Annotated in this window: 69 protein-coding genes and 1 pseudogene (1 of these 70 only partly in view); 32 read left to right on the plus strand and 38 right to left on the minus strand. The window is 72.3% G+C overall.

Annotated features, from left to right (window positions below):
• Positions 1–48, minus strand: partial view of a peptide-N4-asparagine amidase gene (locus ACFC09_RS13725; RefSeq protein ID WP_376527016.1) — the beginning only. The gene continues 1,647 nt to the left of window position 1, outside the view; 48 of the gene's 1,695 nt are visible here — the first part of the coding sequence; it begins with the start codon at positions 46–48; the stop codon falls past the left edge of the window.
• A 222-nt stretch (positions 49–270) separates the two neighbouring features.
• Between ACFC09_RS13725 and ACFC09_RS13730 the strand changes: the two genes are divergently transcribed.
• The 4 genes from ACFC09_RS13730 (at position 271) to ACFC09_RS13745 (ending at position 5,093) form a co-directional block, all read left to right on the plus strand.
• Positions 271–2,109 (plus strand): ABC transporter transmembrane domain-containing protein, encoded by a 1,839-nt coding sequence (locus ACFC09_RS13730; protein WP_376527018.1) that lies wholly within the window; start codon positions 271–273, stop codon positions 2,107–2,109.
• Positions 2,106–3,887 carry an ABC transporter ATP-binding protein gene (locus tag ACFC09_RS13735; protein WP_376527020.1) on the plus strand — a complete coding sequence of 594 codons (1,782 nt, stop codon included), beginning with the start codon at positions 2,106–2,108 and terminating at the stop codon, positions 3,885–3,887. The genes ACFC09_RS13730 and ACFC09_RS13735 overlap by 4 nt, the downstream gene beginning before the upstream one ends.
• Before the next feature lie 411 nt (positions 3,888–4,298).
• Positions 4,299–4,769: a DUF5709 domain-containing protein gene (locus ACFC09_RS13740; RefSeq protein ID WP_376527022.1), complete on the plus strand. Its 471-nt coding sequence runs from the start codon at positions 4,299–4,301 to the stop codon at positions 4,767–4,769.
• 45 nt (positions 4,770–4,814) lie between these two features.
• Complete coding sequence (locus ACFC09_RS13745; RefSeq protein ID WP_376527024.1) at positions 4,815–5,093, plus strand: type B 50S ribosomal protein L31; 279 nt, start codon at positions 4,815–4,817, stop codon at positions 5,091–5,093.
• Between the two features lie 224 nt (positions 5,094–5,317).
• Here ACFC09_RS13745 and ACFC09_RS13750 read toward each other — a convergent pair whose 3' ends face one another.
• Positions 5,318–6,112, minus strand: coding sequence for a metal-dependent hydrolase (locus ACFC09_RS13750; protein WP_376527026.1), 795 nt, complete (start codon positions 6,110–6,112; stop codon positions 5,318–5,320).
• A 145-nt stretch (positions 6,113–6,257) separates the two neighbouring features.
• Between ACFC09_RS13750 and ACFC09_RS13755 the strand changes: the two genes are divergently transcribed.
• On the plus strand, positions 6,258–8,771 hold the full coding sequence (locus tag ACFC09_RS13755; protein ID WP_376527028.1) for a DEAD/DEAH box helicase: 2,514 nt from the start codon (positions 6,258–6,260) through the stop codon (positions 8,769–8,771).
• Between the two features lie 19 nt (positions 8,772–8,790).
• Positions 8,791–9,657 carry an acyl-CoA thioesterase gene (locus tag ACFC09_RS13760; protein WP_376527030.1) on the plus strand — a complete coding sequence of 289 codons (867 nt, stop codon included), beginning with the start codon at positions 8,791–8,793 and terminating at the stop codon, positions 9,655–9,657.
• Here ACFC09_RS13760 and ACFC09_RS13765 read toward each other — a convergent pair.
• Positions 9,550–10,608 (minus strand): DUF6397 family protein, encoded by a 1,059-nt coding sequence (locus tag ACFC09_RS13765; protein ID WP_376527032.1) that lies wholly within the window; start codon positions 10,606–10,608, stop codon positions 9,550–9,552. The genes ACFC09_RS13760 and ACFC09_RS13765 overlap by 108 nt on opposite strands.
• A gap of 203 nt (positions 10,609–10,811) precedes the next feature.
• Positions 10,812–11,225 carry a roadblock/LC7 domain-containing protein gene (locus ACFC09_RS13770; protein ID WP_376527034.1) on the minus strand — a complete coding sequence of 138 codons (414 nt, stop codon included), beginning with the start codon at positions 11,223–11,225 and terminating at the stop codon, positions 10,812–10,814.
• A gap of 93 nt (positions 11,226–11,318) precedes the next feature.
• Here ACFC09_RS13770 and ACFC09_RS13775 point away from each other — a divergent pair, with 93 nt between their 5' ends.
• The 4 genes from ACFC09_RS13775 to ACFC09_RS13790 all read left to right on the plus strand — a co-directional run bounded on the left by ACFC09_RS13775 (position 11,319) and on the right by ACFC09_RS13790 (position 14,309).
• Entirely contained in the window at positions 11,319–11,747 is a 429-nt protein-coding gene (locus ACFC09_RS13775; RefSeq protein ID WP_376527036.1) for a PPOX class F420-dependent oxidoreductase, read from the plus strand.
• A 412-nt stretch (positions 11,748–12,159) separates the two neighbouring features.
• Entirely contained in the window at positions 12,160–12,759 is a 600-nt protein-coding gene (locus ACFC09_RS13780) for a class I SAM-dependent methyltransferase (protein WP_376527038.1), read from the plus strand.
• Between the two features lie 196 nt (positions 12,760–12,955).
• Complete coding sequence (locus ACFC09_RS13785) at positions 12,956–13,252, plus strand: hypothetical protein (protein WP_376527040.1); 297 nt, start codon at positions 12,956–12,958, stop codon at positions 13,250–13,252.
• Positions 13,253–13,394: 142 nt separating this feature from the next.
• On the plus strand, positions 13,395–14,309 hold the full coding sequence (locus ACFC09_RS13790; RefSeq protein ID WP_376527042.1) for a hypothetical protein: 915 nt from the start codon (positions 13,395–13,397) through the stop codon (positions 14,307–14,309).
• A 474-nt stretch (positions 14,310–14,783) separates the two neighbouring features.
• Here the strand turns inward: ACFC09_RS13790 and ACFC09_RS13795 are convergent, their stop codons facing one another.
• A complete protein-coding gene (locus ACFC09_RS13795; protein ID WP_061917615.1) occupies positions 14,784–14,966 on the minus strand; it encodes a hypothetical protein in 183 nt (60 codons plus the stop codon).
• Positions 14,967–15,226: 260 nt separating this feature from the next.
• Between ACFC09_RS13795 and ACFC09_RS13800 the strand changes: the two genes are divergently transcribed.
• The 3 genes and pseudogenes from ACFC09_RS13800 to ACFC09_RS13810 form a co-directional block, all read left to right on the plus strand.
• Positions 15,227–18,088, plus strand: coding sequence for a DEAD/DEAH box helicase (locus ACFC09_RS13800; RefSeq protein WP_376527044.1), 2,862 nt, complete (start codon positions 15,227–15,229; stop codon positions 18,086–18,088).
• The gene (locus ACFC09_RS13805; RefSeq protein ID WP_376527046.1) at positions 18,085–19,389 is read left to right on the plus strand and encodes an SWF or SNF family helicase; all 1,305 of its coding nucleotides are present in this window, start codon (positions 18,085–18,087) and stop codon (positions 19,387–19,389) included. The genes ACFC09_RS13800 and ACFC09_RS13805 overlap by 4 nt, the downstream gene beginning before the upstream one ends.
• Positions 19,390–19,683: 294 nt before the next feature.
• Positions 19,684–19,963: pseudogene (locus ACFC09_RS13810) on the plus strand (esterase-like activity of phytase family protein); the annotation flags it as partial.
• A 182-nt stretch (positions 19,964–20,145) separates the two neighbouring features.
• Here ACFC09_RS13810 and xylA read toward each other — a convergent pair.
• Complete coding sequence (xylA, locus tag ACFC09_RS13815) at positions 20,146–21,312, minus strand: xylose isomerase (RefSeq protein WP_376527048.1); 1,167 nt, start codon at positions 21,310–21,312, stop codon at positions 20,146–20,148.
• A gap of 178 nt (positions 21,313–21,490) precedes the next feature.
• Between xylA and xylB the strand changes: the two genes are divergently transcribed.
• Together xylB and ACFC09_RS13825 are read left to right on the plus strand one after the other, a co-directional pair.
• The gene (xylB, locus tag ACFC09_RS13820) at positions 21,491–22,936 is read left to right on the plus strand and encodes a xylulokinase (protein WP_376527050.1); all 1,446 of its coding nucleotides are present in this window, start codon (positions 21,491–21,493) and stop codon (positions 22,934–22,936) included.
• Between the two features lie 54 nt (positions 22,937–22,990).
• Complete coding sequence (locus ACFC09_RS13825; RefSeq protein WP_376527052.1) at positions 22,991–24,199, plus strand: ROK family protein; 1,209 nt, start codon at positions 22,991–22,993, stop codon at positions 24,197–24,199.
• 7 nt (positions 24,200–24,206) lie between these two features.
• On the opposite strand, the gene ACFC09_RS13830 is transcribed toward ACFC09_RS13825, so the two are convergent.
• Positions 24,207–25,046 carry an alpha/beta fold hydrolase gene (locus tag ACFC09_RS13830; protein ID WP_376527054.1) on the minus strand — a complete coding sequence of 280 codons (840 nt, stop codon included), beginning with the start codon at positions 25,044–25,046 and terminating at the stop codon, positions 24,207–24,209.
• A 118-nt stretch (positions 25,047–25,164) separates the two neighbouring features.
• Between ACFC09_RS13830 and ACFC09_RS13835 the strand changes: the two genes are divergently transcribed.
• The gene (locus ACFC09_RS13835; protein WP_376527056.1) at positions 25,165–25,656 is read left to right on the plus strand and encodes an NUDIX hydrolase; all 492 of its coding nucleotides are present in this window, start codon (positions 25,165–25,167) and stop codon (positions 25,654–25,656) included.
• Positions 25,657–25,688: 32 nt separating this feature from the next.
• Here the strand turns inward: ACFC09_RS13835 and ACFC09_RS13840 are convergent, their stop codons facing one another.
• On the minus strand, positions 25,689–26,582 hold the full coding sequence (locus ACFC09_RS13840; protein WP_376527058.1) for a DUF4232 domain-containing protein: 894 nt from the start codon (positions 26,580–26,582) through the stop codon (positions 25,689–25,691).
• Between the two features lie 291 nt (positions 26,583–26,873).
• Here ACFC09_RS13840 and ACFC09_RS13845 point away from each other — a divergent pair, with 291 nt between their 5' ends.
• The 5 genes from ACFC09_RS13845 to ACFC09_RS13865 all read left to right on the plus strand — a co-directional run bounded on the left by ACFC09_RS13845 (position 26,874) and on the right by ACFC09_RS13865 (position 33,096).
• Positions 26,874–28,358 carry an APC family permease gene (locus ACFC09_RS13845; RefSeq protein ID WP_376527060.1) on the plus strand — a complete coding sequence of 495 codons (1,485 nt, stop codon included), beginning with the start codon at positions 26,874–26,876 and terminating at the stop codon, positions 28,356–28,358.
• Complete coding sequence (locus ACFC09_RS13850; protein ID WP_376527062.1) at positions 28,355–29,368, plus strand: acetamidase/formamidase family protein; 1,014 nt, start codon at positions 28,355–28,357, stop codon at positions 29,366–29,368. Before ACFC09_RS13845 ends, ACFC09_RS13850 begins: the two co-directional genes overlap by 4 nt.
• 50 nt (positions 29,369–29,418) lie before the next feature.
• Positions 29,419–30,018: an N-acetylmuramoyl-L-alanine amidase gene (locus ACFC09_RS13855; RefSeq protein ID WP_376527064.1), complete on the plus strand. Its 600-nt coding sequence runs from the start codon at positions 29,419–29,421 to the stop codon at positions 30,016–30,018.
• Positions 30,019–30,197: 179 nt separating this feature from the next.
• Complete coding sequence (locus ACFC09_RS13860; protein ID WP_376527066.1) at positions 30,198–31,517, plus strand: GAF domain-containing protein; 1,320 nt, start codon at positions 30,198–30,200, stop codon at positions 31,515–31,517.
• Positions 31,518–31,572: 55 nt separating this feature from the next.
• A complete protein-coding gene (locus tag ACFC09_RS13865; RefSeq protein ID WP_376527068.1) occupies positions 31,573–33,096 on the plus strand; it encodes an aldehyde dehydrogenase family protein in 1,524 nt (507 codons plus the stop codon).
• Between the two features lie 463 nt (positions 33,097–33,559).
• On the opposite strand, the gene ACFC09_RS13870 is transcribed toward ACFC09_RS13865, so the two are convergent.
• The 8 genes from ACFC09_RS13870 to ACFC09_RS13905 form a co-directional block, all read right to left on the minus strand.
• Positions 33,560–33,727: a hypothetical protein gene (locus ACFC09_RS13870; RefSeq protein WP_376527070.1), complete on the minus strand. Its 168-nt coding sequence runs from the start codon at positions 33,725–33,727 to the stop codon at positions 33,560–33,562.
• Between the two features lie 149 nt (positions 33,728–33,876).
• Positions 33,877–35,148 (minus strand): MFS transporter, encoded by a 1,272-nt coding sequence (locus ACFC09_RS13875; protein ID WP_376527071.1) that lies wholly within the window; start codon positions 35,146–35,148, stop codon positions 33,877–33,879.
• A gap of 270 nt (positions 35,149–35,418) precedes the next feature.
• On the minus strand, positions 35,419–37,020 hold the full coding sequence (locus tag ACFC09_RS13880; protein WP_376527072.1) for a hypothetical protein: 1,602 nt from the start codon (positions 37,018–37,020) through the stop codon (positions 35,419–35,421).
• A 239-nt stretch (positions 37,021–37,259) separates the two neighbouring features.
• A complete protein-coding gene (locus ACFC09_RS13885; protein WP_376527073.1) occupies positions 37,260–38,375 on the minus strand; it encodes a serine hydrolase domain-containing protein in 1,116 nt (371 codons plus the stop codon).
• A complete protein-coding gene (locus tag ACFC09_RS13890) occupies positions 38,372–38,950 on the minus strand; it encodes a DUF6895 family protein (protein WP_376527074.1) in 579 nt (192 codons plus the stop codon). Before ACFC09_RS13890 ends, ACFC09_RS13885 begins: the two co-directional genes overlap by 4 nt.
• Positions 38,951–39,070: 120 nt before the next feature.
• A complete protein-coding gene (locus ACFC09_RS13895) occupies positions 39,071–39,490 on the minus strand; it encodes a hypothetical protein (protein WP_376527075.1) in 420 nt (139 codons plus the stop codon).
• Positions 39,491–39,636: 146 nt separating this feature from the next.
• Positions 39,637–40,974 (minus strand): chloride channel protein, encoded by a 1,338-nt coding sequence (locus ACFC09_RS13900; RefSeq protein ID WP_376527076.1) that lies wholly within the window; start codon positions 40,972–40,974, stop codon positions 39,637–39,639.
• Between the two features lie 438 nt (positions 40,975–41,412).
• Entirely contained in the window at positions 41,413–41,802 is a 390-nt protein-coding gene (locus ACFC09_RS13905) for a VOC family protein (RefSeq protein WP_376527077.1), read from the minus strand.
• A 179-nt stretch (positions 41,803–41,981) separates the two neighbouring features.
• Between ACFC09_RS13905 and ACFC09_RS13910 the strand changes: the two genes are divergently transcribed.
• Positions 41,982–42,869 carry a LysR family transcriptional regulator gene (locus ACFC09_RS13910; protein ID WP_376527078.1) on the plus strand — a complete coding sequence of 296 codons (888 nt, stop codon included), beginning with the start codon at positions 41,982–41,984 and terminating at the stop codon, positions 42,867–42,869.
• A gap of 1,049 nt (positions 42,870–43,918) precedes the next feature.
• Positions 43,919–47,920, plus strand: coding sequence for a discoidin domain-containing protein (locus tag ACFC09_RS13915; protein WP_376527080.1), 4,002 nt, complete (start codon positions 43,919–43,921; stop codon positions 47,918–47,920).
• A gap of 105 nt (positions 47,921–48,025) precedes the next feature.
• Here the strand turns inward: ACFC09_RS13915 and ACFC09_RS13920 are convergent, their stop codons facing one another.
• The 5 genes from ACFC09_RS13920 to ACFC09_RS13940 are packed head-to-tail and all read right to left on the minus strand — an operon-like array spanning position 48,026 to position 53,132.
• Complete coding sequence (locus ACFC09_RS13920) at positions 48,026–49,438, minus strand: NAD(P)/FAD-dependent oxidoreductase (protein WP_376527082.1); 1,413 nt, start codon at positions 49,436–49,438, stop codon at positions 48,026–48,028.
• Positions 49,439–49,467: 29 nt separating this feature from the next.
• Positions 49,468–50,613: an MAB_1171c family putative transporter gene (locus tag ACFC09_RS13925; protein ID WP_376527085.1), complete on the minus strand. Its 1,146-nt coding sequence runs from the start codon at positions 50,611–50,613 to the stop codon at positions 49,468–49,470.
• Positions 50,610–51,845, minus strand: a complete 1,236-nt coding sequence (locus tag ACFC09_RS13930; protein ID WP_376527087.1) for an MAB_1171c family putative transporter — start codon at positions 51,843–51,845, stop codon at positions 50,610–50,612. Before ACFC09_RS13930 ends, ACFC09_RS13925 begins: the two co-directional genes overlap by 4 nt.
• Entirely contained in the window at positions 51,842–52,453 is a 612-nt protein-coding gene (locus tag ACFC09_RS13935; RefSeq protein WP_376527089.1) for a toxin, read from the minus strand. The genes ACFC09_RS13930 and ACFC09_RS13935 overlap by 4 nt, the downstream gene beginning before the upstream one ends.
• 46 nt (positions 52,454–52,499) lie before the next feature.
• Complete coding sequence (locus tag ACFC09_RS13940; RefSeq protein ID WP_376527091.1) at positions 52,500–53,132, minus strand: XRE family transcriptional regulator; 633 nt, start codon at positions 53,130–53,132, stop codon at positions 52,500–52,502.
• Positions 53,133–53,450: 318 nt separating this feature from the next.
• Between ACFC09_RS13940 and ACFC09_RS13945 the strand changes: the two genes are divergently transcribed.
• The gene (locus tag ACFC09_RS13945) at positions 53,451–54,206 is read left to right on the plus strand and encodes an alpha/beta hydrolase (protein ID WP_376527093.1); all 756 of its coding nucleotides are present in this window, start codon (positions 53,451–53,453) and stop codon (positions 54,204–54,206) included.
• A gap of 36 nt (positions 54,207–54,242) precedes the next feature.
• Here the strand turns inward: ACFC09_RS13945 and ACFC09_RS13950 are convergent, their stop codons facing one another.
• Positions 54,243–54,791 carry an acyl-CoA dehydrogenase family protein gene (locus tag ACFC09_RS13950; protein ID WP_376527095.1) on the minus strand — a complete coding sequence of 183 codons (549 nt, stop codon included), beginning with the start codon at positions 54,789–54,791 and terminating at the stop codon, positions 54,243–54,245.
• A gap of 62 nt (positions 54,792–54,853) precedes the next feature.
• A complete protein-coding gene (locus ACFC09_RS13955; RefSeq protein ID WP_376527097.1) occupies positions 54,854–56,053 on the minus strand; it encodes a CaiB/BaiF CoA transferase family protein in 1,200 nt (399 codons plus the stop codon).
• Positions 56,054–56,268: 215 nt separating this feature from the next.
• Between ACFC09_RS13955 and ACFC09_RS13960 the strand changes: the two genes are divergently transcribed.
• The 3 genes from ACFC09_RS13960 (at position 56,269) to ACFC09_RS13970 (ending at position 58,513) form a co-directional block, all read left to right on the plus strand.
• Positions 56,269–56,472: a hypothetical protein gene (locus ACFC09_RS13960; protein ID WP_376527099.1), complete on the plus strand. Its 204-nt coding sequence runs from the start codon at positions 56,269–56,271 to the stop codon at positions 56,470–56,472.
• 64 nt (positions 56,473–56,536) lie between these two features.
• Positions 56,537–57,139 (plus strand): hypothetical protein, encoded by a 603-nt coding sequence (locus ACFC09_RS13965; RefSeq protein ID WP_376527101.1) that lies wholly within the window; start codon positions 56,537–56,539, stop codon positions 57,137–57,139.
• Positions 57,140–57,286: 147 nt separating this feature from the next.
• Entirely contained in the window at positions 57,287–58,513 is a 1,227-nt protein-coding gene (locus ACFC09_RS13970; RefSeq protein ID WP_376527103.1) for a cytochrome P450, read from the plus strand.
• A gap of 72 nt (positions 58,514–58,585) precedes the next feature.
• Here the strand turns inward: ACFC09_RS13970 and ACFC09_RS13975 are convergent, their stop codons facing one another.
• The 9 genes from ACFC09_RS13975 to ACFC09_RS14015 all read right to left on the minus strand — a co-directional run bounded on the left by ACFC09_RS13975 (position 58,586) and on the right by ACFC09_RS14015 (position 70,773).
• The gene (locus ACFC09_RS13975) at positions 58,586–59,845 is read right to left on the minus strand and encodes a cytochrome P450 (RefSeq protein WP_376527105.1); all 1,260 of its coding nucleotides are present in this window, start codon (positions 59,843–59,845) and stop codon (positions 58,586–58,588) included.
• A complete protein-coding gene (locus ACFC09_RS13980) occupies positions 59,842–60,459 on the minus strand; it encodes an ATP/GTP-binding protein (protein WP_376527148.1) in 618 nt (205 codons plus the stop codon). The genes ACFC09_RS13975 and ACFC09_RS13980 overlap by 4 nt, the downstream gene beginning before the upstream one ends.
• Positions 60,460–60,463: 4 nt before the next feature.
• Positions 60,464–60,820 carry a DUF742 domain-containing protein gene (locus tag ACFC09_RS13985; protein ID WP_376527107.1) on the minus strand — a complete coding sequence of 119 codons (357 nt, stop codon included), beginning with the start codon at positions 60,818–60,820 and terminating at the stop codon, positions 60,464–60,466.
• Complete coding sequence (locus ACFC09_RS13990) at positions 60,817–61,236, minus strand: roadblock/LC7 domain-containing protein (RefSeq protein ID WP_376527109.1); 420 nt, start codon at positions 61,234–61,236, stop codon at positions 60,817–60,819. Before ACFC09_RS13990 ends, ACFC09_RS13985 begins: the two co-directional genes overlap by 4 nt.
• A gap of 117 nt (positions 61,237–61,353) precedes the next feature.
• Positions 61,354–63,111: an ATP-binding protein gene (locus ACFC09_RS13995; RefSeq protein WP_376527111.1), complete on the minus strand. Its 1,758-nt coding sequence runs from the start codon at positions 63,109–63,111 to the stop codon at positions 61,354–61,356.
• Positions 63,112–63,585: 474 nt separating this feature from the next.
• Positions 63,586–64,383 carry an SAM-dependent methyltransferase gene (locus ACFC09_RS14000; protein WP_376527113.1) on the minus strand — a complete coding sequence of 266 codons (798 nt, stop codon included), beginning with the start codon at positions 64,381–64,383 and terminating at the stop codon, positions 63,586–63,588.
• 387 nt (positions 64,384–64,770) lie between these two features.
• Entirely contained in the window at positions 64,771–65,694 is a 924-nt protein-coding gene (locus ACFC09_RS14005) for a hypothetical protein (RefSeq protein WP_376527115.1), read from the minus strand.
• Positions 65,695–66,138: 444 nt separating this feature from the next.
• On the minus strand, positions 66,139–68,610 hold the full coding sequence (locus tag ACFC09_RS14010; RefSeq protein ID WP_376527117.1) for a SpoIIE family protein phosphatase: 2,472 nt from the start codon (positions 68,608–68,610) through the stop codon (positions 66,139–66,141).
• A 78-nt stretch (positions 68,611–68,688) separates the two neighbouring features.
• On the minus strand, positions 68,689–70,773 hold the full coding sequence (locus tag ACFC09_RS14015) for a SpoIIE family protein phosphatase (protein WP_376527119.1): 2,085 nt from the start codon (positions 70,771–70,773) through the stop codon (positions 68,689–68,691).
• A gap of 816 nt (positions 70,774–71,589) precedes the next feature.
• On the opposite strand from ACFC09_RS14015, the gene ACFC09_RS14020 reads away from it, so the two are divergent.
• Both ACFC09_RS14020 and ACFC09_RS14025 read left to right on the plus strand, forming a co-directional pair.
• The gene (locus ACFC09_RS14020; RefSeq protein ID WP_376527121.1) at positions 71,590–71,949 is read left to right on the plus strand and encodes a DUF779 domain-containing protein; all 360 of its coding nucleotides are present in this window, start codon (positions 71,590–71,592) and stop codon (positions 71,947–71,949) included.
• Positions 71,950–72,039: 90 nt separating this feature from the next.
• On the plus strand, positions 72,040–73,278 hold the full coding sequence (locus ACFC09_RS14025) for a phosphodiester glycosidase family protein (RefSeq protein WP_376527123.1): 1,239 nt from the start codon (positions 72,040–72,042) through the stop codon (positions 73,276–73,278).
• 27 nt (positions 73,279–73,305) lie between these two features.
• Here the strand turns inward: ACFC09_RS14025 and ACFC09_RS14030 are convergent, their stop codons facing one another.
• The 6 genes from ACFC09_RS14030 to ACFC09_RS14055 form a co-directional block, all read right to left on the minus strand.
• Positions 73,306–73,500: a hypothetical protein gene (locus ACFC09_RS14030; RefSeq protein ID WP_376527125.1), complete on the minus strand. Its 195-nt coding sequence runs from the start codon at positions 73,498–73,500 to the stop codon at positions 73,306–73,308.
• 113 nt (positions 73,501–73,613) lie between these two features.
• Positions 73,614–74,477, minus strand: coding sequence for a phosphatidylinositol-specific phospholipase C/glycerophosphodiester phosphodiesterase family protein (locus ACFC09_RS14035; protein WP_376527127.1), 864 nt, complete (start codon positions 74,475–74,477; stop codon positions 73,614–73,616).
• A 184-nt stretch (positions 74,478–74,661) separates the two neighbouring features.
• On the minus strand, positions 74,662–75,747 hold the full coding sequence (locus ACFC09_RS14040) for an acyl-CoA dehydrogenase family protein (protein ID WP_376527129.1): 1,086 nt from the start codon (positions 75,745–75,747) through the stop codon (positions 74,662–74,664).
• Entirely contained in the window at positions 75,744–76,925 is a 1,182-nt protein-coding gene (locus tag ACFC09_RS14045; protein WP_376527131.1) for an acyl-CoA dehydrogenase family protein, read from the minus strand. Before ACFC09_RS14045 ends, ACFC09_RS14040 begins: the two co-directional genes overlap by 4 nt.
• Entirely contained in the window at positions 76,922–77,899 is a 978-nt protein-coding gene (locus tag ACFC09_RS14050) for an NADPH:quinone oxidoreductase family protein (RefSeq protein WP_376527133.1), read from the minus strand. The genes ACFC09_RS14045 and ACFC09_RS14050 overlap by 4 nt, the downstream gene beginning before the upstream one ends.
• 353 nt (positions 77,900–78,252) lie before the next feature.
• A complete protein-coding gene (locus ACFC09_RS14055) occupies positions 78,253–78,870 on the minus strand; it encodes a helix-turn-helix domain-containing protein (RefSeq protein WP_376527150.1) in 618 nt (205 codons plus the stop codon).
• A 129-nt stretch (positions 78,871–78,999) separates the two neighbouring features.
• Here ACFC09_RS14055 and ACFC09_RS14060 point away from each other — a divergent pair, with 129 nt between their 5' ends.
• From ACFC09_RS14060 to ACFC09_RS14070, 3 genes are read left to right on the plus strand one after another with little or no spacing between them, the layout of a single operon-like run.
• Positions 79,000–79,956, plus strand: a complete 957-nt coding sequence (locus ACFC09_RS14060; RefSeq protein WP_376527136.1) for an NAD(P)/FAD-dependent oxidoreductase — start codon at positions 79,000–79,002, stop codon at positions 79,954–79,956.
• Positions 79,957–79,986: 30 nt separating this feature from the next.
• On the plus strand, positions 79,987–81,525 hold the full coding sequence (locus ACFC09_RS14065; RefSeq protein ID WP_376527138.1) for an ATP-dependent DNA ligase: 1,539 nt from the start codon (positions 79,987–79,989) through the stop codon (positions 81,523–81,525).
• The gene (locus tag ACFC09_RS14070) at positions 81,522–81,992 is read left to right on the plus strand and encodes an NUDIX domain-containing protein (RefSeq protein ID WP_376527140.1); all 471 of its coding nucleotides are present in this window, start codon (positions 81,522–81,524) and stop codon (positions 81,990–81,992) included. The genes ACFC09_RS14065 and ACFC09_RS14070 overlap by 4 nt, the downstream gene beginning before the upstream one ends.
• Positions 81,993–82,514 lie beyond the last annotated feature (522 nt).

Consider the following 82,514-nt stretch of genomic DNA (forward strand, 5'->3'; position numbering starts at 1 on the left):
CAAGAGGGCCACTCCTGCGAGCATGCACATGACTATCCGTCTTCTCATGGCCGGTGTTCTACGGGGCGGTCGGCCGTCTCGGCAATGCCGCGTCCAGCCGGACGAGGCCGCGCGGTCCCCTCCACCGGCAGGCTTGTCCGTTTCCGGCGCCACCGTGGAAAAACCCCTTGATTTTCGCCGTGCACCGACGCGAGCCTTGCACGGTTTGCTGCCGCCGCTCCTGTCCTCACCCCCGACCGATTCCGCCCTGACACGAACCACTGGGACCTCATGCAGATCCAAGACCTTCCGTATCCCGACCCGGGTGTGCCGGACGCACGCTCGGGCCCCCGATTCCTGTGGTGGCTCGGGCGCAATCAACTGGGTGGCCAGCTGAAGGCGCTGGCCTGGGGCCTGCTTCATTTCACCTCCGTCTCGTCGCTGCCGTTCTGCGTGGGCCTCGCCGTCCAGGCCGTCGTCGACCGCTCGGGCACCCGGCTCGCCCTGGCCGGCCTGCTGATGGCGGTCTGCGGGATCGGCGTCGCGGTGGGCGACACCTTCCTGCACCGGGCCGCCGTCACCAACTGGATCACCGCCGCCGCCCGCGTCCAGCAACTGCTCGCCCGCAAGGCCGCCCTGCTGGGTTCGGGGCTGACCCGACGGGTCGCGGCCGGTGAGGTGGTGGCCGTCTCGACCGGCGACGTCGAGAAGATCGGCTGGTTCGTCGAAGCCGTCTCCCGCTTCACCGCCGCCGCCCTGACGGTCGTCCTGGTCTGCGTCGGCCTGCTCGTCTATCAGCCCGCTCTCGGCGTCCTCGTGGCGGTCGGCCTGCCCTTGCTGGCCCTCGCGGTCCTGCCGCTGCTGCCCCGGGCCACCCGGCGCGCCGATCTCCAACGCGAGAAGGCGGGTCGGGCGACGGAACTGGCCTCGGACACCGTCGCAGGACTGCGGGTGCTGCGCGGCATCGGCGGCGAGGAACTGTTCCTCGACCGCTACCGGCGGGCCTCGCAGGACGTACGGCACGCCGCCGTACGCAGCGCCCGGATGTGGTCCCTGATCGCGGCACTCCAGGTGCTGCTGCCGGGCCTGCTGCTGGTCGCGGTCGTCTGGCACGGCATCGGCCTCGCCCGCCAGGGCCGTATCGAGGTCGGCGAACTGGTCACCGTCTACAGCGCGGTGATGATCCTCGCCTATCCGCTGCAGCACTTCCAGGAGATCGCCATGGCATACTCCTTCTCCCGCCCGTCGGCCGAGCGAGCCTCCCGCGTGCTGTCCCTGGAGCGGCATACGGACGCCGGCGGATCACGCGCGGCCGAGGTGCCCAGCGGTGATCTGTACGACCCGGCCACCGGCCTGCTCGCACCGGCCGGCCTGCTCACCGCCGTGGTGTGCGGGGACCCGGACGCGGCGGGACGTCTCGCCGATCGGCTGGGCGGCCATCCGGCCGAACCTGGGCCGTCGGTACTGCTCGGCGGCGTACCACTCGACGAACTCCCCCTCGACAGCGCCCGCACCGCCGTCCTGGTCCAGGACAAGGATCCGGTCCTGCTGTCCGGCACGCTCCGCGACCTCCTCGACGTACCCGTGTCCGCCGGCGTCCGCGCCGAGGACGCGCTGGCGGCCGCGCAGTGCGGCGACGTACTGGAAACACTCGTCGAGGGGTCCGCGGACACGCGGGATCCCATGGACGCCCGGATCACGGAACGGGGACGGTCCCTGTCCGGCGGCCAGCGCCAGCGGCTCGCGCTGGCCCGGTCGCTGGTCACCGATCCCGAGGTGCTCGTCCTGGACGAGCCGACCTCGGCCGTCGACTCGCACACCGAGGCGCGGATCGCGGAGGGCGTGCGGAAGCTGCGGACGGGACGTACGACGGTGGTGTTCACCTCGTCGCCGCTCGTCCTGGACCGCGCGGACCGGGTCGTGCTGGTGCACGGCGGCGAACTGACGGCCGTCGGCGTGCACCGCGATCTGCTGCGCACGGAACCTCGGTACCGGGCCGTCGTGACCCGCGAGACGGAGGACGAGTCGGTGGCGCTCGGAGCCCGGGACGACCGGGACGACCCGCGGGATCCGCTGGACGACCAAGCCGCCCTGCCGGGCGTCCTTGAAGAGATCGAGGAGAGCGCATGATCGGCGTTGCGCCACCGGCGTACGACCCGGCGGCCCCGACGACCGCCACCACCCTGCCCGTCGGCACCGCGAGGACCGTACGCGCCTACGTGGCCGAACTGTTCCGGCGGCACCGTCGCGCCTTCCTGCTCCTCATGGCCGTCAACACGATGGCCGTGGTCTCCTCCATGGCGGGCCCCTACCTCCTCGGCGGACTCGTGGAGCGGGTGTCCGACGAGGCGCGGGAACTGCACCTGGGCCTGACCGCCGGGCTGTTCGTGCTCGCGCTCGCCATACAGGCCGTGTTCGTGCGCGAGGTGCGGCTGCGCGGCGCGGTGCTCGGTGAGCGGATGCTGGCCGACCTGCGCGAGGACTTCCTCGTTCGTTCGGTCGGGCTGCCGCCCGGCGTCCTGGAACGCGCAGGCACCGGCGACCTGCTCTCCCGCATCACCACGGACATCGACCGGCTGGCCAACGCCATGCGCGAGGCCGTGCCGCAGCTGTCGATCGGCGTCGTCTGGGTGGCGCTGCTGCTCGCCGGACTCGTCGTCACGGCGCCGCCGCTCGCGGCGGCCGTCCTGCTCGCCGTGCCGCTGCTGGTGATCGGCTGCCGCTGGTACTTCAAACGGGCCCCGTCCGGCTACCGCTCGGAGGCCGCCGGATACGCCGCCGTGGCCGCCGCGCTCGCCGAGACCGTCGACGCCGGCCGCACCGTCGAGGCCCACCGTCTGGGCGCCCGGCGCATCGCCCTGTCGGAACGCCGGATCAAGGAATGGACCGCGTGGGAGCGGTACACCCTCTGGCTGCGGTCCGTGCTCTTTCCGGTCATCAGCCTCACCCACGTAGTGGTGCTCGGCTCGGTCCTGATGGCCGGCGGGGTCTTCGTCCTGCGGGGCTGGATCGGAGTGGGCCAGCTGACCACGGGTGCACTCATCGCGCAGATGCTCGTCGATCCGATCAACCTGATCCTGCGCTGGTACGACGAGGTGCAGGTGGCCCAGGTGTCGCTGGCGCGCCTGGTCGGGGTGCGGGAGATCGAGCCGGACGCCGGGGACGCAGAGCTGGCCCCCGAAGGCCGGGACGTACACGCGGACCGGGTGCACTTCGGCTACCGCGAGGGGGTCGACGTCCTGCGCGAGGTGTCGCTCTCGGTCGCGCCGGGCACCCGGCTCGCCCTGGTCGGTCCCTCGGGTGCGGGCAAGTCCACCCTGGGCAGACTGCTCGCGGGCATCTACGGGCCCCGCAACGGCCGGATCACCCTGGGCGGCGCCGAGCTGTCCCGGATGACCGCCGAACGTGTCCGCTCCCACGTCGCCCTCGTCAATCAGGAGCACCACGTGTTCGTGGGCACCCTGCGCGACAACCTGCTGCTCGCCCGCACCGACGCCGCGGACGCGGAGCTGTGGGCGGCACTGGGCGCGGTCGACGCGGACGGCTGGGCGCGGGACCTGGAGGACGGGCTGGACGCCAAGGTCGGCTCGGGCGGTCTGGCGCTCACCCCGGCACAGGCCCAGCAGATCGCCCTGGCCCGACTGGTGCTGGCCGACCCGCACACTCTGGTCCTGGACGAGGCGACCTCGCTCCTCGACCCCCGTGCGGCCCGTCACCTCGAACGCTCCCTGGCCCGTGTCCTGGACGGCCGCACCGTGGTCGCCATCGCCCACCGGCTGCACACCGCGCACGACGCCGACGTCATCGCCGTCGTCGAGAACGGCCGCATCAGCGAGCTGGGCAGCCACGGCGAGCTGGTCGCGGCCGACGGGGCGTACGCGGCGCTGTGGCGGTCCTGGCACGGGTGAGTGGAACACCGCGAACGCCACGAGTGGAGGCGGCGCCACGGACCGCGGTGTGTAGGAGCAGGCCAGCGCCTCGGATCGTCCAGGTGATCGGCGCACCGCCGGGTGCCCTGGCACCCATGGCATCGAGGGGTGGCGAGCGGGGCAGGCGGTAGGGCGAGACGCCCCGACGCCGGCGGTCACGCTGCTCGGGGGAGCGGGCCGCGGCGCAGGTGGAGCGGCGGACACGGGCGCGGGACGGGGGCCGTGGCGTTGCGCGGTCCCGAAGCGGAGTGAAAGGCTGGAGAACGGCACCGGTTCGGGGGATGCCCGGGAACCGTCGGGTTCGAGCCGGGTGAGACCTGTGCCCCGCGTGCCGGTGGTCCACCACCGACCATGGCGGGAACGGGCCGTCCCCACCACCTGGAGGTACCCGTGAACAGCTCCGACGGATGGGGGGACGACGTCTACCAGCCGGATGGATCCGAGATCCAGGAGGACTCGGGGCTGCTCGACGCCGAGGACACACTGGTCGACGACGGTGTCGAAGATCCACTCGACCGAGGCTGGTCTCCCCCCGAGAGGCCGTGGGCGGTGGAACACTCCGGTGTGACGGCGGCCGAGGGCCACGAGGGCGAGACGCTGGACCAGCGTCTGGCCGAGGAGCAGCCCGATCTCGCCGTACCCGACGGTGACGGCATCGGCGACTGCCAGGGCACCGACGGCGAACTGCTCGACAACGAGGTCGGCGACCTCCGCTCCGGCCGCCTCGTCGCACCCGACGAGGGTGCCCACGAGGACGATGAAAGCGCACTCGTCGCCACCGACGTGGGCATCGACGGCGCGGGTGCCTCCGCCGAAGAGGCCGCGATGCACGTCGTGGACGAGGACTCCTTCTCCACCTGAGCCCGGCCGCGCCCACCCGCCGGCCGTCCCGCGCGAGGAGCCGCCATGCACCAGGACAAGCACCCCGACTACCACCCCGTGGTCTTCCGCGACCGCTCCGCCGGCTACGCCTTCCTCACCCGGTCCACCGCCACCAGCGACCAGACCATCGACTGGGACGACGGCGAGACGTACCCGGTGGTGGACGTCGAGATCTCCTCGGAGAGCCACCCCTTCTACACGGGCAAGGCCCGCACGGTCGACTCGGAGGGCCGTGTCGCTCGCTTCGAGCGCCGGTACGGCGGGGCGGGGCGGGACTCCGCCGGGAGCGGCGGGGCCGCCTGACCCCGGAGCACCCGCCTCCGGACCGCCCGGCCGAACGGGCCACAGCCACCACCGACGCGCCCGCCCCCGTGCCGGAGCGCCCGCTCCGGCGCTGCGACCACGGCTCGAAACCCCTCCCGGACCACTGCCCGGACACCGCCCCGGTCCCGGTCCTCGGCCCCGGTCTCCACCCCGGCCTCGGCCCGGATCGGCGCCTGGGCCCCGGCACCGATCGCGGACCCCGCTCAGATCACGTTGAGCGCCGCCGCGCAGCCCACTCCGCCGAGCAGCATGAACACCGGCATCAGCACCTTCAGCTCGACCCAGCTGCCCGCCCGGAACCGCATGGCCTTGGGCGGACCCAGGGGGTACCAGCGCCTGCGGCCGACCGGGATCGGCCACAGGATCGGGCAACCGGAGACCGTCAGCGCGTCCCCGATGTCGTGCACCAGCGCCCCCAGCACGATGGGCAGCCCCAGCCACAGGTACTCCTGGCCGGGATCGGTGAACAGCCAGTCGGAACCATTGCCCGGTTTGTCCAGAACGCCGGCAAGGATCCACGCGCTGGTCGCGGCCAGCAACCACACCAGGATGTCGCTGCTGGACCCGCGGGCCGCCCGCCACAGCAGTCCCTCGATCGCCAGCACCATGTGGACGAAGAGGATCGCCAGCACCGCCCACCGGCCGCCGGTGAACGCCAGGGCCGAGGCACCCGCGCCGATCAGTACCGCCCACAGCCAGGTGTGCGTCAGCGTCCGGTGCCCACCGGAGCGACGTGTGTCGCCCCTCATCCGGGTGCCCTTGTAGACGGCGTAGGAGAGCTTGTCCACGATCTCGCACAGCCCTCGCGACAACGGCCCGAAGGCGCGCGAGATAGTGGCCGCCTTGTGATCGAGGTCCGGAGCGAGCGCCGCACCGGCGCTGATCAGGGCGCCCACCAGGAGGACCGGCCAGGGCATCGGATGCCCGGCCGCGGCGGCGGCCGCCCCGACGCCGAGCCAGGCCGCGGCCCCCGACAGTGAGTGTGCTGGTCCCATCATCGCCGTTGCCCGCCCCATTCCTCTTGTACCGCTGTCCAGTTGACCGGGTGCATTGACGCTCCGTCGGCGACACAGCGTAGCGGTAGCGATCTTCGTACTCGCAGCCGATTCCCGTATCCGCCGGGTCGCCAGGCAAGATGGGTGCGTGACCCTCATCGATCAGCTGCCACCGACCGCCGACCCCGACGCCCTCTACGAAGCCTTCGAGTCGTGGACGCGGGATCGCGGTCTCACGCTCTACCCCCATCAGGAGGAGGCGCTGATCGAGGTGGTCTCCGGCGCGAACGTGATCGTGTCGACGCCCACCGGGTCCGGCAAGAGCATGATCGCCGCGGGCGCCCACTTCGCCGCGCTGGCCCGGGACGAGGTCACCTTCTACACCGCTCCGATCAAGGCGCTCGTCTCGGAAAAGTTCTTCGAGCTGTGCAAAATGTTCGGCACCGAGAACGTCGGCATGCTGACCGGTGACGCCTCCGTCAACGCCGACGCCCCCGTGATCTGCTGCACGGCCGAGGTGCTGGCCTCCATCGCCCTGCGTGACGGCAAGGACGCGGACGTCGGCCAGGTCGTCATGGACGAGTTCCACTTCTACGCGGAGGGCGACCGCGGCTGGGCCTGGCAGATCCCGCTGCTGGAACTGCCACAGGCCCAGTTCGTCCTCATGTCGGCCACGCTCGGCGACGTGTCCTTCTTCGAGCAGGACCTCACCCGGCGCACCGGCCGGCCCACCTCCGTCGTCCGCTCGGCGACCCGTCCGGTGCCCCTCTCCTACGAGTACCGGTTCACCCCGCTCACGGAGACCCTCACCGACCTCCTCGAAACCAGGCAGGCCCCCGTCTACATCGTCCACTTCACGCAGGCGCAGGCCGTGGAGCGGGCACAGGCGCTGATGAGCATCAACATGTGCTCGCGCGAGGAGAAGGAGCAGATCGCCGAGTTGATCGGCAGTTTCCGCTTCACCACCAAATTCGGCCACAACCTCTCCCGTTACGTCCGTCATGGCATCGGTGTGCACCACGCCGGCATGCTGCCCAAGTACCGGCGGCTGGTGGAGAAGCTCGCCCAGGCCGGCTTGCTGAAGGTCATCTGCGGCACGGACACACTCGGTGTGGGCGTCAACGTGCCCATCCGGACCGTGTTGTTCACAGCGCTGACCAAGTACGACGGCAGCCGTGTCCGCACCCTGCGCGCCCGTGAGTTCCACCAGATCGCGGGCCGGGCCGGCCGGGCCGGATTCGACACCGCCGGTCTGGTCGTGGCGCAGGCTCCGGAGCACGTCATCGAGAACGAGAAGGCCCTCGCCAAGGCGGGCGACGACCCGAAGAAGCGCCGCAAGGTGGTCCGCAAAAAGGCGCCGGAGGGTTTCGTCGGCTGGACCGAGAACACCTTCGACAAGCTCATCGCCTCCGAGCCGGAGCCGTTGACCTCCCGTTTCCGGGTGACGCACACCATGTTGCTGTCGGTGATCGCACGTCCCGGCAATGCGTTCGAGGCGATGCGCCGGCTGCTGGAGGACAACCACGAGCCGCGCAGGCAGCAGCTGCGGCACATCCGCCGGGCGATCGCCATCTACCGCTCGCTGCTGGACGGCGGCATCGTCGAGAAGCTCGACAAACCGGACACCGAGGGCCGTATCGTCCGGCTCACGGTCGACCTTCAGCAGGACTTCGCCCTCAACCAGCCGCTGTCCACGTTCGCGCTAGCCGCGTTCGAACTGCTGGACCCGGAGTCGCCGTCGTACGCGCTGGACATGGTCTCCGTCGTGGAGTCCACCCTGGACGACCCGCGGCAGATCCTGGTCGCGCAGCAGAACAAGGCGCGTGGCGAGGCGGTCGCCGCGATGAAGGCGGACGGCGTCGAGTACGAGGAGCGCATGGAGCGCCTCCAGGACGTCACGTACCCGAAGCCCCTGGAGGAACTCCTCTTCCACGCGTACAACACCTACCGCAAGAGCCACCCCTGGGTCGGCGACCATCCTCTGTCGCCGAAGTCCGTCGTCCGCGACATGTACGAACGGGCCTTGTCCTTCACCGAGTTGGTGTCGTTCTATGAACTCGCACGCACCGAGGGCATCGTGCTGCGCTACCTGGCCGGCGCCTACAAGGCCCTGGAGCACACCGTCCCCGACGACCTGAAGTCCGAGGACCTCCAGGATCTGATCGCCTGGCTCGGCGAGATGGTGCGCCAGGTCGACTCCAGTCTGCTGGACGAATGGGAGCAGTTGGCCAATCCGGAGGAGATGACAGCCGAGGAGGCCCAGGAGCGGGCCGACGAGGTGAAACCCGTCACCGCCAACGCACGCGCCTTCCGGGTTCTGGTCCGCAACGCGATGTTCCGCCGGGTCGAACTCGCCGCCCTCGACCAGGTCGACGAACTCGGCGAGATGGACGCCGAGGCCGGCTGGGACGCGGATGCCTGGGGCGAGGCCATGGACAAGTACTGGGACGAGTACGAGGACCTGGGTACGGGCCCCGACGCACGCGGGCCCAAGCTGCTCGTGATCCAGGAGGAGCCGCGCAACGGTCTGTGGCGTGTCCGTCAGATCTTCGACGATCCGAACGACGATCACGACTGGGGCATCAGCGCGGAGGTCGACCTCACCGCGTCCGACGCCGAAGGCCGTGCGGTCGTCCGCGTCACCTCCGTCGGCCAGCTGTGAACACTGGAGAATCACGCCCATGACGAACCCCGCCGAAAGGCTTGTCGACCTGCTCGACCTGGAGCAGATCGAGGTCAACATCTTCCGTGGCCGCAGCCCGCAGGAATCCCTGCAACGGGTCTTCGGCGGCCAGGTCGCGGGCCAGGCGCTGGTCGCCGCGGGGCGCACCACGGACAACGAGCGCCCGGTGCACTCGCTGCACGCGTACTTCCTCCGCCCGGGCAGGCCGGGCGTGCCGATCGTGTACCAGGTGGAGCGCATCCGCGACGGGCGCTCGTTCACCACCCGGCGGGTCACGGCTGTGCAGCAGGGCCGCACGATCTTCAATCTGACCGCCTCCTTTCACAAACCCGAGGAAGGACCGTTCGAGCACCAGCTGCCGCCGGCCCGGGAGGTACCGGATCCGGAAACCCTGCCGACGATCGCCGACGAGATCCGTGAGCACCTCGGGGTCCTGCCGGATCAGCTGGAGCGGATGGCGCGCCGTCAGCCCTTCGACATCCGTTACGTCGACCGGCTGCGGTGGAACGCCGAGGACGTCAAGGACGCGGAGCCGCGCAGCGCGGTGTGGATGCGGGCGGTCGGCCCACTGGGCGACGATCCGCTGGTGCACACCTGCGCGCTCACCTACGCGAGCGACATGACCCTTCTCGACGCGGTGCGCATCCCCGTGGAACCGCTGTGGGGACGGCGGATCTTCGACCTGGCGTCCCTCGACCACGCCATGTGGTTCCACCGCCCGTTCCGCGCGGACGAGTGGTTGCTGTACGACCAGGAGTCACCGGTCGCGACCGGTGGCCGTGGGCTGGCCCGTGGTCGTATCTATGACAGGGCGGGGCGCCTGCTCGTGTCGGTCGTCCAGGAGGGCCTGTTCAGGGCCCTGTAGCCGAAGGGCTCGCGCTCTCGTGTGCCGGGTGCTTCCGCCGCGCAGCCGGCCGAGCAGTCCGCGGGGCCGCTCGGGTGTCCTGGCCGTGGGCGGGCCACAGCGAGGGGTGGCTGCCTTACTGCGAGCGGCCATCGGGGCCGGTCGCGGCGGGGGCTGGACGACGGGCGCGACAGAACGCGGTGCGGACCGCTGCGCACGCGCTTCGTCCACCACACGTGCCAGCTCGCTCCTCAGCCAGCCGATCTCGTCCTGCTGGTCCGCTGTCATGATCTTCTCCGCGAGGTGTGCGGAGGGCGATCCCGGCCGGCCGTGGACGGGCGGCCCTGGCCGGAAACGGTTGAGATGGGCACGGTCGTGGGCGTCCGGGACGACGTCCGCGACGTGGGCGGGGTCGCGGAAGGCGGCCACGGCCCCGGCGCGTTCCCATGGGTCGTCGGTCTGCCGCAGCAGGAATCCCAGGTGACGTCCGCGCCAGTTGCGGGGGCGGAGGTCGAGGCCGGCCCCGAGCCGGCCGCGCAGTTCCTCGGGCATACGGCCCGTCAGCAGGTCGGCGCGCTTGCCGTCGGCCCCGAACTGTCGTAGTTCGTCGGCCAGATAGAGCCAGACCACCGCACGATAACGATTGACGTAGAGCTTGACGGGCGCCACCAGGCCGAGGCGCGCGAGTCGGGTGAACCTGCCGGTCGGCACGTGCAGGAGAGCCGCGCCCGTCGCGGTGCCCACGGTCGCGACGTCCTCCCGGAGTGTTTCGGGGAAATTCTCCGCCGAGCACAGCCGATCGATCTCCGCCCGTGCGACCCGGCGTCCTCCGCCGCCCTCGTCCGGTACGGTCCGGATCCGCCCCAGATGCACGGCGAGATCGAACTCACCGCGCCTGAGTCCGAGTTCGCGTGCCGCGCGGCTCGGGGTGCAGGTGAGATGGCGAGGTGGTGTGACAGTGCTGCCCGGCATGGTGCTACTCCCCCGTGGAGTCGGTGCTCACGCTGTGTGCGTTCGCTGTGACATATGACGTTAGCCGCTCGCACGGATGTCGTGGCGAGCCTGTGGACAACTCCATCGGGCAGGAGAAATGCGCAGGTCAGAGAGGTGCGATCAGAGATCTTTTCGTCAGAGATCCGCCTGGGATACGGCAGAGATCTGCCAGGTGTCTGCCGTCACTGATCCGAGGCAGGTCCGCGCTCGGGTTGCCGGGCGTCCACGCCGAGGTGCTCACCGACCCGGTTGACGAGCAGTGTCATCTCGTAGGCGATCTGCCCGATGTCCACTTCGGCGCCGCTGAGCACGCACAGGCAGCTGCCGGATCCCGCGGCGCTCACGAACAGCACGGCGTCGTCGTATTCGATCATGGTCTGGCGTACTCTGCCCGCGCCGAAGTGGCGTCCCGAGCCCTTGGCGAGGCTGTGCAGCCCGGAGGCTATCGCGGCGAGGTGCTCGGCGTCCTCGCGGCGCAGGCCGGTACTCGCCCCCGTCACCAGCCCGTCGTTCGACAGCACCAGTGCGTGCCGTACGTGTTCCACGCGTTCGGTCAGGTCGTCGAGCAACCAACCGAGCCGCTGGTTCTGCGCCATGTTCCGTCTCCCCGTGTGATGTCGCCCTCTGGCCGGAGGATCCCCCAGCCAGCCTTACCCACGACCGTCGTCCCGGCAAGGAGGATGGGAGGCATGGCACAGAAGATGACCGATGAGGAATGGCGGGCGTTCGTCTCTGACGGCACCCGCACCGGAAAGCTGTCCACCGTACGGGCCGACGGGAGCCCGCACGTCGCCCCGATCTGGTTCCTGCTGGACGGGGACGACGTGGTCTTCAACACGGGAAAGGAGACGGTGAAAGGGCGCAATCTGGCCCGTGACGGGCGGGTCGCGCTGTGTGTGGACGACGACCGGCCGCCGTTCCACTTCGTCGTGCTGAACGGGCAGGCCCGGCTGTCGGAGGATCTCGACGAGATCCGGCACTGGGCGACCAGGATCGGGGCCAGGTACATGGGCGAGGAGCGCGCGGAGGAGTTCGGCGCGCGCAACGGGGTACCGGGTGAACTGTTGGTCCGTGTCGCCGTGGACAAGGTGGTGGCAGTTCGGGATCTGGCGGACTGACGGCGTTTCAGTGCAGCGCCGCCGGGTCGGGGTAGGGCGTACTCGCGACGCCCGGCCCGGCGGTGTGCCCGCCGGAGGCGGGGACCCTGGGACCGGTGAAAGCTGTGGTGGCGAACCAGTCGTGGCGCGAGCGGCGGGTGGCTCCGCGCGCGGATGGGGCGGCGCCGCACCGGCCCCGGCCCCGGCCCCGAGCCGACACGTGCCACCGCCCATGGCAGCCCACGGACGGCCGGCCGAATGCGATGTGATCCAGATGTTCCAGGACCCGGACACCAGCCGGAAGCGGACGGGCGAAGGGGATCTTTGTCGAGAGGCGTCGGTATCCGACACGGAAAATGTCCCGACCCGATCGCTTCACGCTCGGACACGGGCGCGGAGGCGCCTTTCGTGCCGGTGCGGGATCATGCGGAACATGAGCGACGACCACACACATGTGCAGGAGTTCTTCACCGCCCGCGCGGCCGATTGGGACCGGCGGTTCCCGGACGACGGCCCGGCCTACGCCGCCGCCGTCACCGCTCTTGGACTGCGCCCCGGGGACCGCGTGCTCGACGCGGGGTGCGGTACTGGCCGAGCCCTGCCGCCGCTGCGCGCGGCCGTGGGCACCTCGGGAGTGGTCGTGGGCGTCGACCTGACTCCGGCGATGCTCCATGAGGTGGTCCGTGCCGGTCGGGAGCGGGACGGCCGGCTGCTGCTCGCCGACGTGGTCGCGCTACCGCTGCGTACGGCGGCGTTCGACGCCGTGTTCGCCGCCGGGCTGATCGCGCATCTCCCTCATCCCGGCGCGGATCTAAGGGAGTTGGCTCGTGTGGTGCGGCCGGGCGGCACGCTGGCCCTGTTCCATCCGATCGGCCGCGCGGCGCTCGCGGCCCGCCAGGGGCGGCGGATCACGCCGGACGACCTGCGCGCCGAAGCCAACCTGCGGCCGTTGCTGACGGGTTCGGGGTGGCGTATGACCTCGTACGTCGATGAGGACGCCCGGTTTCTCGCCCTGGCGGTCCGGGAGGGCTGAGCACGGCCGGGGCGCCCCACCAGGCGGGAGCCTGCCCCTTCTCGGCGCCCCGTCCGCCTCAGCCGAACCCCCGTCCTCCCGGTCTGCTCCCCTCCGCCACCGATCTGCCCTCTTCTGTCACCGCGGCCGTGACCTTACGTTGAGAAGAGCAGGCGAAGGACGGAAGACGGCTCGGCACTGGAGGAAGGTGGTCCGCATGTTCGACAGGATCCGCGCGTACATCGCCGGATTCGGCGGTTCCGCACCCGCGGAGAACGCCGGACTTCGTGAACGACGTGCCCACAACTTGTTCGAAGCTGCTGCCGCCCATGTGGCGGCCCGTGCGGAGGACGACCAGGACCAGATCGACGAGACGGCGGCCTGGGTGTCGCCGGAGGCGTTGTCGTTCGGCGTGAGCGAACTTGCCTGTCGGGCCGTCATCGCACTGGCCCGGGAGCGTGACGAGTCGCCGCGCGCGGTGGCCCGTGACCTCCTGGGTCTGCCGGCGGCCTGATGGCGTATCCGCCGCTACTCCGCGGTCGTTTCGCCCGCTCCAGGCGGAGAACCGCAGCTCCTGGTGTGAAAGAGAGTCGTGACAACTGGCTTCCGGTCACACTATGGTGCGCGCCGTTGGACGAACCACTGGGGAGGCTGGGATGGCCGGGACGGACGAGGAGGTCGTCGCCGCCGCGGACGATGCGTTGTACGTGCTCACGGCAGTACTGCTGACGCCCGCGCAATTTCCGAGCGTGCTGGGCGACGACTATCCGGCGGCGTGCGCGGCGCTCGGCCTTGCGCCGCTGGCCGACGGGTACGGTCTGGTGCTCGGCCAGGACGGTGCGGGTGCCCGCTGGACGGTCGTCATCGACGACGTCTCGCTGGTAGCCGTGGCGATCGCGTCCTGGGACTGCGGCATGGAGCACGACCTGTCGCCGGACGAGCGCACGGTCGTCGCGGCTCTACCGGGCTGGCCGCTCTCGGTCGCGGTAGCCGCGCCGGGGGTGCCGGCGCCGCACGACCCGGGTCCTGATGTGGTGGACGGCCCGCGGTTGACTCCGCCGGACACCAGTACCTGGGGCCCGGCCCAGCGGCGGCTGGGCGCCGACGAGATCGCGTTGCAGTGGGCGGTCTGGCGCGAGCAGATCGACGAGGCCGACCTCCCCGCGCCCGCATCGGCTCCACGGCGCGTCCCCGCAGCGGTCTCGGAACCGGCCGCGGAAGCAGCCTCGGACGAGGCGCCGGAAGCCGCTTCGGAGGGGGCGTCGGAAGCCGCTTCGGAGGGGGCGTCGGAACCGGCTGCGGGCCACCGTGGCATCCGGCGCGTATTGGCCGAGGCCAGGGCCTACGTGGATGCGCCACCGCCCCTCGGCCGGATCCGCTCGGCCTTCGCACCGGGCAACGCCCGGACGCTCCGCGCCGACGGCCCTGGCTGGTCGCTGGTGGCCCGCACCGACGACATCGCCTTCGTCCTGCTGGACGACGAGCCCGGTGAGGTACTGCCGGTGGGCCGCGGCCCGGAGTTGCCCGGCCTTCTGGAAGCCCTCGACAAGTTGGCCGTACGCCCCAGTTGACCGCCCCCGGGCCCGCGTCCCTGGCATGGTGCGGGCCCTGCCGCCTGTAACCGCCCGGTCCGCCTCCAGGTCCCTCGGGCGGCGTCCGGGACGGTGCACAGGCACGGAACCGGTGTCCGGGCGGTGCATACGCACGAAGCCACGTTCTTGTGGCCGGAGCGACCGTTCAGCCCTGCCATGGCACCCGGCCCGGAAGGCCGCCGACACGAGCGGTCCGACGGGATCAGCCCGACGCAGCAGCTGTCACAGGCGCCGAGAGCCCCGTGCGGGCACGATGAGCGCGGCGGTCGCCCCCTCGTTCCGGCGAGGCCAGACCGTGCCAGAGCGATCGGAAACGCCGGGATCACGGCGACGACGCCGTCGCGTCACCGCCCCCGACCATGCCGGCAGATCCAGGGGCGGCGATGGGATCGGCTGCCGCGCGCCGAAGGGGCCACAAGGTGCCGAAGGGCGGCACGCCGCAGCACCGGTCTCTCAGCGCCCGATTTCCTTTCGGGCCACTCGGCGCAGCCTGCGCCGCTGTGAAGGGTCCAGCGTCAGATACGCGGCGGCCGGAACCCCCACCACGATCAGGAACGCCACCCACCAAGGCAGCCATATCAGCAGGATGAGCCCGACCGCCACACCCCCTGCGGCGATCTTCGCGTTCTTCGACATGTGCGTCGCCTCCTTCGCGGCCACTGCCGCTCTCTGTTGTGAAAACGGGCCCGTGCTTCCCACGGTTCCGGACCGCGACCCTGAGACGTCCCTGATACGCGTCCCTTACGCATCCCTGAGGCCGGACTTCTCTGCCGCCTGTCGAACACCAAGTGAAGTGACTCAGGTCACAGCGTAGCCGTTCGGGGTCGGCCGCGGCCGTGAGGTACCTTCGGCAGCCTCTCCCCCCAGTAGTCAAATTTGAGGAGACGGGTCGAGCCGTGCAGAGCATCACCGCGGTGCCATCCTCCGAGTCGACCGAACTGAGCCACTGCTGTGCCGTGTTCCTGCCGGCCGATCCCGCACGAGCCGGCCACGTCGCCTTCTGGCGGCCGGACGGTCCCCCGCCCGCCACCGCCGGCTCGGGTGCCGTCACGGACCTGGGCGTGGCAGTACCCGGCGAGCACGGGATCGAGCGGGTACGCCTACCGGCGGTGCTACTACCGGTACGCGCCGCCCTGCCGGTGCTCACACGCGCGCGTACCGACACGCGTGCGGACCGGGCCACCGCGTTCTGGGGTTCGGCAGCAGTGCTGGCCCTGCACTTCCTGGCCCGCGGCCTTTTGCTGCCCGGGCTCTCCCCCGCCGATCACGACGCCTGGCGGATCGGTCCCCTGTCCGCAGGTGACGCGGAACTGGTCCGCGAGCTGGCGGCCTCGATGCCGCCCGAGGCACACGCCGTCCCGGTGAGCGACGCGGGGCCGCCCAGGCTGCCCGATCCGGAACTGCTGCTGCGCTCCTTCCTGGACGCCATCGCCGACACGCTCCCCCGCTCCCCCGCCGCGCCGCTGGTCACCGGCGGCCCGGCGTACGCGGCGGCACAGCCGCAGCACCTGCCCCGGCAGCGGGCGTGGGCGGACGACGTGGCCGCGGGCCACGACGCCGGCGTACGGCTCTCGCTACGGATCGAGGTGCAGGGCCTCGACGACGCGCTCCACGACGCCGCCGCGCCACGGTTCCGCGCTGTGCTCCAGGTGCACACCGTCGGCGGACCGGCGTCGGTCGCGGACGCCGCCGAGGTGTGGTCCGGCGGCCCGGCGGTCACGTCCTTCGGCCCCCGCGCGCGGCTGGACGCACTGCTGGCCCTGCGCCGCGCCGCCCGCGCCTGGCCGCCGCTCACGGCCCTGCTCTCGGCGACCGTACCGGACCGCGTCGAACTCGCTGACGACGAGGTAGCCGAACTCCTCGGAGCGGGCACCCGGGCGCTGTCCGCGGCGGGCGTCGAAGTGCACTGGCCCAAGGAACTGTCACGGGACCTGTCCGCCGGAGTGGACATCGGCCCGCCGGGCGACGGGGACACACGGGCCGCGGAACGCACGCGGATGCCCTCGTTCCTCTCCGCCGACGCACGGCTCGCGTTCACCTGGCGGTTCACGCTGGACGGCCGGGAACTCTCCCGTGCGGAGCTGGACCGGATGGCGGACGCCGGACGCCCCCTCGTGCGGCTGCACGACCAGTGGGTGCTGATCGACCCTCAGGAGGCGCGTCACGCCCGCGCGCGGCAGGACCGCGCCGTCACGCCCGTCGAGGCGCTCGGCGCCGCACTGACCGGCTCCACGGAGGTCGACGGCCGCAGGGTCGACGTACGTCCCACCGGGTGGCTGGCGGAGCTGCGGAAGCGGCTCATGGCGCCCGAGGGGCAGCAGCCGGTCGGCCCGCCCGCGGCGCTCGCCGCCACCCTGCGCGACTACCAGGTGCGTGGTTTCAGCTGGCTGGCCCGGATGACGTCCCTGGGGCTCGGCTGCTGCCTGGCGGACGACATGGGGCTCGGCAAGACGGTCACGCTGATCGCCCTGCATCTGCGCCGCCAGGCGAACGCCGCCGCGGCAGGTCCCACGCTCGTGGTCTGTCCGACGTCCCTGCTGGGCAACTGGCAGCGCGAGATCGAGAGGTTCGCGCCCGGCACACCGGTGCGTCGCTTCCACGGCCCGGGGCGCAGTCTGGACTCCCCGGCAGACGGGGAGTTCGTCCTCACGACCTACGGCACGCTCCGCCTGCACGCGGGGCGGCTCGCCGGGGTTCCCTGGGGGATGGTCGTCGCCGACGAGGCCCAGCACGTGAAGAATCCGTACTCGGCGACCGCGCGGGCCCTGCGCTCCGTCGAGGCACGCGCGCGCGTGGCGCTCACCGGCACCCCCGTGGAGAACAACCTCTCGGAACTGTGGGCGATCCTCGACTGGACGACCCCGGGGCTGCTCGGGCCCCACGGCGCGTTCCGCGCCCGGTTCGCCCAGGCGGTCGAGGGCGCCCGTGACCCCGCCGCCGCGCAGCGGCTCGCCCGGCTGGTGGGGCCGTTCCTGCTGCGCCGCCGCAAGTCGGATCCGGGGATCGCGCCCGAGCTGCCGCCGAAGACCGAGACCGATCATGCCGTGCCGCTGACCGGGGAACAGGCGGGCCTGTACGAGGCCCTGGTCCGGGAGACGCTGGAGGCGATCTCGAAGGCCGACGGTATGGCACGCCGGGGACTGGTCGTGAAGCTGTTGACCGGACTGAAGCAGATCTGCAATCACCCGGCGCAGTTCCTCAAGGAGGACGATCCGCGGATCGCGGGACGGTCGGGCAAGCTGGACTCGCTCGACGAGCTCCTCGACACGATCCTCTCCGAGGGGGCGGGCGTTCTCGTCTTCACGCAGTACGTGCGGATGGCACGCCTCCTGGAACGGCATCTCGCGGCCCGTGGGGTGCCCACGCAACTGCTGCACGGCGGCACGCCCGTGGCCGAGCGCGAAACGCTGGTGCGGCGCTTCCAGGCGGGCGAGGTGCCCGTCTTCCTGCTCTCCTTGAGGGCTGCCGGGACGGGGCTGAACCTGACCCGGGCCGAACGCGTCGTGCACTACGACCGCTGGTGGAACCCCGCGGTGGAGGCGCAGGCCACCGACCGGGCGTACCGCATCGGGCAGACCCGGCCCGTACAGGTGCACCGGCTGATCGCCGAGGGAACCGTCGAGGACCGCATCGCGGAGTTGCTCGGCCGCAAACGGGAACTGGCCGACGCCGTCCTCGGTTCCGCCGAGGCGGCCTTCACGGAACTGACCGACCGGGAGCTGGCCGACCTGGTGGAACTGCGCGGGGAGGCGCGATGACCCGGTACGAGGAGGAGGCCGAGCGGACGTTCCCCGCTCGGCCGCCCGCGCGCGGACGGGGCTTCGCGCAGACGTGGTGGGGCCGGGCATGGCTGCGTGCCCTGGAGGACACGGCCCTGGACGGGGCGCAGGTGAAGGCGGGACGCCGGCTCGCGCGCTCGGGAGCGGTGGGCGCGGTGTCGGTGCGGCCCGGCCGGGTCACGGCCGTCGTCCGCGACCCCGGCCGGGCGGCGCACCGTGCGGACGTCCTGCTGCCGGAGCTGTCGGACGAACAGTGGGTCCGGTTCCTCGACCTGGCCGTCGAGCGCGCCGGGCACCTGGCGGCGCTGCTCGACCGCGAGATGCCACCGCACCTGGTCGAGGACTCGGCGGCCGCGGGCATCGAACTGCTCCCCGGGCTGGGTGACCTGGAGCCGGAGTGCGACTGCGGAGCCTGGGACCACTGCGGGCACACCGCGGCGCTGTGCCACCAGGTGGCGCGACTGCTGGACGAGGATCCCTTCGTGCTGCTGCTGTTGCGGGGGCGGGACAGGCAGGTCCTTGTGGACGCCCTGCACCTGCGTACCGCGGTGCCCGAGGCGACGGAAGAGGCGCCGGAAGGGGTGGACGCCGCGGAAGCCTGGGCGGCCGGTGACATCCTGCCTCCCCTGCCGGCTCCGCCCGTCCTTCCGGACGCGCCTGGCCGGCCGCCGTCCTTCGACGCCGAGGCTACGCCCGCGCCCGGCATCGACCCGGTTCCCCTCGGCCACCTCGCCGCGCGGACCTCCGTGGAGGCGTACCGCCTGCTCGCCGTGGCACTCCACGGACCGGAAGGGGCGCGGGACGAACCGGAGCCGACGCTCGGGCAGGACGTCGTGCGGCTCGCCACCGGGGCTCCTGCGGGGCCCGTGGCCCACCGGCTGGCGGACGGGTCGGGGCGCGGTCGGGAAGGGCTGGCGACGGCCGTGCGCGCCTGGCGTCTCGGGGGCGTGGAGGCGCTGTCCGTGCTCGACGAGGAGTGGCCGGTGGAGGGAGCCGCCCTGGCACGCGCGTGTGCCGTTCTGGATGCCGCCTGGGACGAGGACGACCGGCCGGTGTTCGATCGGACGGGCAACCGGTGGACGGTGCGAGGTGAGGGCGTCCAACTGCGGTGGGGACGGGACGGCCGCTGGTGGCCCTTCCGCGCGGACGGTCACTGGATCCCGGCGGGGGACGCGGCGCGGGATCCCGCCACGGCACTCGCGGCGGCACGGTTCTCCGTCGCCGCGGAGCACGAGGGGCCGCCGACGGGCCCCGACGGCTCGACGACCGCGCGGGGGTGACGGACTAACGGCTGCCGGGCCAACACGGCGCGACGACTGGACGAGTGGGCGACACACGTGTTCATCCGGCAGTCGCACCGGATTCCGCCCGGGGATCAAATGTGGCCGCCGTCATGGAGCTTGACCCGAACTTGCCCCTGGGAGAGCCGGTGTCCTCATACGCCACCGGCCGAAGTCCGGCTGACCGGGAACGCCATCGAGGTGATCGACGCGATCCCGCTCACCACGCCCTCCGGGAAAGGCCGTCACCGGACTGTCCAACCAGAAAGGACGCGACCAGGCTCCCACGGTCACGACGCCACGACGTCGCCCTCACTGAAGCAGTCGGACGATCCGGTTGCCGCCGGGGTCCCCGTGCTCGGCAAGCTGCTCGCGGTGGACCTCGGCACGGTGGCCGGTGTGCGCGGGAAGATCGAGGGAATCGCGCGCGTGGACCGCGACACGCTCGCCCTCATCGACGACAACGACTTCGGGATGACCGGCGGCTCGGGCGCCTTCGACCCTGGGCAGTCGGCTCGTGGACAGCGGCATCGAGACCACCGTGGTCTACGTCCGGCTGACCAAGGGCGCCTGAAGGGCTCCGAGCCGGAGCACAGCCGCGCCGGACGATCGTCCGCACGCGCGCGTGGGGCGGCAGGAAATCCGCCGCCCCACGCGCGCGCGATCGTTCCCCCACACGCGTGCGCAACCGTTCCCACCCACGCGTGCACAGGCATTCCCACACGCGCGTGCGGTGAGCCCCACACGCGCGTGCGTTCAGCCCCTGGCGCCGAGAAGGTGGTCCATGGCGAGCTGGTCGAGGTGTTCGAAGGCCATGCCGCGGGCGGCGGCGGCCGCCACGTCGAAGTCCTCGTAGGCGCCGCGGTCGGCCAGGAGTTCCCGCAGGCCGTCGGCGGCGGTGGGCTGCGCGAGCTGGTCGAGGCGGGCGGCCCGGAGGGCTTCCTGGACCTCGGGGTCGGCCCGGAAGGCGGCGGCGCGGTCCTTCAGGATGAGGTAGTTGCGCATGCAGCCGGCCGCGGAGGCCCATACGCCGTCGAGGTCCTCGGTCCGCGGGGGCTTGAAGTCGAAGTGGCGCGGGCCGTCGTAGCCCGCGTTCTCCAGGAGGTCGACCAGCCAGAACGCGGCGCGCAGGTCGCCGGCGCCGAATCGCAGGTCCTGGTCGTACTTGATGCCGTTCTGGCCGTTGAGGTCGAGGTGGAAGAGCTTGCCCGCCCACAGGGCCTGGGCGATGCCGTGGGGGTAGTTGAGACCGGCCATCTGCTCATGGCCGACTTCGGGGTTGACGCCGTACAGCTCGGGGCGCTCCAGGCGCTCGATGAAGGCGAGCGCATGGCCGACGGTGGGCAGCAGGATGTCGCCGCGGGGCTCGTTCGGCTTGGGCTCGATGGCGAAGCGCAGGTCGTAGCCCTGGGCGGTGACGTACTCGCCGAGCAGGTCGAATGCCTCCTTCATGCGGTCGAGGGCGGCACGGATGTCCTTGGCGCCGCCGGATTCGGCGCCTTCCCGGCCGCCCCAGGCGACATAGGTCGTCGCGCCCAGTTCGGCGGCCAGGTCGATGTTGCGGATGGTCTTGCGCAGGGCGTAGCGGCGCACGTCGCGGTCGTTGGCGGTGAACGCGCCGTCCTTGAAGACGGGGTGGGTGAAGAGGTTGGTGGTGGCCATGGGCACTTTCATGCCGGTGGCGTCAAGGGCCTGGCGGAACCGCTTGATGTGCGACTCACGCTCGGTGTCGGAGGAACCGAAGGGGATCAGGTCGTCGTCGTGGAAGGTCACTCCGTAGGCGCCGAGCTCCGCCAGGCGCTGCACCGATTCGACGGGGTCGAGGGCCCGGCGGGTGGCGTCCCCGAACGGGTCCCTGCCCTGCCAGCCGACGGTCCACAGACCGAAGGTGAACCTGTCCTCAGGGGTGGGCCGGTAGTTCATGCCGCGGCTCCTTGCTCGCTTGCGACTATTTCGTCATGGCGGTTTACAAATTAGTATGCGGTCGCATCCCTGGGAAGGGAGAAGATGTCCCCGAAGGGGTGACGCCCGGTCGTCGCCCATCCGGACAGGCCGAAAACTCAAGGCCGGATCCCGCGAGCCACGGAAAAGGGAGAGCCCGATGTCAGCAGCCGATGGTCCGCTCGTCGTCGGCGTGGACACGTCCACCCAGTCCACCAAGGCGCTGGTCGTCGACACGGCCACGGGCCGGGTCGTGGCGAGCGGCCAGGCGCCGCACACCGTCACCACCGGCGCGGGCCGGGAGAGCGACCCGCGCCAGTGGTGGGACGCACTGTGCGAGGCACTGCGCCAGTGCGGCGACGCGGCACGCGAGGCCGCCGCAGTGTCGATCGGCGGCCAGCAGCACGGCCTGGTCACCCTGGACGGCGCGGGCGAACCCGTCCGGCCGGCCCTGCTGTGGAACGATGTCCGCTCGGCGCCGCAGGCCCACCGCCTCGTGGAGGAGCTGGGCGGTCCCAAGGCGTGGGCGGAACGCACCGGCAGCGTGCCCGGCGCGTCCTTCACGGTCACCAAGTGGGCCTGGCTCGCCGAGCACGAGCCGGACGCGGTCCGCGCCACCAGGGCGGTGCGCCTGCCGCACGACTATCTCACCGAGCGCCTCACCGGGCAGGGCACGACGGACCGCGGCGACGCCTCCGGCACCGGCTGGTGGGCGTCCGGGACCGAGGCGTACGACGAGGAGACCCTCGCCCATGTGGGACTCGACCCGGCGCTGCTGCCCCGCGTGGTCCGGCCGGGCGAGGTGGCGGGGACCGTTCGCCACAGCCACGATCTGCCGTTCTCCAAGGGCACCCTGGTGGCACCCGGCACCGGTGACAACGCCGCGGCCGCGCTCGGTCTCGGCATCCGTCCCGGCACGCCGGTGCTGAGCCTCGGCACGTCCGGCACCGTGTACGCGGTGTCCACGCACCGTCCCGCCGACCCGACCGGCACGGTCGCGGGCTTCGCCGACGCGCGCGGCGACTGGCTGCCGCTGGCCTGCACCCTGAACTGCACCCTCGCCGTCGACCGCGTCGCCACCCTGCTGGGCCTGGACCGCGAAGCGGTCGAACCCGGTGGTGCCGTCACCCTGCTGCCGTACCTGGACGGCGAACGCACCCCGAACCTGCCGAACGCCTCGGGGCTGCTGCACGGGCTGCGCCACGACACGACGGCGGGGCAGTTCCTGCAGGCGGCGTACGACGGCGCCGTCCATGCGCTGCTCGGCGCCCTCGACCTGGTGCTGGACGAGGACGCCGACCGCAGCACGCCCCTGCTGCTGATCGGCGGCGGCGCCCGTGGCACGGCCTGGCAGCAGACGGTACGACGCCTTTCGGGACGGCCCGTGCAGGTCCCCGAGGCCGGGGAACTGGTCGCGCTCGGCGCGGCGGCACAGGCCGCCGGGCTGCTGACCGGCGAGGACCCGGCCGCGGTCGCCCGCCGCTGGAACACGGCCGCGGGTCCGGTGCTGGACGCGGTGGACCGGGACGAGACGACGCTGGCCCGGATCTCCGCGGTACTCTCCGACGCGGCCCCGCTGCTGGCCCGCGGGACGGACTCGCCGTGACCGGTACCGCACGGGAACGCCGTTGAGGGACACGGAGCGAGGATCGACGCAGGCATGACCGCACCGCCGCACGAGGGCCCGGCCGCACCGGGCCGCGCCCTGCCCGACACCCAGCAGGGCATGCGTCGCCGCAACCTGGCACGGGTGATGCACGCCGTCAGTGCCGAGGGGCCGCTGTCCCGGGCCGCGGTCGCCTCGCGCATCGGGCTGACCCGGGCCGCGGTGTCGACCCTGGTGGAGGAGCTGACCCGGTGGGGCCTCCTGGAGGAACTCGGTCCCGAGCGGCCCGGCCGGGTCGGCCGCCCGGGATCGGCGCTCGCCGTCAGCGGCCGCGGGCCGGCCGGGATCGGCGCGGACGTGGGCGTCGACCACCTCGCGGTGTGCGCGGTCGACCTGCGCGGCGAGGTACGCGCGCGTGCCGTGCGGCACGGTCCCAACCGGGGCCGCGCCGCCGGACCGGTGGTCGACGACCTCGCCGCGCTCGTCCGCGGTGTCGTCGCCGAGGCGGAACGGGCGGGCCTGTGGGCGGCGGGGCTCGCCGTGGCGGTCCCCGGCCTGGTGGCCCGTGACGCCCGCACGGTCGTACGCGCCCCGAACCTCGACTGGCGGGAGACGGACCTCGGCGCCCTGCTGCCCGTCGGCCTACCCCTGACCGTCGACAACGAGGCCAACTTCGGTGCGCTCGCGGAGCTCTGGCTCGGCGAGGGAACCCCGCGCGACTTCCTGCACGTGTCGGCCGAGATCGGCATCGGCGCCGCGGTCGTCGTGGACGGGCAGTTGCTCCGCGGGACCCGGGGCTTCGCGGGGGAGCTGGGCCATGTCCCGGTCCGGCCGGACGGACCACGCTGCCCGTGCGGCGGGCGGGGCTGCCTCGAACAGTACGCCGGTGAGGAGGCGGTCGTGCGTGCCGCCGGCCTCCCGTCCGGTGAGGACCTGGTCGGGCGGCTCGCCCGGAGCGCCGACGGCGGACACGAGGGCGCGCGCCGGGCCCTGCACGACGCCGGCACGGCACTCGGCATCGCCCTGACCGGCGCGGTGAACCTGCTCGACCCCGAGTCGGTCGTACTGGGCGGCGCCCTGGCGGGCCTCTCGCCCTGGCTGCTGCCGTCGCTCACGGCCGAGCTGGCGGACCGCACGGCACGACCGCCGTGTCCGGTGTCGGTGTCACGCTTCGGTCCCGAGGGACCTTTGCTCGGCGCGGCGCACTCCGTGGTGCGCGGTGTCCTCGACGATCCGGCGTCGGTGGCCGAACACGCCACCTGAGGGGGTCTCAGCCGAGGAACTCCTCCACCGCCCCGACGAACTGCCCGGCGTCGTCGAGCCAGGGATAGTGACCGGCGCGCGACTGGACCGTGAACCGCGCGTCGGGGAACAACGCGGCGTACTCGGCCACCGCGCGCGGCGGGGAGTTCAGATCGAACTCCCCGGCCGGCAGCAGCACCGGGCGTGCGAAGGCCGCGATCGCCGCGCGGGTGGCATCCGGGTCGAAGGCTCCCGCGGCGGCGAAGACGGCGGCGGCCGCGTCGTTGCGCTGCTCGTCCTCGGCTGCCCGGTGGCGCCGCGCGGTCTCGTCCCAACGGCCGTACGCGAAGGGCGCGAGGGACCGCCAGGCGTCGGCGGTCGCACGGCCGGCGACGATCTCCTCAAGGGCCGCACGGGCGGCCGGGTACCAGGGTTCGCCGCCGCGCAACGACGCCGTCCCGCGGCGCAGGTCCGCGTCGATCTGGATGCCGACGGCCAGCACGCTGGGGGTGATCAGCGCAAGCCTGCGGACGTGTTCCGGGTGGCGTTCCACGTAGCGCACGGCGAGGTTCGCCCCGGCCGAATGCCCCAGCAGATCCATCCGGTCGAGCCCGAGGTGCTCGCGCAGGGCGTCCACGTCCGCGACGAGACGGTCGCAGCGGTACGAGTCCTGGTCATCCGGCATCCCGGAGGCACCGGTGCCACGGAGATCCGGCACGATCAGCCGGTGGTGCGCCGACAGGCCGCCCAACTCGCCCAGGTAGGTGGAGGCTTGCATCGGGCCGCCCGGCAGGCAGACCACGGAAGGGCCGTCCCCGAAGACGTGGTAGGCCAGTATGGTGCCGTCGGGCGCGGGGAAGGCAGGCATGATCCCGACCCTCGCAGAGACGTTCGGCACGGGCAATCGGATTGTCCGGCGACCGCGAGTGGAAGGTGTCCGACGACCGCATGCGGACGGCGTGCGAGTTCGACACCGGGAGGCGCGCATGGCGGACTGGGTGCCCCGCGAGGAGTGGGTCAAGTCCCAGCCCATGGCTCTGCTGGCCTCGTGTGTGGTGATGCTGGACGATCGGGGCCGGGTCCTGATGCTCCGCTACGGACCCGGGCAGCCGGCCGCCGGGACCTGGTGGTTGCCCGGCGGGATGCTGGACCACGGCGAGGATCCGTGGACGGCGGCGCGCCGCGAGATGCGGGAGGAGACGGGCCTCGAACTCGCGCCGGCGCCCAGGTTGATCGGCATCGACCACCGGGCGGACGTGCTCGGCACGGGTCCGGTCCTCGACTGCTTCTTCGACGGGGGAAACGTCGCCGGGGACACGGGGATCCGGCTCAGCTCCGAACACGACCGGCACGGACTGTTCAGCCTCGACGAATTGGCCCGCATGCCGCTCGCCGCGCGGCTCCCGACGCTCGTCTCCCTGCACGCGGCGGCAATGGAGGGAACGGTCACGTACCTACGTGAGGGCGATCCCGTCTGACCGCCGCCACACGGCCCGGGGAGCCGGGCCTGTCATCGTGGTTCGGCCCTCTTCCACGGACCGACGGCGAGTTTTCCGGTCGTGCCGAGGTCCAGTTCCGGAGTCACCATCACCGGCGCGGCACCCGGCTTCGCCCACACCCTCACGTAGGGGGCGTTCACCGGGGTGCCGGACAGCACGGTATTGCGCCACACCAGGCCGGCGTACGCCTCCTCGCCCGGCTTCAGGGCCAGCGGCTGGGGCGGACCGTCGGCTCCGGTGCTCGCGGCGACGGAGGATCCGTCGTGCAGGATCTGCACCTCTTGGACGTTCTGGTGGGACTCGTCGAGCACGCTCAGCCGGGGGTATCCCTCGATGTGGTACGTGTCCGGGCCGCAGTTCACCAGATGGAGGTTGACCACGCGCAGACCCATGGCGGCGTCGCCCCCGTCCGCATACACGCGCACCCCCGACGGCGGGCAGGAGCCGTCCGGGGCCGGCGCCTCGGCGGTGGGAACGCCGCGAACGGTGACCACCTCCACCTGAGTCCAACCGGCGGCGTCCGACGGACCCGCGAGCATGTCCACGGTGCCCGCCACCGTGGCGTGCGGCTCGACGGACGACAGGACACGTGTCGTGTTCACCGGCGCGGCACCGCTCGCGGGCCGGAACCGGAAGGTGATGGTGTAACGGAAGGGCGTGTCGTGGTGGTTGGTGACCTGGAAGACCGCGCAGCCACCGGCCCTGCCACCGGCGTCGGTGATCGTGACCTGGTCCGTCTCCGGTTCGGAACTGCCGCCCGTCGTCGCCGAAATCGTGGCCGTCGCCGTCGGCGTGGCATCGCACGCGGGGGGGGTGGCCTCGCCGGAGGACCGACCGGGCACCTGGCTGCCGCACGCGGTCAGGAGCAACGCGGCGGTGGCGACCGCGAACGGCGGGAGTGACATGACACGCATCCGCAGAGTCGACCAGGATTCGAACACGATGTGCTGTGATCAGGACCACTCTTCCGGTCACAGCACTGTCACAGGCAGGGCCCGATGAGCCGATTCCAGCGCCGAATTCCCCCGAACAGGTGACCGAGTTGTCCACAGGTTCGCCTTCGTCCACCGAAACACACGGCGCCCTTCTGCCCAACCCACAAGCGCCGTACCGTGATTCACGCAGGGCGCGGCCCGGCCACCGGCTTGGTCCCGGCGGGCGCGTCGCGGGGGACGACGGACCGAGGGGGTTCGCGGATGTCGGGGGAGACCGCGTCTGGGCTGCGCCGGGACGCCATCGGGCTGCGCGAGGTCCTGTTCCAGAGCATCACGGCCATGGCACCCGCCGCCGCGGTCGCCGCATCCGTTCCGTCGGGTGCTGCCTTCGCGGGCGGCAGCCTCCCCCTGTCCGTACTGATTGCGCTGGTGGCCTGTCTGTTCACCGCCTCCTGCGTGGCCGACCTGGCTCGGGAGCTGCCCGCGGCAGGCTCGGTCGCCACCTACGCGGCGCGGGGTCTGCATCCCGCCGTGGGATTCCTCGTCGGCTGGGGTTATGTGTTCGTGGAAGCACTGGTCCCGCCGCTGCTGCTCCTGCAACTGGGCTTCACCACGGCCGGCACACTGCACGAGGAGTGGTCGTCGTATCCCGCGGAACTGTGGTGGCCCTGGTCGCTCGCGGGCGCCGTCGTCATAGCGGTCGCCGGGTATCTGGGCGTGCGCGCCTCGGCCCGCTTCGGCCTGGTCCTCGGGGTGTTCGAGGTTCTGGTCCTCCTGGTGTTCGCCGGCTGGCTCATCGGCAGGGCGGGTGCGGACAACACCCTGTCGGTCTTCGGTACCTCGCACACCGCCGACGGCCACGGAGGCATGAGCGGCGTCTTCGCGGGCTCCGTCTACACGGTGCTGGCGTTCGCCGGCTTCGAGGCCGCGGCCCCGCTCGCCGAGGAGACGCGCGACCCCCGGCGCACCATGCACCGCGCGGTGCTCGGCGCGGCCCTGGGCATCGGCCTGTTCTACGTGGTGACGACCTACGCCATGACCGTCTACTTCGGTCCTGACCGCTTCGGGACGTTCGGCGCGTCGGGCGCGGCGTCCTGGGAGGGAGTCGCGCGGGCATCGTTCGGACTCTTCTGGGTGCTGATGTTCCTCGCGGTGGTGAATTCGACGATCGCCAACGCCAACGCGTGCGCGAACGTCTCCACACGCACGGCCTACGCGCTGGCCCGTATCCGTGTCCTGCCCGGCTTCCTCGCGCGGCTCCATCCCACGTACCGCTCCCCCGTCGCGGGCATCGCGGTGCAGAGCGCCGTCGCCGTGGGCGCGATGCTCGGTCTCGGTTTCGGCTACGACCCGGTGACCGCGTTCCTGCTGCTGGCCACGGTGATCGTCACCGTCGTCATCGGTGTCTACATCGTCGTCAACCTTGCCTGCGCGGGGTACTTCCTGCGCCAGGGGCGCGCGGCCCTCGAACCGGTACGGCACCTGCTGTTCCCGTTGCTGGGCATCGTGGCGTTCGTCCCCGCCCTGCTGACCGCTGCCGGAATACCGGCGTTCGACTTCGTGACCCGGCTGACGGCGCCGGTTTCGTACGCCGGCCCGGTGGTCGGCGTGTGGATGGCGGCCGGAGTCGTCGTCCTGGTGATCCTGATACGGCGTCACCCCGAGCGGATAGCCGACACCGCCCGTGTCCACCTGGACGAACCCGTGTCCGCCGGCCCCCGGCAGAATGGAGCTGAACAGCGATGACCGACCCGCGAGTGCTGACCGTACGACCCGAACCGGGTGAGTACGCCTGGACGTTCGGCGGTGCCCCGCCCGTGGCGCGGATCACGCCCGGAACGGTGCTCGACCTGTACACGGAGGACTGCTTCGGCGGGCGGGTGCGGTCCGAGAAGGACCTGGTGTCCGAGGTGTGCGAGTTCCCGTTCCTGAACCCGCAGACCGGGCCGTTCCACATCGAGGGCGCCGAGCCGGGCGACACGGTGGCCGTGCACTTCGTGTCGATCGAGCCGGCCCGTGACTGGGCGGCGTCGACCACGGTGCCCCTGTTCGGCGCGCTCACCTCGACGCACACCACGGCCACGTTGCAGTCTGCGCTGCCCGAGACCGTGTGGATCTGGCAGCTGGACCGGACGCGCCGCACCGCTCTGTTCCGCGCGCATGACAGCGACATCGAGGCCGAGTTGCCCCTCGATCCGATGCACGGCACCGTGGGCGTGGCCCCGGCCAATCTGGAGGTGCGCTCGGCGCTGGTTCCCGACGCGCACGGCGGGAACATGGACACACCCGAGATGCGGGCGGGTGTCACCTGCTATCTCGGGGTGAACGTCGAAGGTGCGCTGCTCAGCCTGGGTGACGGGCATGCGCGGCAGGGCGAGGGCGAGACCTGCGGGGTGGCGGTCGAGTGTGCGATGAACACCGTCGTGATCGTCGAACTCCTCAAGGGCGTCTCCACCCCGTGGCCCCGCCTGGAATCCGACACCCACATCGTCTCCACCGGTTCGGCGCGCCCGTTGGAGGACGCCTTCCGGATCTCCCAGCTCGACCTCGTGCAGTGGCTGGTGCGTGACTACGGATTCGCCGAGCTGGACGCCTACCAGTTCGCGACTCAGGCGGTCGAATCGCCGCTGGCCAACGTGTGCGACACCAATTACACGTGCGTGGCGAAGATCCGCAAGGAGTGGCTGCCGGACCGCGAGACCCATCGCGGACTGCACGCACGGCTGCGCGAGACCGCGGCGGGGCTGCGCGTCTGACCCCGCCACCGCACTTCCCCGAGTCCCTCATTCCCGAAAGGCGATCGCCCATGGACCGGTCCCGACCGCTGCCCAGCAGACGACGCATCCTGAAGGGTGCGGCCCTCGCCGCGGTGCCCTACGCACTGCTGCCCGGCACACGCGCCGCCGCGCAGACGCAGGCCGTCGACTATCCGTCCGCCGAGTGGCAGCCCGCCAGCACCGCCAACTTCACGGCGTCCACCCGCCCCAGCGCCTACTCCGTCGACCGCGTGATCGTCCACGTCACCCAGGAGACATATGCCACCACCCTGTCCATCTTCCAGAACCCGCAGAAGCAGGTGTCGGCGCACTATGTGGTGCGGTCCGCCGACGGGCACGTCGCCCAGTGCGTGCGCGAGGCCGACATCGCCTGGCACGCGGGGAACTGGAGCTACAACACCCGCAGCATCGGCATCGAACACGAGGGGTGGGTGGACCAGCCCGCCTATTTCACCGACGCCCTGTACGAGCAGTCGGCGAAGCTGACGGCGGCGATCTGCGACAAGTACGGCATCCCCAAGGACCGGACGCACATCCTCGGGCACGCGCAGGTGCCCGGTACCGATCACACCGACCCCGGGCCGAACTGGGACTGGGTCCGCTACCTCAGACTCGTCAACCTCGCCTGACCCCACCCGCCGCCCGCGCAGGGGCTCAGCCCTGCGGTCCGTAGGGCGCACGCCGGGCGTGGTGCGCCGGCGCGCGCCCGTCGCCCATCGTTCGGGTGAGCCCGGTCGAAACGGTTGTCCGCACCGACCCCCCGAGTGACGATGTCCCCAGCCGCATCGCCGTCCGGGGGGAGGCCGAGTTGACCGATCCATGGGTGGCCCTGGAGCCGGGGGTCGACCCGACCGAGCGCGTTCGTGTGCTGCGCCGGGCGCATGAGACGTTCACCACGGCCGGCACCGTGTCGCGTCCGGTGCGGTCGGTGGTGGCGGACTCTTGGCGGCGCTCCGCACGGGCGGGCGTGGGGCCGGACGGCGGCGCGCACGTGGAACTGACGGACGGCGACCTCGGCGCCTACCGCGCCGAGCACCCGCTGGCCCAGGTCATGCCGCTGTTCCGCGAGCTGATGGGCACGTTCGCGGCGGACGGCGAGCATCTGCTCGCCGTGTGCGACACGCACGGCAGGCTGCTGTGGGTGGAGGGCCATCCCGTCACCCGGCGCAGGGCGGACCGGATGAACTTCGTGCCGGGCGCGCGCTGGGCGGAGAGCGCGGTCGGGACCAACGCACCGGGCACGGCGGTCACCGTCGACCGGCCCGTGCAGGTCTTCGCGGCCGAGCACTTCATCCGGCAGGTACAGCCGTGGACGTGTGCCGCGGCGCCGGTGCACGATCCGCGCACCGGCCGGGTGCTCGGTGCCGTGGACATCACCGGCGGGGACGGGCTGGCACACCCGCACAGCCTGGGGTTCGTGCAGGCGGTGGCGCGCGCCGCCGAATCCCAGCTGGCGCTGCTCGCCCCGCCGCGGTCCGTGGGCGAGGCGGGCGCTCTGACCGCGCTGGGCCGCGACGAGGCGCGGCTCCTGCTGGCCGGGCGCACGCTCGTCCTCAGCCGTCGGCACAGTGAGCTGCTGGTGCTGCTGGCCCGTCACCCGGAGGGCCTGACCGGAGACGAGCTGCTGTGCTCGCTGTACGAGGACGAGTCGGTGACGCCGGTGACCATTCGCGCCGAACTGGCCCGATTACGCAGGTTGTTGGGGCCGGAGCTGCTGGCGTCACGGCCGTACCGGCTGACGGCCGCGGTGGAGTCCGATGTCACCGTGGTGGAGCGGCGGCTGGCAGCGGGCGCGATCACGGCAGCCATGGCCTCGTACGCCGGGCCGCTGCTGCCCGGCTCGCAGGCGCCGGCCGTCGTACGGCTGCGACGGAGTCTGGCCGACGGTCTGCGCGCGGCGCTGATCGCGCGCGGTGACCCCGATCTGCTGGCCGACTGGGCGCACGCGCCCTGGGGTGAGGACGACGTGGAGGTGTGGCGGGCGCTGGCCGTGCTGCGGCCGACGCCGTCGGTCCTGGCGCGTCTCACCGAACTGGACGCACAACTGGCGGCACCGCACGGCCCGGTCGGCGTCCCGACCGGGACGCGGACCGGCCGCGCAACGTGGTTGCAACGTCCGGGTCCTTAGCCTCGCCGCCCGAGCTGTCCAACGGCGGGCAGCACTTCACCGGAGGCAGACCACGATGACCCGTTACACGGCGCCCGGCACCGAGGGCGCGCTCGTCTCCTACCAGGCGCGCTACGACCACTTCATCGGCGGGGCGTACGTGCCGCCGGCGCGCGGGCAGTACTTCGAGAACCCGTCGCCGGTGAACGGGCAACCGTTCACCGAGGTGGCGCGGGGCACCGCGGAGGACGTGGAGCGGGCGCTGGACGCGGCGCACGCGGCCGCGCCGGGCTGGGGGCGTACGTCGGTGGCGGAGCGGGCCGGGATCCTGCTCAAGATCGCCGACCGCATGGAAGCCTCCCTCGAACCACTGGCGGTGGCCGAGAGCTGGGAGAACGGCAAGCCGGTGCGGGAGACGCTGGCGGCCGACATCCCGCTCGCCATCGACCACTTCCGCTATTTCGCGGGGGCGATCCGAGCGCAGGAGGGTTCGCTGGGCGAGCTCGACGACGACACGGTCGCCTATCACTTCCACGAACCGCTGGGTGTCGTGGCGCAGATCATCCCGTGGAACTTCCCGATCCTGATGGCGACCTGGAAGCTCGCGCCCGCGCTCGCCGCGGGCAACACCGTGGTGATCAAGCCGGCCGAGCAGACCCCGGCGTCGATCCACTACTGGATGAGCCTGGTCGCGGATCTGCTGCCGCCCGGTGTGGTGAACATCGTCAACGGCTTCGGCGTGGAGGCGGGCAAGCCGCTCGCGTCGAGCCCGCGGGTGGCGAAGGTCGCGTTCACCGGGGAGACCACGACGGGGCGGCTGATCATGCAGTACGCCTCCGAGAACATCAAGCCCGTCACGCTGGAACTCGGTGGCAAGTCGCCCAACATCTTCTTCGACGACGTGTGGGCGCGGGACGACGACTTCCGGGACAAGGCGCTCGAAGGATTCACGATGTTCGCGCTCAACCAGGGAGAGGTCTGCACGTGCCCGTCCCGGGCGTTGATCCAGCGTGGTCACTACACCGAATTCCTCGACGCGGCAGTCGAACGCACCCGGCAGATCAAGCCCGGCCATCCTCTGGACACCGACACGATGATCGGCGCCCAAGCCTCCAACGACCAACTGGAGAAGATCCTCTCCTACCTGGACATCGGCAGGCAGGAGGGCGCCAGGGTCCTCGTCGGCGGTGAACGCATCGATCACGAAGGAGAGTTGAAGGGCGGGTACTACGTCCAGCCGACCATCTTCGAGGGCGACAACCGCATGCGGATCTTCCAGGAGGAGATCTTCGGCCCGGTGGTCTCGGTCACCTCCTTCGACGACTTCGACGACGCCGTCAAGATCGCCAACGACAGCCTGTACGGCCTCGGGGCGGGCGTGTGGACGCGCGACGTCAACACCGCGTACCGCGCGGGCCGGGCCATCCAGGCGGGCCGCGTCTGGACGAACTGCTACCACGCCTACCCGGCCCACGCGGCGTTCGGCGGTTACAAACAGTCCGGGATCGGCCGGGAGACGCACCGGATGATGCTGGAGCACTATCAACAGACGAAGAATCTGCTGGTGTCGTACTCGCCGAAGAAACTGGGCTTCTTCTAGACGCAGAAATAGGGCGCCTGACCCGGGAAGATGACCGTCAGGCGCCCTGCTCGGCGTGCATCCGAGCGGCGAGTTGAAACACGGGGCGGGGAGCTGTGGCGCGGGGCACCGAGTCGGTGTCACACGGGACGCAGCAGCCACGCGGACCTCCGGGTGCGCCCGCGCGTACGCCCCCGCTTCCGGCAGCGCGCTGCCGTCGGCCGGCTTCCGCGCGGCGGCGCCGGCCTCCGCGGGAGACGACGGCGGATCCGGTTCAGTCCGCCGATCCGACGATCCGACGACCGCGCGTTCTCCAGCCGTAGCGACGTCAACCGCGGCCGCAAACCAGGCACCGACGAGCGTGCGAACCGGACGGGGCGCATGCGGCGGAAAGCATCAGAGGGGCACGGGCCACAAACGACTGCCGCGATCCGCAGTACACGACGCCAGGACTGCCAGGCCGAGACCGGGGCCGTCCGCGCCGTCAAGAACCCTTCGGTTCGGGCAGCTCCGCCCAGACCCGGGCCGCCATCAGATCCGCCTCGCCCTGCGGCGTACCGGCCTTCACCAGGATGAACCCGCGAGACTTATCCGGAAACGTGACCTCACGCATCTCCGTCCCCAACATGCCTTGGACCGGCTCGTCCGGCACGACAGCCTCCCTGCGACGACTTGCCGCACACCGTAGAGGGTCTCCGCGGCAAGCGCGAGGACCCTCCGCCGGACGGCCTACAGCACTGTCATCTGCGGCGGCTCCGGCGGCGGCTCCGGCTCGGCGGTCGATGCGCGGCCGACCGCCGCTCATCGGCTCTGCCCATGGGGCCATGGACTCTTCGGTGGCTCTTCCGCGGGAGACCTGGTGCCTGTGGGGCGCATCGCCGTCAGCAGGGCCGTCCCGGTGACGGCGAGTGCGAGCATCGTGCCCGCCAGCGCCCAGGCGGTAGCCGTGTCGCCGAGGGCGGCGAGCAGATAGCCGGCCAGGAGACCGCCCAACGGGACGGCGCCGTTGGGGAGAATGCCACTGGCCCCGCTGACCTGACCCAGGAGTGGGGACGGTGTGGCCTCGACGCGGTAGAGACCTACCGCGACACCGCTGAGCGCGCCGATGCCGCCGATGCCGAACCAGGCGATGCCCTGGACCGCGGGGTGGCCAGTGGCCGCGACGGCTGTGGCACACAGGGTCCAGCCCCAGAGCGCGAGGACGACGATTCGGCGGGCCGAGAACAAGGCGGAGAGATGTGCGGCGGCTGCCGCGCCCACGAGGCCGCCGATGCCGGAGCCGGCCAGCAGCAGGCCGAGGACCCAGGTCGGCTGACGGTCCTGGGTGGCGGAGACGATGAAGAGCAGGATCATGCACTGCCAGAGCATGTTGGTGGCGCCGAACAGGAAGTTCGTGATGCGCAGGAAGGGTTCGTGCCAGAGCCACGTGACGCCTCGGCGCAGTCCCTCGGAGGGCGGGCTGTCCGCGGTGTCGGGGTGGCCGACCGGGTTCATGCGGCGGCCGTCGACCATGCCGAGGGTCAACGTGGCGACGGCGTAGGAACCGAGGTTGGCAAGGAACGGCAGCCACCGCATGACGCCGTAGAGGACGACTCCGACCGCGCGGGACAGCAGGACGGTGGCATGGGTCTGTGCTTCGTACAGGGACAGGGCTGTGGGGCGCTGGTCCTCCCGGACGACGTCCCGGATGGCGGCCGTCTCGGCCAGTTGGAAGAAGACGAGGAAGCACCCTTCGACGAAGACCAGGGTGATCACTGCGGGCAGGAACCAGCTCACGTCGAGCATGCCGAGCGTCACCATTACGGCTGCGGTGGCGAGTCCGCCGGCTTGGCATACGGCCATGGTGCGGCGCCGGTTACGGGTATCGGCGTTCAGTCCGGCGGGCAACTGCACGAGGATGTTGGGCAGTGCTCCGGCGAAGGTGACCCAGCCCGCGGCCACCGGGGAGCCGGTCTCGGCCAACGTCAGCAACGGGTACGCGATGCGGGCGCTGTTGGTGCCCAGCAACGAGGTGCCGTTGCCCAGCCACAGCAGCATGAAGTCACGGTTCTTCCAGACGGAGTCGGCTTTCATCGGCGGTCCCGCATGGCCGGCCGGTCCGACGGGTCCGCACCGGTCGGCCCTCGCGTTGCTGTCGGGACGCCGCGCACCGGTACGGCCTGGGTGACGGGGTCGACCACTGAAGCTGCCATGGCTGCTTGTGTCCTTCGGACTGCTCGGCATTCCAGGGACAGGTCGGAGGGGCGCCTGGCCAGGGAAGGTGCCTGGCCAGGCACCCCATCCTGCTCGTGCCGTGCGGACCGACGATCAGGTCAGGGTCGGTCGGCATCGGCTCCGGGACGTCTAGGTGACCGTCAGTGTCACCGGGCCGCCCGGCATCGGGGTGCCGTTCGGGAAACCGAAGGACGAGGACTGGTACGCCTGGTCGGAGAGGCGCAGGGCGATGGTGTACGTCCCGGGGGCCACGTGGGACGGCAAGGGGAAGCTCATGGTCAACGGGCCGCTGAAGGTCAGGGGGGCGCCGCCGGTCACGGCCGGGATCACCTGCCCCGAGGAATCGATCAGGTAGACGTCGTAGCCGTCGACACCCGCGGTGGTGCCCGAGACGTTCACGGTCAGGCGGAGGTCGGTGGAGTGGTCCGTCGCCGGGACGGTGGTGGGCGAGAGCGTGGCCTGGTCGATCTCGGGCAGCACCGTGTCGGGTGCGGAAGTGATCGTCAGACCGGTCTCCGGTGCGCCGAACTCCGAGCCGTACAGCGCGACGTTCCCCGCACGGTCCGTGATGATCACGCCGGTGATGTGGCAGGTGAAGACCTTCCGCGGCACGTAGTAGTCCACCGAGACGGTCCCGTCCGCCGCGGTCGTCGCCGTGCTGGAGGGCTGTCGGCAGCCGTTGACGCTGTCGGTGTCCACGACCGCCGACGCGACCCCGTCCCGGTCCCCGTGGGGCCGGAACCCGACCTTGATCGTCCGGGCGCCGTGCCAGGTGTCGACCGGGTTCGGCGTTGCCGTGAAAGTGTCCGCGGAGAGCACGTCGTTGGAGGTGACGTGGACCGGCGCGGCTGAGAGGTTGTCGTAGCTGCTGGTGTTGCCCGCGTTGTCCGTGAGCTCGACCTTCGAGACGGTCCACGTGCCCGGTGCCGCATGTGCGGGGAAGGTCACGGACACGCCGCAGGAACTGGCGTCCGTCTGGCCCCACCCGATGTAGCCGCAGCCCTGGTAACCCGCGTACCAGGTCCACTCGATGGCGAACGAGCCGGTCAGGTGCTGCCCGCCGGGACCGGTCAGCGTCAGCGTGCCGCCGGAGACGCCGGCCTGGGAGTCGTGCACGTCGAGCTCGTAGGTCATGCTCGACGAGCCCCCGCCGACGTAGACGTACGGCTGCCGTTCGTTGTCCACCGCGAGGGCGTCGTACGTCGGGCCCTGTGTGTCGGCGAGTGTCTTCGCCCTGAACGTGTTGTGGAACGCGCCCAGCCGGGCGGCGTCCCAGTCCAGCGAGGTGCCCTGGGTGTCCCATGCCTCCAGCCGGGTGACGGCCCAGGTGACCGATGTCCCGGCCGCGTACTGCGGAGGGGCCAGGGTCCACTCGTAGGTGGCCTTCTGCGGCGTCGACCCGGGCACCAGGGTGATGTCCTGGCCCGCGGAGCCCACGTCATAGGTTCCGACCAGCGGTACGCCCAGGTAGGTGCCGGCCGTCGCGCCCTGGCGGCGCAGGTAGACCCGCGCGCCCATGCCGTCGGTCCCCGGGGTGGTGTCCGTCATCGTCCAGCGGAGCGTGACGGTCTTGCCGCCGGCCGTCGCGTCCACCGCGGACGGGGTGAAGTCCATGTCGGTGACGGCCATGGTGCCCGTCTCCTGCGCCGCGGCGGTCCCTGTGATCGGTGCCAGGGCCAGCGCGAGCCCCACCCCGATCACCGCGGCCATCCGTCTCAGCCGTATCCCCACCTGTGCCCCCTCATTCTGTTTCCGTCCCGCCCCGTGCCTTCGGGGCAGCCGGACTGTAACAGTCGAATCACCCACCGTACCGGGAAAATTCGGTGATCTGTTCGGCTGCGTCCGTCTCGTCGGCCGGCGGTGCCGTGGCCCTTCGGCGAGGTGGACGCGGGTGCGGGTGACCTGGGTGGTCGGGGGGCGGCTCCCCGCACGCGGCTCGGGACGGGCGGGCCATCGCGACCTCTCACGGGTCAGGTGGTGTCCTCGTCCTGGAGGGTGAGGAGGGCGTTGTACGCCTGTTGGGTCAGGGTGTTGCGGGGGCTGGGGCCGGTGTTGGCCAGGGCCACCAGCGCGGTCGAGTGCTGGGGGTTGAAGCCTGCGAAGCCGGTGAAGCCGAAGGTGGCTCCGGAGTGGTGGTAGACGTGGGAGCCGTCGGGGCGGCGGCGGATGTTCCAGATCAGGGACAGGCCGCGGCCGTGCGGAAGGCGCAGGCGGGGGCGCGGGACCTCGCGCAGGGCGATGCGCAGGGTGGCCGGGACAGTGGCCGTGCCGGGGTCGACGAGGGCTTCGGTGAGGGTCAGCAGGTCGCGCGCGCTGGTCCGGACGGCGCCCGCGGCGGGCAGGCCGGGGATGAGAAGAGGGGACCGGACTCGGCCGTACCGGTGGCCGGTGGCCTGAGTGGCCGTCTCGGGCGGGGTGACGGCGCAGGTGGTGTCGTGGAGACCGAGCGGTCGCAGTACCCGGGCGTGGAGGAGCGCGGCGTAGGGGGTGTCGCCGGCCGCGTGGGTCAGGGCGTGGCCGAGGAGTCCGACGCCGAAGTTGGAGTAGCGCATGCGAGCGCCGGGGGTGGTGCGCAGCCTGGTGCGGGTCAGTGCGTGCAGCACGTCGTCGCGGCTGAAGCCGGCGTAGGGGTTGCTGAACAGCTCAAGGCCCGCGCGGCGGCGCAGGCCGGGCGGGAGACCGGGCAGTCCGGCGGTGTGGGTGGCGAGATGGGTGAGGGTGATGGCGGTGGCGCCGCGGGGGAAGCGGGTGCCGGTGGGGAGGTGGTGCATGAGGGGATCGTGCAGGCCGAGTTCGCCGTGGGCGGCTTGTTCGGCCAGGAGCAGGGCGGTGAAGGTCTTCGTGAGGGAGCCCGCTTCGAAGCGGGTGGCCCCGTCGGCGGGTGTGCTGCGGTGGTGGCTGGTGTGGCCGCGTACCAGCAGGGCTCGGTCGCCTTCGCGGTGCAGGCCGACCGCGATCACACTGGCCCCCGGGGCGGCGGACAGCAGATCGCGGACCGCCCGCCGTGCCCCGAGGTGGGCCGACGGGTGGTCGGGGCCGTCCGCGGGACTGCCCGGACGAGTGCCGGCGGAGGTGTGGTCGGTCATCCGAGGGGACCAGGTGCGGCCGGGGTGTCCAGAACACGGGTCAGCGCGACGGTGCCGGCGATGGCGGCGACGATGGTGGGGTGGTTGTGGTCCCGGAACCGGGTGACGGGATCGTCGTCGACGGGCTGGTCGTCACGGGGCATCAGGCCGTCGGGGTGCTGGAGGTCGGCCAGGCACCGCCAGTCGTCCGGGTCGGTGCACGGCTCGGGCAGGCAGCTGCCGACGATGAGGAGTTCGCCGATCAGATCCCACTGGCAGGTCTCGGTCCAGATGTCCGTCCAGACCGGCAGCCAGCGGGTGAGGTACGCGGCCATGTCGTCGGGCAGTCCGCCGGGGAGCCGGCCCCAGTCGGTGAGGTGGAAGACGGTGTGGGTGACGTGATACCCGGTCATCCAGTCGATGTACCAGGGTGCCGGGGTGTGGCCGAGCCAGGTGGCCCGGGCGAGCGTCTGCCAGCCGGGCGCCCCCGTGCCCTGGTCGTGGCCGGTGATGCGCAGGACGTTGGCGACGGAGAGCCGGCGGTTGGGCACGTGCTCGATGACGTGTGCGGCGCCGGCCCGCCGTCCTGCCCGCACCCCTCGCGAACCCCCGTCCGTGACGGCATGACGGTCAGCCCGTGACCAGCCCGTGACGCCACACCATCGACGTCCCCCGGGCCCCCTGTCCGCCCGTCCCGGCCGGCTCGTAAGACGGGATCAGCGCCCGTAGCGCGCGCAGCGCAGGGGCGTGTGGGAACCGTCGGTGAGGCAGATCCGCACGACCGCCGCCCCGCCGGGGACGTCCGCGGGCACGGTCATGAAGAAGCGGGCGCTCGAACCGCACACGACGTTGGGGCTCAACTCGTCCCCCAACTGCCCGTCGTGGGTGTCGAGGGTGTACGCCCGGGTGGCCCGGCAACTCGCGATGTCGGCCGAACTCACCGACTTGTGCTCACCGGACACGATCACCGACCGGCCGTGCCACTCGATGAGGCCCCTCGTGTACGTGTTCCCGATGGTGACGTCGAATTCGCTGATCGGGTAGTCGGCCGCGTGGGCGTCGGCGGCAGGGGCACCGAGGAGTGTGCCCGTGGTCAGCGCGACGGCGCTGAGGGCAGCGGCGAGATGAGTGCGCATGCGGTCTCCAGGAGTCGAGCCTGTCGCAGCTGTCGGCTGACAATTGCCCCAGTGTCCGGGCACGTAGTGATCGCGTCTACGAGCAGTTCGAGCCAATTGCCCGACGACGTGAATGTCACCCTCGGCCGTGGCTGCGGGTGTGCCCGTCACTGGGCGGGGAGCCGTACGGAGTAGATCGACGGGGTGTCGAGGCTGCGGGAGACGAGCATGGCGCCGGTGACCGCGAGGAGCAGGGGGACCATCAGGGCGTCGATGGTGCGGGTGAGTTCCAGCATCATGACGACGGCGGCCACGGGGGCCTGCATGGCGGCGGCGAGGACGGCGGCGGCACCGATGACCGCGAAGCCGGCGGCGGGACCCGGCCAGGCGTGGGTCCAGCCCTGCCCGATCAGGGAGCCGAGCAGGGCGCCGGTGGCGAGGGTGGGGGTGAAGAGTCCGCCGCTGGCCCCGCTGCCCAGGCTGCCCGCGGTGGCGATCGGTTTGAGGAAGAGGAGGGCCACCAGCGTGGGGGCGGCGAGCTGTGCGCCCAGGGTGAGCTGGACGATGTCCTTGCCGTTGCCGAGCAGTTGCGGATACGGGACGGCCAGCGCGCCGACCGCGGTGAACACCAGCAGGGGCGCGACCAGTCGGCGCCGTCCCGCCGGACGGCGTTCGTACGCGATCCTGATCATCCTCACCCAGCCGACGGCGACCAGCCCGGCGAGAGGGCCGATCAGCACGGCGAACACGGCGAGCGACGCGGACAGCGCCACGCCGGACAGCTGGTAGGTCGGTCCGGTGGGGAGCACCGTCCAGGAGACCGCGGTGGCGATACAGGACGTGGCCAGGGCGGGCAGGGCCAGCCGCAGCGACAGGACGCCGAGCATCACCTCCAAGGTCATCAGCGCACCGCCGAGCGGGACGTTGTACACCGAGGCCAGGCCGGCACCGGCGCCGCAAGCAGCCAGCAGTCTGCGGTGCGCGGTGTCGATGCGGGCCCGGTCGGACAGCCAGGAGGCCAGTGCCGCGCCGGCCAGCCGCGGTGCGGCCTCCCGGCCCAGGGAAGCGCCCATGCCGACGATCACCACGGAGACCACCGCGGTGCCCAGGCTCCGGCGCAGCGGCAGGTGTCCCTCGTCCCGCCACAGCGCGGTGCTCACTTCCGAGCCGCCGGGCCCCGTCCACCACCGCAGCAGCCACCAGCCGATTCCGGCCAACGCCCCGGCCGCGGCCAGGGCCACCACGCGGCGCGGCGCACCGGCCCGCTCGACCGCGGTCAGAAAATCCCCCGAACCGTAGGAGTAGGTGAGGTGGGCCGCCCCGTGCAGCAGCGCCATCAGGGCGGCACCCGCGAGTCCCGCCAGCACGCCGGTGACCACGACCAGTACCCAGAGCCGTGCGGACAGCCTGGGGACGTCCGCAGGATCGATGAGATTGGGCTGCGCCGACGTGCCGCCACCCGTGGCCTTGTTCCTTCCGCGGTCACCGCCTCGGCCCAGATCCATCGCTCGCCTTTCCGGGGAAGTCGGCCGTCGCACAGCCCTTGGCGTGCATCGTCTCCCGGCGCGGCCGGGCAGGACGGAGTGGAGCGCGCGTGTCGCGCCGCCCGGGACCGGGGCAGCAGGGGCAGCAGGAGCCGGGCCTGCGGCGGGGCTGCCCGACCGCACGGGAACGTGGACGCCCGACACGCGCCCCTGGCGGACCGCCGGACGTCCCGCCGACCGGACCGCCGGACGTCCCCGCCGAGCAGATCCCCGGACATCTGGACCCGGACACCTGGACACCCGGTCGGACGGTCACCGGACGGGGAGCCCGGCCGAGCGGGTCGCAGGACCAGGACCCCGCCGAGCGCATCAGCGGCAGCCGAATGGCGGGAAACAGGGATTGACAAGTAGGCACGGGCCAGGGCCCGGTTCCGGGATCTCCCGTACGCCCCTGTGTTTTCAGACGTCCGGCGGATACCAGCGCAGTTCGACGGTGTTGCCGTCCGGGTCCAGCACGTAGAGGGAGACCGCGACGCCCCGGGCGCCGAACCGCTCGCCGGGGCCGTCCACCACGGTGAAGACGCCGGAGTCGACGACCTGTTGCCAGTCGAGCGGCTCCACCACCAGGCAGATGTGGTCGACGTTGGAGCCCTCCGGCCGCTCGGCCGGTGCCTCGACGAGGTCGATGATGGTGGTGGGGCTCACCCGGACGGACGGGAAGGGTGCCTCGCCGGCCCGCCACTGGTCCACCCGAACCGGTTGCAGGCCCAACGGCCCGGTGTAGAAGGCGAGCGAGCGCTCGGTGTCGGCGGTGTTCAGGACGAGGTGGTCGAAGGCGATCACGCGCATGGGTCTCTCCGCTTGGTCGGGGCGCCCGGTGCGCCGATGGCGGTACGCCGGGGCCGGCGGCGCCCCGGACCTCGCCGGTCCGGGGCGACGGCTGGTCACCGGTGCGAGCATCGCCGAGCGGACATCCACGGGTCCAACACATGTTTGTCATCCGATCCATCGTGTTTCACGATGGATCGGTGGACCTCCAGCAGATGCGCTACGTCCTCGCGGTCGCGGAGACCGCGAGCTTCACCCGCGCCGCCGAGCGGTGCCACATCGTCCAGTCCGCGCTCAGCCACCAAGTGGCCCGTCTGGAGCGGGAACTCGGTGCCCGGCTGTTCGACCGGACCAGTCGGCGGGTGCGGCTGACCACCGCCGGAGAGGCGTTCCTGCCCGCCGCCCGCCAGGCCCTGGAAGCGGCCGACCGGGCTCGGGCCGAGGTGGCGGCGGCCACCGGCGAGATACGGGGCGCGCTGACGGTCGGATCGATCCCCACCGTGGCGGCCGTCGACCTGCCGGCGGTGCTCCGGGACTACCGCCTGCGCTACCCCCGGGTCCGGATCAGCCTGCGGGCGGGCTCCAGCGAACGGCTCGTCGAGCAGGTGCGCGACGGCAGGCTGGACGCGGCCTTCCTCGGCGTACAGCCCGGATTCCGGGCACAGGGCGTCCGTGACAGGGAACTCGCCCACGGGCAGCATGTCGCGGTGGTCGCCCCGGGCCACCCGCTCGCCGCGCGCCGCGAGGTGGACCTGCGTCTCCTCGCCGACGAGGTGTTCGTGGACTTCGCCGCGGGCAGCGCCGCCCGTGCCCAGTCGGACCAGGCGTTCGCGGCGGCCGGCCTGCGGCGCGAGGTCGCCTTCGAGGTCTCCGGCGTCGAACTCATGGTCCGGATGGTCCGCCACGGACTGGGCATCGCGCTGCTGCCCGCGTCGTTCACCACGGAGCTCCACGGACTGCGCTGCGTGCCGATCACCGACGGACCGGTGCGGGTGGAACGCCTCGTCTGGAGCCGGTTCACCCCGTCCCCCGCGGCCGCCGCCTTCCTCGCCATGCTGGATGCCTCCCGGCCGGGTCCGGCCGCCTGACCACACGTCTCCCGGCACCTGGGAGACCTGGCCGCGTGGTGCGCACGGTCCGGCCCGGCGGATGACGGTCCCGACCCGGACACGGGCCTCGGGCGACCGGAACAGTGCTCGTGCGCAGGCGGCCGTCACGGTGTTGACCTGCGGTGATCAGCGGTGCCATGGGGCGGTGGGCCGCTTCGACGAGGTGTTACCGGAGATCTTGACGCGTCCATAGAAAGCGCTTAACGTCCACACCCATGTCGTCAAACCCCGTACCGTTGGCCGACGTTGGTGTCGGCGACCGTGGGACGAAGCACGCCGGCTGCACGCCCCGGCACCAGGGCGTGGCGAGCGTGCTGAGCGTGGCCGGGCCGTGGCGGGGGCGATCCGTCGCCGCGCCCCGGATCGCGCACGACCGGACTGCCAGGACGCGGCCGAACCGGCGGGCGGGTACTCCGCCGGCCAGTTCCGCTCCGTACGGCCGGTCCACGGGCGGCACGGCTGTCCGCCCGGGGTCGAGGACGACGGCTTCATCCTCCGCGGCCCTTGCCGAAGGCACGACGCCGTCTTCGGCACCGCCTCCGGCCGCGGCACGACCGGCCACCCTGACAGGACGGTGCACACCCACGCGCCGGCCTCGCCCGACCGGTGGCCCGACTCGGTCGCCCGGGGCAGCGACACCGCCGCCACCGCGCCGTACCCCGGCAGTGGACGGCGAGCAGAACCACCGGGTCCACACGTACGCCGGAGCCGTCGGCACGCCTCCCGGCGGGATCGTGGCCGCGATCGCCACGCGGCCCCGAACATGACGGCCGCCGACGGCCGGCCGTCCCGGCACCTCTTCTCCTTCTCCGCCGGCCGGCCAAGCTCCGCCGCCTGACCAGGGCCGACGCTCCACCGGAGCCACCCGCCCTTTCCGAATCGGCCCCACCCTGTTCCCTTCTCGCACCACCCGCTTCTGTTTCGCACCATCCGTTCCCTTTTGGGCTGCCCGCAGGTCCCTGCCCGCGCACCGCACTCCCTCCCGCGGGGCGGGGCCGCGCCTGCCCTCACACGGAAGGCTCGATCTCGTGAACCAGCCGAACTCGCCCCGTCCGCACCCACGCGGTGCGGACCTGGTGCCCACCCGCAGGCAGGTCCTCACCCTCGGTGTGGCGACAGCCGCCGCGCTGGGGCTCGCCCGGATGGGCGCCGCACAGGCCGCCACGCCGGGCCCGCAGACGGACGGCGGCCGGGTCCTTGAGTCCCTCAACGGCACCTGGGACTTCCTGCCCGCGACCCCGGACGCCTCCTATCCCCCGCCGTCCGCGGGGTGGAACACCATTCCGGTGCCCGCGGAATGGAACATGAGTGGCGGCCCGTTCAGCACCGGCTGGCAGGCGTACGACCTGCTCGGCACGCCGGCGGAGTGGAACTCCGTCACCGCTGCCTGGTACCGGCGTGAGCTGTCCGTACCGGCGAGCAGCGAGGGCAAGCGGATCGTTCTGCGCTTCGAGGCCGTCAACGCCGCGGCCACGGTGTTCGCCGACGGGGTCCAGGTGGCGCACCACACCGACGGCCTGCTGCCCTTCGAGGCCGACATCACCGAGCAGGTCGCCTTCGGCGGGACCACCACGGTCCACCTCCTGGTGCGGTCGCCGGCCGGTCTGCGCCAGGCCGACGGCTACCACTTCCCCGGCGGGTCCTGGTGGGGCCAGTGGGGTGCCGGCATCTGGCAGGACGTGTGGCTGCTGGCCCGTGAGCCGGTCTCGGTGGCCGACACCGCGGTGGTCACCTCCGTCACCGACAAGGCGTTCACGGCCACCACGACGCTGCGCAACGACGGCGCCGCCGCCCGTACCGTACGGGTGGAGCACACCGTGTGGGACGGGCCGCGCCAGGTGCGCAGAGCGAGCGCGCAGGCGAGCGTGCCGGCCGGCGGCACCGCGCAGGTCCGGACGGTCTCCGCGTGGGCCGACCCGCGGCTGTGGGGTCCGGACGACCCGCACCTGTACGAGCTGCGGGTGGACGTGCGGGAGAGCACGAACGGCCCGGTGCTGGACTCGGCCACCACCCGCTTCGGTTTCCGCGAGGTCACCGTCGACGGGCCCGTCCTCAGACTCAACGGGAAGGCGCTGCTGCTGCGCGGCGACTCCTGGCACTACATGGGCTCGGTGCAGAACAGCCGTGCCTACGCCGAGACGTGGCTGGGCATGGCCAGGGACGCCGGTGTCAACTACATGCGGATGCACGCGATGCCGTACCCGCCGGTGTACTACGACGTCGCGGACGAGTTGGGCATGCTGATCATCGGCGAGTCCGGGATCTACGGGTCGTCGGGCAACTACGCGATGAACGCGGACGACTTCTGGACCGCCTGCCACACCCATGTGACCGACTGGATCGTCCGCGACCGCCACCATCCGTCGATCATCGCCTGGAGCGCCGAGAACGAGATGCTGGCCCGCTTCGGGCAGGGCTATGCGGGGAAGATCGCCGAGCTGAAGCCCACCGTGCTCGCGAAGGACACCTCCCGGCCGGTGTACTTCGAAGGCGACGGGGACCCGCAGGGCGCGGGCGACATGCGCAGCAACCACTACTCGCTGGAGATCACCAGCACCAGCACGGCGATCCCCGAGAGCGCCCGCGCCCTGGCTCCGGGACAGCCGCGCGGCACCGAGTGGGACCGCAAGAAGCCGTGGCTGATCAGTGAGTTCAGCTCGATGTACTACGCGAGCCCGTCCGACGTCAGCGCGATCGGCGGCCCGGGGGCCTTTGCGGACCTGGACGGTCTGTGGGCCACGCACGCGACGATCGTCCGGGCCCAGATCGAGGGCTTCCGGCTGGCCGGCATCACCGGGATCTCCCCGTGGAACACGGTCTGGTACGGGATGCGACCGCTGCCGTTCGACGGCACCTCGGTGCCACAGCAGGACCCCGGCGGCTCCGGACCGGTGCTCAAGCGGGTGGGACGCTACGCGGCCACCCTCAATCCCGGGTTCCAGGAGGGACTTCCGTCCTGGCAGCCCAACCCGATCCATGGCGCCGTCGCCCGCGCCTTCTCCCCCGTCGCCGCCTTCGCCCTGGACTACCGCACCCACGTCTTCGGCGGCACGAAGTTCACGCGTGACCTGCTGCTGGTCAACGACGGGGCGGAGGACGCCAAGCTCACCGTGCGCTGGCAGGCCGGGGGCGGGGGGCTGCCCACGCGGAGCGGCAGCGCCACCGTCACCGTCCCGGCGACCGGGCGCAGGACGCTCACCACGGCCCTGAGCCTGCCGAAGGTGGCCAAGGACACCCGGGCGGTCTGGCAGGTGACCGTGGAGCAGCGCGGTGAGCAGGTGTTCGCCGACCGCACCCCGTTGACCGTGTACGCCACGGCCCCGGCCACGTTGGGCGTACCGCTCAAGGCCGCGGTGGTGGCGGGGACCGACGGCGCGACCACGTCCGCGCTGACCGCTCTCGGTGTCACGACCCGGAAACTGGCGGACCTGTCGGCGCTGCCCGACCCGGGCTCGGGCGAGATCCTGGTGATCGCCGAAGGCGCGGAGACCGGCGCGAGTGCCGACGACGGCACCCGGGTCACGGAGTTCGTCAAGGCCGGCGGGCAGGTGCTGGTGCTCGCGCAGAGCACGCTGCCGCAGATCCTGCCCTGGCCGGTGGTCGCCTCCGCGAGCGCCCAGACGGTCAGCCACATCACGGCCCCGCACCACCCGGTGCTGACCGGCATCGGGGCGGACGACCTGCGCTGGTGGCAGACTCCCGACGAACTGGTGGTGAGCATGCTGCTGGCCAAGCCGGGGTTCGGCAGCATGCTCTCGCTCGCCGACGCGGGTCCGGCGCTGTGGGGCTCCGCCCTGGCCGAGGCCCGGTACGGCAAGGGCCGTTACCTGCTGTGCCAGTACCCGGTGGTGGCCGCCCGAGCCGCCGAGCCCGTCGCCGCCAGGCTGCTGCGCAACCTGCTGCGCTGCACCGCGGGTACCCCCGAGCCGGCCCGCGCCACCGCGGTGCTGGCCAGCGCCCCGAAGAGCGGGGTGGCGCCGGTCCTCAAGGCCGCCTCGGTGGACCTGGCGGCGCTCACCTCGGTGGACGCCGCCGCGCTGGCCACCGTGGAGCTGCTGTTCGTGGACGCCTCCCCGGGCAACGAGACGGCGCTGGCGTCCCTGAAGGACCACGCGGCGGACGTGACCGACTGGCTGTCCGCGGGCGGCACCTTGTGGATCAACGGTGCCACCCCGGACACCTGGCCCGCGGTGGCCGGGTTCCTGCCCGCCGGGGCCACGCTGTCGCCGGTGGACACCGCGCATCGCAACGGCGCGGTGACCACCGGGGACAGTCCGCTGACCGCCGGCCTCACCAACGCCGACCTCGACTGGCCCGGCACCGCCCTGGCCGCGCACACGCTCTCGGTCTCCGGCGGGGAGAGCGCCGCGACCACCCGCGCGGTGTCCTGGAACGCCCTGCGGGGCGGCAACGAGCAGACCAAGTACAGCAAGGCGCTGGACAGCACCCGCGGATTCACACCGGGTACCGTCCTGTGGCGCGGTGCGGGCGGGAAGGGCTCGGTGGTCGTCGACCAGTTCGCCTGGTCGAACGCCTTGGCGCTGCCCACCCAGGTGGGTCTGGCCGCCCGGCTCGCCGCCAACGCCGGCGCCGCCTTCGTCGCCGGATCGGGTTCGGGCGACCTGCCCACGACCGGTTGGCAGCCGTTCACCGAACCCGACAGCGGCGCGGCAGCCAACGCCTTCGACCGCAACCCCGGCACCCGCTGGAGCAGCAACGGCGCCCAGAAGCCGGGCATGTACTACGGTCTCGACCTCGGCGGGGTCCATCGCATCACCCGGGTGGTGTGGGACACCTCCGCCTCCGTCAACGACTACCCGCGCGGTGTCGACGTCCAGGTCTCCTCCGACAACACCACGTGGACCACCGTGCTCAAGATCGCCGACACCACGTCCGTCGTCGCGGCCGGGGTCCTGGTCCTCACCTTCGACCCCGTGGAGGCCCGCTATCTGAAGATCGTCGACACCGGTTCGACGGCGACCAACTACCTGTCCCTGCACGAGATCTACGTCTACGAGGCGACGAGCTGACCCCACTCGCCGCACGACGTTCCGGCCCCGCTCGCCGCACGGTGGGGGGTGCCCGCCCTTCTTCACGGGGGCGGGCACCCTGCCCGCGGGGCCGGCGCACACCGGTCACCCGGTGGCGCTCTTCCTGAGCCTGTCGAGGACCGTCAGCTCGCGCGGGGACAGCGGCGGTTCCGACAGGTGGGGCAGCGGGGAGCCGCTCACCGCGGCCAGGACGGCGCTCGGGCGCAGGAGGCGGGTCGGGGCGGTCCGCAGGCTGGTGACGTCCCACAGGGCCGAGGCCGCGTCGTAGGAACCCGTGGCCGATCGGGTCAGCATGCGGGAGTAGCGAGCGGTGAGGCGGTCGGCGATCGTCGGCTTCCCCCCGCGAACCGCGGGGTACAGCACGTCCGTCCCGACCGCGGTGGCCCAGGCTCCCTCGACGCACTGGGCGGCGCCCCGCAGGACCCGGCGGGACAGGCCGGGAGCGACGGGGCCGGTGCGGCGCACTTCCCGGGCCAGGACCTGGGCGCCGAGCGCCGCGACGCTCATCCCCTGGCCGTAGGCGGGGTTGAAGGTCGCCAGCGCGTCTCCCAGGACGATCAGGCGTTCGGGCCAGGAGGGGGACTTCTCGAAGAAGCGGCGGGCGTTGCTGGTGCTGCGGCTGACCACCACGTCCGTGAGCGGTTCGGCGCCGGAGATCAGCCAGCCGACGAGCGGATGCGGCAGGTCGAGCGTGTACCGCACGAAGTCGTCGGGGCTCTGCGGGGGTTCGCCGCCCCGGGTACCGCCCAGGCTGACCATCCACCGGTCGTCCTCGATCGGGAGGATCATCGCGCTGCGACCGGGCCGGCCGTCGTAGGGGTTGGCCTGGATCACCGTCAGCGGAAAGCTCTCCGCGCCCGCCGGAGTGCGGTAGACGCGGGTCGCGTTCGCCAGGCCGGAGTCGACGTTCCGCTCGGGCACACCGGTGATGCCGATCCCCTCCAGCCACCGGAGGATGTGCGAGCCGCGTCCGCCGGCCTCCACCACGATGTCGGCGTCGAGTTCCGGCCCGAGCGGGTCCCCCGCGTCCGACGCGCCGACGCGTACGCCGTGCACCCGTCCGGCGTCGCCCAGCAGGCCCTCGACCGCGGCCCGGTGGATACGGACGTTGCCGCTGACACTCAGCACGGCCTCGCGAATCACCCAGTCCAGCAGGGCCCGGGTGCAAGTGATCATGCTGGGCCCGTCATGGCGATAGCGGTGGAACCACCCGTCCGGGGTGAGGGCGACCATGCCCGAGCTCAACGAGACCTCGTGCGCCCCCGCGGCCAGCAGCCGTGCGCGTACGCCCGCTGTGGGCAGCAGGTCCTCCATCGCGGCCAGGCCGCCCGCCATGAGCAGGTGTGCGTGGTGCCCCTGGGGGACGCCCTTCCGGTTCTCGGGGCCGTTGGGCAGGACGTCGCGGTCGAGGAGGAGGACTTCGTCGACTGCGGGAGACAGCGCTGCGGCAGCCAGCAGTCCGGCCAGCCCCGCTCCGACGACGACAGCTCTACCCATGATGCTCCTTCATGCCGAGGTGGGTGCAGTCACTGCTCTCTCGCTTGCCGCGGTGTCGCGAGCCGGACGCGCGCCAGCGCGTCGGCCAGGTCGAGCAGTTCACTGGTGAGGCGGTACTTGCCGGGATGCGCCACAGGGGCGTGGCCGTCGGCGGGGTTGCGGCGTGCCGCCTCCACGGTCATGGCCGCCTCCGAGGCGGCTCGGGCGCTCCTGGACGTGTGGCCCTGGTCGACCGCGGCCTGGTACGCCTCCTCGCCCACGCGGTCGTCGAACTCGGCCGCCAGACGCAGCAGCGCGTCGTGGATCGACACCTCAAGCAGGTGGAGACGGGTCCTCGGCAGTTGCCAGAAGGACGGCTGCGGCTTCGGCACGGTCGCCACGTCCCGCACCTCCAGCCACAGCGGCTCCAGGCTGCGGAACTCGGTCAGGCTGCGTCGCTCGGCGGCGACCGCCGAGACCAGTCCCGGCAGGACGAAGCCGGCGGCGCAGAGCAGGGCGCCGAGGGAGGCGGCGGGCGGGGCGACGGTCGTGGAGAGGAAATCCAGGTCGTACCCGAGCCACCGGGCCACGACCGCCGTGGCCTTGGTGCAGACGAACCCGGTCACGTCCAGCGTCAGTCCGGCGAGGATCAGCCTCAGGCCCGTTCGGAGCAGGCCGGTCACCTCGTCCCGCGCCCACCGCAGGCACAGCAGGGACATCATGATGGTCGAGGCCAGGTGTCCGGTGAGGTAGAGGACGATCATCTCCCGCATGTATCGGGTGTTCGCATAGTAGGTGTCGAGGTCCTGGAGCCGTTCCGTGCCGGCGTCCGCCAGGGAGAAGAGGACGATGATCGTGATGATCAAAGAGGCGTAGACGGCCATGCCGGCGCGGACCATCCGCCGCACCTGCCGGGGCGGGCCGCCTCTCCAGTGGATCAGCAGGATCAGCAAGGAGCCGCTGTAGGCGGACAGCGTGCTGTAGGTGAGCGGCGCACCCGCGTTGGGGATGCCCGTGAATCTGTTGAACGCGGCCAGCGTCGCGGGGGCCGCGCAGAAGAACGTCAGGGCGCCCAGGCAGATGGATGCGCAGGTGGGCAGGGTCAGCGGGTTCCGGGGAGCCGTCCGCGGGTGGCGAAAGATCAGGACGGCGGCCAGGAAGAAGACCAGAGCCGCTACGTACACGACAAGGCTCATGTGCCGTGGCCCCGTTCGGCTCCGCCGCCGGTGGGGGCCGGTTCCGGGCGGGCCGCGGTCGGGGCCGGTCCTGGCCGTGGGGGGCCGACACGGGCGCGGAAGGCGGCTACGGCGTCGGAGGCCGCGAGCGCGTCCGCGAGGGGGCCGAGCGCCGCCGGCTCCGGTGTCCGCGCCAGTCGGTCGGCGATGTCGAGGGGGCGGGCGTTCGGCGTTCCGCTGTGTTCGGCCGCCGCGGCGACGGTCACGGCCCACGCCGTCGACGTGGCGCGCTCGGGGTCGCCCGTCGTGTGCAGTTCCGCCGCGTACGCCCGGTCGTAGAGTCTGCGGTCGCAGAACTCCTCGATGTCCCTGAGTCCGTTGAGAATGCTGCTCTGGCGCCAGATCAGCCACATGAACGGTGAGAACGGACGCGGCACCCGCAGGGCCCGCCGGGTGAGGACCTCGTCCAGTTCCCGTTCGAGCGGGGCGAGCCGGAGGTAGTCACGCCGTGACTGGCGCAGTTCCGTCAGGCGGGGACCGGCGAGGGGCACGAGGACCCCCGCCGTGGTCAGGAAGGCTCCGACTCCGGCGCAGACGGGTGCGATCGTCGTGCTCAGCATCGACAGGTCCTGCCCGCTCCAGCGGGCCACCACGGCGATCAGCTTGGAGATGCTGTAACCGGTGCTGATCAGGGTGCCGAAACCCATGATCAGCAGGCCGCCGCGCAGCCAGGGACGGCGTCGCACCTGGCGGGCCCAGCGCAGCGACCACAGCGAGGTGACGGTCACGGCCGTCAGGTGCGCCACGAGGTACAGGACGATCATCTCGGCGATCCAGGGGGCCGCCGAGTAGTAGGTGTCGAAGTCGGTCCGGCGTTCCTCGTCCGCGCGCCCGATCACGAACAGCACGGCGATGGCGACGACGACCGCGGCATAGCCGCACACCCAGCGCCGAGTGGTCCGGCGCGCGTCGGACCCCGCGCGCCAGTGGGCGATCAGCACCAGCGACGCCGCGCCGTAGGCGGTGATCGATATGTAGGTCAGGGGCGCCGCCAGGTTGGGTACACCACTGAGGTCGTTGATCGCCCCCACGGTCGGTGGCGCGCCGAAGAGGAAGCACAACGACGCCAGGGCCAGCACCGCGTTGATGGCGCGCAGGGCGGGCTCGCGCCAGTGCCGGACGAGGTCGGGCAGCTTGATCAGGAGTCCGAGCGCCAGCGCGGCGCAGCTGACGTAGTTGATCAGCCCGCTCATCTTCGCGTCCCCCCGCGGTAGTTGAGCGCGGCTCCGATGCGTCCGGCGAGGTCGTCGGTGTCGGAGGGGAGTTCCATGAGGGACCGCATGCGCCGGCCGACCAGGAGTCCGAACAGCTCGGCCTCCCGCTCTTCCGCGAGCAGGAAGTCGGTACGGGCGGCGACCGGTTGGGGATCGCCGTGTCCGGGAATCTGGTCCGGGGTAATTTTGCTCATTTTATACATGTGCCACATTTCATGACCGAAGATCCCCGTCTGGTGCCACGGGACGGCATCCTTCTCGACGAGGACGTCGTCGTGTTCCGTGCGTTCCAGCCAGAGTCCGGTGGCTGCCGACGCCGCCGGGAAGTTCACCTTGTGCACGTGGATGGGCCGGCCACGCCACTCGATCGCGGCCTGGACGAGGGCCTCGAAGAGCTGTTCGGGGCGCGCGGGGGCCTGTGCCCGGATCGGGTCGATGAGTGTGTCGGCGAATCTGCGCATCTCCTTGTTGCGGGTCTGCGCCAGCCGCCACCGTTGCAGTCCGCTCATCATCGCCATGTGCGGCTCCCCGTGGTGGCCGGCCGCGTACGGGAGCGGGGCCTCGGCGAGCCGGGCCGGGCGTCGCACCGCCGGACGGGCGCGACCGTGCGCGGGGTCCCGGAGAACTCGGCCTTCATCGGCAGTCTCCGCCGGTCGGTCCGCTGCCTTCGGTCCCGGTCCCGGGACCGTCGGCGTCCGGACAGGTGATCATGTCGGCCCACCGGCTGAGGCTGCTCAGCGCGTCCGGGAGGATGTGGGGCGCCCGCGCGGCGAGGCGAAGGATCTCGGGTGTGCGCAGTGCGGCGAGGGGGTCCGATCCGGCCTCCAGACCTCGTAGTACGGGTTGCAGCGCTTCGTTCAGCGCTTCGGGTTCGTCCGCGGTCAGAAAGCCGGGCGGCTGCGCGAAGAAGCGGCGCAGCCTGTCCGCCGACTCCAGGCTGGGGACCCCTTTGGTGAGCCAGTCGCTCATGGTCTGGCGGGACACACCCGCGTGGGCGGCGAGTTCCTCGACCGAGTAGCGCCTGCCGTCGGGCCGTCGCCGTGTCCTGCGCAGGAGTTCCAGCCGCTGTCGAACCCGTTCGGCCACGGACGTCTCGTCGGCCCGCCCGCCGTCCAGCAGGGAGCGGACGACGCCCTCGGGAACACCTGCGCGCAAGGACAGGTCGTCGACGTCGAGGGCGTCCGTCAGCCGCTCGGGGCGTCCGGCGGCGTGCGCGAGCCGCTCCAGGGTCTCCCCGAGCCGTGCGTAGGCGTCTTCTGCTGCCACCGAGCACTCTCCCCGGCTGCGTCGGCCGACGAGGTTGGACCGGCACCCCGGGGGTGCCTGCCCCACCTCAGAAATGTCAAATGCTCCAGCCCTGTTACGCAAGTCTGATTGACATCTCGCGCGGAGAATAGCAGGCAGGGCACGTGTTGTGATGCCCCGTCGGGACATCCGTGGCCGGTTCCGGTCGGGTCCGCCTCGGCCCTGGAGCCGGCCCCGGAGCGGGGCGGGCGCGCGGCCCCGGTCGGGTAGCGTGGGCGCGGAAGTCCCGTGCACGTGTCGAGGTGTCGAGGTGTCGAGGTGTGGGGAGGCCCGGACGGTATGGCAGAGGCGATCGGCTCCGAGCCGCCCGCCGAGGGCGCGCCGCGCCGTTCCACGGTGCGCTGCGACGGTGAACTCCTCAGCTGCGTACGGCTCGTTCCCTCCTCCGGAGCGTCGGCGGACAGTCGGCCGACCGTGGTGTTCCTGCACGGGGCGGGCACCAGTGACAAGGCGCGTTTCACCGGCCTGATGGCGGAGGCCGCCGCCCGCGGGCACGAGGCGTTGGCCTTCGACTTCTCCGGGCACGGCGAGAGTACGGGGACACTCCCGGAGTTGAGTCTGCGCCGTCGGTTCCACCAGGCCCGGGACGTGATCGACCAGCACGTTCCGCGCGGCCGGCGGCTGGTCCTGGTCGGCTTCAGCATGAGCGGGCAGACCGTCGCCGACCTCGCGGCCCACTACGGTGCGCGGGTCGCGGCCGTGGGGCTGTGCGCCCCGGCGGTGTACGCCTCGGCCGCCTGGCCGTTGCCCTTCGGCGACGGTTTCACCGAGGTCATCCGGAGACCGGACAGTTGGCGGGATTCGCCGGCGCTCGGGGTCTTCGCCGCGCTGACCGCGCGTACCGTGCTGGCGACGCCCGGCACGGACGCGGTCATCCCCCCTGCCGTGACCGAGGCCGTCGCCGGTGCGCTTCAGGTGCGCTCCCGGTTCACCCGGCTCGTCCTTCCGGAGGCCGACCACCGCCTGGGGCGGTGGTTCGCCCGCGACGAGTCGTCACGGCGCCGTTTCGTCGAGGCCCTGCTCACCGGCGGCTGAGCCGCCCGTCCAGGCCGTACGGCGCCGGGGGGACGGTCAGCTGTCCAGGCCACCGCGGCGGATCAACTGGCTCGCGATGACATTGCGCTGGATCTCGTTGGTGCCCTCGCCGACGATCATCAACGGGGCGTCCCTGAAGTACCGTTCGACGTCGAACTCGGCAGAGTAGCCGTAACCGCCGTGGATGCGGACCGCGTTGAGGGCGATCTGCATGGCGGTCTCCGAGGCGAAGAGTTTGGCCATGCCCGCTTCCATGTCGACCCGGTGTCCGGCGTCGGCCTCCCGTGCCGCGAATTTGGCGACGCCCGTGTGGCCGCCCATCGCGCCCGCGAGGCTCATCCAGCCGCGGGCCACTTCCTCCGTGACGAGGACGTAGCAGGGGGTGGACACCGGTGTGCCGCCGTACTCCTCGGGGACGGCGAGGCCGAAGACGCCGAGCTGCTTCATCCGCTCGATCAGGTCCGCGGGGTAGGTGTCGGTGTGCTCCAGTTCCCGGACCACGGGCCTGACCTCCTTGTCCACGAAGTCACGCACCGTGCGGACGACGAACCGTTCCTCGTCCGGCAGGATGTCCAGAGTGCTCATGCTGTGCCGCTCCTCGCTCACGGCCGTGCGGCCGTGGGTGGTCCGGTGGGCGTGCGGGGTGGTCAGATGACGCCCGCCGCCCTCAGTCGCTCGATGTCGTCCGCGTCGTACCCCAGTCGGGCCAGGATCGCGTCCGTGTGTTCGCCGACGGCCGGAACCGGGTCCATGCGCGGCGCGGTTCCGGCGAGGTCGACGGGTGGCAGCAGCGCCGACACCGTCCGCTCACCGGGGAGAGCGACGCTCCGCCAGCGCTGCCGGGCGCTCAGCACGGGGTGGGCCAGGAACTCCGCCACATCGTTGACACCGGCGTTGGCGATGCCCGCGGTGTCCAGCAGTTTCATCACCGCGCGGCTGTCCAGCTCGCGAAAGCGCCCGGCGATGACGGTGTTCAGCTCCTCGCGATGGGCCACCCGGTCCGGGCCGGTGGCGAAGCGCGGGTCCGCGACGAGGTCCGGTCGGCCCAGGAACCGCTCGCACAGCGCGCTCCACTCGCGTTCGTTCTGGACCGAGAACAGGACCTCCTTGCCGTCGGCGGCCGGGTAGGCGCCGTAGGGGGCGATGGTCGCGTGCTGGGTGCCGAGCCGCGGAGGCTGGCCGCCGCCGTAGCGGGTGTAGTACGCGGGCTGGCTCATCCACTCCGCCAGCGCCTCGAACAGGGAGACCTCGACGGCCCGGACCGTACCGCGGGTGGCACGGGCGAACAGCGCGGTGAGGATGCCCGAGCAGGCGTACATCCCGGCGGCGATGTCGGCGACCGAGATGCCGGTCCGGGCACTGCCCTCGGGGGTGCCGGTCAGCGAGACGAGGCCGGTCTGGCACTGCACCAGCAGGTCGTACGCCTTGCGGTCGGCCCAGGGTCCGCTGGTGCCGTAGCCGGAGACGGAGCAGGGGATCAGGCGCGGGAAGCGCTCCGTGAGGACGTCGGTGCCAAGACCCAGACGGGCGGCCGCGCCCGGGGCCAGGTTCTGCACGAACACGTCGGCGTCCGCGAGCAGCCGGCCCAGGATCTCCTTTCCCCGGTCGGTCGCGAGGTCGAGTGTGATCGACTCCTTGGAGCGGTTGAGCCAGACGAAATAGCTGGACTCACCGTGCACGGCCGTGTCGTACCGGCGGGCGAAGTCACCGCCGTCCGGCCGCTCCACCTTGATCACCCGGGCCCCGAGGTCGGCCAGTTGCCGGGTGGCGAAGGGGGCCGCGACCGCCTGTTCGACGCTCACGACGGTGATGCCGGTCAGGGGCGGTTCTTCGACGGGGTCGATCATGCGGCGGCCTCCAGGAGGGGGTTCCCGGCACGGACTACGATCGAGAGCCGGCGATCCCCGTCATGAGCGGTCACCGGACTCATGGGCTGTCACCACCATCATGAGCCGTCGGGCGAACCGGAGTGAACAGCGGTCCGTGACCGGTCGGCACCGTGAGCGACCGTGGCCGTGGCCGGGCGGGTCGCGCGGCGGCAGCGCACCAGGACAGGGAGACCATGGACGAGACCCCGCACCCGCTCGGTTCGCACGTCGCGTCCTGGGCTCCCGGGCCGGTCACGGACACCGACCCGCTGCCCGCGGGTCCGGCCGCCGCCGTGTCCGCGCTGCTGGACCTGCCCGCGCCCGTCGCGGCCGACGGCGATCCGCTGCCGCCGCTGTGGGAGTGGTTCCACTTCCTGCCACTGGCCGGCCCAGCGTGACCTCGGCCCGGACGGGCATCCGCGCGCCGCGCGGTACCTGCCGCCCGTCCCCGACCGGCAGCGCATGATCGCCGGCGGACGCTGTGAGATCACCACTCCCCTGCGCCTCGGCGAGCCGGCCGAGCGGATCAGCAGCCTGGCCGCGGTGACGCCCAGGCGCGGCCGCTCCGGCGATCTGCTGTTCGTCACCGAACGCCACGAGTTCCGGCAGCACGGCCGTCTCCGCCTGGTCCAGGAGCAGGACGTCGTCTACCGGTCCGGCCGCAGCACCGCGCGGCACCCGCACACGGTCGACGGCGGCGCCGCACCGGAGCCTGCGGGCCCCTGGCGGCTGTGGCTGCACCCGGATCCGACGCTGCTGTTCCGCTTCAGCGCGCTCACCGCCAACGCCCACCGCATCCACTACGACGCGCCGTACTGCCGTACCGTCGAGGGATATCCCGGTCTCGTCGTGCACGGCCCGCTGCTGGCCCTGCTCATGCTCGAACTGGTCCGCCGCAACGCGCCCGGCCGCCGGGTCCGCACGCTGGCCTACCGGCTGCACCGTCCGGTGTTCGCCGGCGAGCACGTCCTGGCCGACGGTGCGCCCGACGGCGACGGCGCCCGACTGCGCGTCGCCACGCACCGCGAGGCCCGGCACGCCACGGCCGAGGTGACCTTCGTCTGAGCGGCCGGACCACGGCCACAGGGGGCCACGGTCGGGTTTCGGCCAAGGGTGTCCGTATCTCAACCAGTAGGCGGAGACACGGCTGTTGGCCCGCACAGTTGATCAATAACCTGGTGCCCGCAGGCTGTGACTCACACTAGGAGCCCCATGTCCACCGCTCAGCAGGTACCTGACATACTCTCGCCCGAGTTCGCCGCAAACCCCTATCCGGCCTACCGGGCGATGCGGGAGAGCGCTCCCCTCATCTGGCACGAAGTCACACAGAGCTACATCATCTCGCGCTACGACGACGTCGAACGCGTCTTCAAGGACAAGAACAGCGAGTTCACCACCGACAACTACAACTGGCAGATCGAGCCGGTGCACGGCAAGACCATCCTGCAGTTGAGCGGTCGCGAGCACTCGGTCCGGCGGGCGCTGGTCGCACCGGCCTTCCGCGGCAGTGATCTCCAGGAGAAGTTCCTGCCCGTCATCGAGCGCAACTCCCGTGAACTGATAGACGCCTTCCGCCACACGGGCTCCGCGGACCTCGTCCACGACTACGCGACGCGGTTCCCCGTCAACGTCATCGCGGACATGCTGGGCCTGGACAAGGGCGACCACGACCGGTTCCACGGCTGGTACACCTCGGTGATCGCCTTCCTGGGCAACCTGTCCGGCGATCCGCAGGTCGCGGCGGCCGGTGAGCGCACCCGGGTGGAGTTCGCCGAGTACATGATCCCGATCATCCGGGAGCGGCGCGAGAACCTGGGCGACGACCTGCTGTCCACGCTCTGCGCCGCCGAGGTCGACGGCGTACGGATGAGCGACGAGGACATCAAGGCATTCTGCAGCCTGCTGCTCGCCGCGGGCGGTGAGACCACCGACAAGGCCATAGCCAGCATCTTCGCCAACCTGCTCGCACATCCGGAGCAGTTGGAGGCCGTCCGCGAGGACCGCGGTCTCATCCCGCGCGCCTTCGCGGAGACGCTGCGCTACACGCCGCCCGTCCACATGATCATGCGGCAGTCGGCGACCGAGGTCGCCCTCAGCGGAGGCACCATACCGGCGGGCGCGACCGTCACCTGTCTGATCGGGGCCGCAGGCCGCGACGAGAACCGCTACCGCGACCCGGACCGGTTCGACATCTTCCGGGACGACCTGACCACGACCACGGCCTTCTCCGCCGCGGCCGACCATCTCGCCTTCGCGCTCGGCCGGCACTTCTGCGTGGGCGCGCTGCTGGCGAAGGCCGAGGTCGAGACCGGCGTCGGTCAGCTGCTCGACGCGATGCCCGACGCCCGGCTGGCCGACGGCTTCGACCCGGTGGAGCAGGGCGTGTTCACCCGTGGCCCGCAGTCGCTGCCGGTGCGGTTCACACCGAGCAGCGCCTGAAGGAACGAGCCGCCGCCCGCGGCCGGACCGGACGGACCTGCCGTCGTCCCGGTCCGCCGCGGCGCCCGCGCGCTACTGGACGACCGGTGTGAACAGCGCGGGCAGTGTCGTAAGACCGCGCATCCAGATGGACGGACGCCAGGTCAGTTCCTCTGGTTCCACCGCCAGGACCAGGTCCGGCAGCCGCTCCAACAGCGTCTCGACCGCCGTACGGGCGATGACGTCGGCGAGCAGCGGCGCCGGGTACGGACAGCGGTGCTCGCCGTTGCTGAACGACAGATGGGCGGAGTTCTCCGCGCCGACGTGTGCCTCGGGCCAGATCTGCGGATCGGTGTTGGCCGCGGCGAGACCCAGTACGACACAGTCGCCCGCCCGGATCTGCCGGCCGCCGAGCTGGGTGTCGCGCACCGCCCAGCGGCCGATGAAGTTCTGGGTCGGCGTGTCCAGCCAGAGGACCTCGTTGAGAGCCTCGCCGACGCTGAGCCGGCCGCCGGAGACGTTCAGGGCGAACCGCTCGTCGGTGAGCAGCAGCCGCAGCGTGTTGCCGATCCAGTTGGCGGTCGGCTGCTGGGCCGCGGCGATCACGGAGATCAGGTCCTGGACGATCTCCTCGTCGGTCAGCCCCGCCGGGTCGAGGATCATCCGGGAGGTGACGTCCGGGCCCGGCCGGTCCCGCTTCTCCTTGACCAGCCGCTGGATCCGTTCGCCCACCCGGACGTAGGCGGCGACCGGGTCGTCGCCCTCCGCGGCGTCGAGCGAGATCCGCAGGTCCTCGACGAGTTGCTGGGTGTCCGTGCCCTGGTGCGGCATCCCGCACATCTGCACCGCCGCGCGCATCGGCAGGGCATGCGCGTAGGTGCTCATCAGCTCGGTCCGGCCGCTGCCGGCGAAGTCGGCGATGAGCCGGTCGGCGATGACCTGGCAGTCACGGGCCAGTTCGAACTGGTCGACGCCCTCCAGCGCCTGGGTGATCACACCGGCCCGGCGCCGGTGCTCCTCGCCCTCGGTGAACAGCACCGAGGGCTGGTAGCCGACGAAGGGCAGCAACGGCCAGTCCTGGGGAATGGCCGGCCACTGGTTCCAGCGCCGCGAGTCCCGGGCGAACAGCTCGTCGTGGCTGGTCACATAGCTGACCTCGGTGTAGCCGAGGACGAGCCAGGCCGGCACGTCCCCGTCGAGCAGCACGGGCGCGACGGCGCCGTGCTCGCGGCGCAGACTCCGGTACAGCTGTGACGGCGCCTGCTGGTACTCCAGACCGGCCAGCGGCACCGCACCCTGGTGGGCCGGGCAGCCCGGGGGCGGTGTGGGGTGGTCGGATCCGGTGTCGGTCACGATGCGCTCTCCTTGACCGCGGCCATCTGGTAGAGGTGATCCACGAGGGTGATCAGTACGTCCTTGCCCGATGCCCGCACCCGCGCGTCGCATTCGACCAGCGGTACGTGCTCGGGAACGGCGAGCGCCTGCCGTATCTCGTCCAGGGAGTACCTGGAGGGGTCGTCGTCGAAGCGGTTGACGGCCACCACGAACGGCGTCTTGTGCTGCTCCAGGCGGTCTATCGCGTACCAGGAGTCGTTCATCCGCCGGGTGTCGACCAGGACGACCGCGCCCAGTGTGCCGGAGAAGAGGCGGTCCCACAGGAACCAGAAGCGCTCCTGGCCAGGGGCGCCGAACAAGTACAGCACCATGCGGTCGTTGAGGCTGATCCGGCCGAAGTCGAAGGCCACGGTGGTGGTGGTCTTCGCCCGCACTCCGCTGATCTCGTCGACGCCGACACCGGCCTGCGTCATCACTTCCTCGGTGTTCAGCGGCCGGATCTCGCTCACCGAGCGGACCAAGGTCGTCTTGCCGACACCGAATCCGCCCACGACGACGATCTTCAGTCCGGTCTCGGCGGCATCGGCCAAGGGCGCGCGGCTGGAAGGCAGCTCAGAGATTGCGGAGCCCATCGAGTCAGAGATTGCGGAGCCCATCGAGCACCTCCTTGAGAAGGGCGGTTTCGGGAAGCGAGGCGAAGGATTGTGCCGCGCGCGGGTGGCGCGCGGTGATCCGGCTGGTGGCCAGCAGGTCACCGAGCAGGATGCGCACCACGGTGATCGGAAGACTCAGCTCCGCGGCGATCTCGACCACGGCCGTCGGGTGCCGGCACAGTTCGAGGATCCTGACGTGTTCCGACTGCATGCCGGCGGTGGGCTCGCACTCGCTGACCACCAGGGTGACCAGGTCGAAGGAGTCGTCGGCGCGGCTGCGTCCGCCCGTGACCGTGTAGAGCCGATCGGGATCACCGGTGTCCACGGGCTTGCGCGTCACGAGGAGGCACTCCCCGCCACCGGATTGCGGGGCTCGGCCCGCAGGTGGTCACCGATCTGCTCGACCAGCTCGGTCATCTGGTTGCCGACCACACCCGGGTCGGCGGCCTCGTCGGCCACCACGGCCAGGTGGGCTCCCTCGCCCGCCTCCACGATGAACAGCAGCCCGCCGTGGAACTCGGTCATGGAGTGGCGGACTCCGCCGGTGCCGTCGCCGAACTCGACGGACGCGCCCTGGGCGAGCGCCTGGATGCCCGAACAGATCGCGGCGAGCTGGTCGCCCTGGTCCAGCGTGAGGTTCTCGGTCCAGCAGAGCTTCAGGCCGTCCCTGGAGAGCACCAGGGAGTGACGGGTCCCGGGAGTACGTTCCAGGAGGTTCTGCAGGAGCCAGGTCAGGCTGTTGTCGGTGGTCTGCATGGCAGGTGATGGGACGGTGGTGCCCGGTTGTCCGGTCACCGGCCCGTTCCTCCAATCTCGCGAACTTGGGGCAGGGGATGCCAAGGCTCTGGGCGTCGCACGGACGACGCCGTGGTGCTACTCCGGGGCGGGCGGCTCCGACTCCGCGTCGTCGGACGGGATCGCGTCGCCCGCGCCGGCCCGGCGTCCGCGGTGGAAGGCGCCGAACTGCGCGCCCGCGTCCCGGGCCGCCCCGCGTCCGCCCGCACGCGGTCCGTCGCGGCCGGGGGTGTCGTCGCCGGTCTTGCGCTGCCGTCGTTCGAGTTCGGCCTCGGCCATGGTCCGGCCGGGGGCACGCACCGGCAGGCCGTTGGCCGTGGAGGCGGTACGGCGGGTCAGGGCCGGCTCCGGCTCCGGCTCCGGCTCCGGCTCGGCCACGCTCGGGGTGTCCGGTCGGGAGAGGGTGAACAGCTCGGTTTCCAGGGCGGGAACGGGCCCGGGGGCAGGGATCACCGTTTCCGTGCGGGGCTCGGAGGCGGCGGGGCCGGGGTCGCGCTGCTGGGCGAGCAACTGCGGCGGCAGCAGGACGACGACACCCGTGCCGCCGCGCGACGACGGCCGGTAGTTGACGCTGATCCGGTACTTGGCGGCCAGTCGTCCGACCACGGCCAGACCGAGGCGGGTGCCCTGCAACGAGGCGAGGTCGGTCATCTGCCCCGCCACCGCCCGCTCGGCGTGCCGCATCGCGGCGTCTGCCATCTTCAGGCCGCTGTCCTCGATGGTCACGACGATTCCGGCGGTGCGCTCCTCCACGTAGACGTGGACCTCGTCGATGGGCGGGGAGAAGTTGGCGGCGTTGTCCATCAGTTCGGCGAGCAGGTGCATGACGCCCTCGGCCGCGTAACCGGAGATCGCGGCCTGGGTGGAGCAGTGCATGCGGACGCGCTGGTAGGCGGCGATCCGGCCGACCGCGCCGCGCAGGATGCTCTCCATCACGATGGGCTTGTTCCAGGCGCGGCTGGACCGGCCGCCCATCAGCAGGGCCAGCCGGTCGGTCATGAGACCCAGCTGGGAGGTGCTGTGGTCGAGACGCAGCAGATCGCCGAAGACCTCCTCGCCGTACCGCTCCTGGAGTTCCCGGAGGTCGGCGAGCATGCTGACGGCCTTGGCCTGGACGCGGCTGAGGGCCTTGGCCGAGGCGGCCTGCGCGGCGGCGGCGCGCCGCTCGCTGAGGGCCATCTCCCGCAGGAACAGCTCCACGGGAGTGCGCAGCAACGGCAGGGTCGGCCAGTCCAGTTCGGCCATGACGACCTCCGCGGAGCTGCCCTCGCGCAGCCGGGCGATGGCCGCGGGCAGCGTGTGCTGCGTCAGCCGCTCCAGCTCCGCCGCGCCGAGCGTGCGCTCCCGCTCGGCCTCGTGGTGCTCGGCGCGGGCCGCGGCGGCCTGCCGGATGGCTTCCTCCATGAGGGTGGCGAACGCCTGCACGATGCGCCGCAGTTCCGGTTCGGCGACGGACCCGGAGTTGGCCACCGCGATGTCGGCGCCGGCCCCGTCGTGCAGTTGTTTCGCCACGGCCGGCAGCGCGACGTTCGCCACGTGCAGGGCGCTCGCGTGCTGCTGGGCCAGCTGTGCGTTGAGGGTGCTGAGCCGCGCCGCCTGCTCGTCGGCCGTCCGGCGGGCGCGTCGTACCAGCCGGGAACTCACGAGGGTGGCGCAGCCCAGGCAGAGCCAGGAGGCCCCGGCCACCGCCAGCGTCCAGCCCCGGGCGGGCTCGGGTGCCGCCGCCGAGACACCGCCGGCCGCCGCGGCGGTCGCCAGCAGCACGGCCGGAGGTACGGCCCGTGCGGTGCGGGACGCCTTCGTCCGGGGCTGGCGGGGGGAAGCAGGCACTGACATTCCGCGGTCCCTCTGGTCCTAGAGAGCAGGGCAAGGTCGATCGGCACATATCGACCGCAGGTCAGAACGGCTCCACAGGTGGAGCGGAACCGTCCGGACGGCACCCGGCACATGCTAGTCATCCCTCGGACCGCGCATGCCGGACAAGCTGCACACTCCGCCCAGGAGCGAACTTCGTCGAGAATTGGCCACCTGGACCAAAGGATGTGATAGGGATTTTGTCCGCTGGACACGGCGCGATGTCCCAAACGCCCTGAGTCCGCGTGCAGTTGTCCGGCGTCGCCCAGTGGATCTTCCGTCAACGCCGGCGATCTTCTCGTCCGAGAGGCCATTGCTTTCGGCCGATTATGGCCGAGAGTCGGCCCTGACGAGCCGTCCGGATCCGATGACGGCAGCGGCGGGGCCGATCCTGGCGACGCGTGCGAAGGCGCCCGGCCGGGGGGCCCGGCGGACGCCCTTTCCCGCGCGGGTCGTTCAGCCGGCCTTGCGGGCCACGCCGCCCCAGAAGCCGATCTCGTCGGATCCGGGCGGTGGCGGGGCGTCCGGGCGCCAGAACGGGGCCTGGACGAGGCCGGGTTCGATCAGGTCGAAGCCGTCGAAGAACTGCCCGACCGCGGCGTGCGAGCGCAGGTTGAGGGTCGCGGTGGCCTTGCTGTAGACGGCCTGGGCGGCGCTGCGGTCGGCGAAGTCGCCCGTGGCGTGCGAGAGCACCAGGTAGCTACCGGTCGGCAGCGCGTCGCGCAGCGCGGCGACGACCTCCCCGGGCCGTTCGGCGTCGGTGAGGAAGTGGAGGATGGCGACCAGGAGCAGGGCGACGGGCTCGTCGAAGTCGATGATCCGGCGGACGTCGGGATGGTCCACGATCGCCTGCGGGTCACGCAGGTCCCCGAGCACGATGCTGGTCTCGCCGGAGCGGCTGAGCAGCGCGCCGGCGTGCGTGTGCACGATCGGATCGTTGTCGACGTACGCGACGCGGACGTCCGGCGCGACGTCCTGGGCCGTCTCGTGGACGTTCGGCGAGGTGGGCAGGCCGGTGCCGATGTCGAGGATCTGGCGGACGCCGCTGCCGACGACGTGCCGGACGGCCCGGCGCAGGAACGCGCGGTTGGCCTGCACGCCGACGCGCACCTCGGGGGCCGCGGCGGCGAGTGCGTCGCCCGCGTCCCGGTCCACTTCGTAGTTGTCCTTGCCGCCCAGCAGGTAGTCGTAGATCCGCGCGGGATGCGGCCTGCTGGTGTCGATCTCCTCGGCGCGGAAGCCGTCCTGTCTCACGCTGCGCTCTCCTCTCGGGCGACCATCACGGCCCCCTTGCCCGCGGCCGGCCGACCACAGCTTTTCACACCAACACCAGGGCTCACAGGGGTATTTCCGCGGGTCACACGGTGGTACCGGGGTACCGGCCGCTCCTGCGGCGCCCGGTCATCCGCAGGGCGGGGCATCGGCCGTCCGCCCGTCGCCGTGGCACGGTTTCCGGCCGGACCGCCTCAACCGTGGCCCGGCTTGCTCAGCGGGCCGGCCGCCGTCGGCCGGGTGAGCATGCCGGGCCGGGCTCGTGTCCTGGCCCCGGCGCCGGCACGGGGGTTCCGTGCCGACGGGTTCGGCCTGCCCGGGCCGGCCGGCGCCCGACGGGGTGCGCGGTGCGGCCGGCCCGGGCCTCGGTCACGAGCGGCGCGAGCGCCGTGCCGCGGCGAACGCGACACCGGCTCCGAGGACGATCACGACGGCCGCGGCCCCGGCGATGGGACCGACCGGCGCGCTCGAACCGGTCTCCGCCAGCGGCGGGGAGCTGTCGTCCGGCGACGGCTGCGGGGTGGCGGGCGGAGCCGACTGAAGGGGCGGGACGTCCGCGCTGGTGGGGGGCGTCTCGGCGGGCTTGGGGGTGGTCGGGGCCGAGCTGGTCTGGGCGGGGGGCGTGCTGTCCGCCGGGGTGGTGGGCGTCGCGGGCGCCGTCGGGGTCGTCTGCGGCGGGGTCGGGGTGGGCGACTCGGGCGTGCCGGGCGTGCAGGGCTTGTCGCCGCCGTTCCACGCCGCGACGAGGTGGTAGGGGGTGGAGATGTTGCCGGGCTGGTAGGGCGCGGGGCCGTGGCCCTCGCCCGTTCCGCCGTCGTAGGTGACGTCGTCGCCGTACAGGTCGATCTGGCCGTAGCAGTCGGGCGACTTCACGGTGAGCCGCTGCCAGGTCCGCTGCGCGTCGTCCGCGCCGGCCAGGTCCGCGGCGGTGAGGTAGACGGTGGCCTTGTCGACCAGCGTCTGGTGGCCCGAGGACTCCCAGTTCGGGCCCTCGGTGGTGTATTCGGCGAGGGAGACGGGGTACTTGCAGCCCTCGGCGACGGACTGGCCCGCGGCCAGGCGGACTTCGACGGTGCCCGGGACGGTGTCCCACTGGCGGAATCCGCCCTGCGAGGTCCAGTCGGCGCCGACGACGTTTCCGTCGGCGCCGACTATGCGGTACTGAACCGTGGCGGACTGGCACTCGCCGCCCGTCGTGGCGCTCGCCGGGCCCGCGCCGAGCACGGGGACGGCTGCGGCGAAGGCGGTCGCGGCGAGCGCGGCGAGGGTTCTGGAGCTGGGGGAACGCGACAAGATGAGCCTCTGTGGAAGTGGTGTGCGGGAGGTGGCGGGCGCGAGGACGGACACCGGCGGGTTCCGACGCGACCGAAGAACACCGAAGATCCCCGAAGAACGCCGGAGATCCCCGGAGATCCCCGGAGATCCCCGAAGAACGCCGAAGAGCACGGACGGACACGGCGGAACACCGAGAACACCGAGAACACCGAGAACACCGAGAACGACGACGGACACCGGAGAACGCCGACGGACACCGAGGACGCCGACGGAGACCGGCGGTGGCCGATGGGCACAACGGATGCGACGGACATGACGGATACGACGCGGCCAGGGCCGGACGAACCGGACCGAGCCACTCACGCCCCTGCGCTCACTCTAGCCACAGCGAAGCAGCTGAATTCCCGCGGCCCTTCACAACTCCCGTCCATCCTCCACGGGTTCGGCGGGTGCCCGGCGGTCTCAGTGCTCCCGCGGAATCTCCTGCTCGGCCCAGATGATCTTGCCGTCGGGCGCGTACCGGGCGCCCCAGCGATGGGCCACCTGGGCCACCAGGAACAGGCCCCGGCCGCCCTCGTCCGTGCTGCGGGCGTGCCGCAGCCGCGGGGCGGTGCTGCTGCCGTCGGAGACCTCGCAGGTCAGCCGGGAGTCACGGATCAGACGCAGGCGCAGGGGCGGTGAGCCGTAGCGGATCGCGTTGGTGACCAGCTCGCTGACGATGAGTTCGGTCGTCACGGCCAGTTCCTCGTAGCCCCAGTCCATCACCTTCCGGGTCGCACGGTTGCGCAGTTCGCCGACGGCCGCCGGGTCCAGGGGCACGTCCCAGGAGGCGACGCGGTCGGCGCCCAGTTCGTGGGTGCGTGCCAGCAGCAGCGCGATGTCGTCGAGTTGCGGCTTGGGGACGAGTTGCTGCGCGGCGGTGGCGCACAGCGTTTCCAGATCGAGGCCGGGCCGGGACAGCAGTCGGCCCAGCTTGGCCATGCCCACGCCCATGTCGCGGTCGATCCCCTCGACCAGACCGTCGGTGTAGAGACCGAGCAGGCTGTTCTCGGCGAGTTCGATCTCGGTGGCCTCGAAGGCCACCCCGCCCAGCCCGAGCGGCGGCCCGGCGGGCAGTTCGGGGAACATGACCTGGCCGTCGGGGGAGATCACCACCGGGGGCGGATGGCCCGCGCGGGCCAGCGTGCACACCCGGGTCACCGGATCGTAGACGGCGTACAGACAGGTCGCGCCGAGGAACGTCGTGACGGTCTGGTTGGCCGCCTCGCCGTCCGGCTCCTCCTCGCTCAGCCGCAGCACGAGGTCGTCCAGGTGGGCCAGCAGTTCGTCGGGGGGCATCTCCATGTCCGCGAGGGTCTGCACGGCGGTGCGCAGCCGGCCCATGGTCGCCGCCGCCGCGATGCCGTGGCCCACGACGTCCCCGACGGCCAGTCCCACCCGGGCGCCGGAGAGGGGGATCACGTCGAACCAGTCGCCGCCGACCCCGCCGGTCGCGTTGGCCGGCAGGTAGGAGGAGGCGATCTCCATGGCCGTACCGCCGCTCAGGGCGTGCGGCAGCAGACTGCGCTGGAGCGTGACCGCCGCCGTGTGCTCCCGGCTGTAGCGGCGGGCGTTGTCCACGCACAGCGCGGCCCGTGCGACCAGCTCCCGGGCCAGCAGGACGTCGTCGGGGTGGAAGGGGACCGGGTTGAGCGAGCGCACGAACGTGGTGAGGCCGAGGACGGTGTTCCGGGCCCGCATCGGCACGGCGATCATGGAGTGCAGTCCGTACTTGCGCATCCGGGCGGCACGGACGGGTTCCTCGGACACCCACAGCTCGTCGGAGGGGTCGAGGACGGGGGTGAAGATCGGGTCGCCGTCGACGAGCAGGTTCAGGTCGTGCGGCGGCGGGATGAAGTCCACCCGGTCGCCGATCTGCGCGACCGCTTCCGGGCAGCCCTCCCGCACCGAGCTCAGGCCGGCCCTGCGCATCCCGAGCCGGGCGGTGGCCGGTCCGGCGTCGGACAGCCACGCACCGTGACCCTCCAGGCTCAGCACGGGCTCCAGCAGATCGACGACGGCGAAGTCCGCGAAGCGGGGTACGGCGAACTCCGCGAGTTCCTGAGCGGTCCGCATCACGTCCAGAGTCCGGCCGACCTGGCTGCCGGCCTCGTTGACCATCGCCAGGAGTCGGCGCGCGTACCAGCGCTCGGTGATGTCCAGGACCATGTAGCAGACGCCGGCGACCTCTCCGACGGCGTCGACCAGCGGGAAGAACGACGAGGAGTACGCGTGCCGGCGGTGCGGATCGGCCCAGCTCCAGCCCTCGTACTCGTAGTCGGTGACCGGTACCCCGGTCACCATCACCTTGCGCATCAGGGCTTCCAGGGTCTCCGCCTGCAGACCCGGCAGCAGCTCGCCGAGCCGCCTGCCCAGCCGCTGGTCACGGGGCACGCCGCCGAACTGTTCCAGGGTGTCGTTCAGCCAGAGGTAGCGCAGCTGGGGGTCCATCACGGCCATGCCGATCGGGGAGCGGGTCAGGAAGCCGTCGAGCACGGACTGGCGCATCGTCCACTGCGGCAGCTGTTCGCGGCCCGAGACCAGGAAGCACTCCTCCCCGCCGATCCCGAACGACGCCGACACCCGGAGATCGGCCTCGATGCGCCGGCCGTCGCGGTGCCGCAGCGCGATCAGGCCGCTCCACCCCTTGCCCTCGCGGCAGTGCTCCACGATGCCCGTCAGCCGCAGGGAATCCCCGGCCAGCGCCAGCAGGCGGGCGCCGGAGCGTCCGACGATCTCCTCGGCGGCATAGCCGAGCAGCGCCTGTGCGCCGCAGGTCCAGCTGACCACGACGCCCCGCGCGGACACCACCGCGACCGCGTCGTTGGACATGTCGAAGAAATCGCGCTGTCCGGTGGTCGGAGGCGCGTCGGATCCGTTTCGCCCAGGTGCCATCTGTCCCATCCTCTACAAGACAACATGGTCCTGCCTGGCCGCCGGATGCGCACGGCCCGGGGCGTGAGGGGGGGACGGTCACCGGTCGGCCTGCCGGCCGGCGCGGAGTGTCCGGGCGAGGAGCAGGGTGGCGTCGTCCCGGCCGTCCGGGGTGCGCAGCGCGGCGAGCAGCCGGTCGCAGGTCTCCTCCAGGGGCCGGTCGGGGCCGTCCAGGAGGCCGAGCAGGGTGTCCAGGCGGTCGTCTATCGCGTCGTGGCGGGTTTCGATCAGGCCGTCCGTGTAGAGGACGAGCAGGTCACCGGGGTCGAGGTCGACGGTGCTGCTGAGGAAGGTGACCCCGCCGACGCCCAGCGGGACACCGGTGGGCAGGTCGAGCAGTTCCGGGCGGCTGCCGCGCACCAGGACGGGCGGCAGGTGTCCCGCGTTGGCCAGGTGGCATTCGCCGCGGGCGGGGTCGTAGACGGCGTAGAGGCAGGTCGCGATGTAGTGCTCAAGGCCGCTCGCGGTCCGGTCCAGGTGGTGGAGGACCTGTGCGGGGTCGAAGTCGAGGACGGCGAGGGTGCGGGCGGCGGTGCGCAGCCGCCCCATGGTGGCCGCCGCGTCGATGCCGCTGCCCATCACATCGCCGACGACCAGCACGGTCCTGCCGTCGGCGAGGGCGATGGTGTCGAACCAGTCGCCGCCCACCTCGCTCGCGGCGTGGGCGGGCCGGTAGCGGGAGGCGACCTCCAGGCCGGCCAGCCGGGGCGGGTCCTCGGGCAGCAGGCTGCGTTGCAGGGTGACGGCCGTGTTGCGTACGCACTGGAACCAGCGGGCGTTGTCGATGCTGACCGCGGCGCGGGAGGCCAGGTCGCCGGCCAGCACCGCGTCGTCCTCGGTGAACGGCAGCGGGTTGCGGGTCCGCTTGAGGTCCAGGGCCCCGAGCACCTCGCCGCGGGCGATCAGGGGTACCGCCAGGTAGGAGTGGACGCCCGCCCGGGTCAGCAGCGGGACCGACGCGGGATCGCGGGCGATGCGCTTCAGGTCGGGGCCCGTCACGTGCGGCACCAGGACCGGGCGGGCGGTGTGGACGCACTCGGTGAGCAGCCGGTCGGCCGCGTAGGTGACCGGTTCCCCGGGCAGGTCGGCCGTCCGGGTGGCGGGGCTCGGGGAGGCGGCGACCAGGGCGAGGGAACGCATCAGCGCGGGTCCGCCGGCCGGTGCGACGGGATGGCAGGACAGGACCGAGTCGAGGACGTCGACCGTCGCGACGTCGGCGAGCTCGGGCACCACGACCTCGGCGAGTTCACGGGCGGTGTGCTTCACGTCCAGGGTGGTGCCGATGCGGGCGGAGCCGTCGGCGATCAGGGCGAGCCGTCGGCGGGCCCGCTCGGCCTCCTGGGCGGCGCGGTGCCGCTCGGTGATGTCCACGACGGCGCCGGCGACGCCGAGCACCTGCCCGCCGAAGTCCTCCAGTCGGAAGTAGGAGACGGACCAGACGTGGTCGTGGTCGGGATCGGCGGGGGTACGGCCGGTCGTGCGCCGGTCGACGAGCGGGCGGCCGGTCTCCAGCACCCGGCGCATGGCTCCCTCGATGTAGTCGGCGTCCAGGCCCGGCAGCAGGTCGCGCAGCAGCCGGCCCCTGCTCGCCTCCGCGGGTATGCCGTTGATCCGCTCCAGGGCCGGGTTCACGGTCAGGTAGCGCAGGTCCTTGTCCTGGATCGACAGTCCGATCGGGGACTGCGACACCAGGCGCTCGGACAGTGCCAGGTCGGTCTCGACCCGGCGGAGGGCGCCGTGGTCGGCGGCGATGCCCAGGGCGAAGACGGCGCCCCGGTGATCGAGCAACCGCATGTTGCGGAACTCCACCAGCCGGGTGCCGCCGTCCCTGTGCCGGATGGGGAAGGCCCCGGCCCAGCTCACGCCCGTCGCCATGACCTCGGCGAACAGGGATATCACCAGGTCCAGGTCCTCCTCGTGGACGAGCAGCCGGCCCGCGTATTTGCCGAGCGCCTCTTCGGCGCTGTAGCCGAACAGATCCTCGGCCGGGGCGCTCCAGAACACGATCCGGCCGTCGGAGTCCAGCACCACCGCGGCGACGCCGAGGACGTCGAGGAGGCCGTACCGCTCGCGCGACCCGGCCTGCCGCAGGATGCCGTCGGCCCGGAAGGGTTCGGCAGTCATCCCGGTTCTCCCTCCGTCCCGCAGCGGGGCGCTGCACAGCGTCCGGCCCCCGGCCCCGGGCGGTGACCGGTGTGGCCCTACCCATGGTCCCTCGGCCCACGCCGGACCCGCATCCCTCGCCCCTCCGGCGCGACCGCGACCGCGCACACCGGCGCCGCTGCCGCTCTCCGCGCCCTTGCCGCCTTCTCCGCACCTCCCCGTACGGGCCTGCTCCTCCCCGTACCGACGACCGCGACGGCGGCACGGCGTCGCTGAGGGGCCGCACTCACCCACCACTCACCCACCGCGACTGCCCCTGCGCTCTCGGCCACGGTCCGGGCCGGTCCGCGGTCCAGGCACCGGGTCCGGGCCGATCGATCCGCACGCCCCCACGGGCCCGGTCCGGATGCAGGGTGCCCGCCGATCGATCACACGCCCCCGTCGGCCGAGGCCGCCACACAGGGTCCGGGCCGATCGATCACGTACCGCCCGATCCGCCGCACAGGATCCCGGCCGATCGATCACACGCCCCGCCGACCCGGCCCGCCACGCAGAGTGCGGGCCGATCGATCACATACCACCCGATCCACTGCACAGGATCCCGGCCGATCGATCACACGCCCCGCCGACCCGGCCCGCCACGCAGGGCGCGGGCCGATCGATCGCACGCCGCCGCAGGCCACCCCGTACGCCGCCGGTGACCGCGTCCCCTCCCCCCGCCCCGGGGCGACGGCACCGCACGCGAGTTCGGCACAGCCGGTCGACGACGAGCGGTGGACGACGGCCTGATGAGTCGTGAGACTGGAAGCTTTCCCTGCCCCGACCCGGACGGTGATCATGTATCAGGAGATTCCGCGCGTCGAACTCACCCCGCAGGCGGCCGAGTTGATCCGGCGGCTGCGCGCCGCGCACGGCCCGCTGATGTTCCATCAGTCCGGCGGCTGCTGCGACGGCAGCGCGCCCATGTGCTACCCGGACGGCGAGTTCCGCACCGGAGGTTCGGACGTGCTGCTGGCCGAACTCGACGTCGAGGGCGTCGACGAGCCGGTCACGTTCTGGATGTCGCGCAGCCAGTACGAGGTGTGGAGCCACACCCGCCTGATCGTGGACGTCGTCCCCGGCCGTGGCAGCGGCTTCTCCCTGGAAGCACCCGAGGGCGTACGTTTCCTCACCCGTTCGCGTGTGGTCGACGCCTAGCCACCACGGCGGACACCCGCGTCTGCTGCACTGCCCCTGACACCGGCGCATCAGCGACGGTTGACGGGATTTCAGGGGCGGGGGGCGACAGTGACGCGTCGGCACGGGCGGCTCGCGGCGGGCAGAGCGGTACTCACGGTTCTCACGGCGTTCGGCGTGGTGGCCGGTGCGGCGCTCACGGGGGCGGCCCAGGCCGCCGCCGCGTCGGCCGGCACCACGATCGCGCCGGGCGTGACCTACCGGCAGTTCGACCTGCCGGCGGCCAAGGGGACGACACACGTCCACCTGGTCTCCGTCGACCTGGGCGACCCGCACGTCCGCGTGGACCTGCTGTACCCGGGGAAGATCGCGGCCCGCTCGTCGGTCTCCGCGCTCGCCGACTCGGCGGGCGCGATCGCGGGTGTGAACGGCGACTTCTTCAACATCGACGAGAGCCAGCACCCGGGCGTCGAGGCGACGGGCGCGAGCGTGGGCCCGGTCATCGCGCGGGGCCGGGCGGTCAAGGCCGCGGTGCCGCGCGGTCAGCGGTTCGGCCCGTCGCTGCCGCCCGGCACGAGCACCGAGGAGGTCTTCGGCGTGGGCACCGACCGGCGGGCCCGGCTGGACCGGCTCCGGCTCGCCGGCTCCGTCCGCACACCGGACGGCCGGCTGCCGCTCGGCGGCCTCAACCAGTACGCGCTGCCGGTGAACTCCGTGGGCGCGTTCACCGCGCAGTGGGGCAGCGCCTCCCGGCTGCGCGCCACCTGCGGCACCGACACCGACCGGGCCGCCGCGTGCAGCAAGGACACCTACGAGGTGAAGGTCCGCGGCGGCCGGGTCGTGTCCGTCTCGAACACCCCGGGACGCGGCGCCGTCGCCGCGGACACCACGGTTCTGGTGGGCCGGGAGGCAGGGGCGCAGCGGCTGCGGAAGCTCTCCGTGGGCGAGCGGGTGACCGTACAGAACTGGCTGGCCGCCGCCCGCTCCAAGACCCCCTACCGCTTCGCCCTGGGCGGCTTTCCGGTGCTGCGCGCGGGCCGACCCCTCGCCGGCCTCGACGGCAAGACGTCCGCGGTGCGCACCGCCGTCGGCATCGCGGACGGCGGGCGACGGCTGCTGCTGCTCGCCGTGGACGGTGCGCCCGCCTACCGCGGCGGCCTGACCGTCGCCGAAGTCGCGGACGAGATGCGCGCGTTGGGCTCGGTCGACGCCTTCGGCCTGGACGGCGGCGGCTCGACGACGCTGGTCACCCGCACGCCGGGCGCGCACACGGTGGCGGTGCGCAACCACCCGAGCGGTGGCGCCGAGCGCCCGGTGCCCAACGGCATCGGGGTCTTCACGGCGCCATGAGCACGTCGGCCCGGCGGCCCGCCCCGGTCACGGCCGCAGACTGCTCACCATGTCCGCGGTCGCGGTGAGCCCGCTCTGAATGGTAGGGGCCACGCTCGTGCTGGCCAGATAGAACCCGAGCAGCACGCAGACCAGGGCGTGGGAGATCTTCAGCGCGCCGTTGCGCAGGAAGACCACGGCCCAGATCAGGAGCAGCAGCACCACAGAGATGGAAATGGCCATCGCGAACCTCCTCCGCCACGCCAGTTCGCGGCGTTCGGCCGCAAGTGTGGCGTAGCGGAGGGTTCGTCCGGGCGGCTGACGTGTCCTCCGATCGAGTGGTGTTGGCGGTTCCGCTACGCGGACGTGTGGGCGTCCAGGAACGCCTCCAGGCCCGCGAGGTCGTCGGTGTTGAGGTAGTCGACGCCGACGGCGAGCAGTTCGGCCCACAGCGCGTCCCGTGCCGGGCCCGCCGCGTCCGGGGTGGCCCAGAACCGGATCTGCTGCCCGCGCGCGTGCGCCGCCCCCACGGTGTCCCGCAGCTTCTGCCGCTCGGCGGCCGGGAACGCTCCCTCGCCCAGCCAGCTGAAGTTGAGCGTCCAGTTGTCGCTGATCAACGGGACGAAGGAGGCCGGTGCCGTGCTGCCGAGGTCGCTGAGCCGGCCGTCGTAGAACGCTCGGCGCTCGGTCTGCGCCTCCATCGGGGTGCGGGCGGCGCGGTCGCCGGAGATGACGGCGGTGACCGGTCCCGGGTGCACCCGGCCGTGCGCGTACCTGGTGAACAGGTGCTGGTAGCGGCGCAGATGGCGGTCGAGTTCGAGGTAGGTGGAGGAGCCCTCGGTCTTGATGTCGATGAGGAGTTGCAGGGGCCTGCGCGCTCCCCGGTACACGGCACCGCGGTTGGCCTCGACCCGGGCGGCGAGCGGGTCGAGGTAGAGGGATTCGAGGGTGCGGGACGGATCGAGGTCGGTCACGTCGTGGCCGATGAGGAGTTGGTCGCCGACGAGGAAGATGTCCGCCTCGACGCTGCCGAAGCGGTGGTCGAGGGCGTCGAAGAGGGGGCGCTGGTGCTCGTAGTCGTTGTGCGCGTGGGCCTGCCACAGCGGGCGCGGGGCGCGCGGGCCGCGGCTCGCCGACGCCTGCGCGGCGGGCAGGGCGACCGCGCCCGCGAGGGCGGCGCCGAGGGTGGTGAGGGCTCTGCGGCGGGTGGTGAGGGCCATGCTCTGCCTCCCTGATAGGGCCGGTGGGACCGAAGGGAGTATGCGTGCCGAAGGTGTCCGAGTGGCATGGCCGTGCGGGGAGTTGGCCGGACCGACGTCATGCGTTCACTTCGCCGGGACGGCTCGCAGGAGACAGCCCGCCCCAGGTGGGACGGGCTGTCGGTGCGGTCGCCGCGGGACCGGGTCAGGGGGCGCGCAGGTCGACCAGTTCGGCCAGCGCGGCGCGGTGCGCGCCCGCCGTACCGAAGGCCAGGGAGTCCGCCTTGGCCCGCTTGAGATACAGGTGGACGGGGTGCTCCCAGGTCATGCCGATGCCGCCGTGGAGTTGCAGCGCCTCCTCCGCGGCGCGCACGGCGACCGGCGCCGCGTGCGCCTGGGCGACGGCGACCGCGACGTCCGCGTCCGTGTCGGTCGCCAGCGCGTCGGCGGCGGCCCGTGCCGCGGCCCGGAGGCCGGCCACCTGGAGCCACAGCTGCGCGAGCCGGTGCTTGAGCGCCTGGAATCCGCCGACCGGCCGGTTGAACTGCCTGCGTTCCTTCAGATGGCGGACCGTCTCGGTCAACGCCCAATCCGCGAGGCCGAGTTGTTCGGAGGCGAGCAGTCCGGCACCGGTCCGCAGGGCGCGTCGTACGGCGGGTTCGGCCTCGCCCAGGCGGCGGGCGCCCCGCACCCCGTCGAGGACGACGCGGGCCAGTGGCCGGGTGAGGTCCAGGGACACCTGCGGTACGACGGTCACGGCGGCGGCGTCGACCGCGTACAGCCCGCCGTCGTCGGCGGGTACCAGCAGCAGGTCGGCGACGCCCGCGTCCGCGATGCCGGTCAGCTCCCCGTGCAGCGCCCCGCCTTCGAGGCGTACCCGCCTTACGGGAGCGCCCGGCGCGGTGTGCAGGGCGACCGCGAGCGCGCAGGTCGTCGTCGCGGACGCGCATGCGGCCAGCAGGTCGTCGGCGCCGCAGGCCAGCAGTGCTTCGGTGGCCACCACGGCACTGGTCAGAAAGGGCACGGGGGCGACGGCGCGGCCCAACTCCTCCAGGACGACGGCCGCTTCCCGGTGGGTGGCGCCCTGACCGTCCAGTGCCTCGGGCACCAGCAGGCCCGCGATGCCCATGCCGCCGGCGAGGGACTTCCACAGCGGCACGTCGTGCGGGGTGTCCGTCTCGCACCGGGCGATGACGCCCGCCGCGTCGCAGTGGTCGGTGAGCAGGTCGCGGACGGCGGCGCGCAGCGCCTCTTCCTCCGGTGAGTGGAGCAGGTCGGGCTCGGTGCTCATCGGGCCAGGTCCTTCCAGGCGACGTCCTTGTCGGTGCGCGGCTCGACGGGCAGGCCGAGGACCCGCTCGGCGACGATGTTCAGCAGGATCTCGCTGGTGCCGCCCTCGATGCTGTTGCCCTTGGACCGCAGGTAGCGGTAGCCGGCCTCGCGACCGGTGAAGTCGACGAGTTCGGGCCGGCGCATGCTCCAGTCGTCGTACACCAGTCCTTCCTCGCCGAGGAGTTCCACTTCCAGTCCGCTGATCTCCTGGTTGAGGCGGGCGAACGCCAGCTTCATGCCGGAGCCCTCGGGGCCGGGCTGGCCCGCGGCGAGTTGCTGGCGCAGGCGTTCGGCGGTGAGGCGGGCCACCTCGGACTCGACCCAGAGTCCGAGCAGACGCTGGTGCAGATCGTGGGTGCGCAGTTCGGGGCGTTCCCGCCAGGTCCTGGCGACGTTGCCGATCATGCCGCCTTCCCGGGGCAGCCGCATGCCGCCGATGGAGACGCGTTCGTTCATGAGCGTGGTCCGCGCGACCCGCCAGCCGTCGCCGACCTCGCCGACACGACGGGAGTCGGGGATGCGCACGCCGGTGAGGAAGACCTCGTTGAACTCGGCCTCACCGGTGATCTGGCGCAGCGGCCGTACCTCCACGCCGGGGTCGGTCATGTCGCAGACGAAGTAGGTGATGCCCTGGTGCTTGGGCACGTCCGGGTCGGTACGGGCGATGAGGATGGCCCAGCGCGCGAGGTGGGCGCTGGACGTCCACACCTTCTGCCCGTCGACCACCCAGGTGTCCCCCTCGCGGCGGGCCCGGGTGGCGAGCGCGGCCAGGTCGGATCCGGCGCCGGGCTCGCTGAACAGCTGGCACCAGACCTCCTCGCCCGTCCACAGGGGGCGCAGATGGCGCCGCCGCTGCTCGTCGGTGCCGTGGCGCAGGAGGGTGGGGGCTGCCATGCCGAGGCCGATGCCGATCCGCCGCGGGTCGTTGGCGGGGGCGCCCGCGGCGGCCAGTTCGGCGTCGACGACGGCCTGGAGGGAGCGTGGGGCGCCGAGACCGCCCAGGCCCTCCGGGTAGTGCACCCACGCCAGCCCCGCGTCGAAGCGGGCCCGGAGGAAGTCGAGGCGGCCGGTGCTCGCGGGCGGGTGTCCGGCCAGCAGCTCACGGGTGCGGCGGCGCAGGTGGGCGGCGTCGGTCATGCGGCGGCTCCGTTCCGCGGTGTCGGTACGACGGCGATCCGGCCGGTGGTCACCCCGTCGGCGACGCGCTGCACCGCCGCCGCGGCCTCCGCCTGCGGCACCCGCGCGCTCACCAGCGGTCTGATCGCGCCCCGCGCGGCCAGGCCGGTGAGCTGTTCGTGGCAGTGCCGGACCAGCTCGGGGTTCTTGGTGTTGTAGAGGCCCCAGTGCAGTCCGAGGACGGAGTAGTTCTTCACCAGGGCGTGGTTGAGCGCGGGGCTCGGGACGGTGCCGCTCGCAAAACCGACGACGAGGATACGGCCCTCGAAGGCGACGGCCTTGGCGGACTGGGCGTAGGCGTCCCCGCCGACCGGGTCGTAGACCACGTCGGCGCCCCGGCCGCCGGTGGCCTGCTTCACCACGGCGACGACGTCCTCGGCGTGCCGGTCGACGACGACGTCGCAGCCCAGTTCCCGGGCGACGGCGGCCTTGCCGGCGCCGCCCACCACGCCGATGACCGTGGCCCCGGCCGCCTTGCCGAGCTGCACGGCGGCGCTGCCGACCCCGCCCGCGGCGGCGTGCACGAGCAGGGTCTCGCCGGTCTGGAGGCGGGCCCGGCGGTGCAGACCGAACCAGCCGGTCTGGTAGCCGATGTGCAGCACGGCGGCCTCGGCGTCGTCCAGCGCGTCGGGCGCGGGCAGCAGCGCGGCGGCGTCGGCGACGGCGTACTCGGCGAAGCCGCCGTACGGCAGCGCCGGGGTGGTGATCACCCGGCGGCCGTCCGGGGTCTCGCCGCAGATCTCCACACCCGGGGTGAACGGCAGCGGCGGACGGATCTGGTACTGGCCGCGGCACAGCAGCGCGTCCGGGAAGTTGACGCCCGCGGCGCGCACCCGCAGCAGGACCTGGCCCGCGCCGGGCGTGGGCGGCTCCGTCTCCGTCAGCCGCATCACCTCCCTCGGCTCACCGATCTCGTGCACCTGCCATGCCTGCATGCGGGCCTCCACGGGGCTGCGTCACCGGAACCGGGATCGATCGCATACTAAGCGGTCGCTTGACCGTCTGGAAACAGTCACCGCACACCGGACCCGGGACAGCCGCGCACGCCGTACCGAGACAGCCACCGACCGCCTTCCGGGGACGGCACCGCACGCCACGCGGAACCAGCAGCCACCGTCAGCCGTACGGATGGCGCGGCCCGGCAGCCGTACGGGAAGCACGCCCCGCCGGCCGCACGGAGCAACGGTCGCCAGCCGTACGGGAGCCGGCGCGCGTCAGCCGTGCGGAAAGCGCGCCCAGTCGGCCGTGCGGAAGCACCCCCGGCAGCCGTACGGAGTGCACGCCCCCGTCAGCCGTCCCCGCCGTCGCGGGCCGACCGGGTCCGCACATGCATCCGCTCGCCCTGCGGCCCGAAGAGGCTGAGGAACTCCACCGGCCCCTCCCCCGTCGACCCGAACCAGTGCGGGACCCGGGTGTCGAACTCGGCCGCCTCCCCCGGCCCGAGCACCACGTCGTGCCCGCCGAGCACCAGCCGCAGCCGCCCGGACAGCACGTACAGCCACTCGAAGCCCTCGTGGGTCTGCGGGTCGGGTTCCTGGCGGCGCCGCGGTTCGAGCACCTTGAACGCCTGCGGCCCGCCCGGCTGGCGGGTGAGCGGCCAGTGGGTGCGCCCGCCCCGCACGATCGGCTTGGTGGCCCGCACCCGCGGGTCGTCGACGGGCGGGGCGCCGACCAGTTCGTCCAGTGGCACCCGGTGCGCCCGCGCGATCGGCAGCAGCAGTTCCAGGGAGGGCTTGCGCAGACCGGCCTCCAGCCGGGACAGCGTGCTCACCGAGATGCCGGTGGCCTCCGCGAGCCCGGCCAGCGTGGCGCCCCGCTCCTTGCGGATCCGCCGCAGCCGCGGGCCGACCTCGGCGAGCACCCCGCCGGTGTCGCCGCGCACATCCGCGGCACCGCGCGTGCCCATGTCGCCGCGCGCGCCCCCGTTCACGTCACCCCGCTGCCTCGCGTCGCCCATGCGCCCCATTGCAGTTTCAGCAAATGGATTTGTCAACACGGCAGGATCCGGGCGACCGTCGCCGTGGAGGTGGTCACCATGACCGAGAAGACCGAGAAGACCGAGGAGTACGAGGCGATCGTCGTGGGGGGCGGGGCGGCCGGGCTGTCCGCCGCACTGGTGCTGGGGCGTTCCCGGCGCCGCACGCTGGTCGTCGACGCGGGCGAGCCGCGCAACGCGCCCGCCGCGCACATGCAGGGCTATCTGACCCGCGACGGCATGTCCCCGGCCGAGTTCCTCGCCGCGGGCCGGGCGGAGATCGAGCGCTACGGCGTGGAACTGGTCCGGGACCGCGCGGTGGACGTCACCCGCGCCACCGGGTTCGCCGTCACGCTGGCCGGCGGGCGGACGGTGCGCGCCCCGCACCTGGTCGTCGCGACCGGGCTGCGCGACGAACTGCCGCCGCTCGACGGCCTCGCCGAGCGCTTCGGCCGGGACGTGCTGCACTGCCCGTACTGCCATGGCTGGGAGGTCCGCGACCGGGCGTTCGGCGTGCTCGCCGCGTCCCCGACGAGTGTCCACCAGGCGCTGATGGTGACCCAGTGGTCCAAGGACGTGACCTTCTTCCTGCACCGGGTCACCGAGGACGAGCTGTCGGACGACGATCTGCGCAGGCTGGCGGCGGCCGGAGTGCGGGTGGTCCCCGGCGAGGTGGCGGGCCTCACGGTCGCGGACGACCGGCTGACCGGGGTCCGGCTCGCCGCCTCCGCGGGCGGCACGGTCCACGACCGCGAGGTGCTGTTCGTGGCGCCGCGCCCGGTGCCGCGGACCGATCTGCTGGTGCGGCTCGGCGCCGAGATGCGCGAGACGCCCTTCGGCACCTTCCCGGTGACCGACGAGCGGGGCCTGACGAGCGTGCCGGGCCTGTGGGCGGCAGGCAACGCGAGCGGCTTCGCCGAGCAGGTGGTGAACGCGGCCAGCCGCGGCTACCGGGCGGGCGCGGCGATCAACGGGGACCTCCTCTTCACGGCCCTCGACGCGGCCGTCGGGGTGTAGTCCCGGCGCCCCCGGTGCACCATGGGCTGCATGCTGCTGGCCCGGCTCGCCGACGTGTCCCGGGAGGTCGCCGCCACCGCGGCCCGGTCCCGGAAGACCGCCCTGCTCGCCGAGTTGTTCCGGGACGCGGGGCCGGACGACGTGCCGATCGTCATCCCCTATCTGGCCGGGCGGCTGCCGCAGGGTCGGCTCGGCGTCGGCTGGAAGGCGCTCGGCCGGCCCGTGCCCCCGGCCGCGGAGCCCTCCCTCACCGTGCGGGAGGTGGATGCCCGGCTCACCGAGCTGGGCAAGCTCTCCGGTCCTGGCTCGCAGGCGCGGCGGGCCCGGCTGGTGGGCGCGCTGTTCGCCGCGGCCACCGAGCCCGAGCAGCGCTTCCTGCTCGGACTGATCACCGGCGAGGTGCGGCAGGGCGCCCTGGACGCCGTCGCCGTTCAGGGCCTGGCACAGGCGACCGGGGCGGACCCGGCCCGGGTCCGGCGGGCGGTGATGCTCGCCGGGTCGCTCCAGGCGGTCGCCGCGGCGCTGCTCGGGGACGGTCCCGGGGCGCTGGCCCGGTTCCGGCTCACGGTCGGCCGCCCGGTACAGCCGATGCTGGCGCGGACCGCCTCCTCGGTCGCGGACGCGGTCGCGCACCTGGGCGCCTGCGCCGTCGAGGAGAAACTGGACGGCATCCGAGTCCAGCTCCACCGGGACGGCGACTCGGTGCGCGTCCACACCCGCACGCTGGACGACATCACCGACCGGCTGCCCGAAGTGACGGCCGCCGCCCTGGAACTGAGGGGCGAGCGGTTCATCCTGGACGGCGAGGTGATCTCGTTCGACGCGGCCGGCCGGCCGCGGTCGTTCCAGGAGACGGCCGGCCGGGTCGGCTCCCGGGTGGACGTGGCGCGCGCGGCCCGGGAGGTCCCCGTCTCCCCGGTGTTCTTCGACGCCCTCGCGGCCGGCGACCGCGACCTGCTCGACCTGCCGTTCGCCGACCGGCACGCCGAGCTGGCCCGGCTGGTGCCCGCGCCGATGCGGGTCCGCCGGACCCTGGTGTCCGGCCCCGAGGACGTCCGGGAGGCGGAACGGTTCCTCGCCGAGACCCTGGCACGCGGTCACGAGGGCGTCGTGGTCAAGGCCCTGGACGCGCCCTACAGCGCGGGGCGCCGCGGGGCGTCCTGGCTGAAGGTCAAGCCCGTGCACACCCTGGACCTGGTGGTCCTGGCCGCCGAATGGGGCCATGGCCGCCGCGCCGGCAAGCTCTCCAACCTCCATCTGGGCGCCCGCGACCCGGACGGCGGCTTCGCCATGCTCGGCAAGACCTTCAAGGGCATGACCGACGCGATGCTCGACTGGCAGACCGAGCGGCTGCGCGCGCTGGCCGTCGAGGACGACGGCTGGGTCGTCACCGTACGCCCGGAACTCGTCGTCGAGATCGCCTACGACGGCCTCCAGCGCTCCTCCCGCTATCCGGTCGGCGTCACCCTGCGCTTCGCCCGCGTGGTCCGCTACCGCGAGGACAAGGGGCCGGAGCAGGCCGACACCGTCGAGTCGCTGCTCGCCGCGCACCCGGAGATCCGGGCGTGACCGGCCGGCGGAGCGCGGGCCTGCTCCTGTTCCGGCACACCGGAGAGGGCCTTGAGGTACTGCTCGGCCACATGGGCGGACCGTTCTTCGCCAAGAAGGACGCCGGTGCGTGGACCGTGCCGAAGGGCGAGTACGACGCCGACGAGAGCGCCTGGGACGCGGCCCGGCGCGAGTTCCGCGAGGAGCTGGGCCTGCCGCCGCCCGACGGCGCGGCCGTACCGCTGGGCGAGGTCGGACAGGCCGGCGGCAAGGTCGTCACGGCGTGGGCGGTGGAGGCGGACCTGGATCCGGCGGCCGTCGTACCCGGCACCTTCCGGATGGAGTGGCCGCCGCGGTCGGGCCGGATCCGGGAGTTCCCGGAACTGGACCGGGTGGAGTGGTTCGGGCTCGACCGGGCGGGACAGCTGATCGTCCGGGCGCAGGCCGCGTTCCTCGACCGGCTGGCGGAGCACGCGACGGGCCGCTGAGCCCCGGTCAGCAGCGCCCGGCAGGGCCTCGCCACGCCGCACGGGACCGGCACGGCACGGCACGGCCGATCCGTGGCGCGGCGATCGGTGGGCTGCCCGCGGCTACGCCCGACGCCGGACGCCCGGACGCCGGTCGGACGGCGTGACCGCGTGACGCCGTGACCGCGTGACGCGTGACGGCGTGGTCGCCACCGGGCCATTGCCCGTTCCGCGGCGCGCGGCACACCCCCGGCCGGGCGTGGGCGGGCCGGGGGGTGCCCCTATCTGTTTCGTCAATCCCGGCAGGGTTGGTTCATGGGGGTTGGTCATGTTTTTCGGGAGCGTCCAGCGAAGCGGGATGTTCCCGGTGGATCGGGTGCCTGATGGGCATGCCGGTGGCCGGCAGGGCTGTCTGGCCGTGCCGGTGTGCGGGCGTGATGGGGCCTGGGGGGGGTAGGAGCGGTGGAGCAGTCGTCAGGCGGCGAGGTCGACGTCGTCGGGGGTGCGTGGTTCGTAGAGGGCTCCGGTGCGGATCATCGCGTG

This window comes from Streptomyces sp. NPDC056161, assembly GCF_042268025.1.
Taxonomy (GTDB): domain Bacteria; phylum Actinomycetota; class Actinomycetes; order Streptomycetales; family Streptomycetaceae; genus Streptomyces.

Bases quoted from the DNA above. Each gene is read 5' to 3' on its own strand.
- ACFC09_RS13730 (WP_376527018.1), top strand. From the start codon at position 271: ATGCAGATCCAAGACCTTCCGTATCCCGACCCGGGTGTGCCGGACGCA.
- ACFC09_RS13735 (WP_376527020.1), top strand. From the start codon at position 2,106: ATGATCGGCGTTGCGCCACCGGCGTACGACCCGGCGGCCCCGACGACC.
- ACFC09_RS13745 (WP_376527024.1), top strand. From the start codon at position 4,815: ATGCACCAGGACAAGCACCCCGACTACCACCCCGTGGTCTTCCGCGAC.
- ACFC09_RS13750 (WP_376527026.1), bottom strand. From the start codon at position 6,112: ATGATGGGACCAGCACACTCACTGTCGGGGGCCGCGGCCTGGCTCGGC.
- ACFC09_RS13760 (WP_376527030.1), top strand. From the start codon at position 8,791: ATGACGAACCCCGCCGAAAGGCTTGTCGACCTGCTCGACCTGGAGCAG.
- ACFC09_RS13765 (WP_376527032.1), bottom strand. From the start codon at position 10,608: ATGCCGGGCAGCACTGTCACACCACCTCGCCATCTCACCTGCACCCCG.
- ACFC09_RS13770 (WP_376527034.1), bottom strand. From the start codon at position 11,225: ATGGCGCAGAACCAGCGGCTCGGTTGGTTGCTCGACGACCTGACCGAA.
- ACFC09_RS13775 (WP_376527036.1), top strand. From the start codon at position 11,319: ATGGCACAGAAGATGACCGATGAGGAATGGCGGGCGTTCGTCTCTGAC.
- ACFC09_RS13780 (WP_376527038.1), top strand. From the start codon at position 12,160: ATGAGCGACGACCACACACATGTGCAGGAGTTCTTCACCGCCCGCGCG.
- ACFC09_RS13785 (WP_376527040.1), top strand. From the start codon at position 12,956: ATGTTCGACAGGATCCGCGCGTACATCGCCGGATTCGGCGGTTCCGCA.
- ACFC09_RS13790 (WP_376527042.1), top strand. From the start codon at position 13,395: ATGGCCGGGACGGACGAGGAGGTCGTCGCCGCCGCGGACGATGCGTTG.
- ACFC09_RS13795 (WP_061917615.1), bottom strand. From the start codon at position 14,966: ATGTCGAAGAACGCGAAGATCGCCGCAGGGGGTGTGGCGGTCGGGCTC.
- ACFC09_RS13805 (WP_376527046.1), top strand. From the start codon at position 18,085: ATGACCCGGTACGAGGAGGAGGCCGAGCGGACGTTCCCCGCTCGGCCG.
- xylA (WP_376527048.1), bottom strand. From the start codon at position 21,312: ATGAACTACCGGCCCACCCCTGAGGACAGGTTCACCTTCGGTCTGTGG.
- xylB (WP_376527050.1), top strand. From the start codon at position 21,491: ATGTCAGCAGCCGATGGTCCGCTCGTCGTCGGCGTGGACACGTCCACC.
- ACFC09_RS13825 (WP_376527052.1), top strand. From the start codon at position 22,991: ATGACCGCACCGCCGCACGAGGGCCCGGCCGCACCGGGCCGCGCCCTG.
- ACFC09_RS13830 (WP_376527054.1), bottom strand. From the start codon at position 25,046: ATGCCTGCCTTCCCCGCGCCCGACGGCACCATACTGGCCTACCACGTC.
- ACFC09_RS13835 (WP_376527056.1), top strand. From the start codon at position 25,165: ATGGCGGACTGGGTGCCCCGCGAGGAGTGGGTCAAGTCCCAGCCCATG.
- ACFC09_RS13840 (WP_376527058.1), bottom strand. From the start codon at position 26,582: ATGTCACTCCCGCCGTTCGCGGTCGCCACCGCCGCGTTGCTCCTGACC.
- ACFC09_RS13845 (WP_376527060.1), top strand. From the start codon at position 26,874: ATGTCGGGGGAGACCGCGTCTGGGCTGCGCCGGGACGCCATCGGGCTG.
- ACFC09_RS13850 (WP_376527062.1), top strand. From the start codon at position 28,355: ATGACCGACCCGCGAGTGCTGACCGTACGACCCGAACCGGGTGAGTAC.
- ACFC09_RS13855 (WP_376527064.1), top strand. From the start codon at position 29,419: ATGGACCGGTCCCGACCGCTGCCCAGCAGACGACGCATCCTGAAGGGT.
- ACFC09_RS13865 (WP_376527068.1), top strand. From the start codon at position 31,573: ATGACCCGTTACACGGCGCCCGGCACCGAGGGCGCGCTCGTCTCCTAC.
- ACFC09_RS13875 (WP_376527071.1), bottom strand. From the start codon at position 35,148: ATGAAAGCCGACTCCGTCTGGAAGAACCGTGACTTCATGCTGCTGTGG.
- ACFC09_RS13885 (WP_376527073.1), bottom strand. From the start codon at position 38,375: ATGACCGACCACACCTCCGCCGGCACTCGTCCGGGCAGTCCCGCGGAC.
- ACFC09_RS13895 (WP_376527075.1), bottom strand. From the start codon at position 39,490: ATGCGCACTCATCTCGCCGCTGCCCTCAGCGCCGTCGCGCTGACCACG.
- ACFC09_RS13900 (WP_376527076.1), bottom strand. From the start codon at position 40,974: ATGGATCTGGGCCGAGGCGGTGACCGCGGAAGGAACAAGGCCACGGGT.
- ACFC09_RS13905 (WP_376527077.1), bottom strand. From the start codon at position 41,802: ATGCGCGTGATCGCCTTCGACCACCTCGTCCTGAACACCGCCGACACC.
- ACFC09_RS13920 (WP_376527082.1), bottom strand. From the start codon at position 49,438: ATGGGTAGAGCTGTCGTCGTCGGAGCGGGGCTGGCCGGACTGCTGGCT.
- ACFC09_RS13925 (WP_376527085.1), bottom strand. From the start codon at position 50,613: ATGAGCCTTGTCGTGTACGTAGCGGCTCTGGTCTTCTTCCTGGCCGCC.
- ACFC09_RS13930 (WP_376527087.1), bottom strand. From the start codon at position 51,845: ATGAGCGGGCTGATCAACTACGTCAGCTGCGCCGCGCTGGCGCTCGGA.
- ACFC09_RS13945 (WP_376527093.1), top strand. From the start codon at position 53,451: ATGGCAGAGGCGATCGGCTCCGAGCCGCCCGCCGAGGGCGCGCCGCGC.
- ACFC09_RS13950 (WP_376527095.1), bottom strand. From the start codon at position 54,791: ATGAGCACTCTGGACATCCTGCCGGACGAGGAACGGTTCGTCGTCCGC.
- ACFC09_RS13955 (WP_376527097.1), bottom strand. From the start codon at position 56,053: ATGATCGACCCCGTCGAAGAACCGCCCCTGACCGGCATCACCGTCGTG.
- ACFC09_RS13960 (WP_376527099.1), top strand. From the start codon at position 56,269: ATGGACGAGACCCCGCACCCGCTCGGTTCGCACGTCGCGTCCTGGGCT.
- ACFC09_RS13965 (WP_376527101.1), top strand. From the start codon at position 56,537: ATGATCGCCGGCGGACGCTGTGAGATCACCACTCCCCTGCGCCTCGGC.
- ACFC09_RS13970 (WP_376527103.1), top strand. From the start codon at position 57,287: ATGTCCACCGCTCAGCAGGTACCTGACATACTCTCGCCCGAGTTCGCC.
- ACFC09_RS13980 (WP_376527148.1), bottom strand. From the start codon at position 60,459: ATGGGCTCCGCAATCTCTGAGCTGCCTTCCAGCCGCGCGCCCTTGGCC.
- ACFC09_RS13990 (WP_376527109.1), bottom strand. From the start codon at position 61,236: ATGCAGACCACCGACAACAGCCTGACCTGGCTCCTGCAGAACCTCCTG.
- ACFC09_RS13995 (WP_376527111.1), bottom strand. From the start codon at position 63,111: ATGTCAGTGCCTGCTTCCCCCCGCCAGCCCCGGACGAAGGCGTCCCGC.
- ACFC09_RS14010 (WP_376527117.1), bottom strand. From the start codon at position 68,610: ATGGCACCTGGGCGAAACGGATCCGACGCGCCTCCGACCACCGGACAG.
- ACFC09_RS14015 (WP_376527119.1), bottom strand. From the start codon at position 70,773: ATGACTGCCGAACCCTTCCGGGCCGACGGCATCCTGCGGCAGGCCGGG.
- ACFC09_RS14020 (WP_376527121.1), top strand. From the start codon at position 71,590: ATGTATCAGGAGATTCCGCGCGTCGAACTCACCCCGCAGGCGGCCGAG.
- ACFC09_RS14030 (WP_376527125.1), bottom strand. From the start codon at position 73,500: ATGGCCATTTCCATCTCTGTGGTGCTGCTGCTCCTGATCTGGGCCGTG.
- ACFC09_RS14035 (WP_376527127.1), bottom strand. From the start codon at position 74,477: ATGGCCCTCACCACCCGCCGCAGAGCCCTCACCACCCTCGGCGCCGCC.
- ACFC09_RS14040 (WP_376527129.1), bottom strand. From the start codon at position 75,747: ATGAGCACCGAGCCCGACCTGCTCCACTCACCGGAGGAAGAGGCGCTG.
- ACFC09_RS14045 (WP_376527131.1), bottom strand. From the start codon at position 76,925: ATGACCGACGCCGCCCACCTGCGCCGCCGCACCCGTGAGCTGCTGGCC.
- ACFC09_RS14050 (WP_376527133.1), bottom strand. From the start codon at position 77,899: ATGCAGGCATGGCAGGTGCACGAGATCGGTGAGCCGAGGGAGGTGATG.
- ACFC09_RS14055 (WP_376527150.1), bottom strand. From the start codon at position 78,870: ATGGGCACGCGCGGTGCCGCGGATGTGCGCGGCGACACCGGCGGGGTG.
- ACFC09_RS14060 (WP_376527136.1), top strand. From the start codon at position 79,000: ATGACCGAGAAGACCGAGAAGACCGAGGAGTACGAGGCGATCGTCGTG.
- ACFC09_RS14065 (WP_376527138.1), top strand. From the start codon at position 79,987: ATGCTGCTGGCCCGGCTCGCCGACGTGTCCCGGGAGGTCGCCGCCACC.